This is a genomic window from Lactiplantibacillus argentoratensis, from assembly GCF_037290055.1.
In the GTDB taxonomy this organism is placed as follows: Bacteria; Bacillota; Bacilli; order Lactobacillales; family Lactobacillaceae; genus Lactiplantibacillus; species Lactiplantibacillus plantarum.
Genome location: NZ_CP147647.1, coordinates 634,052 through 749,394, shown reverse-complemented (window position 1 = coordinate 749,394; position 115,343 = coordinate 634,052). Strand labels below are relative to the sequence as shown.

102 protein-coding genes and 1 tRNA gene (2 of these 103 running past the window's edge) are annotated in these 115,343 nt (G+C 45.7%); 32 read left to right on the top strand and 71 right to left on the bottom strand.

Annotation, left to right across the window (positions count from 1 at the left end; all coding sequences use genetic code 11):
• Both V7R88_RS03455 and helD read right to left on the bottom strand, forming a co-directional pair.
• On the bottom strand, positions 1–614 hold the 5' portion of the coding sequence (locus V7R88_RS03455) for a nitronate monooxygenase (RefSeq protein WP_338816443.1). The gene continues 316 nt to the left of window position 1, outside the view; 614 of the gene's 930 nt are visible here — the first part of the coding sequence; the start codon lies at positions 612–614; its stop codon lies off the left edge, out of view.
• Between the two features lie 294 nt (positions 615–908).
• Complete coding sequence (helD, locus tag V7R88_RS03450; RefSeq protein WP_003641150.1) at positions 909–3,215, bottom strand: RNA polymerase recycling motor HelD; 2,307 nt, start codon at positions 3,213–3,215, stop codon at positions 909–911.
• 204 nt (positions 3,216–3,419) lie between these two features.
• Here helD and V7R88_RS03445 point away from each other — a divergent pair, with 204 nt between their 5' ends.
• On the top strand, positions 3,420–4,091 hold the full coding sequence (locus V7R88_RS03445) for a VTT domain-containing protein (RefSeq protein ID WP_338816442.1): 672 nt from the start codon (positions 3,420–3,422) through the stop codon (positions 4,089–4,091).
• Positions 4,092–4,140: 49 nt separating this feature from the next.
• Here V7R88_RS03445 and V7R88_RS03440 read toward each other — a convergent pair whose 3' ends face one another.
• Genes V7R88_RS03440 through licT form a run of 3 tightly spaced genes read right to left on the bottom strand, consistent with a single transcriptional unit; the run spans position 4,141 to position 8,374 of the window.
• On the bottom strand, positions 4,141–5,643 hold the full coding sequence (locus tag V7R88_RS03440; protein WP_063731303.1) for a glycoside hydrolase family 1 protein: 1,503 nt from the start codon (positions 5,641–5,643) through the stop codon (positions 4,141–4,143).
• A gap of 14 nt (positions 5,644–5,657) precedes the next feature.
• Entirely contained in the window at positions 5,658–7,520 is a 1,863-nt protein-coding gene (locus V7R88_RS03435; protein ID WP_214334643.1) for a PTS beta-glucoside transporter subunit IIBCA, read from the bottom strand.
• Positions 7,521–7,531: 11 nt separating this feature from the next.
• On the bottom strand, positions 7,532–8,374 hold the full coding sequence (gene licT, locus V7R88_RS03430) for a BglG family transcription antiterminator LicT (RefSeq protein WP_054398927.1): 843 nt from the start codon (positions 8,372–8,374) through the stop codon (positions 7,532–7,534).
• Between the two features lie 273 nt (positions 8,375–8,647).
• Here licT and V7R88_RS03425 point away from each other — a divergent pair, with 273 nt between their 5' ends.
• From V7R88_RS03425 to V7R88_RS03410, 4 genes are all read left to right on the top strand, one after another.
• A complete protein-coding gene (locus V7R88_RS03425) occupies positions 8,648–9,601 on the top strand; it encodes a GrpB family protein (protein ID WP_214334645.1) in 954 nt (317 codons plus the stop codon).
• A 21-nt stretch (positions 9,602–9,622) separates the two neighbouring features.
• A complete protein-coding gene (locus V7R88_RS03420; protein WP_214334647.1) occupies positions 9,623–11,479 on the top strand; it encodes a cation:proton antiporter family protein in 1,857 nt (618 codons plus the stop codon).
• Positions 11,480–11,549: 70 nt separating this feature from the next.
• A complete protein-coding gene (locus V7R88_RS03415; RefSeq protein WP_063724850.1) occupies positions 11,550–12,206 on the top strand; it encodes a histidine phosphatase family protein in 657 nt (218 codons plus the stop codon).
• Positions 12,207–12,220: 14 nt separating this feature from the next.
• Positions 12,221–12,898 carry a histidine phosphatase family protein gene (locus V7R88_RS03410; protein ID WP_044429690.1) on the top strand — a complete coding sequence of 226 codons (678 nt, stop codon included), beginning with the start codon at positions 12,221–12,223 and terminating at the stop codon, positions 12,896–12,898.
• A gap of 317 nt (positions 12,899–13,215) precedes the next feature.
• Here the strand turns inward: V7R88_RS03410 and V7R88_RS03405 are convergent, their stop codons facing one another.
• From V7R88_RS03405 to V7R88_RS03395, 3 genes are all read right to left on the bottom strand, one after another.
• Positions 13,216–13,416: a hypothetical protein gene (locus V7R88_RS03405; RefSeq protein ID WP_003641144.1), complete on the bottom strand. Its 201-nt coding sequence runs from the start codon at positions 13,414–13,416 to the stop codon at positions 13,216–13,218.
• A 308-nt stretch (positions 13,417–13,724) separates the two neighbouring features.
• Positions 13,725–14,039 carry a DMT family transporter gene (locus V7R88_RS03400; RefSeq protein ID WP_003641143.1) on the bottom strand — a complete coding sequence of 105 codons (315 nt, stop codon included), beginning with the start codon at positions 14,037–14,039 and terminating at the stop codon, positions 13,725–13,727.
• A 141-nt stretch (positions 14,040–14,180) separates the two neighbouring features.
• A complete protein-coding gene (locus V7R88_RS03395; protein WP_063731309.1) occupies positions 14,181–14,618 on the bottom strand; it encodes an NUDIX hydrolase in 438 nt (145 codons plus the stop codon).
• 88 nt (positions 14,619–14,706) lie between these two features.
• Between V7R88_RS03395 and hflX the strand changes: the two genes are divergently transcribed.
• Entirely contained in the window at positions 14,707–16,002 is a 1,296-nt protein-coding gene (gene hflX, locus V7R88_RS03390; protein WP_003641141.1) for a GTPase HflX, read from the top strand.
• Between the two features lie 111 nt (positions 16,003–16,113).
• Here hflX and V7R88_RS03385 read toward each other — a convergent pair whose 3' ends face one another.
• Positions 16,114–16,674 (bottom strand): TetR/AcrR family transcriptional regulator, encoded by a 561-nt coding sequence (locus tag V7R88_RS03385; RefSeq protein ID WP_003641140.1) that lies wholly within the window; start codon positions 16,672–16,674, stop codon positions 16,114–16,116.
• A gap of 81 nt (positions 16,675–16,755) precedes the next feature.
• Here V7R88_RS03385 and V7R88_RS03380 point away from each other — a divergent pair, with 81 nt between their 5' ends.
• Entirely contained in the window at positions 16,756–17,520 is a 765-nt protein-coding gene (locus V7R88_RS03380; protein ID WP_216491043.1) for a sulfite exporter TauE/SafE family protein, read from the top strand.
• A gap of 118 nt (positions 17,521–17,638) precedes the next feature.
• Here V7R88_RS03380 and V7R88_RS03375 read toward each other — a convergent pair whose 3' ends face one another.
• From V7R88_RS03375 to V7R88_RS03365, 3 genes are all read right to left on the bottom strand, one after another.
• The gene (locus tag V7R88_RS03375) at positions 17,639–18,793 is read right to left on the bottom strand and encodes an MFS transporter (RefSeq protein ID WP_063731310.1); all 1,155 of its coding nucleotides are present in this window, start codon (positions 18,791–18,793) and stop codon (positions 17,639–17,641) included.
• Positions 18,793–19,233, bottom strand: a complete 441-nt coding sequence (locus tag V7R88_RS03370) for a MarR family winged helix-turn-helix transcriptional regulator (protein WP_063724847.1) — start codon at positions 19,231–19,233, stop codon at positions 18,793–18,795. Before V7R88_RS03370 ends, V7R88_RS03375 begins: the two co-directional genes overlap by 1 nt.
• 139 nt (positions 19,234–19,372) lie before the next feature.
• Positions 19,373–20,251: a TSUP family transporter gene (locus tag V7R88_RS03365; protein ID WP_063724846.1), complete on the bottom strand. Its 879-nt coding sequence runs from the start codon at positions 20,249–20,251 to the stop codon at positions 19,373–19,375.
• A gap of 277 nt (positions 20,252–20,528) precedes the next feature.
• Here V7R88_RS03365 and V7R88_RS03360 point away from each other — a divergent pair, with 277 nt between their 5' ends.
• Positions 20,529–20,969 carry a MarR family winged helix-turn-helix transcriptional regulator gene (locus V7R88_RS03360; RefSeq protein WP_063724845.1) on the top strand — a complete coding sequence of 147 codons (441 nt, stop codon included), beginning with the start codon at positions 20,529–20,531 and terminating at the stop codon, positions 20,967–20,969.
• 270 nt (positions 20,970–21,239) lie between these two features.
• Positions 21,240–22,571: an APC family permease gene (locus V7R88_RS03355; RefSeq protein ID WP_114648308.1), complete on the top strand. Its 1,332-nt coding sequence runs from the start codon at positions 21,240–21,242 to the stop codon at positions 22,569–22,571.
• Between the two features lie 157 nt (positions 22,572–22,728).
• Here the strand turns inward: V7R88_RS03355 and V7R88_RS03350 are convergent, their stop codons facing one another.
• Genes V7R88_RS03350 through V7R88_RS03335 form a run of 4 tightly spaced genes read right to left on the bottom strand, consistent with a single transcriptional unit; the run spans position 22,729 to position 25,637 of the window.
• A complete protein-coding gene (locus V7R88_RS03350) occupies positions 22,729–23,382 on the bottom strand; it encodes an amino acid ABC transporter permease (protein WP_003641128.1) in 654 nt (217 codons plus the stop codon).
• Between the two features lie 16 nt (positions 23,383–23,398).
• Complete coding sequence (locus V7R88_RS03345) at positions 23,399–24,040, bottom strand: amino acid ABC transporter permease (RefSeq protein WP_003644017.1); 642 nt, start codon at positions 24,038–24,040, stop codon at positions 23,399–23,401.
• The gene (locus V7R88_RS03340) at positions 24,040–24,876 is read right to left on the bottom strand and encodes a transporter substrate-binding domain-containing protein (RefSeq protein ID WP_214334653.1); all 837 of its coding nucleotides are present in this window, start codon (positions 24,874–24,876) and stop codon (positions 24,040–24,042) included. Before V7R88_RS03340 ends, V7R88_RS03345 begins: the two co-directional genes overlap by 1 nt.
• Positions 24,877–24,896: 20 nt before the next feature.
• Entirely contained in the window at positions 24,897–25,637 is a 741-nt protein-coding gene (locus V7R88_RS03335) for an amino acid ABC transporter ATP-binding protein (RefSeq protein WP_063724841.1), read from the bottom strand.
• 533 nt (positions 25,638–26,170) lie between these two features.
• Here V7R88_RS03335 and V7R88_RS03330 point away from each other — a divergent pair.
• Positions 26,171–26,422 (top strand): hypothetical protein, encoded by a 252-nt coding sequence (locus V7R88_RS03330; RefSeq protein ID WP_214334654.1) that lies wholly within the window; start codon positions 26,171–26,173, stop codon positions 26,420–26,422.
• Between the two features lie 188 nt (positions 26,423–26,610).
• On the opposite strand, the gene V7R88_RS03325 is transcribed toward V7R88_RS03330, so the two are convergent.
• Positions 26,611–27,603 carry a D-2-hydroxyacid dehydrogenase gene (locus V7R88_RS03325; protein WP_214334655.1) on the bottom strand — a complete coding sequence of 331 codons (993 nt, stop codon included), beginning with the start codon at positions 27,601–27,603 and terminating at the stop codon, positions 26,611–26,613.
• Positions 27,604–27,605: 2 nt separating this feature from the next.
• The gene (locus V7R88_RS03320; protein ID WP_338816436.1) at positions 27,606–28,796 is read right to left on the bottom strand and encodes an aminotransferase class I/II-fold pyridoxal phosphate-dependent enzyme; all 1,191 of its coding nucleotides are present in this window, start codon (positions 28,794–28,796) and stop codon (positions 27,606–27,608) included.
• A gap of 423 nt (positions 28,797–29,219) precedes the next feature.
• Here V7R88_RS03320 and V7R88_RS03315 point away from each other — a divergent pair, with 423 nt between their 5' ends.
• The gene (locus V7R88_RS03315; protein WP_338816435.1) at positions 29,220–29,828 is read left to right on the top strand and encodes an HAD-IA family hydrolase; all 609 of its coding nucleotides are present in this window, start codon (positions 29,220–29,222) and stop codon (positions 29,826–29,828) included.
• 192 nt (positions 29,829–30,020) lie between these two features.
• Here V7R88_RS03315 and V7R88_RS03310 read toward each other — a convergent pair whose 3' ends face one another.
• The 6 genes from V7R88_RS03310 to V7R88_RS03285 form a co-directional block, all read right to left on the bottom strand.
• Positions 30,021–30,839 carry a DUF6681 family protein gene (locus tag V7R88_RS03310; protein WP_214334658.1) on the bottom strand — a complete coding sequence of 273 codons (819 nt, stop codon included), beginning with the start codon at positions 30,837–30,839 and terminating at the stop codon, positions 30,021–30,023.
• 3 nt (positions 30,840–30,842) lie between these two features.
• Complete coding sequence (locus tag V7R88_RS03305) at positions 30,843–31,355, bottom strand: hypothetical protein (RefSeq protein ID WP_214334659.1); 513 nt, start codon at positions 31,353–31,355, stop codon at positions 30,843–30,845.
• Between the two features lie 179 nt (positions 31,356–31,534).
• Positions 31,535–32,413, bottom strand: a complete 879-nt coding sequence (locus tag V7R88_RS03300; RefSeq protein ID WP_222848374.1) for an IS3 family transposase — start codon at positions 32,411–32,413, stop codon at positions 31,535–31,537.
• Positions 32,410–33,135 (bottom strand): helix-turn-helix domain-containing protein, encoded by a 726-nt coding sequence (locus tag V7R88_RS03295; RefSeq protein ID WP_152707357.1) that lies wholly within the window; start codon positions 33,133–33,135, stop codon positions 32,410–32,412. Before V7R88_RS03295 ends, V7R88_RS03300 begins: the two co-directional genes overlap by 4 nt.
• Before the next feature lie 74 nt (positions 33,136–33,209).
• Positions 33,210–33,653, bottom strand: a complete 444-nt coding sequence (locus V7R88_RS03290; protein WP_214334661.1) for a Fur family transcriptional regulator — start codon at positions 33,651–33,653, stop codon at positions 33,210–33,212.
• 110 nt (positions 33,654–33,763) lie between these two features.
• Positions 33,764–34,345: a guanylate kinase gene (locus V7R88_RS03285; protein ID WP_054398947.1), complete on the bottom strand. Its 582-nt coding sequence runs from the start codon at positions 34,343–34,345 to the stop codon at positions 33,764–33,766.
• A gap of 150 nt (positions 34,346–34,495) precedes the next feature.
• On the opposite strand from V7R88_RS03285, the gene V7R88_RS03280 reads away from it, so the two are divergent.
• Entirely contained in the window at positions 34,496–34,645 is a 150-nt protein-coding gene (locus V7R88_RS03280; protein WP_003641114.1) for a hypothetical protein, read from the top strand.
• A 76-nt stretch (positions 34,646–34,721) separates the two neighbouring features.
• Here V7R88_RS03280 and V7R88_RS03275 read toward each other — a convergent pair whose 3' ends face one another.
• From V7R88_RS03275 to V7R88_RS03265, 3 genes are all read right to left on the bottom strand, one after another.
• Entirely contained in the window at positions 34,722–35,141 is a 420-nt protein-coding gene (locus tag V7R88_RS03275) for a bis(5'-nucleosyl)-tetraphosphatase (RefSeq protein WP_054398950.1), read from the bottom strand.
• Positions 35,142–35,194: 53 nt separating this feature from the next.
• Complete coding sequence (locus V7R88_RS03270; protein ID WP_063731323.1) at positions 35,195–36,013, bottom strand: PfkB family carbohydrate kinase; 819 nt, start codon at positions 36,011–36,013, stop codon at positions 35,195–35,197.
• A 353-nt stretch (positions 36,014–36,366) separates the two neighbouring features.
• A complete protein-coding gene (locus V7R88_RS03265; RefSeq protein WP_338816433.1) occupies positions 36,367–36,840 on the bottom strand; it encodes an alcohol dehydrogenase in 474 nt (157 codons plus the stop codon).
• Positions 36,841–37,344: 504 nt separating this feature from the next.
• Here V7R88_RS03265 and V7R88_RS03260 point away from each other — a divergent pair.
• A complete protein-coding gene (locus V7R88_RS03260; RefSeq protein WP_338816432.1) occupies positions 37,345–38,742 on the top strand; it encodes an amino acid permease in 1,398 nt (465 codons plus the stop codon).
• A gap of 154 nt (positions 38,743–38,896) precedes the next feature.
• Positions 38,897–39,199, top strand: coding sequence for a hypothetical protein (locus V7R88_RS03255; RefSeq protein ID WP_057717009.1), 303 nt, complete (start codon positions 38,897–38,899; stop codon positions 39,197–39,199).
• A gap of 117 nt (positions 39,200–39,316) precedes the next feature.
• On the opposite strand, the gene V7R88_RS03250 is transcribed toward V7R88_RS03255, so the two are convergent.
• Entirely contained in the window at positions 39,317–39,736 is a 420-nt protein-coding gene (locus V7R88_RS03250; RefSeq protein WP_072535407.1) for an OsmC family protein, read from the bottom strand.
• A 119-nt stretch (positions 39,737–39,855) separates the two neighbouring features.
• Here V7R88_RS03250 and V7R88_RS03245 point away from each other — a divergent pair, with 119 nt between their 5' ends.
• On the top strand, positions 39,856–42,297 hold the full coding sequence (locus tag V7R88_RS03245; protein ID WP_063731327.1) for a Xaa-Pro dipeptidyl-peptidase: 2,442 nt from the start codon (positions 39,856–39,858) through the stop codon (positions 42,295–42,297).
• Positions 42,298–42,461: 164 nt separating this feature from the next.
• Here the strand turns inward: V7R88_RS03245 and V7R88_RS03240 are convergent, their stop codons facing one another.
• Both V7R88_RS03240 and V7R88_RS03235 read right to left on the bottom strand, forming a co-directional pair.
• Complete coding sequence (locus tag V7R88_RS03240; protein ID WP_080468173.1) at positions 42,462–44,444, bottom strand: acyltransferase family protein; 1,983 nt, start codon at positions 44,442–44,444, stop codon at positions 42,462–42,464.
• Positions 44,445–44,865: 421 nt separating this feature from the next.
• The gene (locus V7R88_RS03235; protein ID WP_214334663.1) at positions 44,866–45,855 is read right to left on the bottom strand and encodes a biotin--[acetyl-CoA-carboxylase] ligase; all 990 of its coding nucleotides are present in this window, start codon (positions 45,853–45,855) and stop codon (positions 44,866–44,868) included.
• A 472-nt stretch (positions 45,856–46,327) separates the two neighbouring features.
• Between V7R88_RS03235 and V7R88_RS03230 the strand changes: the two genes are divergently transcribed.
• On the top strand, positions 46,328–47,236 hold the full coding sequence (locus V7R88_RS03230; protein WP_338816596.1) for a proline-specific peptidase family protein: 909 nt from the start codon (positions 46,328–46,330) through the stop codon (positions 47,234–47,236).
• Positions 47,237–47,356: 120 nt separating this feature from the next.
• Here V7R88_RS03230 and V7R88_RS03225 read toward each other — a convergent pair whose 3' ends face one another.
• The 4 genes from V7R88_RS03225 to V7R88_RS03210 form a co-directional block, all read right to left on the bottom strand.
• Positions 47,357–49,117 carry a thiamine pyrophosphate-binding protein gene (locus tag V7R88_RS03225; RefSeq protein ID WP_214334664.1) on the bottom strand — a complete coding sequence of 587 codons (1,761 nt, stop codon included), beginning with the start codon at positions 49,115–49,117 and terminating at the stop codon, positions 47,357–47,359.
• 340 nt (positions 49,118–49,457) lie between these two features.
• The gene (locus V7R88_RS03220) at positions 49,458–50,306 is read right to left on the bottom strand and encodes an FAD synthetase family protein (protein WP_214334665.1); all 849 of its coding nucleotides are present in this window, start codon (positions 50,304–50,306) and stop codon (positions 49,458–49,460) included.
• Positions 50,307–50,446: 140 nt separating this feature from the next.
• Entirely contained in the window at positions 50,447–52,186 is a 1,740-nt protein-coding gene (spxB, locus tag V7R88_RS03215) for a pyruvate oxidase (RefSeq protein WP_003641101.1), read from the bottom strand.
• A 618-nt stretch (positions 52,187–52,804) separates the two neighbouring features.
• Positions 52,805–54,112 (bottom strand): NCS2 family permease, encoded by a 1,308-nt coding sequence (locus V7R88_RS03210; RefSeq protein WP_063731332.1) that lies wholly within the window; start codon positions 54,110–54,112, stop codon positions 52,805–52,807.
• 289 nt (positions 54,113–54,401) lie between these two features.
• Between V7R88_RS03210 and V7R88_RS03205 the strand changes: the two genes are divergently transcribed.
• Positions 54,402–54,563, top strand: a complete 162-nt coding sequence (locus tag V7R88_RS03205) for a hypothetical protein (protein ID WP_003641099.1) — start codon at positions 54,402–54,404, stop codon at positions 54,561–54,563.
• Between the two features lie 155 nt (positions 54,564–54,718).
• Here the strand turns inward: V7R88_RS03205 and V7R88_RS03200 are convergent, their stop codons facing one another.
• Positions 54,719–55,204, bottom strand: coding sequence for a MarR family winged helix-turn-helix transcriptional regulator (locus V7R88_RS03200; protein ID WP_003641098.1), 486 nt, complete (start codon positions 55,202–55,204; stop codon positions 54,719–54,721).
• 156 nt (positions 55,205–55,360) lie between these two features.
• Between V7R88_RS03200 and V7R88_RS03195 the strand changes: the two genes are divergently transcribed.
• From V7R88_RS03195 to V7R88_RS03170, 6 genes are all read left to right on the top strand, one after another.
• The gene (locus V7R88_RS03195) at positions 55,361–56,170 is read left to right on the top strand and encodes a LicD family protein (RefSeq protein ID WP_214334666.1); all 810 of its coding nucleotides are present in this window, start codon (positions 55,361–55,363) and stop codon (positions 56,168–56,170) included.
• 355 nt (positions 56,171–56,525) lie between these two features.
• Positions 56,526–58,055: an HD domain-containing protein gene (locus tag V7R88_RS03190; RefSeq protein ID WP_214417597.1), complete on the top strand. Its 1,530-nt coding sequence runs from the start codon at positions 56,526–56,528 to the stop codon at positions 58,053–58,055.
• Positions 58,056–60,212, top strand: a complete 2,157-nt coding sequence (locus V7R88_RS03185; RefSeq protein WP_114648298.1) for an RNA degradosome polyphosphate kinase — start codon at positions 58,056–58,058, stop codon at positions 60,210–60,212.
• Between the two features lie 2 nt (positions 60,213–60,214).
• Positions 60,215–61,168: an exopolyphosphatase gene (ppx, locus tag V7R88_RS03180; RefSeq protein WP_054398977.1), complete on the top strand. Its 954-nt coding sequence runs from the start codon at positions 60,215–60,217 to the stop codon at positions 61,166–61,168.
• 169 nt (positions 61,169–61,337) lie between these two features.
• Complete coding sequence (locus V7R88_RS03175) at positions 61,338–62,771, top strand: MFS transporter (protein ID WP_114648297.1); 1,434 nt, start codon at positions 61,338–61,340, stop codon at positions 62,769–62,771.
• Positions 62,772–62,885: 114 nt separating this feature from the next.
• Positions 62,886–63,398: a VanZ family protein gene (locus V7R88_RS03170; RefSeq protein ID WP_054398979.1), complete on the top strand. Its 513-nt coding sequence runs from the start codon at positions 62,886–62,888 to the stop codon at positions 63,396–63,398.
• A gap of 184 nt (positions 63,399–63,582) precedes the next feature.
• Here V7R88_RS03170 and V7R88_RS03165 read toward each other — a convergent pair whose 3' ends face one another.
• From V7R88_RS03165 to V7R88_RS03150, 4 genes are all read right to left on the bottom strand, one after another.
• On the bottom strand, positions 63,583–63,813 hold the full coding sequence (locus V7R88_RS03165; protein WP_054398981.1) for a hypothetical protein: 231 nt from the start codon (positions 63,811–63,813) through the stop codon (positions 63,583–63,585).
• A 269-nt stretch (positions 63,814–64,082) separates the two neighbouring features.
• Positions 64,083–64,505: a Spx/MgsR family RNA polymerase-binding regulatory protein gene (locus V7R88_RS03160; RefSeq protein ID WP_003641090.1), complete on the bottom strand. Its 423-nt coding sequence runs from the start codon at positions 64,503–64,505 to the stop codon at positions 64,083–64,085.
• 225 nt (positions 64,506–64,730) lie between these two features.
• Positions 64,731–64,802: transfer RNA gene (locus V7R88_RS03155), tRNA-Asn, on the bottom strand.
• 97 nt (positions 64,803–64,899) lie between these two features.
• Complete coding sequence (locus tag V7R88_RS03150; protein ID WP_054398983.1) at positions 64,900–65,682, bottom strand: hypothetical protein; 783 nt, start codon at positions 65,680–65,682, stop codon at positions 64,900–64,902.
• A gap of 304 nt (positions 65,683–65,986) precedes the next feature.
• Here V7R88_RS03150 and glpK point away from each other — a divergent pair, with 304 nt between their 5' ends.
• Positions 65,987–67,513, top strand: a complete 1,527-nt coding sequence (glpK, locus tag V7R88_RS03145) for a glycerol kinase GlpK (RefSeq protein WP_054398985.1) — start codon at positions 65,987–65,989, stop codon at positions 67,511–67,513.
• 915 nt (positions 67,514–68,428) lie between these two features.
• On the opposite strand, the gene V7R88_RS03140 is transcribed toward glpK, so the two are convergent.
• The 4 genes from V7R88_RS03140 to V7R88_RS03125 all read right to left on the bottom strand — a co-directional run bounded on the left by V7R88_RS03140 (position 68,429) and on the right by V7R88_RS03125 (position 71,656).
• Complete coding sequence (locus V7R88_RS03140) at positions 68,429–69,628, bottom strand: MFS transporter (protein ID WP_054398987.1); 1,200 nt, start codon at positions 69,626–69,628, stop codon at positions 68,429–68,431.
• A 295-nt stretch (positions 69,629–69,923) separates the two neighbouring features.
• Positions 69,924–70,676, bottom strand: coding sequence for a nitroreductase family protein (locus V7R88_RS03135; RefSeq protein ID WP_054398989.1), 753 nt, complete (start codon positions 70,674–70,676; stop codon positions 69,924–69,926).
• Entirely contained in the window at positions 70,677–71,102 is a 426-nt protein-coding gene (locus tag V7R88_RS03130; protein WP_003641081.1) for a hypothetical protein, read from the bottom strand.
• 245 nt (positions 71,103–71,347) lie between these two features.
• A complete protein-coding gene (locus tag V7R88_RS03125; RefSeq protein ID WP_011101169.1) occupies positions 71,348–71,656 on the bottom strand; it encodes a hypothetical protein in 309 nt (102 codons plus the stop codon).
• Positions 71,657–72,362: 706 nt separating this feature from the next.
• Here V7R88_RS03125 and V7R88_RS03120 point away from each other — a divergent pair.
• Positions 72,363–73,412, top strand: coding sequence for an aldose epimerase family protein (locus V7R88_RS03120; RefSeq protein WP_054398990.1), 1,050 nt, complete (start codon positions 72,363–72,365; stop codon positions 73,410–73,412).
• 334 nt (positions 73,413–73,746) lie between these two features.
• On the top strand, positions 73,747–74,334 hold the full coding sequence (locus tag V7R88_RS03115) for a TetR/AcrR family transcriptional regulator (RefSeq protein WP_003645807.1): 588 nt from the start codon (positions 73,747–73,749) through the stop codon (positions 74,332–74,334).
• 77 nt (positions 74,335–74,411) lie between these two features.
• Here the strand turns inward: V7R88_RS03115 and V7R88_RS03110 are convergent, their stop codons facing one another.
• The 6 genes from V7R88_RS03110 to cdaA all read right to left on the bottom strand — a co-directional run bounded on the left by V7R88_RS03110 (position 74,412) and on the right by cdaA (position 81,786).
• Positions 74,412–75,227, bottom strand: coding sequence for a Cof-type HAD-IIB family hydrolase (locus tag V7R88_RS03110; RefSeq protein ID WP_054398994.1), 816 nt, complete (start codon positions 75,225–75,227; stop codon positions 74,412–74,414).
• Positions 75,228–75,357: 130 nt separating this feature from the next.
• Positions 75,358–76,023, bottom strand: a complete 666-nt coding sequence (locus V7R88_RS03105) for an EAL domain-containing protein (protein ID WP_022637901.1) — start codon at positions 76,021–76,023, stop codon at positions 75,358–75,360.
• Between the two features lie 199 nt (positions 76,024–76,222).
• On the bottom strand, positions 76,223–78,040 hold the full coding sequence (gene glmS / locus V7R88_RS03100) for a glutamine--fructose-6-phosphate transaminase (isomerizing) (RefSeq protein WP_054398996.1): 1,818 nt from the start codon (positions 78,038–78,040) through the stop codon (positions 76,223–76,225).
• 542 nt (positions 78,041–78,582) lie between these two features.
• Entirely contained in the window at positions 78,583–79,938 is a 1,356-nt protein-coding gene (gene glmM / locus V7R88_RS03095) for a phosphoglucosamine mutase (protein WP_054398998.1), read from the bottom strand.
• 31 nt (positions 79,939–79,969) lie between these two features.
• The gene (locus tag V7R88_RS03090) at positions 79,970–80,947 is read right to left on the bottom strand and encodes a CdaR family protein (RefSeq protein WP_054399000.1); all 978 of its coding nucleotides are present in this window, start codon (positions 80,945–80,947) and stop codon (positions 79,970–79,972) included.
• Positions 80,944–81,786, bottom strand: a complete 843-nt coding sequence (gene cdaA, locus V7R88_RS03085) for a diadenylate cyclase CdaA (protein ID WP_054399002.1) — start codon at positions 81,784–81,786, stop codon at positions 80,944–80,946. Before cdaA ends, V7R88_RS03090 begins: the two co-directional genes overlap by 4 nt.
• 184 nt (positions 81,787–81,970) lie before the next feature.
• On the opposite strand from cdaA, the gene V7R88_RS03080 reads away from it, so the two are divergent.
• On the top strand, positions 81,971–82,636 hold the full coding sequence (locus tag V7R88_RS03080; protein ID WP_054399005.1) for a DUF1361 domain-containing protein: 666 nt from the start codon (positions 81,971–81,973) through the stop codon (positions 82,634–82,636).
• A 75-nt stretch (positions 82,637–82,711) separates the two neighbouring features.
• Here the strand turns inward: V7R88_RS03080 and V7R88_RS03075 are convergent, their stop codons facing one another.
• The 4 genes from V7R88_RS03075 to V7R88_RS03060 all read right to left on the bottom strand — a co-directional run bounded on the left by V7R88_RS03075 (position 82,712) and on the right by V7R88_RS03060 (position 87,508).
• A complete protein-coding gene (locus V7R88_RS03075) occupies positions 82,712–83,224 on the bottom strand; it encodes a MarR family transcriptional regulator (protein ID WP_054399007.1) in 513 nt (170 codons plus the stop codon).
• 138 nt (positions 83,225–83,362) lie between these two features.
• Entirely contained in the window at positions 83,363–85,492 is a 2,130-nt protein-coding gene (locus V7R88_RS03070) for a cation:proton antiporter (RefSeq protein WP_054399009.1), read from the bottom strand.
• 33 nt (positions 85,493–85,525) lie between these two features.
• A complete protein-coding gene (murB, locus tag V7R88_RS03065; protein ID WP_054399011.1) occupies positions 85,526–86,434 on the bottom strand; it encodes a UDP-N-acetylmuramate dehydrogenase in 909 nt (302 codons plus the stop codon).
• 171 nt (positions 86,435–86,605) lie between these two features.
• Positions 86,606–87,508, bottom strand: a complete 903-nt coding sequence (locus tag V7R88_RS03060; protein WP_338816425.1) for a Gfo/Idh/MocA family oxidoreductase — start codon at positions 87,506–87,508, stop codon at positions 86,606–86,608.
• Positions 87,509–87,637: 129 nt separating this feature from the next.
• On the opposite strand from V7R88_RS03060, the gene V7R88_RS03055 reads away from it, so the two are divergent.
• The 3 genes from V7R88_RS03055 to V7R88_RS03045 all read left to right on the top strand — a co-directional run bounded on the left by V7R88_RS03055 (position 87,638) and on the right by V7R88_RS03045 (position 89,217).
• Complete coding sequence (locus V7R88_RS03055; protein WP_338816424.1) at positions 87,638–87,778, top strand: hypothetical protein; 141 nt, start codon at positions 87,638–87,640, stop codon at positions 87,776–87,778.
• A 75-nt stretch (positions 87,779–87,853) separates the two neighbouring features.
• Complete coding sequence (locus V7R88_RS03050; RefSeq protein ID WP_054399015.1) at positions 87,854–88,618, top strand: exodeoxyribonuclease III; 765 nt, start codon at positions 87,854–87,856, stop codon at positions 88,616–88,618.
• 62 nt (positions 88,619–88,680) lie between these two features.
• Positions 88,681–89,217, top strand: coding sequence for a 3'-5' exonuclease (locus tag V7R88_RS03045; RefSeq protein WP_054399017.1), 537 nt, complete (start codon positions 88,681–88,683; stop codon positions 89,215–89,217).
• Between the two features lie 224 nt (positions 89,218–89,441).
• Here V7R88_RS03045 and V7R88_RS03040 read toward each other — a convergent pair whose 3' ends face one another.
• The 4 genes from V7R88_RS03040 to V7R88_RS03025 all read right to left on the bottom strand — a co-directional run bounded on the left by V7R88_RS03040 (position 89,442) and on the right by V7R88_RS03025 (position 92,227).
• Positions 89,442–89,957, bottom strand: a complete 516-nt coding sequence (locus tag V7R88_RS03040) for a GNAT family N-acetyltransferase (RefSeq protein ID WP_338816423.1) — start codon at positions 89,955–89,957, stop codon at positions 89,442–89,444.
• 5 nt (positions 89,958–89,962) lie between these two features.
• On the bottom strand, positions 89,963–90,424 hold the full coding sequence (tsaE, locus tag V7R88_RS03035; RefSeq protein WP_054399021.1) for a tRNA (adenosine(37)-N6)-threonylcarbamoyltransferase complex ATPase subunit type 1 TsaE: 462 nt from the start codon (positions 90,422–90,424) through the stop codon (positions 89,963–89,965).
• Positions 90,425–90,533: 109 nt separating this feature from the next.
• Positions 90,534–91,511, bottom strand: a complete 978-nt coding sequence (gene pta / locus V7R88_RS03030) for a phosphate acetyltransferase (protein ID WP_054399023.1) — start codon at positions 91,509–91,511, stop codon at positions 90,534–90,536.
• Positions 91,512–91,534: 23 nt separating this feature from the next.
• Complete coding sequence (locus tag V7R88_RS03025) at positions 91,535–92,227, bottom strand: uracil-DNA glycosylase (RefSeq protein WP_054399024.1); 693 nt, start codon at positions 92,225–92,227, stop codon at positions 91,535–91,537.
• A 115-nt stretch (positions 92,228–92,342) separates the two neighbouring features.
• Here V7R88_RS03025 and V7R88_RS03020 point away from each other — a divergent pair, with 115 nt between their 5' ends.
• A complete protein-coding gene (locus V7R88_RS03020; protein WP_054399027.1) occupies positions 92,343–93,212 on the top strand; it encodes a Cof-type HAD-IIB family hydrolase in 870 nt (289 codons plus the stop codon).
• A gap of 23 nt (positions 93,213–93,235) precedes the next feature.
• On the top strand, positions 93,236–93,799 hold the full coding sequence (locus V7R88_RS03015) for an LURP-one-related/scramblase family protein (protein WP_054399030.1): 564 nt from the start codon (positions 93,236–93,238) through the stop codon (positions 93,797–93,799).
• Positions 93,800–94,047: 248 nt separating this feature from the next.
• On the opposite strand, the gene V7R88_RS03010 is transcribed toward V7R88_RS03015, so the two are convergent.
• The 14 genes from V7R88_RS03010 to V7R88_RS02945 all read right to left on the bottom strand — a co-directional run.
• Entirely contained in the window at positions 94,048–94,782 is a 735-nt protein-coding gene (locus V7R88_RS03010; RefSeq protein WP_003641056.1) for an amino acid ABC transporter ATP-binding protein, read from the bottom strand.
• 2 nt (positions 94,783–94,784) lie between these two features.
• Positions 94,785–96,221, bottom strand: coding sequence for an amino acid ABC transporter substrate-binding protein/permease (locus tag V7R88_RS03005; RefSeq protein ID WP_003643977.1), 1,437 nt, complete (start codon positions 96,219–96,221; stop codon positions 94,785–94,787).
• 371 nt (positions 96,222–96,592) lie between these two features.
• Entirely contained in the window at positions 96,593–103,078 is a 6,486-nt protein-coding gene (locus tag V7R88_RS03000) for a bacterial Ig-like domain-containing protein (protein WP_338816421.1), read from the bottom strand.
• A 459-nt stretch (positions 103,079–103,537) separates the two neighbouring features.
• A complete protein-coding gene (smpB, locus tag V7R88_RS02995; RefSeq protein ID WP_003641053.1) occupies positions 103,538–104,008 on the bottom strand; it encodes an SsrA-binding protein SmpB in 471 nt (156 codons plus the stop codon).
• A gap of 25 nt (positions 104,009–104,033) precedes the next feature.
• A complete protein-coding gene (gene rnr, locus V7R88_RS02990; protein ID WP_063724062.1) occupies positions 104,034–106,448 on the bottom strand; it encodes a ribonuclease R in 2,415 nt (804 codons plus the stop codon).
• Between the two features lie 8 nt (positions 106,449–106,456).
• Positions 106,457–107,206: an alpha/beta hydrolase gene (locus tag V7R88_RS02985; protein WP_054399034.1), complete on the bottom strand. Its 750-nt coding sequence runs from the start codon at positions 107,204–107,206 to the stop codon at positions 106,457–106,459.
• 48 nt (positions 107,207–107,254) lie between these two features.
• Positions 107,255–107,491, bottom strand: coding sequence for a preprotein translocase subunit SecG (secG, locus tag V7R88_RS02980; protein ID WP_003641050.1), 237 nt, complete (start codon positions 107,489–107,491; stop codon positions 107,255–107,257).
• 99 nt (positions 107,492–107,590) lie between these two features.
• The gene (locus tag V7R88_RS02975; RefSeq protein WP_338816420.1) at positions 107,591–109,144 is read right to left on the bottom strand and encodes a ClC family H(+)/Cl(-) exchange transporter; all 1,554 of its coding nucleotides are present in this window, start codon (positions 109,142–109,144) and stop codon (positions 107,591–107,593) included.
• A 15-nt stretch (positions 109,145–109,159) separates the two neighbouring features.
• Positions 109,160–110,035 (bottom strand): hypothetical protein, encoded by an 876-nt coding sequence (locus tag V7R88_RS02970; RefSeq protein ID WP_338816419.1) that lies wholly within the window; start codon positions 110,033–110,035, stop codon positions 109,160–109,162.
• 147 nt (positions 110,036–110,182) lie between these two features.
• On the bottom strand, positions 110,183–111,511 hold the full coding sequence (gene eno / locus V7R88_RS02965; RefSeq protein WP_003643976.1) for a phosphopyruvate hydratase: 1,329 nt from the start codon (positions 111,509–111,511) through the stop codon (positions 110,183–110,185).
• Positions 111,512–111,592: 81 nt separating this feature from the next.
• Positions 111,593–112,351 carry a triose-phosphate isomerase gene (gene tpiA, locus V7R88_RS02960; protein ID WP_003643975.1) on the bottom strand — a complete coding sequence of 253 codons (759 nt, stop codon included), beginning with the start codon at positions 112,349–112,351 and terminating at the stop codon, positions 111,593–111,595.
• Positions 112,352–112,377: 26 nt separating this feature from the next.
• A complete protein-coding gene (locus V7R88_RS02955; protein WP_338816418.1) occupies positions 112,378–113,580 on the bottom strand; it encodes a phosphoglycerate kinase in 1,203 nt (400 codons plus the stop codon).
• A 120-nt stretch (positions 113,581–113,700) separates the two neighbouring features.
• Positions 113,701–114,723, bottom strand: coding sequence for a type I glyceraldehyde-3-phosphate dehydrogenase (gap, locus tag V7R88_RS02950; RefSeq protein ID WP_003643974.1), 1,023 nt, complete (start codon positions 114,721–114,723; stop codon positions 113,701–113,703).
• 66 nt (positions 114,724–114,789) lie between these two features.
• On the bottom strand, positions 114,790–115,343 hold the 3' portion of the coding sequence (locus V7R88_RS02945; protein WP_003641043.1) for a sugar-binding transcriptional regulator. The gene runs 478 nt beyond the window's last position; only the last 554 of its 1,032 coding nucleotides appear in the window; its start codon lies off the right edge, out of view; it ends in the stop codon at positions 114,790–114,792.

Sequence of the window (115,343 nt, the reverse complement as noted above, 5' to 3'; positions counted from 1 at the left end):
TTATAACTAGCTGGAACCGGGCACTCCTCAGCTGTCAGAAAGATCGTACCGCACTGCACACCCTGGGCGCCCAGCGCAAACATCGCCGCAATCGAGCGGCCATCACCGACACCGCCAGCACCAATCACCGGAATATCAACAGCGTCCACGACTTGAGGTAATAATGCCATCGTTGACGTTTGACCGATATGTCCGCCTGATTCTTGACCTTCAGCAACCACCGCATCCGCACCGGCCGCCACCATCTTATGGGCATGGTGAACCGAAGCAATCACTGGAATCACTTTAATACCGGCCGCGTGTAGCGGCGGAATATATGAAGTCGGGTTACCCGCACCAGTCGTCACGACCTTGACCCCCTCATCAATGATGACTTGGGCCAGTTCTGGACAGTTCTTCATCTGTAACATTAAATTGACACCAAACGGCTTATCCGTCAGCTTGCGGGTCGCTTGGATCTCTGCTCGCAACTGTTCGGCAGATAACCCCGCTGAACCTAAAACACCGAGTCCCCCAGCTTCCGAAACTGCCCCGACTAATTCATGGGTCGCAATTCGCATCATGGCACCAGAAAAAATGGGATATTGAATACCTAACATTTCAGTGATTAACATCGTCGTTTCCTCCTCAGGTCACTAACAACCGTTCTAACTAGTTGTTAGTATTTTCACGATATTGTGTGCCTAGTCAGTATTAAGGTCATTGTCTCTCACCGACTACTGCACTTGATGAGTTAATTTTAACGCTTATTCCATCGTTATGATAGCGTTTTCTTAGTTATTCCGACACAAGTTCCCAACTGTTCCACTACTGATCATCCTGACGTACCTTAAGATTTTCTTCACAAGTAAAACTAAAAAAAGTACCACTCCAGGTGAATGGAGCGGTACTCACTGTCTTAAACTGACTTAAACTTTTGCTTCATTTAATGTATACAAGGCGTGGTTCACCCGCGCTAGTAACGGTGACAAGCTACCCACTGCGACTAACGTTAACTCGTGCATGGCTCGTGAACAGATTGTATATAATAGTTGCCGTTCATCTTCACGTTGGTAATTTTCCTGATTAGCGTTCCACACGATGACCGCGTCAAACTCCAACCCTTTTGCTAAGAAAGACGGGACGACAATGACACCGGGAGCCAAGCGTTGATTTTCAGTTTGAATCAACGTGACCTGCTCACCACGAGCTTTCAGGGCCTTCGTGAGCGCCTCGCATTCTGCTAAAGATTTCCCGATAATTGCCGTCGTATCACGTTCAGAATCGTTCATCGCTAGCTGATCAACGACTTGATCAACCCCCGCTTCAAAGTTAGGCGTCACAACGACATTTGGCAAGTCGCCCTGACGATCAAAAGCCGTGACGGCTTCACCATTGACTAAAATTTCCTTGGTGAAATCAGTAATCTGTTGTGTTGACCGGTACGATTTAGTCAATTGCACGACCCGCGTCTTTTCAGGGTCAAATAACGTGGCCAATTCATTGATCAGCGAATGGCTGTTTTCCTTGGTAAAAATCGCCTGGTTCAAGTCACCGAGCATTGTGAAGCGGGCCTGAGGGAAGCTAAACTTCAGGAACGCTAGCTGAAAGGCGTTGTAATCTTGAATCTCATCCAAGAAGACAAACCGGATGTCACGCTGCCCGTGCTTTCCGGTCATTAAGTCATGCAGGTACATGTAAGCTGAGACCGTTGTTAACGAGATATGACGTTCCTTAATCTCGGCTAGTTTCCGTTCAACCGTAGCATCCCAGTCAGCAGCTGAGATACCGTGATCAGCCAACTTGATGATCTTCGGTACTTCGCGTAAGAAATGCGCGTACTGCATGTTGATGCTCAAGAAACGGTTACGCACGATTTGCGTCCGGGCTTTTCCTAAGCGTTGCATCACAATTTTACGTGCTAAGAATTTAAACTCTTTATCGCCATTCTTAAATTCCCGCGGCTGATTGCCATATAATTGATTGATCTCTTCGCGTGATAAGTCTTGAACCGCTTCTTCGACCCACTTGGAACGCATCTCCGATTCAACCTTGCGATTCAAAATCTTGATTAATTCTTCCTTAGTTGCTGATAACCGGTTCGCTAAGTGGTAGTTCTCATTGAAAGAGTAATAAATCGATTTAATCTTTTCCCGGGAAATAATCACTTCATCGTTCAACGTAATGTTACGGAAACGCATGTCCGCTTGTTCCAAATGTCGGCCATACGTGGTAACCGCGTTGAAGAATGCGAGGCTACCTTCCAACTTCGTAATCTTTGCCATCTGCGGTGTATTTTCAGTTTCAAACCGCTGCTGTAAAGTTTCAACTTGCATGTGTGGTAATCGGTACGATGCGTATTGGAAATAAGTCATCTGAACCATGTTTTGTTCACCCAGTTCGGGCAATACTTGGTTAATATAATCATTAAAGAGTTGATTTGGTGAGAACAAGATGACTTGTCCGGCCGTCAAATTACCCCGGTAACGATACAACAAGTATGCAACCCGTTGTAAAACGGACGAGGTCTTCCCGGAACCGGCCGCCCCCTGCACAAACAGGAGGTCAGAACTCGTATCCCGAATAATGGTATTTTGTTCCTTTTGAATCGTCGTCACGATACTCTTCATCTTCACATCGGACTTTTCATCCAACACTTCTAGTAACATCGAGTCACCAACGGCTTCATCAGTATCGTAGACTGTCACGATCTGGCCATTCTCAACCATCAACTGCCGCTTCAACTTCACATTAACGGTCTGCTCACCATCCGGAGTCTGGTACGTCACGTGCCCTAACCCACCGTCATAATAAATACTGGAAATAGGCGCTCGCCAGTCGTAGATCAAAAAGTGATCCGGCGTGTCAGAAAATGAACTGAGTCCGATATAAATCGTCTCAGGCTTAGGCTCACCAGTCTCATGAAAATCGATCCGCGCAAAATAAGCATTCTTTTCCAACTTTTTTAACGTCGATAATTGCTTAGTCGCGTGCTTCCAACTATTCTGCCGCTCATCCATCATCTGTTGTTGCTGCCGCACGGATAATCCGGTCTCCATCATGCCTTCGTAACTATCCGTTTTAATATTGATGTTATTCAGCAAGTCACGTTTAATATCGGCCTGATCTTTTTCCGAGCGCGTAATGGTTTGGCTTTGTTGTTCTTCAGCCACCTTAATTTTCGCAACCACATGATCTAAGTGTTCCTGTTCTGCAGCTTTAATTGACTTAGCCATTGAACGCCCTCCATTCCTAAATATCGAACAATAATTTTATCACTATCGGCGGCCCGACTCAATTAATAACCCATGGCAGCCGCCAGTTTTTGATTTTTTATGTAAATTTGTTTGAACATTGGTCTATCAAAGTTACGATTGTGTTAAACTGAAAGGAATGTAATCGGTTACATCTATTTTTCAACCCGCAGACGCTTATAATAAATGCAACTTAAATTGGAGGTGGCGCCGTTGGTCAATTTAATAACCATTTTAACCCATTTAGAACAAAGTATCGTCCCACTATTAACTACGCTTGGTAGTTGGTCTTACATCTTATTATTCGCCGTTATCTTTCTTGAAACGGGCATGGTCGTTTTCCCATTTCTTCCCGGCGAATCATTGATCTTTCTCGCCAGCACGATGGCTGCAACTCACAGCGACGCCCTCAGTATTCAGATTCTGGTGCCAGTATTCTTTGTGGCTGCTGTGATTGGCGACACTGTCAACTTCGAAATTGGCCGCCACCTGATTCGCTTACCGTGGTTGCAACGCCACCTCCCCCAATCCAAGCAACAACGCGCCCAACAATTTTTTGCTAAGTATGGCGCGAAAGCTGTCATGTTTGGCCGCTTCGTTCCACTCGTGCGGACCTTTGTCCCGCTGAGTACCGGCGCAGCCAAAATGTCGCAACCGACCTTCGCTATCTGGAACTTAGTTGGCGTTGGTATCTGGGTCAGTGTCGGCTGTTCACTCGGTTACTTCTTTGGCTCGATCAGCTTCGTACAAAACCACCTCTCGCTTTGTTTTCTAGGAATTATGGCCGCCGCGCTCATTCCAGCTGCATTGGTTGCGCTGATTAAGGGCTGGCGACAACAGCGGATCTCTTATAAATAGAATTAGTAAAAAAAGGCCACAAATTAGATTGCGACCTTTTTTACTAGGCTTATTGAGCGACTATACTATTTTCATCTAAAAAACTTGCTGGAATTTGATTCTTATAGCTTAGTAATTCTTGATACCAGAAGTAACTGTCCTTTAAATATCGATTATATGAGCCATCACCATTATCATCTAAGTCAACATAGATTAAACCATAACGCTTTGACATTTGATTTGACGAAGCAGATATCATATCGGTGGTTCCCCACATACAGTACCCCATTAAGTCCACACCATCATTCGCGATGGCTATTAGCATCTGCCGAATGTGCTGGCGCAAGTAACTGATTCGATATGTGTCATGAACACGAAGATCACTGCTCAACTCATCCACAGCACCTAGGCCATTTTCAACAATAAATAACGGCTTTTGGTAGCGATCGAACAAATCGATTAAAGATAGTCTCAATCCAACTGGATCAATCTGCCAACCCCACTCACTCTCAGGCAGGTACTGATTATAAACGCCAACGGTTCGATTAGCTTTGGTTACCCGCAGACCTTCCACATTACTAGCCGTACAAATTGAGGAGTAATAACTGAAGGCCACAAAATCGGCCGTATTCTCACGTAGTTCTTCCTGATCACCTTCCTGAAATTCAATCGTAATATGTGCTCTTTTCAGCTTAGCTAACAAGAATTCAGGATATTCTCCACGCACTTGAATATCGCTAAATGCATATACTTCACGCATTGTTTGCGTTGCTGCAAGCACATTATTGGGATCACTATTGTATGGATAAACCATCGTTCTAGTAATCATGCTACCAACTTTCATCTGTGGATAGTGACGATGACAATACTCGACAACCTCTGCCGCTGCCACAAATTGATGATGCATTGCCTGATAAACAACCGTTTTAAAATCAAGATCAGCAAAACGATCTGCGACTAATCCAGCTGATGAGAAGGGGTGCCTAATAATACTGTCAATTTCATTAATCGGTATCCAGTACTTAACATAATCATGTAAATAATCAATGACGGTTCGCGCATAACGCCCAAAAAGGTCTGCCACTCGTCGATCATACCAAGCATCATAATTTAGCACTAAGTTTAACGGCATTTCGTAGTGGGATAGCGTCACCACTGGTGTAATTTGGTACTTTGCCAATTCTTTAACTAGTGACAGGTAAAAGTCTAATCCCGCTTGATTAGGACACTTATCGTCACCATTTGGAAAAATACGGGCCCAACTTATCGAGAATCGATAGGTATTGATTCCTGTCTCTGCTAACTGTTTAATATCCTCTCGATAATGATGATAAAAATCCACACCATGCCGTTTTGCCCAACCTTTAGTCGATTCATCATTTAAGGCGTTTTTAATTTCAGCACTATCCATTTGGTTCACCGCTTGATAGTCACTACTATCAATTTGCGGCCGGTAACGCAGGCAATCTGCAATAGACATGCCTTTACCGTCCTCGTTCCATGCACCTTCTACTTGATTAGCAGCAGTTGCTACGCCCCACATAAAGTTAGGACTCGTTTTGTAAACATCCATCAATCCTACCTCACTTACGCTAACATTAATAAATTATTATCTGCGGTTACAGATTCGTTCGGTTCTGGTACTGGTAGGACCTCTAAAAAGTCCTTTGTATTTAACACAATAATCATAACCGTTGGATCATATCCAGCCTGTTTTATCTTGTCTAAATCAAACCGTAATAACTCTTGACCTGCGTGAAAACGTTCACCTTTTTTTACTAATGTTTCAAAATATTGACCTTTTAATTCAACGGTATCAATTCCCACATGAATCAACAAATCGGCATCATTATCTAAATGAAGGCCAATCGCATGGCTGGTATCAAAGACAGCTGATGCAACACCATCCGTGGGGGCAATCACGACACCCTCAGTTGGGACGACAGCAATCCCTTTGCCCATAACGCCACTTGCAAACGTTTCATCATTAACTTCATTCAACATCCGAGTTTCTCCAACAACGGGGCTATTAATCGAATGTTTAGTCGTCACCACTTTATTCGCCTGCTCCTGCTTTTGTTTCATGACTTCCTCGCTGACAGGATCTTCGAAACCAATCAACCAAGTTGCGATAAATGTTGCCACACTAGCAATAACAATGGTAGCGACTGCCAATACGACGTAGTTTTCTGTCTTAGATACCCACATTGGTAAGCTGAGTAGTCCAGGAGTGACATAAATAAATGCTTTCATTTTCATAAATCCGGCAAACAAACCGGCAACTGCCCCACCAATCATGGCACCGTACATCGGCTTCTTTAACTTCAGATTCACACCAAACATGGCTGGTTCGGTAATACCACCAAGATATGCTGTCACAGTGGATGAAAGTGCTAAGGCTCTCAACTGCTTATTTTTAGTTTTCAAACCGACTGCTAATGATGCGGCAGCTTGTGACATGTTCGAACACAAAGCCACAACCCGAATTATTGGATCAAATCCCTGTGTCGCAACTAATTGGATACTAATTGGACTGAGCGCTTTATGAATACCAATAGAAACTAACCATGGATATGCGGCAGCAAGTAGCGGAATTGCGATAAAACCGGCGTGATTATACAAGAACATGCTTATACTTGCAATTCCCATTGAAATCAAATTGGCAATTGGTCCAAGAACAATAAAAGTCAGTGGTGCAGTAATCAACATGATAAGCATCGGCTCTGCAAAGACTTTAATCATGCCTGGCGTAATCTTCTTTACAAACTTTTCAATATAAGACATTAACCATACGGATAAAATAGCTGTAATCAAGGTTGAAGAATAAGAAACCAATTGGATAGGAACACCTATGAAACTAACAGGCTTCCCAGCTGCTACCATTGCAACCCAATTTGGATTAACAGTGACCAATCCCATAAATGCCCCTAGAAATTGGTTTGTCTTAAAAATCTTAGCAGCGGAAAATCCAATAAATGCTGGCATAAAGAAATAGCCAGTATCAAAAATCAAATTTAACATCTGATAAGTTTGACTTTTTTCAGTCAACAATCCAGACAGTGTCAGAATGAGCAACAATACTTTCCCCATCCCGGCACCAGCAAGCAATGGAATCGCAGGTGCAATTGAACCAGTAATCGTACTAATTATTTTGTCGAAAATACTCCGCTTGTCCTTAGACTGATTATGATCTACATTTTCATCCAGCTGTAACATATCAGAAAGTTCATTATAAACATCCTCAACGTTATTTCCGATAACTAATTGGTACTGTCCCGCTTTTTTGACAACTTGTAAAATTCCTGGAATCGACCGTACCAACTCATCATCTGCCTTGGCCTCATCCTTCAGCACGAATCTCAGCCTTGTTGCACAGTGTACAACTGACTCAATATTACTTTTACCCCCGACACCATTAATAATCTGGTCGTTCATTTCTTTATATGCCATTATTCTGCCCCCTAATTTGCATCCGCAATTCTTGCGATATGAATCGTCATGTACAGTAAATCTTCATTGTTAAGCGTATAGTGATAGGTCTTCTGAACAAAGTCTTTCACTTTTAATGCACATTCATAAGCCGCTACCTTTTTCCCCTTGATGATTGCCAGCATTTCATCACTCAGGTCACCAATCGTGTGTTTTTTATCATTTTCCATCATGTATTGCCAAAAGAATTTTAAATGTGTAACGAAGCGATTATAATCGAGCGAATCGCGATCAATTTCAACTGATAATTGATAGGTCACAATACTAGTAATCTTCTTAACGAAATCAATAATTTCATGAAATTCATCCAATTGGTCACCTAATTCGCCGCTAATGATATGAATCGCAATGAATCCAGCTTCATCATCCGGTAGGGTAACATCACAAGTTCCGTTGATTAGTTGAATCGCCCACTGTCCAATCTGATATTCTTTTGGATAATAACTTCGAATTTCCCATAAGAATTGATTAGTCAGCGCCAAACCGGATTTTATTCGATCAACACTAGACGAAATATGATCGGTTAGCGCAATATACACACTATCTGTCAGCTCGATATTTTCGTCAGACTCTGCCTTATCAACAATCTGTTTAGCAATTTGAAAATACTGGATTGGAATTTCGTTAACCATGTCCAAAATCAGCTTCCGATCACCTCGACTAACAGGCGTAAACATTTTGTATATCTTACTTTCGTCAACAGTATCATTGAAATGTTTTCCATATGCGATTGCTTTTCCAATAACAATCATTTCTTGATGATCATCATTATGGGTTATAAACGCATTATTATTGAGCACCTTTTTAATTCGCATCATTCTCATCTCCATTCAGCTTGAAAATTCCCATAAAAAAAGCCCACTTAGCCTATCGACTAAGCGGGTTTTGTGTAGCTCCTGAACACTGCTATTACAATCCCAGTTAATTACTATTAATGTATAAATCAATGATAGCGTTTTCTTAGTCGTGTGTCAACTGCCGTTCAACTTAAATATTATCGTTCTAATTTCTTGAAAGGCACGTCTTTCCTTTTCAAAACCACTCAAAAAGTGTATCCTTTCAATGACTTATTCGAGTGGAGGGATTCTATGCAACCAATTCAATTAACTGCCTATCAATCTGACTGGCAAAAGCAAGCAGTCGAGTATCAAACCTTGTTACGCCAACAATTACAGGCGAATCTATTAAAAAGTAGTCACGTGGGTAGCACGGCCATGCCCCAATTATTGGCGCGGCCAACAATTGACTTGGCGTTGCTTGTTAAAGATCAGGCGGCTGCCGTAGCGACGTTACACGCACGACCGATCGCTGGAACGACGCGTACTTACGCGACACAATTAGCTGCTAACGACATCCACGTGATCATTACAACTGATGAACAGCATTATCAGCAATTGCTCACTTTCCGGGATTATCTCAATGCGCACCGGACAGATGGTCGCAAGTATACTGCCATTCGTGAAAAAGGTGTGCGCAATGGGCAAGCCAATCTCGCAGCCTACCTACAAACGAAAGCAGCATTCATGGCAAGCATCAATGACAAGGCCCAAGACTGGTTAGCCACTAAGGATCAGCATGAACACCACGACCGGACCGTCCGTGCAGAACTCGTCAACATGTGCCTTATCACCAATCCAGCGACCGGCGATGTCCTGGTTGAAAACAAGATTGACGCCCAGTGGTCGGGGTTAACTTTTCCTGGTGGCCATGTCGATCGCGGTGAATCACAAGTAACCGCGATGAAGCGTGAAGTATTAGAAGAAACCGGCTTGCACGTCGATCAATTAAAATTAGTTGGCACCGTAACGTGGGTCGAAAATGCGGACGGCGACGTGTCGCTTGGTACCTTATACACCACTAGTCACTATCACGGTGATTTGCTAGCCGGCTCATACGAGGGGGCCATTAGTTGGCAACCATTGAGCCAACTGACGCCTGACAAATTAGCCCCTGGTGTCGACCAAATCCTGAAAGTTTTCACCGATGCACATGCTAGCGAAGCTTTCTGGGGCTTTGATGATGATCAGCTCCGTGTGTACTAAAACGAATCGAGGTATTTATTCATGGATCAAGTTTCCTTAGTCATTATTTTATTAGCCGCATTATTAATTCCGCTTATCATGGCTAAATTCAAAATCAACAGTTTGCCAACGGCCGTCATGGAGATCATTGTCGGTATCGTCATTGGCCCCAGCGTGTTTAACTTTGTGAACACCTCTGACCTTATCTCTCAACTCTCAACGATTGGCGTCATCGTCCTGCTGTTCTTAAGTGGACTTGAAATTGACTTTAGCCTATTTAAGAAGCGGCGCACGGCGTTAACACCTTTAGAACAAAAAAACGCGGTCAACACACCGAAATATTCGCCAGTTCGACTTTCGGTGTACGCCTACAGCACAATTGTTGTTCTATCGCTGTTACTTGCCGCTGCTTTTAAAGTCAGCGGCCTCTTCAGTGATTTCTGGCTTGCCGCGATTTTATTTGGCACGATTTCACTTGGTATCGTAATTGCGGCTTTAAAAGAACAGGAATTGCTTAGTAAGGCTTTCGGACAAACGATTCTGCTGATCTCGGTCTTTGGTGAACTTGTCCCGATGATGGGACTGACGCTCTATGCATCCGTCTACGGCAGTAACTCACAAAGTCTCTGGTTACTATTACTCATTTTAGCCGTCGCCGCACTATTACTCTTACGATTCAAACCATTCTTCCGCTTCTATCAAAATATTAATAAATCGACGACACAACTAGATATTCGGTTAGCCTTCTTCTTGATTGTAACGATGGTCACGGTGGCCGAATCCGTCGGCGCTGAAAACATCCTGGGCGCTTTTGTGGCCGGAATCGTCCTGAAACTCTTGAACCCTAGTGAAACGACCCGCGAACGCTTGGATGCGATTGGTTACGGCTTCTTCATCCCGATTTTCTTCATTACGACTGGCGTCGATTTGAACTTACGGACCTTATTAACTAGTGGCAAGACCTTACTATTAATTCCACTATTTTTCTTAGCATACATGGTTGCCAAGATTGGTGGCTACTGGGTCCTAAAGTTACGGTTCAAGCAAGCCAACGCTTTAGCCGGTACCGCGCTGACTGCAACGACAATGACAATGGTATTAGCCGTCCTTCGAGTTGCCAAGTCAATGAAGACAATTACTAGTGACCAGTCCGGCGCTTTCTTACTCGCAGCGCTACTCACTTGTGTCATCTCACCCCTGATTTTTAACAAGTTTTATTCAGCTGAAAAAGAAGACCTGGTCAAAACGGCGGTCCACTTTATCGGCGCTAACTTAAGCACCGTACCCGTTGCACAACAGCTACGAAAAGGTTGGTACGACGTGTCAATGTACACGAATCATCCTGAGAATTATCAGACCTACCACGCGCAAGTGCCAGTGACCTTAATGGAAAACTTCACAGCCCAGGACTTACAGGATCACGGCGTCTTTGACACGGATATTTTGGTACTCGGCCATATTGATGCCGAGCGGAACTACGAGCTTGCTAAAGCCGCCAAAGCATACGGTGTACGGCGGATCATCGTTCGGTTTGAAGACCGCAATGTGCTTAACGAACATGAAGATGAACTCCGAGAACTCGGCGTCGAAGTCTACAATACACCAGAGGCCAACATTACTTTACTGCGCGCCTTGATTGAATCACCGTCAACCTTGTTATTGCTCAATGATACTGAAAACAGCATCTACGAAGTCCGGGTCCTCAACCATCTCTATACTGATGTTCAAATTAAGAACTTACAGTTTGCCCAGGATATTACCATTAGTCAAGTCATCCGTAATCGGAAACTGATCGCGCCCAATGGAAATACGACGATTATGTACGGTGACCGCTTAATCTTTACCGGGAATAAGCAAACGGCCGCTCAGATTCGACAAGCCTTAGCAACTGCTAATTAATCGCAGTGCATTTTATGGTAAACTAAACACATTATGGCTTAGTTTTGAACACCAAGTAGAGGAGTAAATAATGGCAACTTTTTCCGTTTACATGATTCGTCATGGTCAAACTTACTTTAACAAGTACCGCCGAATGCAGGGCTGGTGTGATTCCCCCCTCACAGCTGTCGGCGAACAGGACGCTCGCAATGCAGGCAAAATGCTCAACGGTATTGATTTCGATGCCGTTTACGCCAGTGACATGACGCGGGCAATGCGCACCGCAGAATTAATTCTTCCTGCCAGTGGCAATACCGATTTGACGGTTCAACCAATGGCTGCCTTCCGTGAAGCCTTTTATGGCTATTTTGAAGGTGATGATACGTCGCAGACCTGGTTCATGGTTGGTGCGCCCCATCAAGCACCTAGTTTGTCCGCAATTATTGAACAATACGGCATCGAAAAAGCCAAAGATTTCTGTAAAGAAGCTGACCCGTTCCATCGCGCCGAAAATAACGCCGAATTCTGGCAACGGGTCAATGGCGGTCTCAATACGTTACGTGCTCACCATCACGACGGGGACAAAGTTTTGGTCGTCAGCCACGGCAATACGATTTACAGTATTGCTGCTCGTTTTGCCGCACTGACCTCACCAGCACGGCCCCAAAATGGGAGCGTCACGAAATTCACAATTAGCGACAACGATGTAACGTTAGACTACTTTGGCCGCAAAGACCATCTCGACTAAATAAGGAGAAACACATGGCTCAATTTTCAATTTACTTTGTTCGACACGGACAGACTTTTTTCAACTTATATAATCGCATGCAAGGCTGGTCTGACTCGCCGTTAACCGAATACGGACAAGCCACCGCAACCAAGGTCGGTCAAGCACTAGCGAACACGACTTTTGACTACTACTACAGTAGTGATTCTAAGCGGGCAATCGACACCGCTCAGCTCATTCGACAAGCGGCGGGTGCCACCGCCCAGCCCTTTAAAACACTGATGAACTTTCGGGAAGTTTTCTATGGTTATTTCGAAGGTGACGATTCAAGTCGGACCTGGTCACTAGTTGGCCGCCAATACGGGGTCACCAGCATGCACGAACTTCTTGAACACGTGCCTATCGATCAGACTCGCGACCTGATGCGTGAAATCGACCCTTGGCATGAAGCTGAAGACAACTCGATGTACTGGGAACGGATCAACCAGGGCTTTGACTACTTGAAAGCTCACCACGATCACCATCAAAAAGTCCTCGTGGTTACCCACGGCACGACAATCCGCAGTATGGTCGCACATTTTGCTCCTGAAATCGACATCACGAACGGCCCCAAAAACGGGAGCGTCACTCGCATCGACATCGATGGCGATCAAATTCGCGTCGTCGATTATGCGCAAGACTTAGCTGACGTGAAAGTCAATCAACACTTATAATTTTGCTCATCAAACAAAACGCTCGCAACCACTAACTGGTCGCGAGCGTTTTTATATTGGCTCTGAAATAACTGTTGTTGGTCATTAACTAAATACGTGATTACCGGCGACAGAGATTTCTATTTGTATTTTAATCATGGGCTATTGAATCGTTCGAATTAAAAAAGGTGCTTGCCGTTGCTCGGCTAAGCACCCATAGAACGATTCGCAACATTCATTGACAGAGAACCAACTCGGCTATCTTATCAATGATGTCCTTAAACTTTGCTGGTTAAAGACGTATTTGAAGAATTCAAGTATTGCTACCCCAATTCAACCTATTTTTTCAAAAAAGCCAGCACGTTCTTCTTAGACGGTTTCATGCTTCCTGCTAAGAACGCAATTACGACTGCCACAACAGCAAACAAAAGTTCCCAGACTGACCAATTAAAAACTACCGTTAAAGCTAACATAATAGCAGCTGCAATTATCAAGACGCCATCTCTGGGGCCTAAATTCAGATACGGATACATCATCATCAGACGTCACTTCTTTCACTATTTGTTGTACTTAACCAAGACTATACACGGAATTACTGACGAAATTAAGAAGCCCCTCCGAGAGGTAGTGCGTTGACCGGGTGTAACAGGAAAATTGTGTAAAGTCTTGGCAACAGTGCGTCTATCTCAGGTCGGAAGAAGTCTAAGAATAATCCACATATTCATTTAACTTCTATGATTATTATAACACCGCTTTCACGCTTATAATCATTCTTTTATAAGAATATTGAGAAGCTGTTGGCGGCTTCACTGACGACCAACAAACCCACTAACACAACCACCCAATCCTAGCTCGTGACTTTGATGCCAATAATACCAATGACCAGCATTGCTATGAAGATCCACGTGATGGGTGCAATTGTATCTTTGAAGAAAACCAGGCCAACAATTATCGCACCGACCGCACCGATACCGGTCCAAATTGGATATGCAATACTCAACGGTAAGTGTTTGGTTGCTAATGCTAAGAAGCCAAAGCTCAAGACCATGCCAACGACTGTGGCCGCAGCATAGCCAAAGTGACTGAACCCATTACTTAACTTCATCATCGTAGCCCATACCACTTCAAATAATCCAGCAATAATTAAATAAATCCACGTCATTCTCAATTCCTCCTCAAAATAAAAAGGACAACGTCCACCCAACTTCCACAATGACCTAAGGAAGTTGGGTTAACGTTGTCCGGTGACAATTCATCTTAATATTTCAGTCCACTATAGCAAACCTCATCGGCATGGTCAAGCTTACGCACCGCAAAGCATCCACTTTGTCAGTGGGGTCAACGGTGTCGGCAAAGCATCTAAAGCAAAGAAAGCCGCAGTACTCGTCTCATCGGTGGCTTGAATCAATTCACCACCCGTTGTATTGGCGCGATATAACGTGGTGACACTGTCAATAATGTCGCCGTTAGGATACTGATAGTGCATCTTGGGCCCACTATAGACATCGATCAGCGTTAACTCACCCACCGTCAGCCCAGTCTCTTCTTTCAATTCCCGTCGCGCCGTTTGCTGGACCGTCTCTCCCGGTTCAGTCGATCCAGCTGGCAAGCCCCAACAGTGATTATCGGTTCGATAAATCAAGACAATTTTACCAATCGAATTTTGGGCCATTAAAGCCGCACCAGCCACTACTAGCGGTTGGTGGCCAACTCGCCGCCGCAAATCAAGCACGTAACCCATTTTTGATTCCTCCCTAATACCCGAAGTCGTAATATTTTGATTAGACATGTTATACTTAATGCAATCATAACACGTTAGGAGTGAGTGTATGTCTGAAACCAACGCTCAAAAAGTACAAGAAGTCATCATTGCCGGCATGTCTAAAACGGTCGCCAATTACGACTACGCCATGTCCGAGCTAGAAGCGCTCGTTGCAGCCAATAATATGCACGCGGCCCTGCGAATTGACCAAGGATTGGAAAAGCCCAACCCGGCCACCTTCTTCGGCAAAGGTAAAGTTGTCGAAATCAAAGAAGTCGCAGCCGCCAACGATTTGCACATTATGGTCATCAACGCGGATCTGACCCCTAGTCAGGTGCGTAACTTAGAGGAACAAACGGACATTCAGATCATCGACCGTACTGGTCTGATCTTAGAAATTTTTGGTAACCGTGCGCGGAGTAAGGAAGCCAAATTGCAAGTTAAGATTGCCCAATTACAATACCAACTTCCCCGATTACGAACGAGTATCTCCAATCGCCTTGACCAACAGGCTGGGGCCGCTGCTGGTGGTGGCGGGGGCTTTACCAACCGTGGTGCTGGTGAAACGCAACTGGAATTAAATCGCCGGACAATTCAAGACCGGATCAGTCACGCGAAGCACGAACTTAAGGAACTCAATAAGGACGAAGTAGTGCGACGTTCACAACGCGATAAAGCTGGGCTCCCCAACGTCGCTTTAGTCGGTTATACCAACGCTGGTAAATCAACGACTATGAATGGTTTAGTGAAACTGTTCGGTAAGGGTGAAGATAAGCAAGTCTTCGAAAAAGACATGCTTTTCGCAACGTTAGATACAAGTATTCGTCAGTTAACCTTCCCTGACAATAAGCAGTTACTGCTCAGTGATACAGTCGGGTTTGTCAGCGACTTGCCGCATAACTTGATCAACGCCTTCCGTTCAACGCTAGCCGAAGCTGCCAATGCTGACTTACTCATTCAAGTCATCGACTACGCCGATCCCCATTACAAGGAAATGATGGCGACCACTGAAAAGACGCTCAAAGAAATCGGTGTGCACGATGTCCCGATGATTTATGCCTTCAATAAAGCTGATTTAACCGAAGCCGACTACCCGAACCAGCAAGATGATCAACTCATCTATACGGCGCGTGATGAGGCCTCACTACAAGCTTTGACCAGTATGATCAAAGCCAAAGTCTTTAAGAATTACGTGACAACAACGTTATTAATCCCGTTCAATGATGGTGAAGTAGTGGCTTACTTGAATGACCACGCCAACATTCTCAAAACGGATTACTTAGCTGATGGCACCCAATTAACAGTCGAACTCAACACTGTCGATGCCCAACGTTATGAAAAATACGTGGTGACACCTGCTTAAACGACTCATTCAAAAAGATGGCTCTAGGATTAACCGCCTAGAACCATCTTTTTTGATTTAACAATCAACCCACTCTGTTAATCGCCAAACCACTAGTGCCAATAGTGAACATCATTCAGTCACCATTAACGCGTGCAATTGCGCCAATAGTTCGGACTGCGACCGTCCTCGCCATTGACGTTGAAAAGCATAACTAGTCCCCTTCAGCATGGCAATTAACATATCAGCTTGAAACTCACATGCCGGTTTCGAAAGCGTTGGCTTCAAATCACGAACCAGTTGCGTTAATAGGTCACATAATTGTTGATAAAGTTCGCTCTGATAAAATTGACGGCGACCAGGTTCACCGGCCTCGACATTCATTAATAACGCCATGTTGTGCTCACGAATCGCTAAATATTCCCCAATAACATGATCAAAACGTGCCGCTGCACCTACCGAGGTCGTGGTCAAGTAGACTTGATTGGTTTTAATAAAAGTTGCGACTCGATCCGTTACCAATGCCAAACATAGTGTACTTTTATGGGCATAGTGACGATACAACGTTCCGGGACCGATACCAGCGGCCGTCGCAATATCTTTCATACTAACGGTTTCGATTGAACGCGCGGCAAAGAGTTGTCGCGCAGCAGTCAAAATTTTCTGTTGGTTAATTTGTGCATCCTTTCGCATTCGACACACCCTCCTATTTACTTAAGTTCACCATACACTTTTACGCATCACTTGACAAACGGAGTGTACTCCGTTTAAGGTATAATTATACAATCTAAGGGGGAATTCACTACGTTTGTCTTTTTATCCGGATTACTAATCGGCATCTTCGTTAGTCTGATTGGTGGCGGAGGTGCTGCCCTATACCTAGGTGTCTTAACCAGTCAAGTAGGCCTTGCAACCGCGGTAGCCGTACCAACCTCCCTAATCGTCGCCTTACCAGCCTTATTCTTTGGTTTTCTAACACAGTTGAAAATCAAAAATGTCAATTTCAAGATTGGCAATCAAATGATCATTGCGGCCGTTCCCGGTATCATCGTCGGGACATTCAGCGCACAATTTATTCCCCAACAACTGTATAACTGGATTGTCGGGACAATTTTTTTGATTATGGGTGCGATGGTACTAATCAAGTATGTTCACCATTCTAAACAAACTACAGCCGGTCACCAACCTTGGCAAGCTGCCTTCTTTGGCCTTTTAAGTGGATTGATGGTCGGCATTGGCGGCTTAAGCGGTGGTGCGACCACGGCTGCCGGGTTAGCAATTCTTGGGTTAACGGCCGTTGAAGCCGCTGGTACTGCCACCTACGTGTTAACGGTTATGTCCACAATCAGTTTAATCGGCCACCTCTTCACCAGTACTTTTGCTTGGCAATCAGGATTGGTCCTCATGATTGGCGCAATTATCGGCGCAATCATTACACCACTCGTGATTCGCCATTTAAATTTAGATAAGGTCAACCGCGTATTAACGCCATTTCTTGGTCTTATTATTATTTATTTTGGCATCAAAATGTTTATATAAAGGCAGATAAAAAGTCACTTCAGGCAGTCGTAAACTTGAAGTGACTTTTTGATATCCCCACTGAAAAAATTCATAATCATGTGTATACCAAGAACAACCTTCTCCAGCATGTTGGTGGCTAAGCTAACTGCCGACGACTGACTAGGTAAACAACGATAATCAATGGCAGCGTCACCATCATCACGGGATAAAACCACGCCATTGGTAATTGACTGCTAATCAGCCCGCCAATGATGGGGCCAAGTGACATCCCGAGATCAACACCAATATAAAACGTACTATTGGCTAGCCCATGATCAGCTTTCGGCACGAGCATCAATGCTTTAGCTTGGCAAATTGAAAACATCAAACCGTATCCGGCGGCCAGTCCTGCTGCACCCAGCAGTAGCATCGCCCAATTGTTCATGTCAGTTAAGCCAATCAATCCTAATAGATTAAAAATTAAGCATAACCAGATGAACCGTTTAAATGGCACCCGGTCGAACCAGTCGCGAAGAACAAGTCGCAATACTAATAAAATACCCGCGTACACCGGGAAAAATACCCCCGCTGCCACATGAAAATGCCGTGCAGCGACGTAGCTAACAATATAGGTCTGGGTGGCAAAATATGGTAATGAAAATAAAAGCAAAATCAAGGCCACGGGGATTACTCGTGGTTGTACGATGCGAATATGATGCTTAGTCGTAGCCGTTTGCGGCGTCACAATTGGTTCACCATGATCACCGACGAATTGAATCATGATGACGAGCAGTAAACTACAGCCCGCGGCTAACCAAAAGACACTCTGGTAACTGTAATGTTGATACAAGAAGACACTGATTGCCGGCCCGCACGCCATTCCAAGCGCATTGGCTAGCCCATAAATGCCCATTCCAGAGCCAATTCGATCGGGTGGCAATAAACTAGCCATCCAGGTCGCCATACAGACTGAACACAAGGTGTATCCCAACCCATTCAAAATTCGCAATAACATGATTAACGTCACGTTGGTTGTCAAACTATAACCTAAACTAGCTAGTAGCAACAAGCAGCCCCCCACGAAGGTCAAACGGTACTTAGAGACCCGGTCGGTTAAATTCCCAGCCAGTGGACGGAGCACTAGCGATGTCAGATTCGTCAACCCAGCAATCGTACCGGCAAGCACACTACTAGCACCAATCCCGTGCGCAAATCCTGCAATCACGGGATTAATTAACATTGGACTCATTAAAAAGAAGAAACTGGCCATTAACACTAACTTTACATCCGGCGTATATAAACGCGTCTTCATCAATTCTCATCACTCTCTAAATTCTGATTAACTTGTCGTAACAAGTCTAAAAACACCTGTTGTTGTTTGGCATCCAAATGGGCAAACATTTGCGCACTCGTCTGCCAGCCATGTTGACGGAGCTGCTCGCGTTTGGCACGCCCACTTTGGGTCACCACCACTTGCTTGGCACGTGCATCCGTTGGACTGACCACTAATTGGACGTATCCGCGCGTCTGCAAGCGTTGCACGATCATCCTGGCCGTCTGATGGGTAATCTCCTGATACGTCTTAAACGCGGTTACCGTGCGACCTGGCTGATCCGTAAAAAAGGTCAAAGCATCCGCTTGCTCAGTCGTTAGCCCCACCGTCCGCAAATGTTGGTTGCGACGCCGCTTGATTTGACGAGCTAAAATCAGAACTTGCCGCGCCACCATTTCATCATGATTCATCTTAATCACCTGCCTTTTTATTTATACAGCTAGCTGTATAAGTTGTCAACCAGCGTCTGCTTTTTTCCCCTAATCTCGCTTATGAACGTCTTAAACAATGACAAAAAAAGTGGCCAGGCTTATTTAGCCTAACCACTGATACTGTTGACTATAACGCATTTTTCCGACGTTGCGCGGCACGCCATAACGAAAAGGCCGTCCAACAGCTCACTAAGACGATCAACCAACTCAGGGCTGTTAAGGACAGTGACTTAACTAAGGTCGCTGCCACCACCACACCAATAATACCGCCTAAAATAATGCCGAATAAGCCGCGATAATCGACGCGGTCATGGCGAATAAAATTCACTGCCGAAATCGGCATCAACAATGCGCACGACAGCATCATAATTGGGAAGGCGGCAATCGGGGTCAATCCCAGAAAATACACCATTACCATACACGGGGCGTACAGTCCGACTCCGGCTGACATCAGTAACCCTAGGATAAAGTTGCCACCAATACCGACCAATAATTTCCAACCGGATAGTCCCGTCGCCTGATTAGCAACTCCCAGCAAACTGATCCAACCTAATAACTTCGCTGCCATCAGTAAAGCAGTGATGACTAACGCACCGGCCATGATTAACTGAATCCACCGCTGATTAAGCTTCGTCATGACTTCACTACCCAGTAATGCGCCGAGCGTTGCTGCTAAAACTAAACTAATCAGTGTCACTGGCTCGACCGCAACTGCTGTAACAAAGAAAAACGCCTCAAACGCGGTCGGAATCGCATGCATCGTGTTCAAAGTTCCAGGTAGCTTACGTTCATCCTTTAAATAATGGCTCGCTTGAAAAATTGCCGTGGACACGACGAAACTTCCGATACCAAGTGTGTCAAGAAAATCCGTCACGGCCCCGATAACCATACCGAAACCAAAACTGTGGTCAAAAAATGGCGCTGCTTGCCGTCTGGCACCGGCTAACAGCAACCCAAATAAGCCGATGCTGAGCAGCATCAACAACACCACAATTGCAATTACCATCAATCTAACCCCACTCTCTTACCTACTCGTAGCATTATACTGTATTTTTGACAAATGAACCAAAAATTATGACCACGGTGTCCTTGCCAGCGAGCCCACACGCAGCAGTTTACCGGTCGTACGCGCAATTCATCCGCTGAGTGGGTCCGCCCGTTGCTAGCGTAACTGAACCCACAGAATGCCAGAATGTGCTATAATCCAATCAATCGATTGTGCACAACCATTATCAAGAACGTTGCCGCACTAAACACTCATCACATGAAAGGTGGTAATCATCATGAAAACACCCACAATTCGCCCCCTTGAAGACCACGTCTGTTTTTCGACCTACACGACCGTCCACGCCATTCAACGTCTCTATCAACCAACTTTGACCGTACACCAACTCACTTATCCTCAATATCTAGTCCTAGTCGCACTTTACGCGACGCCACCGCACGCCGTCCCAGTCAAAACGTTGAGCACCCAGCTAAATTTAAGTACGGGAACGCTGACGCCCGTGCTACAGCGGATGACCCAGGCTGGTCTAATCACACGCCACCGGAATCCCAACGACGAACGAAGCGTCTTACTCACTCTGACACCTCAGGGAACCGCAACACGGATCGCTTTAAATGATTTGCCGGATTTATTGACTGCTAAGGGTGGTCTCAATCAATCCGAGTGGGCACAACTAACTCAATTAATGACTAAGTTAATGACTAACCTGACCCGTTAAATAACCCTGCTAATATTAAGAAGATAAATAAATTAATTCAAAACCGCCACACCGCCTGATTCCATTTTGTGTCCAACCTGAATCATCAACCAAATGACGCGGATTATTTTGCATTTTATCGAACTTTACTATTAAAATATTGTTATTAGTTCGGATTTAGAGCAAAAAATCAGCTATATCACCCGATATTTGATTGTCAGTGCTACTAATATCTGATATGCTAAGTGAATCATTTAGAATTTGGCCGTTTCAAGGGAGGATCTCAGGTTAATGCAGGAAACAAAACAAGCAACGACCCTGAACCGTTCACTCGGTTTTTGGTCAGCACTTTCACTCGTCGTTGGTACGGTTATTGGGTCAGGAATCTTCTTTAAACAGTCCTCAGTTCTTGAAAGCGCCGGCTCACCGAGCGCTGCGTTACTCGCTTGGTTACTAGGTGGGCTGATTACGTTGACCGCGGGCTTAACAATCGCCGAGGTCGGTGCCCAAATGCCCCACACCGGCGGGCTCTATGTCTACATGGAACAAATCTATGGTAAGTTGTGGGGCTTTCTCTCCGGTTGGATGCAAATCGCCGTCTACGGTCCCGCTATCATCGCTTCAATAGGCGCTTATCTCGGCATTTTACTCGTCGGTTTCTTCAATCTACAGACCAGTTGGCAAGCACCACTTTCGATTGGTGTCATCGTTTTGATTGGCATCCTCAACATGTTCGAAAACCGGTGGGGCGCCGCGTTTCAAATCGCGACCACGTTGGGCAAACTGTTACCAATTGCGGCTATTATTATTTTTGGCCTCTTCTATGGTAATCAGAATGCGCTGGGACAGTCTTTACATACAATTACCCAATCAACAGGTAGTTTTGGGGTCGCCGTCCTCGCAACACTATTTGCCTATGATGGCTGGATCCTAGTCGCTAACTTGGGTGGCGAAATCAAAAACCCGCAGAAGTTATTGCCGCAAGCCATTATTTTAGGGATTTCCATGGTCTTGATTGCGTATACCTTAGTCAGCTACGGGATTCTCCACTTCGTACCCGCGGCAACGATCCACAAACTTGGGCAACAAACGACGCTATACTTTGCCCAAGCAGCGTTTGGCACAATTGGCGGGCGCCTATTGAACATCGGGATCATTATCTCGATGGTGGGCTGTTTAAACGGCAAAATCATGACCTTCCCCCGCATCGTGTACGCCATGGCTGCTCAGAATCAGCTGCCATTTGCTAAACAGCTCAGTTACTTGCACAAAAAGTCACACGAACCGATCGCCGCTACTATTGCCATCCTGGTATATGCTAGCATTATGATCTTGTTCTTCAATCCGGATCGCCTATCAGACCTCTGCATCTTCACCGTCTACTGCTTCTACGTGGCGACCTTCGTTGGTGTCTTTATTTTAAGAAAACGCCACCCGGCTGCTGAACGACCATTCTCGACACCGGGATTTCCAATCACACCGCTGATTGCAATTCTGGGCGCACTGTTCGTGATTATCAGCGAAATTGGCTCGGACTTATCCGGCGTACTGATTTCACTAGTCATCATAGCCGTTGGGTTCCCAATCTATTATTGGAAGCGGCAGCAAAATCAGAACACTTAATTTAAATTCTCGCTGGCTCATAAAAAGGGCGTAGTTACCGAAGTATCTTCAGTAACCACGCCCTTTTAGCAAGCGCCACTAACTTAAAAACGTCAGCCACGACGGATTTTCCGACACGGCTGACGTTTGTTAATGACTTTATTTGATCTACCAGCCTTTACGCCAACTTCTTATCCAACACACGTGACAGAATTGACAAGGCGTAACAAATAATGAAGTACATGACTGCGATCATTAAGAACATCGGTAAAATATACGCTGAGTTCTGACCATAAATAATTTGCGCATGGTTTAATAATTCAGGTAAGACAATAATGGTTGCCAGCGACGTATCCTTAATCAGTGAGATAAATTGACTCACAATCGTTGGGATCGTCTTCTTGATTGCTTGTGGAAAAACAATGTGCCATAACGCTTGTACATAGCTCATCCCGTTAGCCCGGGCGCCTTCCATCTGACCATAATCAACCGCCAAAATCCCTGAACGAATGATTTCGGCTAACATGGCCGATTCAAAAATCGTCATAGCGAGGATGGCTGCGAAAATGATACCAGGCTTGAATCCCAAGTGTGGCAAGCCAAAGTAAGTAAAGAAGATAATTAAGATCAATGGCAAGTTTCGAATAATGTCAACAACAAACCCAACCACTGCCGATAAATATTTAATCTTGACGTACCGAAGCACCCCTAGGACTGAACCGATAATAAAACTGGCAATGATGGAAACGACGGACACTTCCACCGTTACCCAGAGTCCTTCGAGCAAGAACCGGATATTTATCCACGAATACGCTTGAATAAAGTTTTGCATGAATCGTCGCCCCCTTCTAGTTTGCTAATTTTTTCTCTAAGTGCCGCATGTAATAACTCAGTGGCAACGTAATGATTAAGTAAAAGACCCCTACGACCACGTAGCTATTGATCGTATCAAGCGATAGTGACGCAATTGAATTTGCTTGGTACATCAAGTCGAACCCAGCCACGAAAGCTAGGACAGAAGAGTTCTTCACCAGATTAATAAACTGGTTGCCCAACGGTGGAATGATGATTTTAAATGCCTGTGGTAAGACAATTTTACTCATTGCCTGCCAGTACGTCATCCCATTAGCACGGGCGCCTTCCATTTGTCCAGGATCAACAGATTGAATTCCGGCCCGAACCGTTTCCGCAATGAATGACGAGGTATAGATTGTTAGCCCAATTGTCCCCGCGGTAAAACCATCAATCTTGGCAACATACATTGGAATGATCACGTAGAAGAACATCGCAATAACTAACAATGGAATGTTCCGGAAAATTTCAATATAAACTCGACCAATGATGCGCATCGTACGACTTGGCAAAACTTCAAAGATAGCAAACATTGTTCCGATGATCGTACTGAATACCAAAGCAATCACACTGGATAACAACGTATATCCGAGTCCTTGAATCAGCTCTGACCAATAGTGCGTTAGAATGTATCCCATTAGCGTGACGCCTCCTTATAGTCGAAGCCGGCCACGTTACCAAACCACTTCTTCAAGATGCGGTTGTACGTCCCGTCCGCTTCAATTTCTTTGAGCGCTTTATTCAGAGCCTTTTTTAACGGTTCCTGACCCTTATTAACAGCGATCCCGTATGGTTCTTTCGTGAAGGTACCCCCAACCACTTCGTACCCTGGGTTTTGCGACGCCATCCCGTAAAGAATCCCGTTATCAGTAGTCAACGCGACCCCTTGACCAGATTTCAACGCCGTCATTGCCTGAGCATAGTCGGATAATTCCAACACCTTAGCCTTAGGCGCTGCTTTCTTAATGTTCTCAACAGAGTTTGCGCCAGTCACACCCAGGACCTTGGTGCCCGACTTATTCAAATCCTTAACTGATTTAATCGCACTGCCCTTTTTAACCAGCAGTGATTGACCAGCATCAAAGTACGAATTCGTAAAATCAACCTGTTTTTCACGTTCTGGCGTGATGGTCATCGTGGCGATAATGGCATCAATGTTCCCATTCTTCAACAATGGAATCCGTGTTTGACTTGTGACTTGGACGAACTTGGCAGTCGCATTCTTGCCGAGTACCCGCTTCGTTAGTGCCGTCGCAATATCGGCGTCAAACCCTTTGATTTGGTTATCTTTAACGTCCATCAACCCAAATAATTTCGTATCAGCTTTAACACCCCACGTAATGGTCTTGCTAGCTTTATCATTGGTCAAGACATCTTGTTTTGATAATGATTGCCGTGAACCGCAAGCGGTTAAGACCACCACTAGCATGGCAAGCATGCCGAGTGCGCCAATTAGTCGTTTCAGCTTCTTCATTCGTGGTCCTCCCCTACAATTTAGTGTGTAATGATTTTACCTAAGAATTGACGGGCCCGTTCATTGGTAGGTTGACCATCAAAGAACTTTTCCTTGGCATCATCTTCCAAGATTTCCCCATCAGCCATGAAAATAACCCGGTCGGCCACTTCACGCGCAAATCCCATTTCGTGAGTCACAACTAACATAGTCATACTGGAGTCTTCAGCAACGCTCTTCATCACGTTCAACACATCATCGATCATTTCAGGGTCCAGTGCTGAAGTTGGTTCATCAAACAAGAGGCACTTTGGCTTCATAGCTAAGGAACGCGCAATCGCGATCCGTTGTGATTGACCACCAGATAATTGGCTTGGTAGACTATTCGCTTTGTCGGCCAAACCAACACTATCCAATAAGTCCATCGCTAATTTTTTATTTTCAGCTTCCGGCCGTTTCAAGACTAACCGGGGTGCAATCATGATATTTTCAAGCACCGTCTTGTTAGCGTATAGATTAAAATGTTGGAAGACCATCCCAACGTTTTTGCGAATTTTATTCATATCCGTTTTGCGGTCGGCTAAATCAAAACCATTGACTAACAATTGACCAGACTGGACACGTTCCAAACCATTGACGGTTCGAATCAAGGTACTCTTACCTGAGCCAGATGGTCCGATCAAAACAACTTTTTCACCTTCATTAATCGTTAAATTAATATTTTTAAGGGCGTGAAAATCACCATAATACTTTTCGACGTCGTGAAATTCGATCATTGACATTGCAGTCACCTTCGCTTTCTCTATCAGCCTATTGACTGACGGTCTAGAATTATCGCATTAATAATTAAAGTTAAGAAATCCTTATTCTTCGTTAATGCTATTTAAATAGTTTAATACATAATTAGTAATTTTGTCAAAAAGTAGCCAAATATTGTTCGATATCCATAAAATAGTGAGAAACTGTCGTCCTGATTTCAGTCAAAATGACTGAATACCAGGGACAATATTGAACATTATTCGTCCAATGTCAATAATAATTCGCTTTTTATCGAGAAAAGTAGACGCTAAAACAAGCTTTAGATAATGATATTAATAAAACTTTTATTATTGCAATAATTAAGCTTTAACCCGCTTCTAATCATACCACTACTGAAAGCCGGCGTAGCATCCGGCGCTTAATTTTCATAATTAGTAGCTCCAACTAACTGAACTTTAGGATTTGTTAACGCTTCCGCAATCATTTCTTTAATATTCATTGCTAACCTAGAACTACTAAGAAATTAATCATCAGCATTTTCATGGGAGACGATAACATGTTACTTGACCAAGCAGCGAATATGACTAATATTATGGCAGCCCAGATCATCAAAGTCTTTTATCCCTTTGTAATTGCCAAGACTGAGACGGGCGCCTACTTAAAACTAAATTTATCCACTAATGAACAACGCGATCCCCTTTTCTGGGATGAACTCCGTAGCATTCTGCAAGCCAAACTATGGGTTCCAATCGGCAAGCACTATCACCAGTTGTTAGATAACGGCTGGTTAGCCGAGCCCGGCAGCTAAGCACCTATTCAAGGGACAAATAAGCCTTCCAAGTGAATACCTGGAAGGCTTATTTAGTGGCTACTATTCTAGCCGGATGCTGACAATCAGGGCATTGCTAGCAGGTCGCCGTACCGTGTGGTGGTTTGCCACTTAACGGCGCGACACTTGATTGTCGTCGCAACGGCACACTTTAAGCTGGTTCATGATTAAAAGGCGTGGTCGCTCGGTTTACCGTTCAGAATGGCTAAAACGTCATCCAAACTAATATCGACCATGTTTTTGACCGCCAGATTCGTATAAAAGCCCACGTGCGGCGTAATGATGACATTGGGCATCTGCATTAATTGTGCCACGTTAGTATCTTGAAGCACCTCACCCTGATGATTTTGATTGAATAACGCATTTTCACCCTCAACCGTATCAAGTGCGCAACCCGCAATCTCACCGGCCTTTAGTGCTGCCACAAGATCATCAGTAACGATCACCGGGCCGCGGGAGGCGTTGATAATATAGGCATCTGATTTCATCAACTTCAAAGCTGCCGCATCAATCAACCCAGCCGACGTCTCATTCAAGTCCACGTGTAAATCAACGACATCCGCCTGTTGTAACAGGTCTTCCTTAGTGTCAACGTAGGTTAAAACGTCTTCAAGTTCGGGATGGCGTACCACGTCATAGGCAATCACCTTGGCGCCTAACCCGTGGAAGAGTCGAGCAGCCGTACCACCAATACGTCCCGCTCCAATAATACCAACGGTTAATGACCGGATTTCTCGTGCTTGCAGTCCCGCCCACTGGAAATTCTGTTGGCCGATTCGTTGGTCAAACATTTCTAGGTTGCGAATCAAGCGCATGGTCTGGGCCACTGACATCTCAGCAACTGAATTAGGTGAATAGGCTGGGACATTCGTCACCACGAGACCAGCGGCTTTGGCGGCCGGAATATCGATTGTATCCACGCCGGCCGTACGACTCGTTAATTGTTTTAACCCGGCCGCAGCTAGTGATTGATATAAGCTAGCATCGCCACCAATGGGGCTACGCTGTTGGATGACCAAACCGTCATAACCCTTGACCAGGTCGGCGGTTTCCGGGTGAAATTCCAGGTCATTCGTATCTACTTGAACTTGATGAGCCGCAGCCCACGCTTGAATCGCATCCTGCTCATCGTCACGAACACTATACATTAATATTTTCATCTTTAAGCCCCCTGCTTCTTGCTGGCAACATATGTCTTGATCCGTGTGACCGCCGTCTTAAGGTCGCTCATCGAAGCCGCGTAACTAATTCGAACATAGCCTTCACCACCAGGGCCAAATGAGCTACCTGGAATCAGAGCGACACGCGCTTCATGGGCCAACTCACGGCAAAATGCCATACTATCTTGTGGTAATCCGGCTGGAATCTTACTGAATAAGTAGAAGGCCCCTTCAGGCTTTGCTGATTGGAACCCAAGTTCATTAAGGGCGTCGTACAAATAGTCCCGTCGTTCTTGGTACTCACGTTTCATTACTTGAGCATCATCTAACCCATTTTTTAACGCTTCCGTCGCGGCCGCCTGGGCATTGGTCGTCGTTGAGGTGACAGTGAATTGATGAATCTTACCCAATTGCGCTGTGATCGCTTTCGGCGCACACATAATACCAATCCGCCAGCCCGTCATCGCATGCGACTTTGAGACCCCGTTAAGTAAAATAGTTTGTGCCGGTAAATAATTGGCGATGGATTCGTGACGCTCACCATATGTCAATTCGCTATAAATTTCATCAGACAAAACGAAAATCGGTTGGTCAGCTAGCACCGCGGCTAGGGCCTTCAAATCGTCATGCCGGTAAGTCACACCGGTTGGATTTGAAGGGAAGTTAAGCACCACCGCTTTTGTCTTAGGATGAGCTGCTAACGTCGTTTGTAACTGGTCAGGCGATAACACGAAGCCATTATCTGAAGTATCCATGAAGACCGGCGTCGCACCAGCTAATTTAACAATTGCAATGTACAGTGGAAAGATCGGGGTTGGAATCAGAACTTCATCCCCCGGGTTGAGGATCGAACTCAACGCCGTATAAATGCCCCCAGTCGCACCAGCTGTGATGATCACTTCACTAGCGGGATCATAATGGACATCATACTTAGTGGCCAAGAACTCAGCGGCAGCCGTCCGCAGTGCCAGCGTCCCGTTCGACGGTGCGTAGTGGCTTTCATCCGCTTCAATACTCTTGATAGCAGCCTGTTTGATGTGCTCCGGTGTATTAAAGTCTGGTTCACCGAGGGTCAAACGGACGATCCCCGGAATATTCGCGATTTCAGCGTTGAACGCCAAAATATCGGACGGCTGAATCGCCGCAATTTCATGATTCATATGGCTAACAAGTGTTTCTGAATTAATTGACATAAAGATTCCTCCCAAGTTTGGCTGAGCTTGTTGGTGGAAGCGGACTGGAATGGGGTCAAAAAAGCGCACCCCTTGAAATTCCAAAGGGTGCGCCACCACGCAGAAACAAACTTATTAGCCACCCTTGGAATTTTCAAACATCCATGGGCGCCGTTAAATCACAAAATGCTCTTGGCAACCGCATCGATGCAAACATCGGATTCGTGTTTGCACCTATGCAGCCGGCACAAACACTAGCGAAAATACCAAAAGTAAAAGCTAGTTCTAGATTTTAATGAATTTAACGGTAATGACATATCATTAGCTCCTCATCAATTGTTAATCTAACTATAATGGTTGTCCTAACCACTGTCAAGGACGAATTTGCTATACTGGAGTTAAATCTACTTTGGAAGGAACGATTATATGACTTACCAAGCATTAATGTTTGATATTGACGGCACGCTGACTAATAGCCAACCAGCTTACACGACGGTTATGCGTGAGGTACTTGCTACTTATGGCAAACCATTTAGTCCTACGCTAGCGCAGAAGACTTTTCCCATGGCCGCTGAACAAGCAATGGCTGAATTGGGGATCGAAGCCAGTGAGTTTGACCACTTTCAGGCCCAATACGAAGATGTCATGGCCAGCCATTATGATCAGATCGAACTTTATCCAGGCATTACCAGCCTCTTTGAACAGTTGCCATCTGAACTAAGACTTGGTATCGTGACTTCCCAACGACGAAACGAATTAGAAAGTGGGATGCGGTCATATCCGTTCATGATGCGGATGGCTGTCACAATCAGTGCGGACGATACGCCTAAACGCAAACCAGATCCCCTACCCCTACTCACGGCCCTCGAAAAAGTCAACGTTGCTCCGCAAAACGCACTCTTCATCGGGGATTCCGTCAGTGACGAACAAACTGCCAAGGCCGCTAACGTTGATTTCGGACTGGCTGTCTGGGGGATGGATCCCAACGCCGACCATCAAGAAGTGGCCCACCGCTTCCAAAAACCATTAGACATTTTGACGCTTTTTAAATAGCTATACCGACAAAACAACCGTTTCGAGTCACTGCTCAAAACGGTTGTTTTGTGTTTAGATTCAATTTGGCTACCGAAACGTGCTTCCAAAGGCAGTTTGCTCCGCTTAACAATAAAACGGTCATCATCCAAAACCAGGATGATCACCGTTTTACCGTTAATGCTCACAAACTAACCGCCTTTGGAAGCACTCTTAATCTTCTCTTCCCTCATACGCAACCTGCGCGGTTACCTGGTAATCGCCCGGTTGCTCGATAGCCGACGTTCGGCCCGCAATCTTGCTCATACCACCTGTGATTACCGTGGAGGCCAAGTACAACTTATAATCCTCATGCGCATCATGAACATCGGTCAAGCCGACCTTAGTAATATGCCCAACCGGGGATTGGTCCATCTGATTGATTCCGGCGTAAATAACTAGCCGGTGATTCTCCAACTTTAACTGCGAAAAAGGAATTTGAATGCCTTGCCCAATCGCATAAACGGGTTCACCCGTTGCCTGCGCCTGCTGAATGATGGCATCATCAGTTAAGCCACCGTAATCTAATCGAACAATGTTCGCCGCTTGTAGTTGATCAACGATTTGATGCACATTCTCCTGTTCAGCACGTGAAGTCTTCACCGTGGCGGGCAACAATTCCTGCCCATCAAAAATACCGTTCGCAGGAATGTATGGTTGTTGCTGACTCTGTTGCGCTTGTTTTTCAGCTGCTAACGCTTCTTTAGGTTTACCACCCAATAATTTTTCAATCCGCGGTGATAAATCATACTTCGCAGTTTTATTAGTAAAGTAATAAATAACGTTTAACGTAATAAAATAAATCAACGCCACGAAGACGAGCATGTATAAGATACCCCGTAACCACGCGCCGTTTTGCATCAAGCGAATCGCCACGTAGCCCAGGTATAAGTTCCCCGCAATCCCAATGCCGATATAGATCTGATTCTTAATCTTTACATTGACATTAACGTAGCCCAAGGCGTGATTGATCATATCTAAAATACTAAACATTCGTTATTCGCCCCCGTCGCTAGTAGTGGTGTCCGTTGTCGACTGTGACGTTGTCGTTGCCGAACTTGACGCGGTCGTACTTGATGACTCGGTAGTAGCACTATCATCATCATCGTCACTCGTATCAGTCGTGGAACTACTGTTATCAGTGGCACTAGTATCAGTGGTACTGGAACTCGTATCATCGGCTGAGCTTGATGCGCTACTGGTCTTGTTAGCACTGCTGCTGTCCGTATCATTCTCGTCAGTACTACTACTGGAACTACTATTCTGTTCATCATTAGATGTATCTGAACTGGATTTGTCTTTGGATTTATTCTCATCGCTACTATCATCAGCCGCTTTCTTTTTCAGACTTGCGGAACTAGCTGATGAACTTTTGACCACACTGCTAGTGGCCTTGGCGCCATTGACAGTATGGGTTGTCTTATTAACGACCACGTTAGTTGCCCCCAGTGCAAGGACAATTGAAACAATTGCAAATGGTGAAATAAATGGTGGTGTTCGATAAGCCATCGATGTCATTCCCTTCTGAGGCTTTGCCGTTATTCTTTCTAATCTATAATTAAACCATGCTCGTGTTCGGAATGCACTAATTCTATCACAAATTAAGAAACTCTTTACTCAAACAAGGCCAACAAAAAAGCCGACTCGGAGCTGCTCCGTGTCAAGTAGACAATTAAACAATTAAAATCTTATGCACTTTCTTGAACGGCATGATTCCGGTATTCTTCCGGGGTCATGCCGTTTAGTGTCAATTGACGTCTTGCTGTGTTATGCCAATTGATGTACTTCTTGATGATGTTAATGAGCTCTATTTCGGAGAGTGGTTGCTTGAATGCCAACTCCTCGGTCTTAAATTGGCTCCAGAAGCTTTCCATCGGACTGTTGTCTCCTGGGGTTCCAGGACGAGACATACTGTGCACGATACCTTCTCCAGCTAGTAACGTGTTGTATGCACCTGATGTGTAGGCCGATCCCTGATCAGAGTGTAAAATCTCAGGTTTGACACCATGAGTTGTTTTTAGAGCTTGCTTCATCGTATCGACCACAAGCTGGGTCGTCTCAGTACTTGCAATTTGCCATGCGATAATACTACCGTCATAAAGATCTTTAACGGCACTTAAGCGCAGGCGTTGCGCCATCTTTGTGCCATATCGTAACTCACTACAATCGGTCACCCAGGTAATATTCGGCCGTTCAGGGGTAAAGTCATGACTACCATCTTCACAGAGTAATTTGTTGGCGAGAATATATTCCTTCTTTTCTGCCTTGCGGTCGCGTTTGGCCACTCGAATTGACGAGTAGATACCGTGATTACGCATGATACGCCGAACTCGGCCTTGGCTTACATGGTAAGGTGTCTCCGTGTTGATGTACATTGTCATAGTACGGACGCCGTAAATGTAGTTTTGGGCTTCTTCACGCGCAATAATGTAGTTTAATATCACGTCATTCTCAAGCTCATGAGCGGTTACTGCACGGTGAGTCCACTTGTAGTATGCGGCACGAGAGATTCCGACATAGTTACACATAAAGCTGATGCCATACGGTCGCTTAGTGTCGGGATTCATTTTTTGTGAGAGCGTTTGAACGGTTTGATATTTTTCTTCTGAAGTGCATCTATCCTTTCGAACTCTTGGAGTTTTTTTAATATCGCGACCTCCGTAGAGACACGTTCTAGCCGTGCTTTAAGGCGTTTGATTTCAAGATCTTTAAGTTCTGATTCAGTCAATTTACCGTTATCTTCTTTAGCTTTACCTCGACGATCTGCGAGTGCGTCGGGGCCGCCTTGCTTGAATTTCTTGACCCAGGCATACACTTGACCATAAGACACATTGAAGTGAGTGGTCGCGGCACCGTAGTTCATTTCATTGGCAATGGTCCATTGTGCAATTTCGATTCGTTCAATCTGATTGGTTTTCCTACCGTCTTTCATTGGGGAGGGCCTCCTAGTGGCTTTGAGTGGTTTACCACTAGTATACCGGTTAACCCACTGATAGATAATGGAATGATTTGGAATACCATATTTTCTGGCTAGTTGTGGATATGAAGTGCCGCCTGCTAGGTATGCTTGGACCACCTCAAGCATAAGCGCTTCTGAGTACGCGTGTTGATATCGACGACCACTCAGTGCTTCTGGCCCACCGTCATCATATCGCATGATCCACTGTGCCACTTGTGAGTGATGAACACCGTACTCCCTATGGATTGACGTGGCTGATACACCATCTCTTACCAATCCAATATAAAAGAGTTTCTCTTCCAGACTGTACCTCGAACCTTTTTGGCCCATAAAAATACTCCTTCCTCAATAGACAAGCTTTAATTATTTGCTTGTCTACCTTGGTAGGAGTATATCCCTCCCCGTCAGCTATTAATTGCCTGCTTTTTCGTGCAATTGGCACATAGACCGTAAATCTCGATGCGGTGACCCGTAATCGTACAACCCGGTAATTGTGCTTCATACTCGTCTAACGGACACGCTTGCAGTTCCGTCACCTTACCACAGTCTGAACAAACAAAATGGTGATGGTGTTGATGCTTGAAATCACATTGATATTTAACCAGGGTTTGATTAGCCTGGGCCTTCAATTCCAATAATCCTAACGTTTCAAACTCTTTAATATTGCGATAAATGGTATTGTGACTCATTCCTGCAAATAAGGTTCGCATGTGCTCATCAACGGCCGAAATTGCCACATAGTGGTCCTGATAGGTCACCAGATAATCTAATAATGCCTGCCGTTGCTTCGTAATTTTAAACTGATTACGGCGTAAAATTGCGACGGCTTGTTCAATGGGTGTTTCCATAGTGTTGCTGCCTCCTACTGACCAGGACTCTGCTAAATCATAATCATTACTATTTAGTTTAGCATACTCAGGTGTAAAAGTGAATTACGTTGCCCATCTATGTGTCAGTGCTAATCCTTCGTCACAGCATTAGTCTGACAATACTCAGTCACCAACTCATCTAGCTGGCGCTGCGTCACTTGCCAGTCATCATTCACAATAACGTGCGCGTGTCCGACTAATCCCGCCGGCAACGCTTGGTCACGCAAGTACTCATCACTTGCGACTCGTTTTTGAATTCGGCTGGGCAGATCCCCACGCTTGGTCAAACGTTGAATTAGCGCCTCTTGATCAGCGACTTCGAGATAAATCACAACCGCTTGTTCGCCTAACTCCCGCGCATAGGTGATCGCTCCCGCCGTATCTAGGACGATACTGATCAGTGGTGAGCGTTCCCAAGCGGCCGCTAGCCCTTCTCGTGAAGAGCCGTATTGATTGCCACTATAGGTCACGTGTTCTAGGTAATGTTTCGTAGCAAAACTGGCCGGTGTTTCAAAATAATAATCGCGCCCACTGACTTCACCTTCCCGGGGTGCCCGGGTCGTATGAGTAATCACCTGAGGAATTTGGTATTGTGACCGCAAGTAATGACTGACAGTGGTCTTACCACTCCCAGTTGGTCCCGTGATCACAAAGATCCGTTTCGTTGTCAAAATCGCTAAACCTCCATTTTTTAATCCATGTAAAGCTTTTCATTTGCGTTAACTCAATAAACCGAGTATAGTAACGTACCTATAAGGTTCAAATAGATGATTCACGCATCTCGTAGCAAACCAACAATTTTCAGAAGGGAGTTTTGTCATATGCAATTTCAAAAAACAAATAGCTGGTTCAGCATTGTCTTAGATACGCAACGCCAAATGTTTGTCGCAACTGACAAACTTCATCCAGAATTGTTCGCTGAAGGCGTAACAATCGAAGATGCAGTTGCAAACTTACAAACCCAGGCCTAAGCTAATCTAAAAATATTGTTTAAAAATTACTGGTACCGTTTATGCGACGGCACCAGTAATTTTTTTATCGTCACTATTATTGTAGATGCTGCTCAATGTAGGTGTTAGCCTGATCTAACATTTGCTTTAAATTATCGTAAGTCAACCGTTCCCTGGCAGCGGCATAGTCAAACCAGCCAATTGCGCTGATTTCAGCTTGTTGTCGTGTCACCACAACGCCACTTGGGACTTCACTGACAAACAGTGTGACTTGCTTCAAATTGCCATTCGGTAAGTCATATTCGGTATACGCCTTAAAATTAGTATCGAGTGTCGCTTCAATTTGGGTTTCTTCACGGATTTCACGCCGCGCTGCTTCGGCTAACGTTTCTGCACCTTCCACGTGACCCTTCGGAAAGCCCCAAAAATCACTGGTCGCACTCTGTAATAATAAATAAGCGGGATGACCATCTTTTTGTTGATAGACGACCGCACCACTAGCTACTTCTGTACTCATGAAGTCGCACCTTCCTAATTATGAATTATGCTCTAGTATAACATGTTCCACTATCAATTGAGGGTTAAAATTGCCTGAAGCAAACGTCCTAGTGCGACACCCTGCCGTTCATCAGTCCGGTTTTGCGCGATTGTTTCTGCCACCGCCATATTCAACCATTGATTGGCGCGTGCCAGTGTCGGCGCTAATGCATAACCGCGACCCAGCAGTCCCGCAATCACCGCAGCTAACGTATCACCAGTTCCGTTATAATGCCCGGGCAACCGGCGCGCACCACTGTATTGTACGTGCCCTGCTTCATCCAACCAGGCACAACCAATCTGATCATCCTGTTGAACATCCGTAATAACCGCGTGAGCACCAGTTTTCAATTGCGCTTGCAGTGCTGGCAAAATGACCGCTAGATCCGGTGTCGTTTGATAGGGCGTCCCCGTTAGCAATGCGGCCTCCGTCGTGTTGGGCAAAATCACATCTGCCTGTTGGATAAGTTGACGCATCGCTTCTACATAGTCCTGGTCAAACCCCTGATAGAGTTGACCGAGATCGCCGAGTACCGGGTCAACAACTAATAGCGACAGCGCTTGTTGTTCTAAGTAAGTGGTTAATTGTTGGCACAGTTCAACCGAACCAACGTAACCGATCAGGGCTTGATCAAAATGCAGGTGGGCGCGGGTCCAATGTTCAAAGACCTGCGGCAACCACGTCGACAGGTCGACCACGGCTGGTGTCCCGTACCCGCTAGTATGTGTCGATAATAAGCTGGTCGGCAGTGCCGCCACGTCATAATGCATCGCCGTTAATACGGGTAATGCTGAACTAAGCGAGATTCCTCCGACCGCGGATAAATCTTCCGCCACTAACATTGTTGACAATCTTGCTACCCCCTCTTATCTCGTGTAATGCTTATTTTATCAGAACTCCGACTGACTGTAACCTTTTCGCTTCAGAAGAATGGTTGCTTAAACGACTCGAACTGGCGTTATTGCGGCCACAGTATGCCATGACAGGATTTGCATCATTAAGATTACTTATTTACCAATCAAAAAGTTGAGCACCAGGTTGCTAGTCCCGTTGCTCAACTCATTAAAGTTCATCATTCGTATTCATCAGACTAAGTCCGGGGACGTTTTCCACACACTTAGCCGACTTCAGTCCACTCAAAATAATGCGTTCTCAACTGTGCCGGAACGCACCGGCGAATCTCACTGTCGGCATCCGGCTAGGCTCAGTGATCAGATGGTGTCAAATATTGCCGTTCCATCGCACGCCGGGCCTCAACCGCATCTTCAAAATGCACAAAATGTTTGTTTAGTATGTACGTCCCTTTGTAGTAGAAGTGGGCGACCCAGGAACCCGACTGTTTGTCATAGATCACGCCCACAACGCCGCTCGTGTTACGCTTTGACTTCTTGAGTGAACTCACATCCGTATGGTGGTCACGAATCTTCAAGTTACGCGGATCTCCCATACGCAAAACTGCCTGCGGATTATTAAAAATATTTTGCCGGCTCTGTTCCACGGCCAGACAGCCACAACTGCGCGTCTTACCGTGCCGCAAAACATAGGAATCTACGACGCACGTCCGGCCACATTGACACTGACAAAACCAAAGTGCATTGCCATTCTTAGCACGACCCGCCCGGTGAACAGCTATTAAACGTCCAAAGTGCTGACCAGTAATATCAATCGCCGCTCCCATCCTAATCCCACCATTCTAAAATTTAACTTTAATTGATAACAATATTATAAGCTTTGGCGAATCCAATTAACAGCTTAATGTATTAACCACGTTTATTTATTTACTGGTATTCGTTTAAACTAAGTATCAACTAATGATTAACAATAGTTGCATCTAGCCAACTGTCTCTTCAGACCACGGAACGGCTTAAACTAAATGTGCTTACTGGCTGGGCAAGTTAGCATGGCGCGGCGCAGGTCGCCGAGTTCCTAAAATGCCGCCGTGGCAGGATCCGAGTGCCACCGCTAAAAGGATACTGTCGGCATTAGTTATGGTACCGCAGCCGCTGGGCAACCAGTTTCTATGGCGCATAGCTAGTACGCAACCCACATCCCATGGAGTTATTAATAATAAAAGGCTGATTCTAATTGACTTTTAATAATCAACCACGGTATCATATTGACATGACAATTTGTCGATAATGACAACTAACTGTTACAAATAACCAAAAAGGTGGTCCATGTTATGGGGATTTTCCAGCGCATTTTCCAAAAAGAAGATTTGGAGCGCTATTTACAAAAAGATAGTCATTTTGAACGGACCCTCTCCGCAATCGACCTGATTGCACTCGGAATTGGTGCGGTCATTGGGACCGGGATTTTCATTCTGCCCGGAACAGTCGCTGCAACGAAAGCGGGTCCCGGGATTATTTTATCTTTCGTTTTGGCTGCCATTGTGTGTGCCGTCGCCGCAATGTGTTACGCCGAGTTTGCTTCGGTGCTCCCAATCGCCGGTTCCGCGTATTCATACGGAAACATTGTCTATGGCGAAATGATCGGTTGGATCATTGGTTGGGCTCTGGTACTCGAATACGTCCTAGCCGTTGCGACCGTTGCCGTTGGGTGGGCCGCGTATTTTAATTCATTCATCGCTGGTTTTGGCCTCAAGTTACCAAAAGCCATCACCGGTTCGTTTGACCCCGCCCACGGGACCTATATCAACGTGGTCGCAATTCTGATTGTCTGTCTGATTGCTTGGATTATCGATACCGGCCTAAAAACGTCAATTCGATTAAACAATATTATTGTGGTCATAAAATTAGCAATCATTGTGTTGTTCTTACTCGTCGGCTCATTTTATGTTAAACCAAGTAACTGGACACCCTTTGCCCCATTCGGCGGGACGGGAATTCTCAAGGGCGCCGCGGTCGTCTTCTTCGCTTACTTAGGGTTCGATGCCGTTTCTTCGTCGGCTGCCGAAGTTAAAAACGCCAAGCGCAACATGCCGATTGGAATCATTGGGACGTTGGTCATCTGTACCATCTTCTACATTCTTGTCTCAGGCGTATTGACCGGGATGGTTTCATACAAGCAATTGAACGTTGACGATGCAGTGGCGTTCGCTTTACAACTCGTCCATCAAAACTTCGTGGCCGGTATTATCTCGATTGGGGCCCTCGCCGGCATGTTCACGATGATGGTCACGATGATTTACAGTAGTTCACGGCTTTTATATTCAATCGGCCGTGACGGCTTGCTCCCACGTTTCTTAGGGAAAATCGACAAGCACCACGCTCCTAAAAACGCCATGTTGACGGTTACGATCGTGATTTCAATTCTTGCTGGTCTCATTCCGTTAGATCAATTGGCAAACCTGGTTAATATCGGGACACTGATTGCCTTCGCCTTTGTTTCCTTTGGTATTCTGCTACTGCGGCGTAATCCAAAACTTAACGCGATCAAAGGCTTCCGCGTGCCACTTTACCCAGTCCTGCCAATTATTTCTGGCTTGCTTTGCCTATTCATGATGACCCAATTATCCATGGAAACCTGGCTGGCATCACTCGCCTGGTTCGTCCTCGGGCTCGTCATTTACTTCAGTTATGGCATTCGGCACAGTCGCATGAATAAGACTGACGATTAATAACAAGGTTTATTAAAGTAACCAAAAGCGCCCACCTCAAGTGATCAACTTAAGGTGGACGCTTTAACGATCATCAGCACGTTAACGCCAATAATGACAACGATTACATTTTAAGGTATGATAATGGTACTTAATCAAGGAGCGTGGTTCAATCATGTTAACACCTAAAACGATTCACGACGACCTTCATGAACATCATACCCAGGTCGTTCAACTATTTAGTAAGCATCCCTGGCTCATTCCCGCCACGACCTTATTACACATTATTCCAGTTGTCGTTGGCATCAACGGCTTTTGGAAATCACGGGCGCTGAGCAAGCAGCTCAAAATCGAACGTGAAAAAACGAAGCAACTCGCCCTACAACAGGTCGATAAAGTCCAGTCAGCGGTTGCCAGTCATCACTGCCAGCACCCGAACTTACACCACCTCTTCAAGCACATTCACACGCCTCATTAACACAAACGTGGTTCGAGTCGGCAACGACTGAAATTGCCGATTCGAACCACGTTTTACATCCATCCCCCAACCGGTTGCCAAGTGCCGATTAATGATTACTTTTACACCGCACAACGATTAGGCTAATTGAATCGTCACGTTGGCTGACGGCCCAACGAGCTTGGCAACAGGACAGCGGGTCTCCGCAATTGCAAGCCAGTGGGCCGCTGTTTCATCATCCACTTCTGGAATCGTTACCCGGGCATCCAAGAAGAACTGATAGCCGAAACGGTCTCGCGACATCTTGACCGTGGTCACGACTTTACTCTGATGTGCTTGCCCGTGCTCCTTTTCGATTGCCTCCAACGTGGCGTTGAGGCACGTACTGAGCGCTAACCCGATCAACTGTTCCGGATTCGATCCCGGCACCGACTTAAGTGGACTGGAAACCGGCACTTCAAGCCCATCCGGCACGTAAGCGTGTCCTTGGATACCATCTTCATTAATCGCTTGCGTCGTATATAAGATTGGAAAATCACTCATTCTTAGTTCCTCCATTCGATAGTTCACTTTGCAATTAACCTACCACAACATTACAAACTTGTCAGTAAGAATCGTTGGTTCTGACGTAATTAGCGGTATAATATTTCTAATAATACTTAATGAGGAATTTACTTATGAAAAATAATCAATTTGCAATCGTCCCGACTGATTCGGAAACCGCGATTGCCGAACTTACGAAAATTCGTTTTATTACGCCTGATATGGACGCCCTGACGACTGTTCCAGCCGTCTACCAGGCATTGCTGGCTAAAAGCTTACCAGAAGTCCACACGGCAAGCGGCTTGACCCACAAGTTTAATAACATCATGGCAACCAGCCAGCACACTTTATCAGAATGGCTCGCCGATGCAACTATCGTGAACAATCAAGTCTTTTATAATGTGGGACTTCAGTTACTGGGTTTTCTACCTGGTCAAGATTTTGAATTGGCCGATCCATTGCTGGCGATGCGCGATATTCACTTGCCAATGGTCGGTGATAGCGCCTTTGATCGTGAAGCCCTCTATTATGCTTGGTACCTATTATTAAATACACGTGGGAATAATGGACAAACCTTGATTGAATCACTCACGACCCGGGGTTACTTTGTACCATTTTACCAATTACCTAACGATCAAAAGCCACTCTTCTTCAATGGTAAGGCCCAAGCCGTCTTTGATACCAACGCGCTCATTCGTGACGTCGTCTACGTTGAAGCGCCTTTGGATACTGATCACGATGGCCAACGGGACCTGCTCAAAGTTGAAATTCTTCGGCCAGCCGAGACCGAGACCGGCTTAAAGGTACCCGTTCTCTATACTGCTAGTCCTTATAACCAGGGCATCAATGATCGGGCTGGCGACGCCCAGATGCACAACGTGGACGTCCCCCTGACCGCCAAAGAACCGGACGAAAATACCTATGCGGATGTTGAATACCAGCCAACAACAGCGCAACTGCCAGCTGCTCGAACTGCGACCGCGACGACCGATGAGGCGGAAGAGACTTTCAGTCGGGAAAAATCTTATACACTTAATGATTACTTCCTGGCACGTGGTTTTGCAGTCGTCTATGCGGCTGGAATCGGTTCGATTGACTCGGACGGACTGGCCCCCACTGGTGACGTTGATGAAACGACGTCCACGGTCGCAATTATTGAATGGTTGACCGGTAAACGGCAAGCTTTCACCAATCGTGATGGCGATGTCGCAATCAAAGCTTGGTGGTGCAACGGTGCCGTCGCTATGACGGGCCGGTCTTACCTCGGTACCCTCGCAACTGCCGCTGCTACGACAGGCGTGGCTGGCCTTAAGACGATTATTTCCGAAGCGGCCATTTCAAGTTGGTATGACTATTATCGAGATAATGGCTTAGTCGTCGCTCCGGATACGTTCCAAGGAGAAGACACCGATGTGCTGGCCGCCGAAGTCTTTTCACGAAGTCTAAAGGCCGGTGACGCCCACCAGATTCAACCCGCGTTTGATCAGAAACTGGCGGAACTGACCGCCGACCAAGACCGGGCAAGCGGCAACTATAACCGTTTCTGGGATGAACGCAACTATCTCAAGAATGTCGATAAGATCAAGGCGGACATCATCATGGTTCACGGGCTCAATGACTGGAACGTTAAGCCCCGCAACGTAGCTAATTTATGGGATAAATTACAGGCAGTTCCCGTTACTAAAAAGCTCATTTTGCACCAGGGACAACATATTTATATCAATAACTTACAATCGCTCGATTTCACCGACATGATGAACTTGTGGCTAAGCCATAAATTATATGGTTTAGATAATCATGCGGAGACACTCTTGCCTAACGTCTTGGTACAAGACAACACGCAAGCCCAAACTTGGCACGGCTATGACAATTGGTGGCAAGACACAACCGACGCTTTAGATTTTAAGGTTCAGTACAAAGAATTAGTTCCTGCTGACCATACAGTTGACCAACGCGCCGCTCATTTTACTGATAAATTGCCTGACAAATTATTCGACCACTATAAGCATCATTTGGATAGTTGGCAGCGCGACCTCTTGCAAGAGGATAAGTTAAATCCGCTCTATGATCACCGCCTCTTGTTCAAGTCTTGGCAGGCACCTGAGGATCAATTATTAGTGGGTATTCCGCACGTTGCGGGCTCTGTCGCCGTTAATAAGAATTTCGGCATGTTGAGCTTTATGCTGATTGACTTCGGGGCCGCGCGCCGTTTGACTGTCAGCCCACAAATGCTGGCTGCAAAAGCGCTTGATCTAGGTTACCACTGGCGCGAAGATGATTTGAAGGACTTCAAGTTAGCGGGTGAGACGCCGTTCAAGATGATTACTAAGGGGCATCTTAACTTACAGAACCGCCACCACCCATGGCACGCAGAAGCGATTCAGCCAAATGTCTTTTATGACTTTTCTGTGGATCTCCAACCGCTGTTCCACCACTTACTGAAGGGGCATCAACTCGGACTAGTCATTTACGCAACTGATATGAAGATGACGATTCGCGGCAATCAAGACCTCCAGTACTCACTTAACTTGAACGATATTCGCTTACACGTCCCAATGAAAAAAATAACCGACTAACTAATTATGGCCTACCAGCTAACCACACAACCGTTAACTGGTGGGCCTTTTGTGTACCTTCAACTTAAATAGCCACTTATCATGACCAGGTCGGACACCCCCACCCGTCCGGAACTAGCCAAAAAAAGTTCCAGCTTACCATCAACGTAAGCTGGAACTCATCTTTAATTGTTATTAACTTCGGCAATGCGGTTCGCAATCAAATTCGTTAACTGACGATTACCAGTCGGATTGGGATGGACATTATCATCCGCAAACCAACCATTTTGATTCTGCGCACGACCATGCCAATCGATAACGTGCACGTTCGCATGTTTCTTAGCAGTTTTTGCAATTTGCGCGTTGACTTGGTTTTGCCAGCTCTGCGTTGGCACGTGGGCCGTTACCCAGAAAATCTGACGGTCCTTACCAATCAACTTAACAACTTGTTCAGCTTGATCGTTCGTAATCGTCCCGTTAGTCCCAATATTCAAGAGAACGTTGTGTGCCAATTGGCCCTGTGACTTCAGTGAATTAATAATACCGGGAACTTCCGTCACTTGCCGACCAACGCGACCTTGTACCACCGTACCCGGAATAACATCTTGCAGATCAGAGGAGACATCAAGTAGTACTGAATCCCCAATAGCGGTCAGGTCCGTATCAGCCATCGCTAGAACAACTTGGGGTTTCAAATCGTATTCCTTTTCCACCTGCTTTTGCTTCGAGTTCAACTTCGCTTCAGCCTGCTTAGTCTGCATCTTTTCAGTCGCGACCTTCTTGCTTGAAGCAGCCGCTGCCTGGGCAGCTTTTTGGCGTTTGAGCGCCGCCGCATTCTTCTTATCAGCCGCTTTAGAGTTAGCCGCAATCGTCTTTTGCAATTCAGTCTTCTTGTTAGCTTCCGCTTTACTTGGCTGTTGAACGAAACCAACCGCCGTAATAACGAATAAGACCGTGGTCAAAGCGACGATCGCAGTGGTCACGCGGTTAAACTTCGGTTTGCGGAGAAAATCCTTGAAGTCGACCAATAACCGACTGTAATCATAGTGGCGCATTGGGTTTTCGATAAACCGATAACTCAATTCCGTCACAATCAGAATCAGGGCAACTTCAATCAAGCTATTCAGGAGTAAATGATCACCAATGTTCTTAACTTTAGTTTCGTAAAAAATCATGACCGGGAACTGGTAGAGATAGATCCCATAACTACGTTGACCAACGTACTTGAATAACGGATTCGTCAAGACGCGATTGAGATGACTAGCCGGATGAGCGACCGTTGCAACTAATACGGTTGATAGGACTGTGAATAGTAACATACCGCCACGATAAGTGAAATCAGATTGACCAGACATCTGGAAAAACATCCAAATAATAGCAATTAACGAAGCACCACCCAAGACGTCCAGGGTCACCCGATTAACGTTGGCAATATCCGCCGATAATTCTCGTGATGGCCAGATAAAAGCCAGGCCGGAACCTAACAGAATCGCAAACATCCGCGTGTCAGTCCCGTAGTAAACCCGATTGGTATTCGCGGGATCATACAACATGGCCATAGTTATCGCTGAGATACCCGCGGCAATCATCATAAACCAGAAGACCCGTGAACGCTTCTTGAAGATGACCATCAAGATACCAATCACTAATGGCCAGAATAAGTAATATTGCCCTTCAATTGAAAGTGACCACAAATGGGTGAACGGCGATTCCCCATTGAAACGATCAAAATAGCTTTGCCCATGATTGATTTCAAACCAATTATAGACGTAGACTAAGTTCGTTAAGACAGTGGCGCGAATATTTGTCAGTAGCGAGCGTTGAAACAGCGTAATGTAAGTTGTAGTTCCCAACAGCATCGTCACGAATGCGGGATACAGCCGCCGCATCCGGTGTCCGAGGAACCGCCATATCCGGACGTGTCCCCGGCTTAAAATATCTTGTAGTAAAATATCTGTGATCAAATAACCTGAAACAACGAAAAAAATCGGTACTCCTAAATAACCTCCTTGTAGCGAGGCTGGCATCAAGTGATAGATGATGACACCCAGCACCGCCAATGTCCGGATACCGTCAAATCCGGTGATATAGCGCCTTGGATTCATCCGGTGTCGATTCATCCGACTCATTGTTCGGCTCATATTTACGCTCCGCAAATTTTCATTCATATTCCTATTACCCCTTGAATTGTCTCTACAAACATTAACTAACCCACTAGTGTCTCGGTACCTTTACTATAATATGTAAATGACCGCGTTGACCAGTATTATTTAAACTTCATTAATTATTTTTATTAACCACTTTATTCATCATGCTGGTTAAACATATATAACCCCGAACTTAATCACAATATAAATAAATCAAACGTGAGTCTATTAATTCATTCATTATCATTCCTATATTATCAACAATTTAAGGTTGATGCGCCATCCCAAACCGCCCAATTAACTAAACTGAAATTGATTGGCCCGACTTGTGACTAACTTCTACTATACAACAGTATGAACCAGTAAAACATTGAATCAGAAATCATTTTGAAAGATTGTTGCCATTCGTTTGGTGACTTAATAAGCTGATTTTACAAACCGGCTAACCATGATAACCACCAGACAAGAGATTCACTTTGGTAATCTCGCCGGAACTGAAATGGCGGACTTGTCCAGTCGCTAATCGGACGACCAACGCACCGTGCGCGTCAATATCCGTCACGACGCCCTGATACTTCTGCGTCCCGCTCTTCAACTCGACCTGCTGATCGATCACCATTGAGAGTTCACGATACGCAGCCATGAACGCGCCACTACGATAAGTCCCATAACTCGTGAAAAACCGCCGTAACAACTCACAAATCACTTGATTGCGCGTCACACCATTCGGATTGGTAACCACCGCACCCGCTTTGTGCGCCAGCAGCGCCGGAAAAGCCGTCGTTGTCAGATTGATACCAATCCCAATAATGACTGCTGATATTTGCCCCGTTTCGAGGCTAGTGATGCCTTCTGATAAGATGCCAACCACTTTATGCTGATTGACTAACACGTCATTGACCCACTTTAACGAAACGTCTACCGCAAACAGCTGTTGTAGCGTCTGAGCAACCACCACCGCGGTACTCGTCGTCAACAACCCCGCATCTAACGCCCGCTGATCACTGATTGGTACCCCGATACTCATGTAAATTCCGGTCTGCGCTGGCGAATAAAAAGTCCGCCCAGATCGGCCGTAGCCAGCAGTTTGCGTATCCGCAACCACGACTTTGGGAATTGCCAGTGGTGTCTGCGTGACTAATCGTCGTAAATAAGCATTAGTTGAATCAACCGTGGGTAAAACGGTCAGCTCAAACGGGGGCGCCGCTGCAAGCCCGTATTCAATCACCGACGCGCTCAATTGATTGTTAGCCACATAACGGTAACCCCGTCCATGCCGGCTCTCAATGGTATGGCCCGCCGCCTGCAATCCTTGCACTAATTTCCATATTGCCGTTCGACTGATTGCAAGTTGTTGTGCCAACCAGTCACCCGAACAATACGCGGGTGCCGCTTGGATTAGCAAGCGCAAAACTGCGACTTGATTTGCCATATCCATCTCACCTATCTCTAATTAGTTAACCCATTATTTCATATTGGTTAACTAACCGCAATTGAATTTAAAGAATGTAATATTACATCTTTCTGTGCTGAGCAGTTTACTTATTATCGCTGAAAATGTAACCGCTTGTCAAATCAATTGTGTACAATCGGTTGTAATCCAGCAACAACTCAGTTTAACCGTTGTCCTGACCAGCATAATAACTAGTATAAACCAAATTAAAAGGCAACGGTTCGTTCTAATTATTATTTTTATATCACCACAACCAAAATTTGTAGTCTTACAATCAACTATTACCATGCTAACACATTGAGCTAGTTCATTAACAACGACTGTCTTACAAATTTATCCGCTACCGCGCAGAAATTTCCCCTTAGTTACTCACGACTACCTCGTCCCTTTGACCCTGCTTAGTTAACAGTGGTAAGATAACAATTAAAATATGAAGAAATTAGGTGATCATTTGAAACAAGGAACGACAATCATCACGCTGGATAATGGCTACCATTTATGGACGAACACTCAGGGCCAGGGCGACATTCAATTATTATGCCTACACGGTGGTCCCGGTGGCAATCATGAATACTGGGAAAACTTCGGTGAAGAACTAGCAGATTTGGGCGTCCAAGTTTCAATGTACGACCAATTAGGGTCCTGGTACTCGGATCAACCCGACTACTCAGATCCCGAAATCGCTAAGAAATATCTCACCTACGACTACTTCTTAGATGAAGTCGAAGAAGTCCGGCAAAAGCTAGGACTGGATAACTTTTATCTGATTGGTCAGTCTTGGGGTGGCGCTCTGACAATGATGTACGCGCTCAAGTACGGTCAACACTTGAAAGGCGCCATCATTTCAAGCATGGTCGATAACATTGAAGAATACGTCGTCAACGTTAATAGGTGTCGTGAAGAAGCGTTACCGGCTGACGCGGTTGCTTATATGAAGCAAAAGGAAGCAGAAGGCAACTGGAATGATCCTCAATACCAGAAGTACGTGGATGTTCTGAACGCTGGCTATGTTGACCGCAAGCAGCCCACTTCAATTCGGCATTTGATCAACACAACCGCTACTCCAGTGTACAACGCCTTTCAAGGTGATAATGAATTCGTCATCACTGGTAAGTTAAAGGAATGGGATATTCGCGATCAGATTCACAACATTAAAGTGCCGACGCTGTTAACTTTCGGTGAACACGAAACGATGCCATTAGCTTCGGCTCGTCGCATGGCCCGTGATATTCCTAACTCACGCCTAGTAACGACGCCCAATGGTGGGCATCACCACATGATCGACAACGCCCCCGTCTACTTTGACCATTTGAAACAGTTCATTCGTGACGTGGAAGATGGTAGCTTTAATCAAAAATAAATCCTAACTGAACACCCAAAAAGCCGCCAGTATCAGGTCATACCCGATACTGGCGGTTTTTTCATAATATTAGGTTAACTGAGGCTTGGCCCAGTGAACTCAATCGGCCTTATGCCATAACTATAACTGATCACCCTGTGCTCGTAGTAAGGCGCCTAGTGATGGCTGTTCCTTAATATCAATGTGGTTGGCTTTGGCATAAGCGTCAACTTCTGCTTGACCGTATAATTCAGGATCTAGTGGCATGTAAGCCGTGCCAATTGGATCATCATTCTTGATGACCGCGTTCACCACGATTGGCCGCTTGTTGCCCTTCGCTTGGAGCGCCTTGATTTGGTCAAAGACGGTTTCGACCTCTTCGTTATTGTGGACGGTAAACCCGATGCCACCGAGGCCGTCCGCTACTTTAGCCCAGTCAGCATCCGTTAAATCAACACCATACAAGTGTTGCTTGGTATCAACCTGCTCGCGATAGATAAAGCCAAACCGTTGATTACTGAAGATCACGTTAATGACGGGCAAGCCGTAACGTGCTTCCGTAATAATATCTGGCGCAACCATCGCAAAACCACCATCGCCGGAGAAACTCCACGCTTGACTGTCTGGAACACTCAAAGCACCAGCCATCCCAGCGGGTAGGCCAAAGCCCATGGTTGCAAAAAGGCCTGATAATGCAAACCGTTGCTCTCTGTCCATCGGAAGCCCCCGGACAGCCCATTCGGAGACGTTACCGGTGTCGACTCCGTACGTATCACGGGGCCCGACCATGCTAGCAACTTTGTGCATGACCGCTTCCGGTGCGAGTCCATCATGGTCATCAGCAGCCAATTGTTGGAGCCACTTATCCCAATTACGCTTATTCTGCCGGTTAGTCGTCAACCACGCCGTTTCAGGCAACGTTTCGCCAGTTGCAATCATTGCTTGCAAATAAGCTTGAGCGTCACTGATGACGGCGTAATCGATTGGGACCATCTTGCCGATATCAAAACTGTTATTGTTGACCTGAATGATCTTAATACCTTTCGGCCAAAAGCCAGCAAATGGAAATTCAGATCCTAGGAACAAGATCAAATCAGCGTGTTGGAGTGCTTCGAAGCCTGATTTGGAACCCAAGCGACCAAACGTACCAATTGCATTCGGGTGGTTGGTTGGAATGACACCCGTCGCTGGGACCGTGTTCATGACCGGAATATTGAACTGTTCGCTAAACTTGACCAGGTCGGCCTTAGCACCAAGAAGGCCCCGACCAGCGTAAACTAATGGATGCTTAGCTGCTTTTAACATCTTTAGTGTTGCCGTAATCGCTTGTGGGTCGACCCGCTGTTCAAACGTATCTGAAACGGTGTTAGGCGTCGAGACCGGCTGATAATCGATCTCTTCGGCTGAGAGATTTTCAGGAATGATGACGACTGCTGGCCCCTTCTGCCGGTATGCTTCCCGAATCGCTTGGTTGATGACATATGGCAGTTGTTCGGCCGTCGTGACCGTTCGGTTATACACCGCAACGTCACTGAACATCGGCGTCTCATCCATTTCCTGGAAGTAATTCGTGTTCATCGTCGCTTGTGGGACCTGGCCGACAAGTGCCAGTACAGGAACGTGATCCATCTTGGCATCATACAAACCGTTGAATAAGTGCGTTGCACCAGGACCCGCAGAACCAAATGAAACGCCGATTTTGCCCGTAAACTTGGCATCTGCCGAGGCTGCTAAGGCCCCGACCTCTTCATGCCGAACTTGAATATAATCAATATCGGCCTTTTCAAGGTACAAGCCTTCAACAGTATGATTAATCGAGCCACCGGGAATCCCATAGATGTGGTCCACACCCCATGCCTCTAACACTTTAACTAAAGCTTGTCCTGCAATCATCTTTGTCATCACTATTCATCCCTTCGACTTAGAACCAAGTGAGCTATTTGGTCCAATTCATTTAACAAATGCATTATAAATCGCTTTCAAGTCCAAATGCAATTAATATGCTTACTTTTTGTAAGCGAATATATTAGACCAAAAATTGGTTCATCTTCATCCCCAGTTGGCCATTCATTCGATTATTTCATACAAGACTCACCCTTGACCAGAAAAACGCCATCGGCCATGCACCCAGTGCTGTGTTTGCCCAAATCGCACGACCGGCTTCGCTGACATTGGACGCGCAACGGTTTGACCTAATGGCAGCCAAAAAGACCACCCCATCTAATAGATAGGGTGATCCACATTATGCTTTACGACATTGTGATTGTTGCTGCTGATCTAAGACGGGGCTGACCGCCTGTGCAACCCGCTGCTGCCACTGAATGTCTACATCTAGTACTGCCGCTACTGGCGGTAATTGGTATGGCGAAATGATTTTCAAGGTCGTGGTGACCCCGAGAACGACTGCCTGGCGATAATTAGCACCCACCAACCAGCAACGATAGTCTCCGGCCGCTGGTAACTGCTGTTGTCGATTCGCAAGCTGAATGGTGCGCGTCAACGGGTTGAATGCTGCCTGCGTCGCGTAAGTGTATCCTAATAACTCGTTAGCTTGTTCCAACTGGCCCCGAGCAATCAGATCCCGGATCCGAGTGGAACTGACTTTAAGTTGCTGATTGGCCAACCGATCCACCGTGACCGTTTCAAAGTACGGTGCACCCAGTTCCGCGAGTTCGCGCATCCCGTTGACACCACCCTGTCCAAACGTATAGTCAAATCCTGCAACGACAACTTGCGCATTCAGCCCGACAAGGTAATCTTTAATAAACGCGGTCGGTGTCAATCCAGCAAATTGGTGGTTAAAGTCCGTAATATACAGTCGGTCCACCTGGAGTGCGTCCATGTGCTGGATTTTTTGCGCAACGGTATTCAGATAACGAAAGGTGGCTTGGGACTGAAATAGTTGTGACGCGTGCCGATTGAAGGTCATCACTGCGAGTGGCAAACCGCGCTGCTTCGCAATTCGTTTGGCCGTTTGAATAACGCGTTGATGGCCCTGATGCACACCATCAAAGAAACCTAAAGCTAATACCAGTGGCGGTTGTGGTGCCAGCATCTTTAATCGATGGGCATCTAAATTGATTACTTGCATCTGTGCGACCTCCCGAACGTTCACGTAGTGTTCTCTACAGCTTGGTATGTTGTCACCGCCACAATGGCAAGCGACACTTAATACTATGTACCAAAAGAGCCGCGATAATCGCGTCCTCTTTCGTTAATTATCTATCCAAATTAGTTTGTTTGAGCTTGTTTTAAGAAGTAGCTGAACGGCTTCAACGCTTGAGCATCATACTTCTTGACAAATTCAGCAATCTTGTCTTTATCTTGCCATGCGTCATCGAGATACATATGTTCCGTTGTAAATGGCATTGCATGCGTTAACTTCACATCAATGACAACTGGCTTATCCGTCTTCTTAGCGTCTTCAAGGGCTTGCTTGAATTCAGCCTTGGTCCGAACGGTATAACCAACGGCACCATAGCCTTCGCCAACCTTGGCCCAATCAGTATCTGGCAAATCGACACCAGAGAGTGGTTGATGGCTATCATCAGTCTGTTCAGCTTCAATAAAGCCTAAGGTCTCATTACTGAAGACAATGTTGATAATGTGCAAGTTATACTTAACTTGTGCCAAGATTTCTTCTGACAGCATTGCGAAAGCGCCGTCACCGCTCAGACTGTAGACGTCCCGATCTGGGTAGTTGACTTTAGCAGCCAGTGCAGCAGGAACCCCAAAGCCCATTGTTGCATAAATCCCAGAAGTTGCCCATTTCTGGTCATCGTGCATTCGGATCAAGCGTTCAAAGTTAATATTAACATTGCCGACATCGATAGCCCAAACAGCTTTGTCACTAGCTTCTTGGTTCAAGACATCAAAGATTGGTTCGGGGCGAACTGGTGATTCAGTGCTATCGTTGAAGCTGGCTTGCCATTTGTCCCAGTTCTTTTTATCAGCAACCGCAGCGTCATAAAAGGCTGAATCATCGCGCGCTTCACCAGCTGCATTGATCGCCGCTAAAGCTTTTTTCGCATCCGCCTGAATAGCAACGTTCGTATGGTGGCGCTTACCAAATTTTTCACTATCAATATCGATTTGAATGACCTTAGCCTTCTTATTAAATAAGAAGATACTGAATGGCACGTTGTTACCGACCCAGAGAATCAGATCCGTACTAAAACCAATTTCGGCACCCGGTTTAGGTGCGACCCGTCCCGTGGAACCTAAGTAAGCGGGATAGTCGTCTTCAATGATCCCCTTCGCTAATACTGAAGAGACAAGTGGCATCTTAAACTTTTCAGAAGCAGCTTTTAATTCTTCAGCCGCGTCCTTAGCGCCAACGCCAAAGTAAATCATTGGTGACTTAGCAGCCTTGATTAACTTAACCGCGTCAGCAACTGATTCAGCGGTTGGTGCAGGATAGTTAACAGTGTGCACGCTCGCATTAGTTTCAAAGTTGTCTTCAATTTCGGCCCAACCAAAGTCCTTAGGAATCGTCAAGACAGCCACACCATTGTGTGCATAGGCTTGACGAATCGCTTCATCAGTCATCATTGGTAAACTTTCAGCAGTCATGGCGGTCCGATTCCAAACAGCCACATCGTCAAAGATTGGTTCTTCATTCATTGCTTGGAAGAAGTCCATGTTCATCCGCTTAGTAGGAACTTGTGCAACGATTGCTAACATTGGAATACCATCTTCCTTAGCATCGTACAATCCGTTCAGTAAGTGGACAGCACCAGGGCCAGCGGAACCAAAGCAGACGCCGATCTTTCCAGTTAGCTTATAATCAGCGGAAGCGGCAATCGCACCAGCTTCTTCGTGACGTACTTGGATGTACTTCAACGTTTCCCGTTGATTATAGATGGCGTTCATCGTTGAATCGAACGACCCACCGGGCAAACCATAAATATGTTTTACGCCCCACTTCTGAATTACTTTTAATACGGCATCTGAACCACTAATTTTAGCCATTAGTAATGTCCTCCTCTGATATATTTTAATTATCAACTTTACGACTTTATTGTAATCACGAATTTTTAAAATGTAAACGCTTTTATCGATAGATTTTATCTATCATTAGAAATTTTGCGAAACTTTCTATGGTTTACAAGCGTTAACGACGGGCTTTGGAGCGTTTTTTATTTTTTTAAAAAAAACGTATTTTTTTGTATTTTTATATTTCGTATTATTTTCGACACCGGTATACCACCTTAACCACCGTACTAATTGTGTATTTGTCTTATTAAATCGAATTGGTACGGGTACATCCCCACTCGTTACGCTTGCCCCACTTAGCAAATCTCGGCCGATTGACTGCTCATGAGCTAGTTTCAAGATAGTTTTTGATGATGGCGCTTACATTTCAATGTTTATCCTAACTTTCTGATTGCTTCACCTCCCCCTTCTATCACTTGAATGACTCTAGTATAGTCACCTCCTGCGTAAATCAACTTGACGCCCATCAAGTTTTAGCCGATTTCGCGTCAAAAAAAGACTACCAACGCCACGTGCGTCAGTAGTCCGTTTAGAATTAAGTCATTTAAATTATCTGTAGCTGGCCAATAACGTCGAACTGGCCATCATTACCTGTCAGACGTTTAATATCCACAAGAAGATAATGAAGATAAAGAACAGCACGTACATCAACGGGTGAACTTCCTTGGCATGCTTAGTCGCAACCATCGTAATGACGTATGCGATGAAGCCCAAAGCGATCCCGTCAGAAATACTGTACGTCAATGGCATCCCGATTACGGTGAGAAATGCAGGTACGGCAATTTCAAATCGTTCCCAGCTGATCTGCTTCAAAGATTCGGCCATCAGCACACCCACAATGATCAGTGCGGGTGCAGTAACTTGATCCGTCACCACGTTCAATAACGGTGAGAAGAATAAGCCAAGAATGAATAGCGCACCAGTAACGACCGCACTCATCCCGGAGCGACCACCGACCGCGATTCCGGCCGAAGATTCAACGTAAGCCGAGGTTGGTGAGGTTCCCAGCACTGAGCCAACTAACATGGAAGTTGAATCGGCCATTAGTGCTTTACCGACCCGCGGCATTTTATTATTTTTCATAAATCCGGCCTGTTCTGCCAAACCAACTAGCGTCCCGGCCGTATCGAAGAACGTCACTAACAAGAATGTCAACACAACAATAATCAATTGTAACGAATTAATATCACCAATATGGCTAAGTGCCACACCAAACGTTGGTTTTAACGAAGGTGCTGCTGAAACGATCGTTGATGGCATCTTAATCAGACCAGTTGCTAACCCTAAGATTGAGGTTAAAACCATCCCGATAAAAATCCCACCGGGAACTTTGCGACTCATCAAAATCAACGTGACGATCAATCCAAAAATAGTTAACCAGGTCGTTCCAACTGTCAATGATCCCAGACCAACAACCGTTGATTTGTTGGCAACAATTAAGCCACCACCATGAAGACCAATAAAAGCAATGAAGAACCCGATCCCCGCCGAAATTGCTAACTTCATATCCCGCGGAATCGCATCAATAATCATTTCCCGGAGCTTAAAAATCGTAATCAAGATAAAAATCACGGCTGCAACGAACACCCCAGCCAGAGCAGTTTGCCATTTAATGCCCATTCCAATAACTACGGAATAAGTAAAGAACGCGTTAACGCCTAATCCTGGTGCAATTGCTATCGGGTACTTAGCAACTAACCCCATCAATAAACAGCCTAACGCTGACGCTAAGGCCGTCGCGGTGAAGACGGCGCCCTTATCCATCCCCGAAGCCCCGAGGACGCTCGGATTAACAAATAGGATGTATGCCATCGAAACAAACGTGGTCAAGCCAGCCAGCACTTCGGTTCGCATTGACGTTTTCAATTCTGAAAAATTAAAATATGCCGCAATTTTATTCATGATTCCCTCCAGATATTCGCCTAAATTATAATTGCACAATTGTAAACGTTCGTGTTTTGGTGCTCTTTTAACGTATTTAATCGTATCATTTTGTTTATTTAAAAGCAATAACCGAACGCTAAATAATTTCGAATCTGTTTAATTGCGATTTTTAATTTGGATTAGCTTGCGGTAGAATGAAATTGATAAAGCGTGTTCATTGCCTTAAAACCGCTCTTGGTCTTCACGGCCTGTCTTGACCGTCAGACAACCAACACGTCATGATTCTCCATAAAAAGGTGTGATTTAAATGGCTGGTTCCAAAATTACGGCAATCTTCTTTTTAATTCTCTACGCCGTCCTGCTCTACTTGGTCTTCACGATGCAAAACATGTTAGCGATGTATTTAATGGCAATTGGCATGTTTCTTGAAGCATGTGAGGGCGTCTACCATAACTTTTTCAAACATTGATTGCCGCAGCAAATTCCGGTGACTCTGGGCACTCAATGGGTGTTCGTAACAAAACAGACTTCTCAAGAATTGCGGTAATTCCTGAGAAGTCTGTTTTGTTTAACCCAAACTCGCCGTGTGCCAATACCAATTCAGTAATCGGTTCCAAGTACAACCTAGTGTAGAACGGGGTGTGACTGTGGCTCACCGAGGTCCGTGACCTGCTGACTGAAGGTCCCCATCATCTTGAGCACTTGATCAATCTGTGGTGCGCCCAACTGGTTGACCCAGTGATCAAAGTGCTGGGTAATGGCTTGGTCGACAATCCGTTCGACTTGTTGTCCCCGTTCTGTTAAATGTAAGTAGAGCCGCCGCCGATCACGCGGATCTGGCACCTGAAAAACATAGTGTTGCATTAACAATGATTTGACTTGCCGTGAAATCGCGCTTCGCGTTACTTGTCGCTGAATTGCAATATCATTGAGTGTCACTTCATCAGTCGTGGCAATGCGCCGCAATATTAAAAATTGTTCAAATGACAGTTTATTTTGACTTAAAGGCCAAGCCACTAAGTCCATCATAATTTTGGTTGTATTTTGATATGCTTCAAAATAATCATTGAGAAGTTTGCTTAATTCGTCACTGTTCATCGCGATCACCATCACTTCATTAACTTTTGACCAAATATAACACGCCTTTAACTGTTTTGCATGAAATTACCCGTAAATTCCAACGTTAAGCATCCTCCCTAACAATTTTGTGCAACAAAGTGTATGATGAAAGTAGTTGAAACGCTTACGTAAAAAGGAGACGAGACCATGCCCCTGACACCCTTACACCAAGTTGAATTGCGCTTGATGCGTACCGTCATCGCAATCTGTGAGGCTGAAAATATCGACTATTTTCTGATTGGTGGTTCCCTACTCGGCGCCATTCGGCATCACGGGTTCATTCCGTGGGACGATGACATCGACATTGGAATGCGCCGTCGTGACTATCAGCGCTTTATTGCCGTCGCCAGCCGCCACCTTGATCCCAACAAGTTCTTCCTACAGACTGGTGCCTCCGATCCTGATTATGCACTCAGTTATATGAAGCTATTGGATGTGAATACTTACATTGAAGAACGTAACAACGTTAATAATGCGTTCAAAGGCGTGTTTGTTGACATCTTTCCGTTTGATAAGATTCCGGATGACGAAGCGCTACGCCGTTCACAGATGTTGCACTATAAATTAGCGGACGCCGCAATCCTGCTCAAGTTGAACTATCGCTTTGTCAAAACTCCACTGCGTAACTTGATCACGAAGCACACGCCGCAGCAACTAGCTGAAGTCAATCGGTATAAGCTGGAACGTGAAGAATACATGCGTCTGTACGAACAATCAGACTCCCGGACATACAAAAATTTGGCGTCCCAATACGACTACGAAAAGGAAATCATGACCTATCAAGAATTGACCGAGCTGACAGTCGTTCCGTTCGAAGATATTCAAGTTAAAATTCCTAGCGCGTACGACACCATTTTGGCCCGGATGTATGGTGATTATATGCAGCTGCCACCAGCTGATAAACGAGTTGAAAAACATCTGAACAAACTAATTATCGATAATCACGAAATCTTGTAATCTCAACTAGCGTGGTTCAGGCGTACTCGTTACGGCTGAACCACGCCTTTTCTGTATGATACGCCAGACTTTAAGGTCAAGCTCAAGAGAGTTGGAAAAGTCCAAATCAGTATCACCTCAAGGACTCGTCTGCCCATCAGACGCGCTGAAGTAACAAGGACCCGGCTACACGATTCATGCAAAGTTAATATGGGTTTTAATTACCCTTAACTTTCGAATAAAAACTAAAAGTAATCGCTAACTGTTTCACCACTAAAATACTAATTTAACTAACCCCAACCTGTGTTAAACTTAAAGCAAATACGTGACTTTAACCTTATTGGGGGTCAGGAATTCATAAAAATGGGGGATCGCCATGGCAGCAAAATTATTTGGAATTATGATGATTAACGTTCAGAGCATTGAACTGTCGATCGTCAATCTACGCACATTACGCCAAGTGGAACGGGTTCGTTCCGACGTTTCACTCGGTGAAGATATTTATGATCAACATACGATCGATTATGATTCAGTGGAGCAAGCTGCTCAAGCCTTGAGTGGTTTCGTACAAATCATGAACGATTACGGCGTTAAGGACTACCATTTATGGGGGTCGTGGTCCTTGTCATCCGCCAACAATGCCGACTATATTCAAGACCAGTTGCTCGTTCGGACGGGGCTCAAAATCGACTGGTTATCGAGCAGTCAGGAAACCTACCTGCGTTCAGTTGCGGTCGCGGTACACTTTCCACGTTTCAAGGAAATGATCACAAAGCCGACTTACTTATTAGGAATCAACTCTGGGAGTGTCGGTATTTCACACTATGATCAGCGCAACTTTGTCTATTCTCGTAGCCTCCGTTTAGGACCAGTTCGAATCGCGGAAGTTCTTGAAGATTTGCAATCGAGCGTGCCTAACTATGTCGAAGTTTTGGATGATTATATTTCGAGTCAAATCGTTGACTTTGGTCGCTTCTTGCCTGGGCGAAGAGATCAGCCTAGTAACGTCGTCATGCTCGGCGTCGCGCCGTTTGCCACCCTCTTTCGCCAACAACAATCAAAAGCTGGCGTGGAGGAACTCAGCAAAGCAGATTTTCAAGCTTTATATGAGGACGTGTTGAACGCTTCTGACCAGTATTTAATGGATAAATACGAAGTTGATGAAGAAGACGTGCGCCTAATCGTGCCCGAATTACTACTTATTAACGAGTTACTACAACTCACTAATGCTGAGAAAATCTGGCTTGGCAACGTGACCGTGCTGGATGGGTTAATTATTCAAGAAGCCATTAAGTTGGGCTATAAAAAATATAACTTTAATGATCAGATCGTGACGGCCGCCAAGAACATCGCGGACCGGTATAATGTTGAACCTAAGCACCGCGATTTGGTCACCAAATTCTCATTGCACCTGTTCGACCAGCTCAAACCGCTACACCACTTAGGTAAACGTGAACGCCTACTCTTGCAAGTCGCCGCCATCGTGCACGACGTTGGGAGCTATATCGACCCACACCAACATTACTTACATTCGGACTATATCTTGCAGGCCACCGAACTGATGGGGCTGACTGATACTGAAAAGCTCATGGTCGCCTTGATCTCGCGTTACCATAGCGCGCAAACGCCGTCGAAAGACATTCGGCACTTTGGACACCTACAAGTCGAACAACGCTTACTAGTCTCCAAGCTATCCGCCATCTTGAGAATTGCGGACGCTTTGGATGACGGTCGCAAACAAAAAATTGATAAGATTTCCGTTTCGATTCGCAATCCACGGGTCATCATTACTTGCTTTGCTCATGATGACCTCTTCTTAGAAAATTGGGTATTCGCACAAAAAGCGGAATTCTTTAAAGAAGTCTTTGGTTTAACACCAGTGATTAAACTACGGGGGGTACGTTAAATGAATTATTATAAAGAAAGTTATTATACAAACCGTGAACTCAGCTGGCTTGATTTTAACTATCGTGTCCTTGATGAAGCACGTGATAAGGATAACCCCTTGCTAGAACGTGTCCGTTTTCTCGGGATCACACAGAGTAATCTTGACGAATTCTTCACGGTCCGGGTCGCATCATTACGTAAATTGATGTCAGTCAATTACACTAAACCGGATCCCGCGGGACTGACCGCTGCTGATCAAGTCAGTGCAATCAGTGATAAAGCCCACGAGATGGTCAAGCGTCAATACAATACATTAAACCGCTCGCTTTTGCCATTGCTGGAACAGCACGCGATTCATCTCTTGTCGATGGCTGATCTAAACGAGGAACAACACGCCTTTGTTAAGAACTACTTTGACGATGAGCTGTACCCGGCTTTAACACCGATGGCAGACGACTCTTCACGCCCATTCCCGTTCATTGGGAATAATACACTCAACATCGCCTTACGGATTTATAAAAATGGGGATAAGAAGGACCGCAAGTTTGCCACCGTTCAAGTGCCGGACGTCTTTCCTCGCGTGGTCGTTTTGCCAGGCGCACCGAACCAGTTTATTCTGATTGAGGAAATTATCAAAGCCTTTGTCGGCTCACTATTTATCAACTACACGGTCAAGGAAACGAGCTGTTACCGCGTCATGCGGGATTTGGACTTAGATGTCGCCGAAGAGGATACTTCGGACTTATTAAAGGAAGTTCAAAAACAATTAAAGATGCGTGAACGCGGTAAGGTCATGCGCTTAGAAGTCGAAAAGAGTATGAGCAAACATCAACGTACGCGACTCGCGAAAGCCCTTGGAATTAACGAAAGCGCGCTATACGTTATCAACGGTCCCCTCAACTTGACCTTCTTATCCAAGCTGGTGAAAGTCGTGCAGGGCCACGAAGACTTGAATTATCCAAAATACCATGCCTACTATCCCGCGAAGTACCGCGAACGATCCATCTTTGATCTCATCAAGGACCACGACATTTTAATGCAATATCCGTACGATGATTTCAAACCCGTTGTGGACTTTATCCATGAAGCTGCGGAAGATGAGGACGTGTTAGCCATTAAGATGACACTGTACCGCGTATCAGCCGATTCACCAATTATCAAGTATCTCGGCCAGGCTGCCCAAAATGGCAAACAAGTAACCGTTCTCGTTGAAGTTAAGGCCCGTTTTGATGAAGAAAATAACGTTCACTGGGCGAAAAAGCTTGAAGAAATGGGTTGTCACGTAATTTATGGTCTGATCGGGCTTAAGACACACTGTAAGCTGGCCCTCGTTGTTCGGCGTGAAAACGAAGGTATCAAGCGCTATATGCACATGGGCACTGGGAATTATAACGATGTCACCGCCCATTTCTACACGGATATGGGGCTTTTCACCGCTGATACGGATATGGGGATCGATGCTTCCAACATCTTTAACATGTTGTCTGGCTATTCTGAACCACCGTACTTCCACAAATTGCACATCTCACCAGATGGCATCCGCGACTTTATCAACGAAAAGCTGGATGATGAGATTGCCATTGCCAAAGCTGGTCGGCCTGCAGTTGTGAAGATGAAGATGAACTCGTTATCTGATCCACAGATTATTAGTAAACTCTACGAAGCCTCGCACGCTGGTGTTAAGATCCAACTGATCATCCGGGGGATTTGTTGCTTACGAACGGGTATCAAAGGCATCTCGGATAACATTGAGGTCCACTCGATCATCGGTCGCCTGCTAGAGCACAGCCGAATCTACTACTTCAGCAACGACGGTGAACCGCAAATTTACTTATCCAGTGCGGATATGATGACCCGTAACCTAAATCGCCGGGTCGAATTATTGTTCCCGCTGCTTCAGCCAGAAATCAGTCACCGTGCGATGACAATTTTTGAAACGATGTGGGCTGACACGGTCAAAACGCGTATTTTGCAACCAGATAATACGTACGCCCGTGTGGATGGGCGCGGCTTAGAGGTTTTAGACTCGCAAGCCGAATTCATTCACGAAGCCGAGCAAGCGGTCAAGGCTGATCACGGCGAGACTACGCCCACAAGCAACGCGCACCAGTTCATTCCGATGATGAGTCCCAAGAATGAACCCGATGCCTCAGATCTTGATAGAGAGGATGATTAGCGATGGAAAACTTTGCGGTCATTGACTTAGGTTCCAATTCATGTCGAATGACAATTACACAGATTCAGGAAGACGGTAGTTATACGGTCACTCACCGACTCAAGGAAATGGTACGGCTATCCGAGAACGAAAACGCCACGGATACGCCGACCCTTCAAGCCGATGCCATTGACCGCACGATTGCAGCGCTAAAGTCGTTTGCTGCGGTCTACAAAGACTTGCCCAACTTAACCATCAAAGCCGTGGCAACTGCCGCGACACGCAAGGCTAGCAACCAAAAGAAGTTTCTCAAACGCGTTAAAAATGATGTTGGGCTAGACATCGAAGTGATTCCTGGAACAACCGAAGCCTATTACGATTATCTAGGTGTGGTCAACACGCTCCCAACGACCAACTGCGTCATGGTCGATACTGGTGGCGGTAGCTGCGAACTCGTCCTTATCGTAAACGGCCAAGCTAAGGAGTTAATCAGTCTGCCGATTGGTGCAGTCAGCTTATCCGAAAAGTTCGGTCTCAACGACCAAGTCACCGCGAGCCAATTATTTAAAACGATGACGTTCGTTGATAAGATCTTTAATAGCGTCTGGTGGTTGCGGAACGGTCTTAACTTGCCACTCGTCTGTTTAGGTGGCAGTAACCGGACGTTAGCCAAGATTAACCGGCGCAAATGCAATATTCTCAACTTTGAAGATATTCACGGTTATCGGTTACGCGACAACGCCATCTATGACACGTTCAACACTGTCATTAGTCAGGATGCGGCTGGGCGTGCGGCTATTCCTGGATTAGCAAAGGACCGGGCTGATATTATTGTTGGTGGGATGATTCCTGCCATTAGTCTGATGCGCTTCTTAGATTCTGACCGGATGATTTTCTCTCAAAATGGCTTGCGTGAAGGTATCCTATTCGAGCACCTGACTGCTTTAGCCGAACAAAGCGCTAAAGTCAGCGAATAAAAAAAACGGACTGACATTTTTATCAGTAGTATGCTAGGATTAAAGCATTAATAAATTCATCAAGGTCGTCTTTGATGCTTGTATATCTTTACAATGGGATCTCCATTGATCAAGAAAAGCGTCGTTTCACACACGAAACGAGCTGGCCTTGATCAATGGAGGTTTTATTTTGTCTACAACAACACCTGTCATCCCAACCCAAACGAAGGTTGCAATTTTTGGCACCGCCAGTCTGGCTTTTTGCGGCATTTTAGTTGAAACATCGATGAACGTTACTTTTCCGACCTTGATGCACCAATTCCACGCCACTCTAGCAACGGTACAGTGGGTTACGACCGCCTATTTGCTCGCCGTAGCCGCTACCATGGTCATTACGGCGTTTATTCAACAACGCTTCCACTGGCGGACGATTATTAACGTTGGCGGGGCCGGTTTCGTCCTCGGCGGTTTATTATGTACCGTCGCGCCACAACTCTGGTTATTACTACTCGGTCGGATCATTCAAGCCATCGGAACTGGCTTAGCATTACCATTAGTGTTCGCGCAAATCATGACCCAAGTCCCTTTCACTGCTCAGGGTCATTTTACGGGGACCGCTGGAATGTTGATCGCATTGGCCCCTTCACTCGGACCAACGTATGGCGGCTTAGTGACACAGTTGTTATCCTGGCGCTTGATTTTCGGCATCACCCTACCGTTTGGTTTGATTGCTTGGCTGATTACGGCCAAAACGATCCGCCAAACACAGGCACCACGGTCACGGCCGTTCCCCTTATGCCAATTCGGGCTAGTCGTCGCGGCACTCATCCTACTGATTTTTAGCGTCAATAACCTGAGCACATATGGCTTAAGCTTAGTATTTGTCGGGTTACCACTGTTATTAGCGGTACTCGCCGTACTGACTTTTGCCCGTTCGGCAACCCGCACCACGCACCCGCTAATCAACCTGGCCGTCTTCCAACAGGGTAACTTTACCCGGGCGCTTCTCATTTACTTCTTCATTCAATTCATTCAGATTGGTCTGACTTTCCTGCTCCCCAATTTTGCACAACTCGCTTTGGGTAAAAATGCGTTAGTGTCGGGCTTAATGCTATTAGCAGGGAGCTTATGTTCAGCGGTGCTGTCACCTTTGGCCGGTAAATTGATGGACCATCGCGGTATTCAGCGACCGTTCCAAATTGGTAGTGGCTTTTTGTTGTTGGCAACACTGGGCTTGGCAGGACTAGCCCAGCATCTCTCGGTCGGCTTGATCATTGGCTTATTTGTTGGCTTTCAAATTGGGTTCAGTTGCTTATTTAACAATGCCCTGACGTATGGCTTACAACAATTGCCGCCCCAACTAATGGGCGATGGCAACGCGCTTTTCAACACCCTACAACAGTATTCCGGTTCGCTCGGTACCGCCATTATGGCCGTCTTGATTACATTGGGTACCCGCATCGCACCGAGTGCTTCGAGCACGATGCAAACCACCCTCGGCACCCAGATTGCACTCTGGTTCAGTCTAATTATCACCATGATCGTAGTAGCTTTAGCGCTGACCACGAAACCAATTGCGAATATGGCTGGCGGCCAACATCAATCACGATCATCTAACCACTGATTTACTTGGGATTTGGTTAAGCCGGTAAAGGCTTCGTTAAGCTTCACGTCTTCTTTACTTCTGACCACCGAGTTTACGGTAAGATACAGTTAATCAAAACCGAGGAGTGGTGTCATGCGCTGGGAACCGTTCAGAATTATTTTAATAGTCGCAACACTAAGTTGTTTAGTGATTCTTGTCCACGTTCGCCAACCACAGGCCCGGACGCGGCAACTACTCAGCCTAGGTTACTTATTTGGCCTGAGTGTCATCCTGTTTACCCCCCTGTCATTCGATGGGACCGCTGTCTATGTCATGCCGGCGGGTGTCGGTCAGGTGAACCTATCACGGCTATATCTTCACGGACTAGGCTTTATCGAAAATATCATCCTAACGATACCGTTGGGCTGGGGAATTAAACGCCACTTTCATCACTACTCACTATTGGGTCTCGGATTAACGGGCTTGTTGATGGGTGCCAGCATTGAAAGTCTGCAATATTTCATGTCACAACATTGGCTGATCAATCGCAGTAGCGATATCAACGACGTCATTGCCAACGCAGCGGGTATCCTGCTTGGTGGACTCGTCGCAGCTACCTGCCAATTTGTGGCTCAACGTCACAAGACCAGCATCGCAGATTACTGATCACAATTACACGTTGTCAGTGCATCTTGATACTTGAATCCCCGGAGTTGCTGGCTATACGCACTAGTTCTCCGTGCATCACGGCATCGTGCGCAATTTAAATTCACAAAAACAGTGTCCAAAAAAGACGGTTATTAGACCAATAATAGTCTAACAACCGTCTTTTGGTGGCGTCTGCTCAATGTTACTTGTTAGTTGTGGGCTTGTGATCACGCGCGGCACGTTGCGCTTGCTGATCTTGATGCCAGCTAGTGGGACTCCATAATTGCCCTTCCATTGAACCCCGTAGACTCTCGATTTCAGCTTGTTGGTCATCGATCACCTTAATGATGCTCTCCACAATAACTTGATTATCAGCCGTTTTCAAAGCGGCGAGCGCCTGGATCGCCCAGGCGGCTTTGTCTTGTTCACTCATTATGTTAAAATCTCCATTTCCTGTAAGGCTTTTTTACATTGTACACAAACTAACCGATTATACCAAGTAATCTGCTTACTCAACAAAGATAACAGCCGCTTACCGTTGCTTGAAACAACTGCCCCCCACGATACGCCGCCGTTAAGATGACACGCACTCAGACGCACCCTGGTGTCCGGCTGCTATCGCGCTTTCGACAAAAAACCGACCCTTCAAGAATGCCATCGCAATTCTTGAAGGGTCGGTTTCGTCTCAAACGCTAAATTTGATTAACCAACTGCTTGTTGATCATCGTCATAAAGTTTTTGTTGAATTTCACGTAATTCAGACTTACGTACCGAACGTGGCAAAAATGCCCGAATGTCCTCTTCGTTATAACCGATTTGTAACCGCCGACCATCATAAATGATTGGCCGCTTGAGTAATTGTGGTTTTTCAACTAATAGGTCCAATAACTGATTGAATCCTAAGTCCGACAAATCAATGTGTAATGCTTTGAAAGCCTTAGAACGCGTTGAAACAATGTCCTCGAAGCCATTTTCAGTGAGCCGGAGGATTTGTTTCAATTCATCGCGATCCAGAGGATTAGCAATAATGTCGCGTTCATTGAATGGAATGTTATTCTCAACTAACCATGCTCGCGCACTACGACTAGACTTGCTGGACGTTGAATAATATAAGTTTACTGTCACGATGAATTCCTCCTAAGTTTCAGCAAGTGACTTTGCACCACTTACTTTAATATAGTAAGTATACGGTTTTAGTCAAGAATAGTCAAGGTTTGTCAGGACTTTTTTTGCTTAATTATTTCTAAAGTTCCACCAGTCAGTTACCCATCAGACACCAGCAGTATCCTAAGCTCGTGCCGACAAAAGCGGTATCTCACGAGATACCGCTACTTCACTAAACATGACCAACTGCCCGGGCTGGGATCGAACCAGCGACCTCTTGATTAACAGTCAATTATTCTACCGCTGAACTACCGGGCAATGTCTATGACTGTATTTATACACGCTTTTATGATAGAAAACAAGTCTTTCTTAAAAAAAGTCACATTAAATTCACATAATTAATAGGATACACCCCTCAAACAACGTACAAACCTAACCAGGAAATCACGGCAAAGTCCTGCTTTGAAAAGCGTTGCGCTAATGTATTAGTAATTTCTAATTCACTTAACGTTGTTTTTAACTCGAAGTAATAGTCGCCGCGCTGGTTATGCAATGCCAGCTGCCACTTGCCGATATCCTCCCAGCAAGTCGTATCGGGAGCGGCCTGCTGATGCTTAAATAACACGTGGAAAGTCGGCTTCCACGTCTCGTGATCATCTCCCGTGACTCGAATCAGGCGACACACTTCACGGTGACAACGAATCGCTGCTCGAGCACCGGTGATAATACCAGCCACCATTAACCCCGCACCAAGTGCCAACCCCACTAATAACAACCGAGTTAATAGCGGCGTTGCTTGCAATTGCGAGCTAATCACAATCGTCGCACTCATCATGAGCCAGACCGCCAGGACCCAGCCATTGAGCCAATTCAAAGCCATATCGCGGGCATGCCGATACACGACTAAGCGGTATTGTTGATCATTATTGACCACGCGTTGTTTAGGGGCTACAGCTGAATAGACCACCGCCATGTCATTATGAAACCTATAACTCGCAAGTGGTTGGAAGACCGTCGTCATAGCCTGCAACGTCGTCTGTGGCATATACTCGGCAATCAGCTGACGTGCTTGTGGAACTTCTGTAAACTGATAAGTTAGACCGTGAATCGCCGTCAGCTGGTACCCCCGCACTGCCTGCTGATTGAGCCAAGCGACCTCGGCAGCGGAACCTTTAAGGAAAAAGCGTCGTTTTTGCATACTAGGAATCCTCCATTTCGCACTGATTTGAACCCCCATTATATGCTGATTGGTCTACATTTCAAATATTCATTAATCTTAGTTCAGCACCGTTACTAACCGTTGTACAAATACGGTGTTATCAAAATAGGAATGGTAACCCTTTCCTCGTTTTAACGGATTGGTATGGGTGTGATAGTTGATTTCAGGTACTTCATGAGATGCTGGTTCATATATTAAGTTTTTGATATTTATTCACAAATCCAATTATCCATGCTAGCATCAAAGATGATGTTATTGATTACAATCTTTGGAGGAACAAGTTATGTCAGCCAAATATATCATGGCCATTGATGAGGGGACCACTAGTACCCGCACCATTATTTTTAATCACGCCGGTCAAAAAGTTGCCGACGCTCAAAAGGAGTTTCCACAATACTTTCCGCAACCGGGTTGGGTCGAACATGACGCCACCGAAATCTGGAACGCGGTTTCCTCAACAATCGCCAATGTTTTAATTGACGCTAATATTAAACCTAATCAAATCGAAGCCATCGGGATCACTAACCAACGCGAGACTACCGTTGTCTGGGACAAACAGACTGGCTTACCGATTTATAACGCCATCGTCTGGCAGTCCCGGCAAACTGCACCGTTAGCCGAGCAACTCATTGCTGATGGGATGGGCGATCTAATCCACCGGCACACTGGCCTAGTGACTGACGCCTACTTTTCAGCAACGAAGATTCGCTGGATCTTAGACCACGTTGATGGCGCCCAAAAACGTGCGGAACGTGGCGAACTTCTTTTCGGTACCATTGATACTTGGCTCGTCTGGAAACTGACTGGTGGCGAGACCCACGTCACCGACTACACCAACGCCAGTCGTACCATGTTATTCAACATTCACGATTTACAATGGGATCAAACGATCCTCGATTTACTAAATATTCCTGCCGCGATGCTCCCAGAAGTGCGTTCCAACTCTGAAATTTACGGCACGACTAAGGATTACCTGCTTTACGGCAGCCAAATTCCAATCAGTGGAATGGCCGGTGACCAACAGGCCGCACTATTCGGTCAGATGGCCTTTGAACCTGGTATGGTCAAGAACACTTATGGTACCGGTGCCTTTACCGTCATGAACTTGGGCGAACAACCGCAATTATCCGATCACAACCTTTTGACGACCATCGCTTACGGGCTTGATGGCCACATCAATTATGCACTTGAAGGCTCTATCTTCGTAGCGGGTTCAGCCCTACAATGGTTACGCGATGGCATGCAACTGATCGAATCCGCACCGGAATCCGAAAGTCTGGCACTACAATCCCATAATCACAACGAAGTTTACGTGGTCCCCGCCTTCACCGGATTGGGTGCGCCTTACTGGGATTCCGAGACCCGTGGCGCCGTCTTCGGCTTAACCCGTGGGACCACCCGGGCTGACTTTGTTAAAGCCACACTACAATCACTGGCCTACCAGTCCCGCGACGTCATTGATACGATGAAAAACGACGCCAACATCACCATGCCCACACTCATGGTCGACGGCGGTGCCGCCCGCAACAACTGGCTGATGCAATTTCAAGCCGACATCTCAAATGTCAAGATCATCCGGGCCGCTGACCTCGAAACGACCGCACTCGGTGCTGCATTCTTAGCCGGCCTAGCCGTGGGATACTGGCAAGATTTGGACGAACTCAAATCAATCCACCAAACCGGCAATGTCTTCCAACCCCGAATGGCCGCGCCCAAACGTGCGAACCTTTACCAAGGCTGGCAAGCCGCCGTCAAAGCAGCCCAACTATTCAAGCACACCCCAATCGACGCCCAATCAAGTCCCAACTAAACTAAATTTCTAATCAAAAACGCCGCGACTGAAGTCAGTCACGACGTTTTTAGCTCAGCACTATTTTCCTTGCATCCATCACTGCCATTCTCATCTATCCGACAATCCGCACTGTGTTCGTTGCTTTTCATGATTAAAACGTGCCGATTAGGTGGATTCCTGTTCGTCAGCCGGTGAGCGTCCTATTCCGACCTCCGGGGCTGGGTGACAATTGCTGGAACGTAAGCCGACGTCGATTTGAGCCCGTGCACAACCCGCCCGGTCTCAAATACGAGTCTTATTCTAAGCCGGAAGAAATGCACTTCCAGCTAAGAATAATTTGGCTACTGAGCATTGTCACCCAGCCCCTCCGGTCGGTAAGCCGCTCGAATGGCTGATGAACGGCCACTTAACTTGGTACAATTGGTCGCTGATTATTTTGATAATGGAACTTTAAACAAAGGGTTAGGATGCATAAGGCACTCTGTCAGGAGTTTCAATCTTATTATTCTAATTCAGACCTGTTGAGCTATCTCGATATCACTTTCAGTCTGACAGTTGATTGACAAAATTACCGTTTATGAAAAGCAACGACCAATTCATCAAAAGTTGGGTACCTCACTGTCTGCCATTCGAACACTATCCCGACTGGAAGGCGTTTCTGACAATGCCCAGTGGTGAAATTTCACTTAGCAAGCGTCTTGTGCTTGGTTAGTGAAAGGCCAGTATTTAAGACGTGGGCTTCGGCTTAAATCTGTGCCCACTACGTTCCGGCAATTGGCAGAAATGCCTGGAGGTCGGCGTAGGACGAACGAACTAAGCAGGTTTACGCTAACCCGAACTGTTTCCAGCGGGCCTAAGCTGGCTGCTTTTGAATTTAAAAAATGGCACGTTTTAATCATGATTGATGACAGATTAATGAACATCGCGTGGGGGTTATGATAATTGTAGTTCGTCTACTTTTTTGAAGGCGTGACTGGCTAGAAATAGCAGGAATATGCCGGCATAAAAGAGGGCAAATAGTAATAAGAATAGCCGTAGATCAAAGCGGTCGGCTAGGAAGGAAAAAGCTAGAGAACCCAGTGGTAAGGTCACGGAAACCAGTGTATAAAAGCAGGTCATTACCTTCCCAAGTTGGTCTGAACCGACCGTCGCTTGAATCATCGGTGTCTCAAATACTTGCGTCAGTCCTTGAAAGACAAAGCTCAGTAAGTAAATGATGGCAAACAGCCAGAACTGGTTGTACGACACTACTGTCAAGATCATGAATAACGCACGCCCAAAGTTGCCGATGAGGTAAGACTGCCGAACGGTCAACTTTTTTAACTGTCGGTAGACTACCGTCATCCCTAATAATATTCCAACGGCTGACATCGACTCCAAAATACCGTAGTAGATTGAGCCACCGAAATGCCGGCCGAATAAAACGACGTACGTATTCAAACCGCCAAAGAAGAAATTCATGACGACGCTCGCAAACGTCAATAAACGCAGCAGTGGATCAGTGCTGATAATTTTGAAACCAACCAGAAGCTGGTTGAGATACGAGGCTTTTTCCCGTGGGTGCTGCTGACGGGGTTCAGCGAGTTTGATCCGCCTAAAAGTGACAACGGTAACGACAAACGTGACTGCATCCATGATTAAAACACCGAGCACTGAGCAAAGGCTGATCAAAAATCCAGACAGCGCGTTGAACACGTAATCCGTTCCCTTGTAGGCAATCGACATGTCCGCTTGCGCTTGGACGAGCTGGTCTTGCTCAACAAGCAGCGGTACTAACGCATCTTGAATCGGATAAGCGAGTGATCCAAAAAGGGCCGCGACGAATACCAGCCCGACATAGATACCTGGCAACTTAATATGTAATGCAACTAATCCAATTAGCATGACCACGATCACTAACTGTGAAAATTCAACCGCGACTAATAATCGGCGTTTAGAATGTCGGTCGATGCTGTCACCAAACAAAAACAATAACACGCCCGGTAAAACAATGGCCACATTCATGATACCAATCCACAACGCACTGTTGGTCAATTGGAGAATGAACCAGTTCATGGCAATCATGTAGATGCTATCGCCAGCGTTACCCACTGCTCGCCCTAAGACGAGCTTTCTGAAGTTTGTATTAATCACATTATCCGCCCCTTTCAAACCTCCAACAATATCACTAGCAGGCGTTAGCGTATGGACTGACTAAGCTTTTACTTGATTCTAGTGATGCCGACCTAGCCCTGATTAGTGAATATCATCTTGTATATTATTATATTATCATTAACAAAAAAACAATATTTAATCTTATTTTAATAATAAATGATAGACCGCCTTTTCCTGCCACAAAAAAATCCCATGTCAGCCAATAGTGACATGGGAGCATTACGATTACCGGCGATGGTTCGTTCAGCCGTTTTGATTCTTATTATAGTAACGATCAGTGGTCCAATTCTGGCAAAAAACCCTGCCGCCTGGCGATTGTCAAAAACTCTCGTCGTTTGGCCGCTGAGTGGGTCGCTTCCTGCGTCATGTGTGCTAAGTGTTCCGTACGGGCGTGACTACTCCGATGTAGGTAATACTGATTCAAAACGCCATCAAACCGGTCCAGCTCCGCCTGATAACTCGCGGGCTCAGCATAGGTATCTTGAAATAACACAGCTGGCAACCCTAATCGGGGTTTCTTTTCAGGTACATCCGCTGGGTGTCCTAGCTGCAACCCAAAGACGGGTAACGTCAAGTCCGGCAAGTGTAGTGCATCGATTACCGCCTGCGTGTCGTTGTTGATTGATCCGAGTACAACGCTACCAAGACCCATGCTTTCAGCGACCATCACCATCGCCGCTGTAATCAACGTGGCATCTTCAATACTACCGGCAAAACGGTCAAATTCAGTCAGTGCCCGGCGCGTCGTTGCGCCCGGTGCTAGCGCGACGTTGCGGTGTTGGTCCGCAACCACAACTAATAAACGGCCGTTTTCACCAACCGTTGGCATCGTCGTAATGGCGGCCAATTGTTGCCGTAGTGCTGGCTGAGTGATTTCAATCAAACTATATGCTTGTAAATATTGGCTAGTCGGCATCTGCTGTGCCGTCGTGATGATTTGCGCGAATTGCGCATCACTAATTGGTTCAGTGGTAAATTGTCGCCGCGTTCGATGGTCCTGTAAGGTTTCAATCACACTCTTTGTCACTTAAAATCGCTCCTGTTCTTGTTGTAATTCCCGTGACCAGTCCGTTAATTGTGGCAACACGTCCAGGTTCAAGTTAAACACAATTCGTTGACACACTTGATCAAGCTGTACGCTCCGAAATAAGGGATAACGGGTCCTGCCCTGATCCTGGTGTATGATAACACTTAACGTAACCAGCTCATCTAACGCCGTTTCTAACAGTGTCATCGCACGCTGCGGAAAATATTCTCGCTGTAGTGCCGGCGCGTCCAATGAACAGCCTGCCAACGCTTCAACATCTCGCCGAGTCAATAACAAACTTTCCGGATGTTCGCCAATTAATCGACTTAAAATCTGAACAGTCAATTGGGTCTCAAACGCGTTACGAAAACGAAAACGGGTCTGGAAATGACTTTGAATAAATTGTAGCAATGCCCCATTCTTCATTTAATAACGAGCCTCCTTAAACATGCTTATTGATAATAACACTGATACTAGCGTTTGTAAGTTATTTTCCCCCACTACGCACCCGCAATTAAATCACCACAATCAGTCAATTTCATGATCCAAACAAAAAAGCTGAGCTTAGAGAATTGACATTCTGAAAGTTCAACTTTTGAGCCAGCGCCTACTAAAAAACAACCGCCGTTTGATAAACCCACACTCCTGCGCTAGACTTTTGCTAACAGCTTTTAGCCAATATGATTTTCTTTCAAAATCAGATCGACCTCAGCTTGCATGTCAGGTGTTTTTGTCCATTCTTCCCAATGATCCATCGTTTCATCGGGAATCGTAAATGTTTCATTAATATATTGCTCATACTTGGCAACATGCGTGGAATGCGGAATGTTTAGTTGTAATATCCGCACTTGCTTAATAAAACCACGTTCAGCTGCTAACTCAGCGCGGCCATTCATCAACATATTTCCAATCTCCATGTATGAGGTCCCATCATTACGTGTTATTTCTTGAATTAAGTCTAATACTTCATGGTTTTTCAACTGCAATCCCTCACTTCACATTTTAGTATAAGCGGGGTTGGCAGTCGTGTCAAAACTGACCAGTAATTGCCAGGTGATCAGGCTTGGTATGCCTAATCACCTGTACTTGATGAACACTAAACTAACTCAGTCAGCCCCAAAATGCTACCATCAGCCGAGCACTCCTTTTTCTGAGTAAACATCAATCTTCAAAAATTACAAAAGAGCCTTATCTTCATCTAGTCCGCCATAAATTCGCTAATTTCACTCAAAAAAACCACTATCCAAGCAGATAGTGGTCGGCATAAGAGAGAAAGAGAATTGATTAGAAGGTAATTAAATACCTTACAAACTAAGAATAAGCGATATTGTAAGCGTTGTCAACAGTTAGCCAAAATAAATAGATAAATTATTTCTATTTACTCATTAATCTTTTTCTAACACCCTCAGCCAGCCATGTTCGCCACTAAATTGCCGTCTTTACTTGCACAAAGTTAATTAATTCACCTTATTTAATAGATTGGTACCATTCACAATTACCAAGATTTAAAATAAACTTCTCAACCTAGATAATTTTAATTATTATCAACAATCAATTATAATTATTTACACTGGTTATTTAAATTGACCTCACTAGCAACTAACCCTGTCACTCTCGCATTAACACTTGCTGGGTTATTATTCGCATTCCCTTTAAGAATGAAATATACTAAAAGTAGGCGGTAACATGTCAGGCAGCTATGGGAGTGAGGGCATTATGAAAATAATCGAGCATCAGGGGAACGGGATTAATTATTATACATTAGTGAACAATCATCATATGAGCGTCACTATTATGGACTGGGGCGCCACAGTCACCGCGATCAAAACCCATGATAAAGATGGTAATTTTGCAAATATTGTCTTGGGATTTGACGACGGCGCCGACTACATCACCTATCAATCTTTTTTCGGTGCAACCATCGCTCGGGTTGCGGGGATCATCAAAAATGCCCGGTGGCGGCAGTATGACTTAACTCAAAATGCGGGCGAAAATCATCTAAACGGTGGTAATATGCCTCAAATTTCATTTGAACCATGGTTTTTAGAACGTAAACTGCATACTAGTGATCAAGTTGGACTCGTCATGCAATATATTACCTTGGACGGTGAGAACGGCTATCCCGGGACAATGACGATCACGGCTAATTTCGTATTAGATAACGACGGTAAATTTACTATTAGCTACACTGGTAAAAGTGATAAAACAACCTTATTCAACCCCAGCAACCATACCTACTTCAATCTAAGTGGGGATGCGGAACGCCTCATTGACCACCATCTTCTTAAAATCAATGCAGACGAGTACGCCGCGTTAAACAAACACGGTATTCCAACTGGTAAGTTGCCATGGGTCACCGACACCCCATTTGATTTTCGTGACCCAGTCGAGGTTGGGCCCCAGATTGCTAACATCAAGGGCGGGCTCCATCACGGCTTCGTCTTAAACGACACCCCATATCCACAAGTAGAATTACTAGATCGCATCAGTGGACGCAAAGTCACGATGCGAACGAACGCTCCGGCAGTCGTGGTTTCCAGTGCAACTAATTACCGTGATGATCGTTATCGACTCAATGGCGGTAAACCGATGCGTTCTCAACTTGGTCTTTCCCTGCAAGCACAAAAATTACCGGATGCTATTCACCACAAGGAATTTGGCAGTATCATTATCGAACCTAATATTCCTGTAACCTACCAAACGGCCTATCGTTTTTCTAATATTTACGACGTCTAACCACTCAAGAATGATTCAAATTGACCTCCCAGAATGCAAACTACTGGGAGCTTTTTTGACTCACTAATAATGCGTTACACCATACCATTGACTGAACGAAAATCTCCTAACCCATTTTAGTCGACGGACATGGCCTCATTACCATTTACCTACTAGGCGCATATGCTATTATGCACGTTGCGCGAGTTAATCTGTCATGACTCAGGACGAGTTAACCATCAAAATAAGTGCTATTATGATAATAATACCCACATGTGGCTTAACGACTAGTACATTTAGCGGCGGTTTAATAATGACCACCCCATCAAATGTAATTAATAAGGAGGATCAGATTATGCCAGCTACTGACTTACGTGTTCAGCGCACCCAGACTGCGCTGAAAGAGGCTTTTCGGACGCTTGCTTTAAAGTATCCGCGCTATCGTGATATTACTGTTAAGGAGCTCACAAGTGTCGCTAATATCAACCGCAAAACTTTCTATTTACATTTCGATTCCATTGACGATTTAGCGGAAACGTTCGTTCAAGAAGGTGCTGATAAGATTCTAGCACTCATTGACCCGCAAGATTTCAAGAAAAACATTAGCCAACCCGGCTTAATCTTTGATCGCTTAGTGACCTATTTTCGCCAATCTGAAGCTTTTCACCGAGTCATTTTGTTGAATGATGATTACAGTTTTTTGTCTCGGAAAATCCACGCTGCCGTGGTAGCAGGGCTTACAACGACGATTCAAACAAACTATCATTTATCTGCAATCGATGCTAAGGTCTGTTCAAGCTTTTTGATCCACAACAATTTAACCTTTTTCCGGCTCTATTTTAATGGTGATTTAGGACTATCTTTGGCTGAACTAAAGCAGCGTTTAGTTTCGCTCAACACTTATGGCATTCATCAATTCTTCTACCCTAATCAATCACTTTAATAGGACCCAAAAAGCTGAGCTATCGAATAACGATGTTCATTCGATAGCTCAGCTTTTTACTGACTAGTTATAGGCTTTTAATTATTTAACAACTCTTGTTCAATGGTTGCTAATACCCCATCATGTTCATTATCCAGGGCCGTCACGTGTTTTGCTGCGGCTTGAATGTCCGCCGGTGCGTTGCACATCGCATAACTGTGCGCTGCATATCGCAATAATGGGACATCATTCGCCCCATCACCGAAGGCCATCACATTAGCTGCAGTTAACCCAAGTTTAGTCGCCAAGAATTGAATTGCTGGTAATTTTCCGACCCGCTGATCAACCAAATCTAAGACGCCATACCCACTATCATGCGCACGTAACTCGCCATCAAAAAAATCATTAGCTCGTGCCACCAGATCAGCAGCCTGGTCCGGTGACGTTGAGATACTGATTTTTTTAACGGTATCATCAACAGTGGCCAGATCCGCAACCAAGTGTAAATGATCATAAAACTGACGGGCCATCGCTACTAACTTATCAGGTGCTCCTAACTCAGTATACGACCCATGGCTACCAACTAAGATTACGTATGCGTCTTTGAATAGTGGCTGGTGACGATCAACAGTCACAAACTTTCGTTGCTGGTCTGCTGAAAGACTACCATCAAAGATCAAGCGGTCTTGGGCATAAATCGACGCCCCATTTTCAGCAACAACGATAAGATTATCCGCCATAACATCTTTAAATAACTGTCTAAGATGGGCATATTGGTTACCGGACGAAAGTACTAGGGAAACGTTTATCGCCCGTAACTGCGCCAAAACCCGTTTAAACCGTTCTTTGTCAAAACGCTGATCTTGATGCAATAATGTTCCATTCAAGTCAGTTGCAATTAAATTGATTGCCACAAGTAGCCACCCCATCTTTTATCATTTACTAACAAAATCGGCCTCGTCTCGTCATGTGATTCAGCCGATTAAACATCAACATGGCACTCAGTTACATTGCTACGAATACTATTGTAGCATACCACTATTGTCATGCCATAAATGTCGCGGGTAGTTGCGGTTTGGCAAAATAATATCCTTGCCCTCGCGTAATGCCTAGATGATTAGCCAGTTGAACATCAGCCGCTGATTCAATGCCTTCAAAGGTAAATAGCATTTGCTGTTCCTCCGCCTTATCAAACCAAAATTTGAGCGTCGAAACAATTGCATCCGTAGTTGGGGTCCCCAGCGGTCGCATATTTTGTAACGCGAATTTAACCGTATTCACATATGGCAACATCATTTTGATCTGTTGGAATAGGTTATCAGAACCAACATCATCAAAAGCAAGTAATATACCAGCTGCCCGGTACCCAACACTTAATTGCTGTAACTCACTTAGCTCAGGTGTCGCAACTAGCTCAACAGTTAGTTCTCGTGGTAACAAATGCGTCTGCACATAGTGACTAATTGCAACTTGAAAGTCAGGATTAGCAAACTGACGCGCCGTTAAATTGATGGAAACATGATGGTTATTTAATTCTTGAATAGCGCAATCCAGCAATTGAATCAATTCTGTTGGCGCTATTTCAAAGGTCGCTGGTATTCGCCAAGTTTGTTGCCTCTCATCCCACTGTCGTAATAATAACTCATACAAGATTGTTCGGTTGGTTCCAAGGTTATTAATTGGCTGTGCAAAATATTTATATTTCAGCATGACCATTCATCCCCAATAGTCTAATTATTTAGTTGTGTTATCGCAACCGCTTACTTTATCATACCAAAAGATCGTCAACTTTCACAATAGTCTTATGAATATTAGTAGTTAAAAATTATGCAAAAGCTTTGTGGGCAATCAAAAAACGCCACCGTAATCGAACGGTGACGTTTCCTGGTGCCCACACACTTACTTTAAATTATTCAACGGTCACACTCTTGGCAAGGTTCCGTGGTTTGTCCACATCTAAGCCCTTGTTTAAGCTCGTATAGTAGGCCAATAACTGACCAGGAACAACACTAAGCAAAGCCGTTAATCGTTCATCAACCGTTGGCAAGATAACCGTGTCACCATCTTTAGCTAAACTATCGGTGACGATAGTAACTGTCTTAGCTCCCCGTGCAGCAACTTCTTGTAAGTTGGAGCGGGTCAACCCAGCGGTATTCTTTTGCGTAATGATCCCAATCACGGGGGTATCCTTTTCAATCAAAGCAATCGTACCGTGCTTTAATTCACCAGATGCGAAGCCTTCAGCTTGAACATAAGAGATTTCCTTGAGCTTCAAGGCCGTTTCCAATGAGACCGCGTAATCGAGCCCTCGGCCAATATAAAAGGCGTTTGGCGTATTCAATAAGGCACCCTTAGCAATCTTTTCGAAAGTAGCCTTTTCATCAACCAAGCTTTGCATGCCATTAGCGACTAACGCCAACTGTTGCTTAACATCGAAGGCCGTTGCGGCTGGTTGATCAACGGCCACGCCTAACGCTTTAGCCAAGATGGCTTGTAAGGCAATCTGTGCGGTATAGGCTTTGGTTGAAGCAACCGCGATTTCTGGACCGGCATGCAATAACAACGTGTACGTTGCTTCACGTGATAACGTTGAGTTTGGCACGTTCGTGATGGTCAAGCTTGGGAAATGTTGATCGTTCACGTTCAATAACACTTCACGACTATCAGCGGTTTCACCAGACTGGGTCAAGAAGATGAAGAATGGATGTGCTGATAATAATGGTTGGTTGTATGCAAATTCTGACGAAACGTGCACTTCAGTCGGCACGTTAGCCAACGATTCAAATAACTTTGCACCAACCAAACCAGCATGATAACTAGTCCCGGCAGCCACGATGTATAACCGATCGGCTGCTTTAAGGGCTGTTAACAAGTCATCATTGATGATTGGATCACCCGCATCATTAAGATAAACTTGGGATAACTTCCGCATGACGTTTGGTTGTTCGTCGATTTCTTTTAACATGTAGAATGGATAAGTTCCCTTGTCAGCTTGAGCTGCGTCAATGTCGACATGGAATGGTTTCCGTTCAACTGGTTCGCCGGCCTGGTTCGTGATTTTGATTTCATCAGGTTTAACGACCACGATTTCGCCATCATGTAATTCCAAGAAATCTTTCGTTTGGTCTAACATCGCTAAACTATCTGAGCAGACCACGTTGAAGCCTTCACCGACCCCAATTAATAATGGACTCTTGTTCTTTGCGACGTATAAGGTGTCAGGATCTTCCTTATCCATCAGTAAGAACCCGTATGAAGAATGGCCGAGTAGACCTAACGTCTTACGGAAAGCGGCCAACGTGCTCAAACCTTCCTTGGTGACAAACCGATCAACTAATTGAACAATGACTTCCGTATCCGTTTGGGACTTAAAAGTCACGTCACTTAAATAAGTCTGTTTTAAGTCTTCAAAGTTTTCGATCACGCCATTGTGAACTAAGTAGAAGCGGCCATCCGCAGAAACTTGCGGATGCGCATTGGCAACACTTGGTTCACCATGAGTCGCCCAGCGAGTATGCCCAATCCCGGTCGAACCATGAACGGCTTCGCCCACTTCTTTACGTAGGTCGTCGATTCGGCCCTTTTCCTTAACTAAATAGTCATGACCATCCTGATCATTGACATAGATACCAGCTGAATCATAGCCCCGGTATTCCAACTTTTCCAATCCGTTCAATAAGATTGATACTGCACTATCTTTACCCGTTACACCAACAATTCCACACATAAATTAATCTTCCTTTACTGTTTGAATTGTTTCTAGCTGCGTGGTCAATATATCTGTCACCAACCTCACAGTCGGTTTTTGTAATTGACCTGTAGAGTGCAGTCCCTGACGTCACCCGTCGATTATCGATAAACGTCATCCTCGTCAACTTTAGATTCTAAAGTCCTGGCGCTATTCCGCTTTAACCAATTAACAATTGGTCCAGTCTAACCTCCGATTGGTATATTTCCTAGAAACAAGTTAACTTTACCGTTACATCTAATAAAAGTCAACAATATATTATATTGGTATATGCGTTAGTTAGCGTGTATACCAATCTCAAATGCTTATAAATCAAGGCCGTCACGAATTTTCGATTTTTTTGTAACTTTTTGGCGGCCTAATTGATTTACAGATGCCAGCGGTCCTTAATACTCATCAGTTAACTGGCTTACCACGGCGCCAACCGCTACATTTGACAATAAGCGTTCGTTTCATGGCAACAAAAAAAGTCGCGACTCTAGGAGTAACGACTTTTTTTGATGATCGGTCTGATCACTTAATTATTCAACGCCAACTTCAGCTTTGACCACATCGACGATCCGATCTACATAAGCGCTAACCAGTTCGTCGGTCTTCGCTTCTGCCATGACCCGCAATAAATCTTGGGTCCCAGAAGGCCGTACCAAGACGCGCCCATCACCGGCCATTTCATCTTCAACGTCCTTGATGACAGCCTTGATCTTATCATTGTTCAAAGCGGCTTTCTTATCTTGAACCTTAACATTCACTAACTTTTGTGGGTAAGTCGTCACTTCAGCGGCTAATTCTGAAAGCTTCTTACCCGTTTCCTTCATGACGTGCAATAACTGAATCCCAGTCAGCATCCCGTCACCCGTCGTGTTAAAGTCTAAGAAGACCACGTGACCAGATTGTTCGCCACCAAGGTTATAGCTGTCCTTCAACATCTCTTCGACAACGTAGCGGTCACCAACTTGAGTCTGCTTGCTGTGCAAACCAGCTGCTTCTAAGGCCTTGTATAAACCGAGGTTACTCATGACCGTTGTGACGACCGTATCCTGCTTCAACTTGCCTCGTTCACTGAGGAATTTCCCACAGATGTACATGATCTTGTCACCGTCAATAATGTTGCCAAGTTCATCGACTGCGATACAACGGTCCCCGTCACCATCAAAGGCTAAACCAACTTGGGCGCCTTTTTCAACGACGAATTTAGATAGTGCTTCCGGATGGGTCGAGCCGACCCCTTTGTTGATGTTCAAGCCATCTGGTGCCGTCGCCATCGTATCAAATTCCACGTTCAAATCCGCAAAGATCCGGGAAACTAAGTTACTGGTAGAACCATTGGCACCATCGACAGCCAAATGAATGCCGCTTAAGTCATCTGGAATCGTTTGTTCCAAGAATTGTGAATATTTAAGATTACCCTCTGGAAAATCAGCAACTGTCCCCAAGCCTTCTGCTGCTGGCCGTGGTAAAGTGTCTTTCGGTTGATCCAGTAATTCTTCGATTTCTTCTTCCTTGGCATCAGACAACTTGAAGCCGTCGCCACCGAAGAACTTGATCCCGTTATCTTCAACTGGATTGTGAGAAGCTGAGATCATGACACCCGCGTCAGCATCTTGGATCCGTACTAAGTAGGCCACCCCAGGCGTCGTAATTACACCGAGACGTAAAACTTCAATTCCGGCTGAAAGCAAGCCGGCAATCAAGGCTTCTTCCAACATTTGGCCCGAAATCCGGGTATCGCGTGCAACTAAAACGCGTGGTTGCGTACTCTTGTTTTCCGCATGTTCTGTCAAGACGTAGCCACCAGCACGCCCTAGACGAAAAGCCATTTCAGGCGTTAAACCTGAGTTTGCAATTCCCCGAACACCATCAGTACCAAAATATTTCATTATAATTTACCTCATTTCAAAAGTGTCATCATTAATCATTTTTAACTGTAATTTTTACCTTGACCGACGTTGGGCTAACTGAAGAAATCCCATCCTCATCGCTAGTCGAAACATCGACCGTCTTAGTCGTTGTTGAATCAACATTCGTCACATCAACATTGACTGGCAAGGACTTCAACTTCGCCAGTGCCGACTTCGTACCAGTAACCGTCACCGACTTCGTGTCAGACGAGAAGGAATAACTGGTGTCCGCCGTGGTCTTGCCGCTGGCCTTCAGATCGATTGGTACATCCTTGGTCGTTGTTGCCTGCGTAATGGGAATATACACCGACGTGGTCGAAGGCGTCAAGACAACGTTCAAATTCTGACCATTGGCATCTAGTGCTTCAATGATGGCCTGCTGGTTCACAGACTTCTCTAAATTCTTGTTCGTATTAACGACTGCGACGACCTTGGCAACCTTGCTAACTTCGCTGACAGCACCCGTAACTTTAACAGACGATGTCCCGAGCCGTGCTGACCCAACCTCATAGCCGTCTGCAACATTGGCTTTATTAAAGTCCGCACTGACCTTATAAGTGGCCGTTCGCCGTGGCTGAATATTGACATGGATGTACTTTTGACTAAGTCCATAACTTAACTCTTTATTCAAACCATCGACTTCGACCTTGACACTGTGCCGTCCGACCGCCAGCTTAGATAAGTTAGCATAGACTTTAAAGTTCTGCGTGTTAGCCGTCGTCGTTACTAAAGCGGACGGTCCTTCGATCGTAACCTTAATATTTTCGGGATAACCCGTTACAAAATATTTCGTGCTATTGACGTTCAGTTCCAAGGGCGCGCTAATAGTCACTTTACGATTAGATGTCAATGTGGTTTTCGATGAACTATTCGTCAAAACGCTGGCATTATGCGTCGTCTTTAACGAATTAACGTAGGCAAAGAGCACCAACGCACACAACAGTGCTAGTAACCGCATAGACCAATTGCTATTCATAAATTTTTTCATTTTCGGGGACCTCCTCCGAAAACTCGTCCAAACCAATTTTGGAGCGCGTTTTGCTTGGTTGAATCCTCAGGCGTTAACAAGACTTGGCGGAAATACCGTAAGTAGTTTTCCCGCGTCATTCCCCGCATCAGCTCATTATCCTTCGTAATCGACACTTCACCAGTTTCTTCCGAAATAACGATGGTGAGGGCGTCCGTTACTTCACTGATCCCAACCGCAGCACGGTGCCGGGTTCCTAACTCTTTAGGAATCAGATTACTCTCTGATAATGGCAAGTACGCCGCCGCAACCTTGATTTGATTATCTTGAATGATAACGGCGCCGTCATGTAACGGCGTATTTGGAATGAAAATATTAATCAATAATTCGCCGGTGATATCAGCATCTAATGCAATCCCGGTCTCGATATAATCCTCAAGACCCGTGTCCATCTTAATCGACATTAGCGCCCCAATACGCCGCTTGGCCATATATTGAATTGCCTTATCGAGTTCGGCAATCATCCGCTCTTCGTCTTCATTCTGACGTTTACCACGTGCAAACATGGAGCCACGCCCTAAATGCTCCAGCCCACGCCGAATTTCGGGCTGGAAGATGATTACCATCGCAATGACTGCCCAGTTGATAATCTGATCCATAATCCACGAAACTGTGTCCAGACCAATTAAGACACTCACAGCCTTTACAATGGCAATTACAACGATTCCGCGAAATAGTTGTACGGCTTTAGTGCCCCTTAGCAACACAATCAGCTCATAAATGACAAACCATACCGCGAGAATGTCAAGGAGCCGGACAAAGTTTTGTAAGGTCAACAAACCGCTCCAATTGAAAGTCATAGTCCTCCTCCTCATGAAAATCATTTACTTTCACATTATAGCACGGCAACCCGGTTCTCGCGGTGCGATTTCGGCAAGGTCACTGCTTTTTAGCTAGATTTTGAATAAATATTAAGCTTGATGTTATTTAATATAGCTTGATTAATATTTCTGTTAAAATTAACACTAGAAGGGAAGTGACTAAATGACTAAGTTACAGCGGTGGTTTGTGCGACTCGCATTCTGGGGATTTTTCATCTTCGCAGCGGTCGACTTACACGGCGCGTTTCATTTTCTACTACTTAATTCGATTTTGGCTTATATTCCGATTGAGCTGAGTTTCTGGCTAACACCCCGACGGAGCCCACTATTATTTTGGCTGATTGCAGTCATTTGGTTGCTTTTCTATCCGAATGCACCATACTTAATGACTGATTTGTTCCACCTCAGCCTATTGAAGCCCTACGGAATCAACGGTCTTCTCCGTTTCGACTTACCGATGTGGCGGGATTTTGCTTACCTAGTTGGGCCGATGATGGTATCTACGATTATTGGTACCTGGGGCGTCGACCGGATTGCCCAGCAGCTCACCCAGCGGTTGCACTTACACCGGCTTCCTGCCAGTCGTAGTCTCATCTGTGCCGCACTCTTTCTATTTGCAAGTGTCGGCGTTTACGTTGGCCGCTTCCTCCGCCTGCACTCCATCTACTTGCTGATTACCCCACAGTATATTGTGAAGCAGTTGGTTGAAATGTGGTCGCTAAAGATGCTCGCTTTCGTCTTAATGATGTGGTTACTTCAACTGCTCATTTACGCGGCTTGGCGATTCGCGATGCCAACGATGCCGCCACAAACACCGGATAAATCTTAACGCAATTAAAAACACCGTTTGAACTGATTTAATCGTCAGTTCAAACGGTGTTTCTTATTATTCACTAAATATTAGCTAATTCTTCGTCTTAGGATCACTGTATTCGGTATGCCGTCCCCGCTTGTCGTGCAAACCACTAAAGCCACTGAACCCCAGTTCTGTTGCCTTTTGCTCCGCGTCGTTAATATAACGCAACGTATCACTCGCCCGCTTTTCACCATAAACTTGGACCCATTGATGAAAGCGTTCTTCTGAAGCCTTGGTAATTTCTTGTTCCACTTTATGGCCAGCTGGTGTTAACGACAAGTACTTGATTCGACGGTCATGCGTATTCGTGGTTTGTTCAATGTATTTCAAATCTAATAACACGTTGATTTGACGTGCAATCGCACTCCGTGAAACCCGCTGCTCTTTCGCAATCTTGACCAACGTCAGCGGCTCCTCACTTGTTGCAATCATCCGCATAACCGTGTAGGCCTCAAACGTGATCTTATACGGCCGGGTCGGCACTGAAACGAAGTCCCCGACATATTTTAAAATATGCATATAAGTGTCCACGAAGCGTTCATGAATTTCTGATTCTGTCATAATGATGTTTCCCCCTGTAAGGCTGCCCTTATTCGTCCGCTTAAGTAATGATTAATTTGCAAACCTAACCATTCACCGTCAATACTACTCTAACATCATTATAACCTAGAACTACTGATTTACAATCTAAAAAGTTAACTAATCTTCATCGGCCTCAATATCATTGAGCATTAATAAGTTCTCCGAGTAATTAATGAACTGCCGTAACTTTGCCGCGGTGCGGAGACTAATTTGACCGCTCTCTAACAAATGCTGTACGCCAGCACGTTCAGCACCGAGGCTCTTGATCCGTAATCCGTGCAACTGTTGTTCATAATCGTCACGTGATAACGTGTGATCATTTTTCGCATTCTCGATACGGTTTCGGTAATGAACGATTAGGTGATACAGTGCCTGGCGATCAAACTGTTGTTCATCAACGTTGGCCTGCTTGAGATACTGCGACAAAGCTTTGATGGCGGCTTTGGAAGCTTCGCGTTGAATGTCCAACAATGCCACCCGCAATTCTTCGCTATCACCAGGTGCTAACCATAGTCGAACCCCCTGCATTGCACGCGACAGTAATAACCGCAATGAGCGTAATGTCGGGAGGCCCTGGCGATGCGTCGCTTGTAAGAAACGCTGCTCACGCCGATCGACACGCCGTAAGTAGACCTGGCCAGCTAACTTACTGGTCTGTTTGTTCGCAATCATCTCTCTGACGGCGGCTCGTTCGCCATTTAATGCCACTAAGCGAAGTTCCAATTCATCTGTCAACATCGGTGCCAACTCATCCGCAGTTTGTGACGCCACTTCTAGACGCCGGATCTGAAACTGCTGATCCAGAATCAAATCATAGGCCGCGCGTTGATTAGCTGGTCGCCGGTGTTCTTCAATATTCTGAACCGCTAACTGTAGAATATAAATGCGGGCTTGCTTATAAGTTAACTGTGGCAGTTGACCACTGCCATCATCGCTGTCATCTGGTTCCTCCGCCAAGACCGTATCGTCTTCATCTGGACTAGATCCCCGCGTGACAAAAGGAAGTGATTTGGCAGCCATCAGCGGCAAAATCCCCGCCGCGGCGACTAAACTAACGATAATGACGCCAGCCGCGATGAACAACACGAGCGCGCGTTCCGGGAAGGCTTTGCCAGACGCGATTACGGTCGGAATCGTGAAGACCCCGGCCATCGTAATGGCCCCCCGCACACCCGATAGACCGGACAATGCTGCAATTCTGAGACTGGGCTTGGACTTCTTATGATGCCGTAACCAGTTAAACAGCATGTAGGCATAGGTCCAAGCGACCCGAATCAGTAGTAGGATTCCCCAGACAATCAGCACGTCAAAGATCGCATGCAGCGTATTCGTATGGGCGCCTTTAATAGTTGCCTGCGTTGCGGCTGGCAATTCAATCCCAAGAATCAAGAAGACGATCCCATTCAATAAGTAAACCACAACGTTCCAGACCCGTTCCGTCACTAATCGTAGCTCTGGTGCATCTTCACCTTCATGTGAATTTTGTAGGTGTGATAACACCCCGGCCGCAACCACGGCGACAACGCCGGATGCGTGGAACCATTCTTCAGCGATGAAATAAATCGCAAACGGCGTGAGAATCTGTAACACCACGTTGAACACGATGTCGTTGATACCCTCTCGTCGTAACACGTCGCGAATGAGTTGAATGATCGTAATCAGGGCCAGCCCAACGGCTAAACCAACCAGACTAATATAGAAGAAATCGCCAACTGCTTCACCGAGCACAAACGTACCGGTAACCGCTGCAGCTAACGCATATTTGAACCCAATCAGCCCACTCGCATCATTAATCAGGCTTTCGCCACTGACCAAGTGCAAAATCTCTTTAGGTAACTTGACCCCTTCCGAAATCGACTGCACGGCAATCGGATCAGTTGGCGAGAGAATGGCGGCCAACGCGATTCCAACAGCTAATGGAATCGTTGGAATCAATACGTGAATCAAAAAGCCACCGAGAATGGTGGTAATAAAGACGAGGACGATTGCATTCGCAAAAATTGCCCCGCGTAGTTCCCATAATTCCTGTTTTGGAAATTCTCTGCCATCGTTGTACAGCATGGGCGCAATAAAGACGAGCATAAACCAATCTGTTTGCAGTTTTACCTGTACATTTAATAATAAAGCCACTCCTAGACCCAGCCCGACTTGAATTAAACTGACCGGGATTGCGACTAGATAGTGGCTCAATACGTTCGACAGCAGCACTAAACATGCCAGTAAAATCACTAATTCGATAATTGGCATCTAGTGGTTGCCTCCTTTGTTAAATTGACATAACTAACCTTGAACGACGTCTTCACCAATAATCCGGACTTCCGTCTGAAGGTGGACGCCAAACCGTTCAAATACAACTTTCTGGACATAGTGGATCATGTCCATATAATCTGTCGCCGTAGCGTGGTCGACATTGATAATAAAACCCGCGTGCTTCTTAGAAACTTCAGCACCACCGATGCGATGGCCCTGCAAACCGGCATCATGAATTAGTTTACCAGTAAAATACCCGGTTGGTCGCTTAAAAACACTCCCACATGACGGCCATTCCAACGGTTGTTTGGCTGCTCGCAACGTGTTCAATTCGTCCATCCGCGCTTGAATCTTAGTCTGATTACCTCGCTTGAGACCAAATGTCGCGGACACCACGATATCATCGTAATCTTGGATCGTACTGTGCCGATAGCCAAAATCTAATTCGTCGTGATCCAGGGTTTTAAGTTGCCCCGCTGGCGTCAAAACCGTCACCGTTTCAACAACTTCACTCATTTCGCCATCGTACGCGCCGGCATTCATGAAGACTGCACCTCCGACACTACCGGGAATCCCAGCTGCAAATTCGAGACCGGTCAAGCTAGCCCCACATGCAACCTTAGTCGTTGCAATAATTGCGGCACCAGCTTCAGCAACGACTTTATTACCACTCGCATGAATTTGATTCATGCGGGTGAGAATGATCGTTAATCCGCGGATACCACCATCTTTGACGATCAAGTTACTGGCATTACCAATCACAGTTAGTGGTAAATCTTGTTCATTAGCAAATGTAATCAGGGCTTTCGTCTCACTGATTGACTTCGGAAACGCAACGTAATCAGCGGGACCGCCTGTTTTAGTATTCGTATAATGACTTAGTGATTCATCTTTTTTAATTTCGATGGCTGGAAAAGTGGCCAAGACATCTTTGGTCATGGTGAAAAGTTCCTTTCGTGTTTCGATTTAATTCACTTACGTTAATAATCACTTTAACCGCATAGCGTTTTTGATTTAAGCTGACACACCAATCACGGTTATGTTGAAACGCTATTGGAACGCTATAATCCGGTTGAAATTTGTAAGTCCATCAGTTAATTTTATCACTTTTTAATCACTTAATAAATGACGGCACACCGCATGACTGGTAATTGCGGTCGTTGGATCGACTGGATTGGGCCCGTGTGTCGCTACCGCCGTCAGAAATGCACGAATCAGAGGTGCAAACCCCCGCTTTTCCAATGTTGGTGTCCAATCTGGAAAAGCCGTCGTGGTAGTCGTCGCCGTCGTCATTACCGTTTTAGTACTTAAATCAGTCACGCTCACACGTTGGCCCGTCGTTTGGACTGTCACTTGTTCCAGATTGACCCCGCCATACATATTCGTGATAACTTCCAATTGCTCATGAGCTGTCTGTACGGTCAAATAGCCTTGCGCCAGCGCCCCGGTATCTGTGGTCGTCACCCGGCCACTAGTGTGTTCGAGGGGTTCATCTAACAAGAATAGCCCCGTATCGACCATGTGGATCATCAGGTCGAAAACCGCCGTCTCGGGATCTTGACCACCCGCTTCGCGAACCTTTTCAGCCACTAACATCCGTTTATCAGGCAACGCCTTCAATTGCTGATTAAAAGGGGCAAAACGGCGGTTAAACCCACACGTCAATAGTAGGTGCCGCGCTGCGGCTAAATCGTACAGGCTCTGGACCACCTGAAGATCGGTCGCCACCGGCTTATCAACATAAACGTGAATGCCGGCCAACAACAGCTGCTTGATGATGGCTGCATGCGTGTCCGTGGGGGTATGAACAAATACGGCCGCCGGTTTAACTGCCATTAATTCCTCAAGTGTCGCATGGGTGTGTTGAAACCCATACATCGTCGCTAGTTGCGCCCGTTTTGCAGGATTACGCGTCGTTAGGTGAAATTCATACTGGTCTTGCATCGCCGCCATAACGGGTAAATACGCTTTCTGAGCAATGTTGCCCAAACCAATGACACCAATTTTTAACATTGATATTCCTCCAATTTTACCATCAATTTTCTTTTAGGCCCTACTTAGGGTTCGCAGGTCGCATCCGCATTTCAAATGATCAAACATCTCGTTCACAGCCGTGATGGTCAGCGAGAAAGTGTGCCGCGCATGAAAGTCATGTTCGCTAGCGCGGGCCTGCTGACACTCGGTCAATCAAAGACACTCCTGCCTGTCAAACTAACCAGTGTGCTTCGCAATAATTCAGCACGGGCCCTATCCGCCACGTCTGGTTTAAATACGGTGCGCTGATTCAATTATGATTAAAATAACCCACGGCTACCGTGTTACAATATGAGTAAATTACTTGAAAGGTCTGAAACTCACGTGAAACTTATCTCTTGGAACGTTAACGGACTGCGTGCTGCCGTCAAGCACGGCTTTGTCACGACTTTTAATGAACTCGATGCTGATTTTTTCTGTGTACAAGAAACCAAACTACAGGCGGGCCAGATTGAACTGGACTTTCCAGGTTACCATCAATACTGGAACTACGCCGAACGCAAAGGCTATTCAGGTACGGCAATTTTCACCAAACACGAGCCGCTTAATGTGACTTATGGTATCGGCGTGCCGGAATTCGATGACGAAGGTCGCGTCATCACCCTTGAATACGCGGATTACTACGTCTTAACGTGTTATACCCCTAATTCAGGTGGTGCATTAAAGCGACTCGACTATCGGCAACATTGGGAAGATGCTTTTCTCACATACATTAACGGTCTGAGTGCCAACAAGCCGTTGATCTTCTGTGGTGACCTTAACGTGGCCCACGAAAATATCGACCTGAAGAACTGGCGTAGTAATCACCATAGTGCTGGTTTCACTGACGAAGAACGGGCCAAGTTTGACCGGCTACTCGCCGCGGGCTACACCGACACGTTCCGCCACTTCTATCCTGATCAGACCGACACTTACTCATGGTGGAGTTATCGTGGTCATGCGCGTGACAACAATTCCGGTTGGCGGATCGACTACTTTATTACGTCACAACAATTGGACAGTCAGCTCTTGAACGCGCGCATTCATAATGAAATTTTCGGTTCCGATCACTGTCCAGTGGAACTTGACATCATCCTTCCGAACCATTAACTTGAAAATCACCGAGATTCTTTGTACGATAATCCTATTCTTTAGAAACGGTGGTGGCAACTTTGAACTTTGTCGCAATGGACTTTGAAACGGCGAGCGCGAAACGTGACAGTGCTTGTTCACTTGCGCTGACAGTCGTCCGAAATGACCAAGTCAGCGATGAATTTTACACACTTATCAAACCCGAGAGTGACTTTTTCTGGCGAAACGTCCAAATTCATGGGATTCACGAAGAAGACGTCGCGGATGCCCCGAAATTTCCGGAAGTTTGGCAACACATTGCGCCATTCTTCCAGCGCGACCGCCTCGTGATTGCACACAACGCACCGTTCGATATTGGCGTGTTGCGCAATACGCTTGCCCACTACGGCATTAGTGCACCAGAGTACCTATCCATGGACACCGTCAAGACGAGTCAGCGCTTCTATCCAGAATTACCTAATCACAAGCTGGATACGGTCTGTCGCGCACTGGATATCGACCTGCAACATCATCATAATGCGTTGGATGATAGCTTAGCCTGTGCCAACATTCTACTCACCGAAGCGCAAGCCTTTGGAACCGAGCAACTCAAACCTTTCGTTCGCGTTCAGGGTTAAAACGAAATTCATGCAAGTCCAGCCATAAGATGCTGGACTTTTTTGTTTACGCATCGCAACTGCTTATCAATATTCACAGCTATCGTATCACCTCACTGGCCGACTGAAGGATGCGCCAACCGTTCACAAGCAGTCGCCAGGTAGGCTCTGGTTCATTCATGCTTAGATTCCGACTCATCTCCCCATCAGAATCTGTTTGCCGTCCGTGCCGTGAATCCTGGATGTCAAACCCACATGCCCATATCAATTGCCGGAACCCGTTTGCCGGTTGGGTCAACGACATCATAGCTCGTTGCCGTACAATTTTCGAACCCAAGATGCCGGTACAGCTTAACGGCACGCACATTTCGTAACTGGACCGTCAACACGAGGCGTTCCAGTGAGCTATAATTACGCGCCCAATCTAAGACTTCTTCAATCAACGCAGTCCCCAGACCCATGCCCCAAAATTCTTTGAGGACGGCCACGCCAACTTCACCTTGCGCGGCACTAAAATCCGTACTAGCTTGCACGGTACTCATACCAATCAACCGTGAGTCCAATGTCGCAACGAAAATAATGTTGGTCGTGGTGCCATTGATACGCGCAATTTGCGCCTGTTCATCCGTTTCGCTCAAATCCTCAATGCCTTCATCAACAGTGAAAGTATTACTTTCACGTCCGAGCTGAGCGAGTAGCGCTAATAATTGTGCTGCATCCGCGACTTCAGCAGGCCGGACATCAACAACTTCTTCTGCCATGGTTGTCACTCCTTCAATTGATCAACCAGTCGTTGATAGTGTTCACCAATGGGCTTGAAGGTCATCACCCGCTGGTCATCGGCGTCGGTATCCCGACTAATTGCGATTCGCAGGTAGGTCGCTGGCAAAAGGTCGGCAATAAATTGGGACCATTCCACGACACTCACGCCGTCACCATCAAAGTATTCATCTAAGCCTAAATCTTCCGCGCCGCCATCTTCCAAGCGGTAAACATCCATATGATAGAGCGGTAGTCGCCCCTGATGATATTCCCGGATGAGCGTAAAAGTCGGACTCTTAACGTTATTAGGAATGCCCAGGCTCTTAGCTAACCCCTTCGTAAAAGTTGTCTTACCAGCACCTAAATCACCATCTAGTAAGATTAAATCACCAGGTTGCACTAATTGGCCAAGCTTGGCCCCGATTGCCATGGTTGCTTCCGGCGACGTTACCGTGATTGATTCCATATTCTTCCAACTCCTCATCCAAATTAACTGTTCTTATTATAGAAAAAACGAAGGAAACTTCAAAGTACAAGCTCTGAAGTTTCCCTCGTTTAACAAACTAAGTGACCGTTTAAGCTAATCCTTGGGCCGCTGTGATAATCGCAACCTTATAGACGTCTTCTTCACTGCATCCACGTGATAAGTCGGAGACGGGCTTGTTCAAGCCTTGTAAGACAGGACCCACCGCTTCAAAATGGCCGAACCGTTGTGCAATCTTATAACCAATATTACCAGACTGGAGTTCTGGGAATACAAAGACATTGGCATGACCGGCTACTTTAGAACCAGGGGCCTTTTGCAAGCCGACTTTTTCAACGAAAGCCGCGTCAAATTGGAGTTCGCCATCGATAGCCAATTCCGGTTCAGCAGCTTGCGCTTTAGCCGTTGCTTCTTGCACTTTAGTGACCATTTCACCCTTAGCTGAACCCTTCGTTGAGAAGCTGAGCATCGCAACTTTCGGGTCAATATCAAAGACTTTAGCAGTGGCCGCACTCTGAGTGGCAATTTCCGCTAACGTATCAGCATCGGGATCAATATTGATGGCACAGTCAGCAAAGACGTAGCGTTCCTCACCCTTTTGCATAATGAATGCACCCGAGATTCGGTGTGAACCGGGCTTGGTCTTAATGATTTGTAACGCTGGCCGTACCGTATCACCAGTTGGATGGATTGCACCTGAAACCATCCCATCCGCTTTGCCCATATAAACGAGCATCGTGCCAAAGTAGTTTTCATCTTCCAACATCTTAGCCGCTTGTTCTGGCGTATTCTTGCCTTTCCGCCGTTCAACGAGAGCATCAAGCATCGCTTGCTTATCTTCAGCCGGGTATGTCGCAGGATCAAGGACTTGAACGCCGGTTAAATCAGCATTCAAATCGCTAGCCACAGCCTGAACTTTGTCGGTGGCACCTAAAACGATCGGCTTAACCAAGCCGTCTGCAGCTAATCGCGCGGCCGCACCGACAATTCGGGGCTCAGTTCCTTCAGGGAAAACAATTGTTTGATCTTTACCAGTAATTTTTTGTGCTAATGACTCAAATAAATCCATGTGATAACCCTCCAATAAATTAATTAATGCTCAAGATTGACGTGCTCTGGTAACTGCCAATTGATTGGCTGTTCGCCGAAGGATGTTAACGCAATGTTCGTTTTTGAAAATGGTTTGGACCCAAAGAATCCGCGATAGGCTGAGAGCGGACTCGGATGCGGTGCTTGTAACACGACATTCGTCTGGGTATCAATCAGCTTGATCTTGGAGCGGGCCGCTTTACCCCATAAGATAAAGACAACCGGCGTCGACCGCTCCGATAAGCGCTGAATGGCAACGTCCGTCAGTCGTTCCCAGCCCTTACCAGCGTGTGAAAAGGCTACCCCATTTTGAACCGTCAGCACGGAGTTCAATAACAAGACGCCCTGCTTGGCCCAACTTTCCAAGTAACCGTGGTTAACCGGCGTACAACCAACATCATCTTGCAATTCTTTATAGATATTGACTAGTGATGGGGGCACCGCCACGCCCGGTAACACTGAAAAACTTAACCCGTGGGCCTGACCAGGTCCGTGATACGGATCCTGACCTAAGATAACGACCTTTGTTTCTGAAAACGGCGTCCATTCAAAGGCCTGAAAAATATTATACATATCTGGGTGAATATTTTTCGTTCGGTATTCATTTTTCAAAAACTCATGTAATTGGTGGTAATAGGGCTTCTCAAACTCTGGTTTTAAGACGTCCCACCAGTCCGTGTGAATAAACGCTTTCATCCTTAACACCTCTCGTTTTATTGTATCATAACCAAAACCACTAATGATAATAATTCTGTATTCAGACGTAAACATGTTAGAATGTAATTATTAAAACAACTAAGGATGTGACAACATGATTTCGATTATCGCCTCTGATATGGACGGAACGCTACTCAACAATGAAATGGTCGTTTCCGATTTTAACGCTGATGCCATCCGTCAAGCACAACAGCAAGGCGTGCACTTTATCGTCTCCACCGGCCGTCGGTTTTCTGAAGCTCAGCCGCTGCTGGCCGCTCAAGGTATCACGGCACCTCTGATTACGTTAAATGGTGCTGAGGTCTATGACGCTTCTGGCAAAATGCTCGACATGGTGCCCATAACCAATAGTGTGGCCCGCACCGTTTTTCACACGCTAACCTCACAAGGTTACTATTTTGAAGTCGTAGGCAATGATGGCATTTACTCTAACAGTAAAGCCAAGCGAATCGAACAAATTGCGCATCTCCTGACCAATTTAAATCCAGACACAACGTTCAAAATTGCGGTATCGCTCGCGTCAGCCCGTTTGGAACTCATGGACATCAATTACGTGGATAACTACAACGAATTATTGGATGATCCTGCTAAGCACGTTATGAAAATCATTGCTTTCAGTGAAGAAGGTCCCACTAAACTCAAACCTCTGAGCGATGAGATTCTTGCAAAACATTCATCCCTTAAGATCACATCTTCGTCCGCGTCAAATATCGAAATCAATAATATTAATGCACAAAAGGGAATCGCGGTCGAACGCTATGCGAACATGCTGAATACCCCGATGAGCGATGTCATGGCGATTGGTGATAATAATAACGACGTTTCCATGCTCGAATTAGCTGGCGTAAGTTACGCTATGGGCAATGCCAGTCCGGAAGTCAAACAGCTGGCCCGCTATATCACCGATACAAACGTCAACGATGGTGTCGGCAAAGCAATCTTAGAAGTGCTTGCCAAACAATAGTTTCCGGAAAACGGAGGTTGAAGATGCGTAAATTATATTTCAGCCGCAATAGCTTCGCCCAAGGTGCCCGGATTGTTCGCGATGCGCATAACCAATCCCATTACCTCTTAGTTGGCCGGTGGGGGCGGCGCCAAGACGCGCTCAGTCTATACGCGATCCAAGGTGAACTACTTGCCGAGATTCGGCAAACGACCCTCGGATTGTTGCCAAAATTCGATTTGTACTATAACCGTCAAAACGTCGGCTCGATTAGCAAAACACTGGGCTTTTGGCACGAGATGCTCTACGTTCGCAAGCTTCGCTGGATTATCATGGGGAGCTTGAGTGCCGAAAACTACCGCATCTATCATGGTACTGAACTAGTCATGACGATGCGACCAGTTGTGACGACTAACGGCGAAGCATTCGAATTAGCAATCACCGATCAATCCACAGAACCACTGTGTATTTGCATTGCGGCGATTCTAGATCACTGGCAAAAGCCAACCAACCGCACGCGGACACCAGTTGCAAAAAAAGGGCTCAATGTTAGCTTTGGCGAAAGCAATTATACATTGACACCCCGTAATAAGGTGCCCCAGCACTAACTAGCACCGGTACTGATACACTAGCCAAAAACAACGGCCATCCCTCAATCGGAATGGCCGTTGTTTTTTAGTCAGTATAGCATCGCTGATTGGCTAACCTAACCCGACGTCACAGTGACACGTCGTCAAAGGCGGCCGTATTTATGGCGTTGATTATTCTCCACTTAATAACAAACCGACGCGACAAGCATCAAATCAATCCTTGTCGCGCCGATTTACCTGATTCTTTGAGCATGATCAGTCGAGACTTAAACGTTGATCACTTTTTGTAAGAAATCTTGTAACCGGGGGCTTTGTGGGTGTTCGAATACATCCTCGGGTTTCCCGGTTTCTTGAATCAACCCATCCGCCATAAAGACGACCCGGTCGGCCACTTCCTTGGCAAAGCCCATTTCGTGCGTGACCACGATCATCGTCATCCCATCCGCAGCTAATTTCTTCATAACGTCCAACACGTCCCCGACCATTTCGGGATCTAGTGCTGAAGTTGGTTCATCAAACAGCATGATTTTCGGATGCATGGCTAGCGCACGGGCGATGGCCACCCGTTGCTTTTGCCCACCGGATAAGGACTTCGGCATGGCATCCGCCTTATCGGACAAGCCGACCGTGGCAAGTAAGTCACGCGCCGTTTTCTCAGCTTCCTGTTGACTTTCCTTTTTTAGTTGCGTTGGTGCTAAGGTGATGTTTTGTAACACTGACAGGTGCGGGAATAAGTTGAAATGTTGGAATACCATCCCAATATTTTCACGGACCAAATTAATGTTAGTCCCCTTGTCAGAAAGGTCGTAACCGCTAATGACAACCTGTCCTTGTGTTGGAACTTCCAAGTCATTTAAGCAGCGTAAAAACGTACTCTTACCAGAACCAGATGGTCCAATCATGCAGACTACTTCGTTATCTTGAACTTCAAGGTTTAACCCTTTCAAGACTTCGTTATCGCCGTAGCTTTTATGCAAATCTTTGACAATTACTTTCGCCATGCTTAGTTAATCCTCCTTTGAACCCAGTTAGATAACCATGTTAATAACGTAATGATAATCAGATAAATAATCGCAATCATTAACCAAATCTTAAAGCCTTCGAAGTTCCGGGCAATAATCAACGTCCCAGTTTGGGTTAATTCAACGATCCCAATAACGGATAGAATTGACGTATCCTTCAACGTGATAATAAATTGGTTAATGAACGACGGAATCATGATTCGAATTCCTTGGGGCATAATAACCTTGCGCATGGCCGTCCAGTATGGCAACCCGAGTGAACGGGCCGCCTCCATTTGACCATCGTCGACCGCGGCAAAGCCCCCCTTAACAAAGGCTCCGGTATAGGCCCCTTCGTTAAGCATCAACGTAATCATCCCAGCAACGAACGCGGGAATCTTAAAGCCGTGCCCAATCAGGTCTGGGAACCCAATGTAAATAAAGAAGGCCAACACCATCAATGGCATCCCACGGAAAATATAAATAATCGTACTGGAGATGGCCGGACCAAGTTTCCCCGGCATAACGCCTAAGACCCCAAGAATCAGTCCGAGGATCGTTGCTAAAATAATTGAAATAACCGTTAATTCCAAGGTCATCCATAACCCTGAGCCAATCGTATCCAAGTTTTGGGTGAACAAGCCAATAAAGGTCCGACTGCTTGCGTCTTCACCCGTTAAGGATGCTTCACTAGACTTCAAGTACTTGTTAATAATCTTTTTGTAAGTCCCATCCGCTTTAATTGCTTTGAGACCAGCGTTAAATTTCTTTAACAGTTCCGCGTTTTTACCTTTTTTAACCGCGAAACCATAGTCGCCGGCTTCGTGTTGCTTGGAAACAATCTTCAACGCGATGCCATTCTTGATTCCGTATGACATCACGGGATAGTCTTCAAAACAAGCCGCCGAGTTACCGACCTTTACATCGTTATACATATTATTCGAGTCATTGAAATACTTGATTTTGAACCCGTACTTGCTCTGAATCGACTTTGCGTAGGTCGCACCGGCTGTCCCCGTCTTAAGGGCCACGGTCTTACCTTTCAAATCTTTAAACGTTTTGACCTTGCTATCTTTAGCTACGGCCATGACCACCCCGGAAGTATAGTAGGCGTCTGAAAAGTCAAACGTCTGCTTCCGTTCGGCCGTAATGTTCATTCCGGCAATCACCCCGTCAACTTGGTTCGCACTAAGCTGCTGAACGGCGGCACCAAAACTAAGCGCTTTTAATTTATAATTGAAATTTTCTTTTTTGGCAATTGCCTTCAAAATATCGATATCAATTCCCTTATACTTACCACCCTTGACCTGAAATTCGAACGGCGCAAAGGTTGTATCCGTCGCAATCGTATACGTCTTAGCCTGAGCCTGGGTACCAATCGCAAACCAGCTTCCCAACGCTGCTAACAACATGACAACTGCAACTTGCCACTTTCTCATCGACGAGACCTCCTCAAATAGTTTACCGGAACGGTATGTCATAAAATATAACATAATTCATGTCGCACGACCAATCCATTTTGTTATATTTTTTTAATTTTCCTTTAATGATGTCGCTATCATCAGCTGTTTACTTAATAAAATAAAGTAAATAGTCATTTCTAACAAAGATTCTGATGAAAGTACCCCCTTTTTACGTTTTAAAATTTTGTTCAGTCATTAATCACCGATTAACGGCGTACTTGACACTGGGTTCGCAACATGTGGCAACAATCGTTAACAAAACGGACCGATTCATTTTGAATCGGTCCGTTACAAGAAATCGCTATCAATTTCAACCAACTAGTGAACTGAACTCGCCAATCATACGCTTAATCCTCATGCCTATGCCGCCGACGTCCTAATCCAATTAGTCCGAATAATCCTGATAATCCAAGTAATACTGCACCTTGCTGTGCTGATTGGCTACGTTCGTCTGTCTGTGGCAGTGTGTCAGCAACCGTATCAGTTACTCGTGTCACAGGGGTCGCTGCCGCTTTGGCCGCGCTAGTACGCTCATTTTGGGCTGGTAGGGCTGGCGCTGCTGACTGAGTGCCCGTCTTGACCTTAGTCTGCGGTTGAGTAGCCGCGGCAGGTTGTTGCTTCGTCGTAAGCTGATCACCAACGCCCAAGTCGACGGTCTGACCATCCGAATCGTTAGGTCGCTCACTCGGCTTCGGTGTTTCATTAGAATCAGTGTTGCCCGCATGATCATTGCCGTCAGGGCTAGGTGTTTCGCCGTGATCATTGTTGTCAGGGTCGGTCGTGTTAATGTGATCATCGTCAGGTAAAACCACGGTCACCACGGCCGTCTTAGTTAACTGATTACCGGCAACATCCGTATAGCGGTAAGTCAACGTGTACTGGCCAGCGCGTTGTGTGTCGACCGTACCATCGACCGCGATGTCAGCTAATGTCAGCACTTGGCCCTGGGCATCGGTTGCACGTTCAAAATTATCCTGAGCAGTCCAAGTGTTTCCGACGGTCAACTGACTATCACGCACTTGTAACTGGGCCTGACTGGCCAATACATTGATGCTTGTCATAACAGTAATCAAATTACCCGCACGGTCCATGTAACTTAGTGTCAGTGGATAATTGCCGGCCTGCTGTAAGTTCAGGTGACCATCTACAGTCACCCGCTGGCGCTGCGCTGCTGTCAGCGACGTGCCATCCGCTGCCAAACTCGTTGACCAGTCAACACTATCATTCAGTGACCAGGTCGTCTTAGGACCGGCAATCACGGTAACTGGCCGCGTACTGATTTTGGCCTGCGTGGCAACAGTCGTCACTTGGACCAACGCCGTTTGCTGTTGTCCTAGCGAGTCCGTGTAAACCAGTTGCACAGTTTGTGGCTGACCAACATGGGCAACCGTTAAGTCTGGCATCGCCACGACTGTAATAGCGGCGTTGTTGACCGCAATCGGCTGGCCCATACCATCAGTGATCGTTCCAATACCCTGATGATAATCCCACTTGGCAGTCGGACCCGCGATGACCGTTTGTGGCTGAGTCGTCAATGCTGCTTGGTCCACCGTCACCGTCGTAGTCGCAGTTTTGACGTTGCCCACCGCATCAGTATAGGTCAAGGTGACTTGTTGTTTCCCGGCCTGTTGGGCATTGATGGCCGTCATCGTAACGTTTTGATAATTCTGACTTGTCTGGCCCCAGGCGTCCGTTAAACCAGTGATTAGATCCGCAACCGTTAACTTGCCAACAGTTGCAGGCCAGATCACCTGATCAGCACGAGTCGTCATGTGCGCCTGTGAGGCGACCGTTGTGACCTTCGCCGAAGCGGTTTGGGTCAATCCTAATTCATCAGTGTAACTGAACGTAACGACTTGAGGCCGTTCCACCATAGCTGTGCTCAAATCTGGACCTGTCAATACCTTAATATTGGCATCACTGACATTAAGCACTTCACCGGCAGCATTCGTCACAGTTTTAAAGTTCGTCCGATAATCCCACTGGGCAGTTGGTCCGGCAACCGGTCGAGCGGTTTGGGTCGTTAAGGCGGCTTGATCAACCGTCACTTGGGCGTTTGTTGTCACCTCGTTGCCATAATCATCAGTATACGTTAGAGTCACCGTTTGGACACCAGACTGGCTGGCATTGACCGCACTCATCTTGACATTGGTCAAAGACGACACTTGAGTGCCATCCGCACCGGTAATCGTTTGCAAAAAGTTGGCTGGCGTCAGTTGCCCCGCATCTTTGGCCCATACAATCTGTGCCGGACGTGGCACGAGTGCCGCCTGTGATGCCGTTAAGGTCAAAGTGGCTGACACAGTATGCGTCTGTTGCAGATCATCCGTGTACATCAAGGTAACCGTTTGCGGCTTATCGATCATTTTAGTCGTCAGTTGCGGGCCGGTGATAACCGTAATTTTTGCTTGATCAGGATTCAACTGGTGGCCTTGCGAATCCGTAACAGTCGCCAACTGTTGCCGATAATCCCAAGTCATACTTGGCCCCCAGATTTGAGTCCGGTTCTGACTCTCAATCTTGGCCTGATCAACCGTTACTTTTACAACGGCACTTACTTCGTTACCAGCCGCATCTGTATAAGTTAATGAGACGGGTTGAACACCTGGCCGGGTCGCGTCTAGCTTAGACATCTGAACGATTTGATAATCAGTCACCGCTTGTCCAGAGGCGTCCGTTAAGCGCGTTACAAGGTCATTAGCCGTTAGCTTTGCCGCTGCATCCGGTTGCACAATAACTGCTTTCTTGGCCGTTAACGTAGCTTGTGAGGCCACAGCTGTCACCATTGCCGTGGCCGACTGTGATTTCCCGAGCTCATCCGTATAAATCAGCGTAATCAGCTGTTGTTGCCCGACTGAATCAACACTCAAATCTGGCCTGTTCAACACTTTAATTGTCCCCGGTTGGACGGTAATAAGTTGCCCAGCTGCATTCGTCAGCTGACTAATACCTGCTTCGTAACGCCACGTTGCCGTCGGGCCAGCAATTACCGTGCTTGGTTTTGTCACTAGCTTTGCCTGGTCGACTGTCACATTGGCATACGCGACGGATTGATTACCCGCAGCATCCGTGTAAGTCAACGTCAAACGTTGCTGTCCCGCTAGCTTGGAATCCAGCAGACTCATTTTGACATTGTCGTAATTTGTAATCAGATGGCCTTCAGCATCGTATAAACGATCAACTAAGTCCGTTGCCGTCAGTTGTTTAGCTTGATCAGGCCAAATAACCTGGTCAACGACAGCCGTAATCTTCGCCTTTGAAAGCGTCGTCGTTACAATCACGGCGGTCGTGTGAACTTTACCCAGACTGTCAGTATAGGTCAACGTAACCGTCTGTGGCTTGCCAGCCTTTGCTGGAGCTAAATCCGGTGTCGTGGCTGTAATGTCAGCAGTATCGACATCAATTGTCTTTCCGTTGGCATCGATAACTTGAGTCACGCTGTCCCGGTAATCCCAAGTCGCGGTTGGACCGGCAATTGGATATGTCGCTTGACCAGCGATGGTGGCGAAATCAACGGTGACTGTCGTCGAATCAGTCGTTTGGTTACCATACGCATCCGTATATGTCAGTGTCACGGTTTGTGGCCCGATAGCTTTAGCATCAAAACCACTCATCGTCACATCGTCAAAATTCGTGACTTTATTTCCCGCCGCATCAATTAACTCACTGACCAGGTCGGTTGCCGTCAGCTTTTTGGCTTCATCAGGTATGATGATCTGGTCGCTGACAGCCGTAATCTTCGCCTTCGAAGCCACCGTGTTGACAACCGCAGTGACTAAGTGTTCTTTGCCCAACTCATCCGTATAACTGAGTGTCACCGTTTGGTCATGGCCGACCATCGCAACACTTAAATCAGGTTCAGTAACGACTTTAATATCAGCGGTTGCGAGATTATCAAGCAACTTTCCATTTGCATCCTTGACCCATTCCAAACCAGCTAGATAGTCCCATTTAGCTTTAGGCCCCGCAATTGGATTCGTTAGCTTGGTCTTCAAATCTGATTGGTCAACCGTTACTTTGGCATAAGCTGTCACTAGATTGCCAGCTTCATCCGTATAAGTAATAGTAACGGTCTGCGCGCCACCCTTGCTCGTGTCAATTGAACTCATTGTGACATCTGTTAGGTCGGTGCTGGTGTCGACGGGGCTCCCGTTAGCAGCCGTGATTGTCACCAAATCGGCAACTTTTAATTGGGCAGCCTCACTGGGCCAGACCGTTAACGGCGCCTTGGCTGTGACTTGTGCCTGAGAAGCAACGACTGTTACTTGAGTTGGGACGCTGATGACATTGCCCAACGCATCCGTATACGTGAGTGTGACAGTTTGCGACCCAATCTGCGTTAAATCAGGTTGCTGATCAACCACAATGTTAAGTCCGTCTAAACTAACCGGGTCCCCATCAAAATCAGTGACACTCGTGACATACTGGCGGTAGTCCCAACTTGAGTTTTTGGGCCCTTTAATGATGGTACTATTACGCATTGTTAAGTCGGCCTTAGTTGCGACCATCGTCACTGTGGTGGTTGTCGTGTGGACCATGCCAGTGGCATCATCCGTATACGCCAGCGTAACCGTTTGCGCGCCAGCTTTACTCGTATCCAAGCCTGAAACCGTGGCCGTCGCGAGCTCGTCGGCACTTAGCTTATCGCCAGCTGCATTGTGGGAGTTGTCCGTGTCGATTAAATCACTCATCGTATATGTCGGCTTAGCACCCATTTTAATCGTCAATGGTTTACCAACTAGTTTGCCTTGATTTACCGCTACCGCAACCGTACTAGTTTGCTGCCATACTTTGCCATACGCATCCGTGTACTGCAAGTCAACTTGATAGGTACCGGCAGTTTGAGTGTCGACCGTCGTTACAGCAGTATCGCCGTTCACGCTAATAACTTTGACGACTGTATCAGCCGTCGCATAAATATCAGTCCCATTCACATCTTTTAGTGTTGCAACACTATCGGCAACTCGCCAGGTCGTCTTCGGCCCGGCAATTAATCCGGTTACATTCTTGGACGTGAAATCAGCATAGGATGGGCTAGTTTCCCAGACCCAAGTGATTGTATCGGCTGAATTATCGACGCCATTATACAAAGCCATTAACTCACTCGACGTATACGTCTGGGTGGCATCAGCTTGATTGACCCATTTACCGGTATAGCCAGTTCCAGTTGGAATGTCTGGCAATGAACTACCGACTAAATATGTTTTTGACCCAACCGTTAATGCGTTTAGGTTCATGGGCAACGGATTCCCGCTACTATCTTGATTCAAAAACATATCATGATCTGCAGGTTCCTTATATAAATCAGCTTCAGTCACTGCCGCAAAGTTAGACATATCCAAGCTCGCAATGTTGATTGCCTTTAATCCAGGGGTTCCCTCAAACATAAACTTAGTACTAGTTAACGTACTGCCCGTCTGCCAGCCCGTTATATCAAGATCAGTGAGATTGGTATCATTTAAAAACATCGATGACAACGCTGTAACATTCAACAAGTTCCAGCCATGTAAATCCGCCGTTGTTAAACTCTTATCTCCATTGAATAACCCATCTATATCCGTGACCATCCGCACATTCCAAGTACTTAGATCAATACTGGTCAAGGCCGTGTTAAATGAAAACATTCTTTTTAAGCTCACTGGTTGAACCGTATTCAACTGCCACTGACTTAAATCATAAGATTGAACTCGCGAGTCACTGGCGAACATAGAGTCAAAGGACGTACCAGAACTGACATTCCAATGCGCTAATCCTGAAAAGTCAGCAATCTTGGTTCCCAAAAACATCATTGAAAAGTCAGTGACTTTCGAAGTATCCAGATTTTCAAGGCCATCAATACTGGCCAAATTTGGATTATACCGGAACATATAACTAGTATCAGTCCCCGCATTAATTGGACCATCAATCACTACTTTCGTTAACTCACTGCCAAAATCCCCCGGTACGTCGCTGACATCACCCACTCCGGTCCAATCACCAGCATGAATCGTCAACACACCATCATCTGTATACTGCCAGGCACTTGTTCCCATAGTCCCAGTTGAAACAACAGTTGCGGGTGTGGCTGCTCGCGCTAATAGTGCCCGATTTAACTGGACTTTATCGTTAGTCGTCGTAATTGTATTAGTTGTGGCAGTTACAGCTATCGGACTAGTTTCTGAATCCACAACTTTTTCAGTTTCATTAGAATCTTTCGAGTCTGGGTCACCAATACTGGCCATTGTGCTAGTACTTGGCGATGCGACACTTGAACGATTAGTTTGTAGTGATTCATCAGCCACCACCGTGTCCGTCACATTAGATTGAATGCCACTCTCAGAGCCCGTTCCTTGATCATTTTGATAATCAGAATTTTGTGTTGTGACTTTCTGTGAACTCGATGCGACACTTACTGAGCTGTTTGCCGTTTGGTCCAAACTGTCGCCAGAACCAGTTTTAGCCTGACTGCTTGCTGCTGTTGAATCAGAGGTACTGAGATTGCTGGTTACGTTTTCATTTCCGCCTACTGCCGTAACCGGCTGTTCAGTCTTTGAGTCAGTGGTTGTGCCACTAACTGCCTGCTTTTTTCGAGCGCTGGTACTTGTTGTTGCCGCACTAGACTGAGTCGTTGCCCCTGTTGTACTAGTCGTAGTAGTCCTTAAAACCTGTGAGTTGGATGATGAGGATGCCTCAGCAGTGGTCGTAGCTGCGGTGGCTGCGGTCGTCGTTTCCGTATCTGCCCGACTTATCAGTGGATTCAGAGTAAAGGTAGCCACGGTAATACCAGCAAATACCCAGAAACGTCCCTTTTTATACATTTTATAATGCTGCTTGCTCGTTATAAATCTATTCATACATGTCCCCCCAAGAATCCATACAATAAATCATATCAAAATTAGCTTATTATCAATTTTAGTTATACTAAATCTGATTAATATCAGAATAATAACATTCTCCAAAGTTTAGCATCAATTATATTTATTGAATCAATTAATAAATAACGCGTTTAACTATCAATACAATTATATGCTAACATAATTACCGGCTAAGTCGCAAGTGCTTGTAACCAACCTTTCGCAAAACATTTATAGCCTGACAACTATTTTGCTAGTATCCAGAACATTTATAACAGTGAGCACTACATCAGTACATATAAAATATATGCTTGCCGTCGTCCGTCCACGGCACAGAACCACCAACAACACATACTAAAAAAGGTCTTCCAAGAATCGAATTAATTCTTGGAAGACCTTTTTATGACACTGCCATACTCGTTGTATGATGCAGCGATGCAACGCTAACGTAATCGATGCCTAGTAATGTTTCATGACCCGGTCGATTTGACGCTGTTGTTCGCGTTTCTTGATATCTTGCCGTTTGTCGTATTCCCGTTTCCCGTGAGCGACTCCAATTAAGACCTTCGCAAATCCATGCTTGAGATACATCTTAAGTGGAATGATCGTCACACCCTTAGTCATTGTTGCTGCACCTAGTTTACTGATTTCTTTCTTGTGCAACAAAAGTTTCCGGGACCGTAACGGGTCAACGTTATAACGGTTACCCTCTTTAAACGGACTAATGTGAACGTTTTGCATCCAGGCTTCACCGTTGCGAACTTGAACGAAACCATCCTTTAAGTTGACCCGCCGATCGCGAACGGATTTGATCTCCGTCCCCGTCAGCGCAATGCCAGCTTCATAGGTTTCCTCAACAGCGTAGTCATGGCGTGCTTTCCGATTTTGAGCGAGGGCGGTATCTGGGTGCTTACCGTGTTGTTTGGCCATTGCCGCACATCCCCTTACTTAAAAATTAACGCCGACGATCAGTTGATGACCGCCGATTGTTGTTAGTACTATGATTATTATTGTTGCTATTATGATTATTATTGTTCCGGCGACCATTGCTATTGCCATTACGATGGTTATTGTTGTTGCCACCACGATGGTCGTTATTCCGGTTATTATTGTTCCCATTTCGTCGGTAGTTACCGTTATTGCCACCACGCCGGTTATTACCACGATAGTTATCATGATGTTCCCGCTTTGGCAATAAATCAGTCTTTGGCGCTTCTTCAGGATTCAATAACTTAAAGTCGACTTCTCGTTGATCCTTATCGACCCGCATTAGTTGAACTTTGACGGGCTGGCCGATTCTAAATGTCCGTTTCGTCTTACGACCAACCAACGCTAATTGTTTTTCAACGTATTCGTAGTAGTCGTCGTCCATCGTACTGATATGAACTAAGCCTTCAACGGTATTTTCTAGTTCAACAAACAGACCGAATTTCATAACGGAATCAACAACGGCTTCAAACGTCTCACCAACGTGATCAGCCATATATTCAGCCTTCTTCATTGAATCAACGTCGCGTTCAGTATCAATCCCCCGCCGTTCATGATCAGAAGTCGTTTCCGCAATATTTGGTAGGTTATCCCGATAACGTGCCCGGGCTTCTTCACCAGTGCCGTTTTCAGCATAATGGCGAATCAAACGATGAACCATCATATCTGGATACCGCCGAATTGGTGACGTAAAGTGAGTATAATACGGTGCCGCCAACCCAAAGTGACCAAGCGACTGGTCAGCGTATCGGGCCTGCTTCATGCTCCGCAGCATCATGACTGAGACCATGGCTTCTTCGGGCTTACCAGCAACCTTCTTCAAAACGTCTTGAAGCATCTTCGGCTTAACATCCTTAGAACTCCCCTTGACACTGACACCAAAGTTAGTGACGAATTCAAAGAAACTAAGCATCCGGTCACTATCAGGCGTTTCATGTACCCGGTAGATAAACGGTACCTTAAGTTGACTATAGTTTTTTGCAACCGTTTCGTTGGCTGCCAACATGAAACTTTCGATCATTCGTTCAGCTAAGCCACGTACCCGTAATTGAATGTCAATTGGATGACCGGCTTCGTCAACGATAATTTTAGCTTCGTTATCATCAAAATCGATCGCACCACGATGCCGCCGATGCTTGTACAAGATACGGTGTAAGTCGCCCATCGTATCAAACATGTCGACCAAGTCCGCGTACTTTTCACGCGTCTTGGGGTCATGGGCTTCGAGAATCTGATTAACAGCGTCATAAGTCATCCGGGCGTGTGACCGAATCACACTTTGGAAAATCTTATGGTTAACGATTTCCCCCGTTTGATCAATCTCCATCTCACAACTCATGGCTAATCGTTCAACATCAGGATTTAAGGAACAAATCCCGTTTGATAGCCGCCGTGGCAACATTGGAATCACACGGTCAGTTAAGTAAACTGACGTCCCACGTTTGAATGCTTCCCGGTCTAACTCAGAGTTTTCGGTAACATAATGGCTAACATCCGCAATGTGAACGCCTAGATGGAAGTTCCCATTTGGCAAACGCCAAGCAACGACCGCGTCATCCAAGTCTTTAGATTCGGCGCCATCAATCGTTACTAATGGCTGATCCGTGATGTCGACCCGACCAACTTTTTCTTCATCAGTCACGTAATCTGGAATCCGGTTAGCTTCATCCGTCACTTCTTCTGGGAACACTGATGGGACGTCGTGTTGGTAGACCACTTGTAAGACGTCCATCCCAGGATCATCAACACTCCCAATCACCTGCTTAGCAATCCCAATCATCCGCGTTGGATGCTGAGCATCAGGATAAGCAGCCACTTCAGCAATGATGACTTCCCCTTCAGTTGGGTGCAAGCCTTGATCAGTGATCAATAATTGATATTTGGATAACTTCTTATCCTTGATTGCAACAGAACCAATAAACCCGGCCTCGTCCGTACTTGGTGTATAAGCACCGACAATCTGGGTATAGTTCCGTTTAACGATGCTGACGATTTTACCTTCAGGACCGCGGTCGGAACCGGGACGAGCTGGTCGAATGATTTCAACCGCAACATCGTCACCGGTAATGGCAAACTGCGTATTGTCCGGATTGATATAAATATCAGGCAAATCGGGATCGTAACGAACGAAACCAAAGCCCTTGTCATTACCATGAAATGATCCTTCAACGGTCTTCGTTTCCTGGACTAACTTGAAATGATCATGATCATCGGTACTAACTAATTTTTTACGTTCCATATTCGCAAGTTCTTTTACTAGAAAAGTAAACGCCGTTGCGCCTGTAAAATGCAGTTCATCCGTTAGTTGTTCAACACTATACGTGCGATCGGGATGAGCCTGCAAAAAAGTCAGGATTTGTTCTTGTAAGTTTGCTTCTGACATTATTTACCTCATTTATAAATAGTTTTTAAATATGTTAAGACATCTTGTTCCAATTGGTGATGCGCATTGTTGACGGTAATCACGTGTCCAGCATCAGCGTACCAATGAAAATCAACTGGTACCTGCGTTAATTGGTCACGTAATCGCCGCGCAACCGTCGCATCAATTAATTCATCTTGCCCACCCTGACCAATGAAGAAAGGTTGGGTCACAGCATTAAGGTGACGCGTGACCTCCGTCGTGGTGAAGGTGTTGACTGCCTGCAGTTGCTGCTGAACCAGGTCCGGCAACGTCATTAAGATCTGTTCACGCTCGGCAATTGAGAATTGACTGTGCGCCAGTTGATGGTGACTCAGCGTGATGAACATTTCAGCAACGTCACTACGATTACCAGCAAATAGTGGTGAACTAAACGTGCCACCACCTAACAACTGCGAATCACGTTCCAAAGCCGCCGTCGCAAAAATGCCACCTAATGATAAGCCAAAGATACTAATTTTAGTATAGCCTTTTTGCCGCATAAATGATATTGCTTGTTGCGTATCTTGCCACCACTGTGCCGGGGTCTGCGCAAGAATATCTCGCGGATCATCAGTCGCGTGACCACTGAACTGGGGCCCATAAACTGTATAATCTTCCCGTTCTAATGCTCGGGCTAACATCCGCACATCATTGGCACTCCCTGCATAGGCGTGCAATAAAATGACGGCGTGTTGGCCATGTTCAAAGAAAAACGGTTCCGGTTGTTTCAGCATCATCACACCACCTTAAAAAAAAGCCTCCTGAAATCACAGGAGGACGGTCAATTACTTCGATGAGTACCATGCTAGAGCTAACGCCAGGATAAAGAATGCGATTCCTAATACCACGGTTACCTTCTGCATGAACGCTTCAAAACCGCGGGGCTTCTGCTTGGCAAACAAGTCATCAGCACCACCGGTTAATGAAGACATGGCATCATTAGTTTTGGATGGTTGCATCATCACCGCAATGATAATCAAAACGGAAACAACCAGTATTAACGTTAACAATAAATTATACAAGAAATGTGCCTCCTAAAGCCTCCGCTATGTCTATAACAATTTAACATATTTTGCCTTATTTTTCCAGTATCCTGAACAATTCGTTGGTTTATTCAGCACTCAGGGCGTTGCGGCCGTTAAATGTGCGATTTGGTGCCGCACCCACGCGCGATTATCCCGATCAGTCAGGATAATCAGTGTATCACCGGCCCGCATCAAGGTGTCCCCATGTGGGATCACTTGGCGCTCCCCACGGCGAATGGCAATCAATAACGACTCAGCTGGCCATTTAAAATCACGCACTTGATGCCCCTCTAACTTAGAGCCTTCAAAGATCGGCAATTCCAACCGATCCTGGACACCACTATGTTCCGGCAACCGGGGCTGAATTAATTTCTCCAGCAAGGCCTCATAAATCGGGGCGCCACCTAAGAGATCCACAACTAGGTAGGCCGTCATTGAAACGACTGCTAACGGCATCAAGTGATGTAGTGTCCCGACCATTTCAGTAATCAATAAAATTGCAGTAAACGGTGCTTTACCAATACCGGCAAAGTATCCAGCCATGGCAAAAATAATAAAATTCGGAATCAGGCTCGTCGGCATCCAACCAACGACAACCATGAACTGGGCGTAAATTGCCCCTAAGATAGCGCCCAGCGACAGGATTGGCAAGAAGATACCACCCGGTAAACCGGACCCATACGAGATGGTTGAAAAAGTAAACCGTAAGACAAAGATTCCCAGTAAAGCGACTAACGCTGGTGTTATTGCCGCTAGATTCAAGATAACAGAATTGCCGCCCCCTAATAGCTGCGGCCACATTAATCCAATCGGAATCACTAATAAGAATGGCACCAAGCCGTCCAACCAACTGGGCAACCGTAACTTGGCGTACCAATTCGGCATCGTCAGCGTCACGTTTTGATACAGATAACCGAACACACCAAGAAAGATTCCGAGTCCAATCAGATTGCCATATTGACTCAACGGTAGGTTATGATCGTACGGAATGTGTAATACCGGCACCAGGCCGAAGAAATTCAGTGAAATAAAATTACTGGCCATGGCGCTAACCAAGGCAGTGGTCCAAATGATTGGTGAAAAATTATGATAAACCTCTTCCAGAACAAATAACGTACTGGCAATCGGTGCGTTGAACGCCGCTGAAAGACCAGCTGCCGCACCGCCAGCAATCAAGGAACGTCGGTCTGAACCAGTCTGCTTGAGTTTCGACGCAACACCCTGACCAATCGTGGCTCCCAGTTGAATCGAGGGGCCTTCGCGTCCAAGGAATAATCCAGAGCCAATGCCCAAAACACCACCGACAAACTTGCGCCAGAGCACCGACCACCAGCCATAATCAAGCTCACCGGCTAATTGGCCCTCAACTTGTGGAATCCCAGAACCTTTAATGTTCGGTTCCTTTTTGACTAGCCAGCCCACAAAGAACGCCACGACCACGGACAGGCCGATCCAGGGGAAGAGCAGTAACCAATTCGTATGGATTTGGGCGTACACCCATTGAACGAACTTTAGTCCCTGCTCAATGCTGAAACGAAAAACACTAACCACGATACCCGCAATCACACCGACAATCAGTGCCCGGCCAATCGAGCTAAACCGTGTAAAATCAAAATGTTGTTTTGCAATGTGCGGCCGCTGTGCCACCATGAGTCCCCCTCTTAGTTATGATAATCGTTGTGCAATCGCTTGCTGGACGGCCGTCAACGTCACGGTCGCGCCAGGAAGTAATGTCTGAATCTGCTGTGGGCCATCAACGCGTAATAACAAACCTAGTAACAGATCTGTCTCCAAGTCGTCAGTTTGATAAGTTTCCTTAAATCCGGCCAATAAGTCGGTATCATCATTAAATGCTTGCAAAACCAGCGGGACTAATTCCGTTTGTTTGGCAGCTTGATGGGCGGCGCTGAACCGCTGTAAACCTAATTCACCACTAGTCACAATTAAATTATCGCCCACTAGATTGCCATGAACAAACTGATTGGGCGTTACGACGTGTACTTGTAGCCAGGCCGTACGCTCGGCAACAAAGTCGGGGCCCAGTGTATCCCACTCGGTTGATTGGGCAGCGGTTGGCCCAAATGCAGGAACTTCAGTATTAAGTCGCGTCAACATCGTCCCAATCTGGCGACCTAGCGTTGACTTAGCAAGGGGCTTAGCCGTCGCACAAAATTCAGTTAGCGTCAGACCTTGTAGTGGCTGATAAATCACGTAGTAGAACTGGTACTTATCAAAGATGAAGCCCGCATGCAATAGACGCGGCGCACCCAAGCCCAACCGAGCCATCCGGGTCAGCCCAAAGCGTTCCGCCTGATAATGGGCCCGAGTCTGGGGAGCAACCTCACTGGGTGGGAAAATCGCAATTTGGGTGGGTCCGACCGTAAAGCGGGCGGCCAACTTATCCGCAACGGGTTCTGGCGTTTTATAAGGTTCATTCTCACTGGCATAGATTTTTTGGATCAACGATTCAAAAGCACCAGCATTCAATTGCAGTCCTTGCCAATCAGACCACTCATTAATTTGTTGCTGAAAGTCATCCATTCTGTTCTCTCCTTACTCAAAATACGCATGTTTCTATTTTACCACGACTCGTCCGTCCCTATACTCCAAACTCAAACAGATGTTCCTTAAATTATGTATAATAAAAACGCCGTCCCATCGGAACGACGTTTTCATTAGAACTTCAAATTACTTGCTAGTAATGGTGTTCCGTGCAGCTTCGTCTAAGTTGTAGAAACCGTGGATACCTTTGTATTCTGAAGTGCTTTCAAGTTGGTCTTCGATCCGCATTAATTGATTGTATTTAGCAATCCGTTCAGTACGGCTCATTGAACCAGTCTTGATTTGGCCAGCGTTCATTGCGACAACTAAGTCAGCAATGGTCGTGTCTTCAGTTTCACCAGAACGGTGAGAAACGATAGCAGTGTAGCCAGCTTCTTTAGCCATTTCGATAGCTTCAACAGTTTCAGTCAAAGTACCAATTTGGTTAACCTTGATTAAGATTGAGTTAGCAACGCCCATCTTGATACCCTTTGCAAGGTAGTCCGTGTTCGTAACGAATAAGTCGTCACCAACGATTTGAACTTTCTTACCAAGCTTGGCAGTTGCCATTTGCCAGTCTTCCCAGTTGTTTTCATCCAAAGGATCTTCGATAGAAACGATTGGGTACTTGTCAACGATGCTGTCAAGTAAGTCAACGAATTCTTCGGCAGTAAATGATTGACCATTTTCGCCTTCACCCTTTAAGTCGTACTTGCCAGTTTCTTCGTTGTAGAATTCTGAAGCGGCACAGTCAAAGGCAATGGCAATATCCTTACCAGGCTTGTAACCGGCACGTTCGATAGCTTCAACTAAGATTTCGAATGGTTCTTCGTTGTTCTTCAAGTCAGGTGCAAAACCACCTTCGTCACCAACGGCAGTTGAGTAACCGCGTTCGTTCAAGATCGCTTTCAAGTTGTGGAAAGTTTCTGAACCCATCCGGATAGCTTCTTTAACTGAAGAAGCACCAACAGGCATGATCATGAATTCTTGGAAGTCAACGTCGTTGTTGGCGTGGGCCCCACCATTGATAACGTTCATCATTGGTGTTGGTAAAACGTGAGCGTTGAATCCGCCAAGGTAGTTGTATAAAGGCATTTCAAGTTCGTCAGCAGCAGCACGTGCAGCGGCAATGGAAACACCTAAGATAGCGTTAGCGCCTAACTTAGCTTTGTTAGGAGTACCATCTAACTTGATCATAGCTTGGTCAATGGCACGTTGGTCAGTTACATCGTAACCAACAATTTCCTTAGCAATTAACTTGTTAACATTGTCAACGGCTTTAGTAACACCCTTGCCCATGAAACGGCTCTTGTCACCGTCACGTAATTCAACGGCTTCATGTTCACCAGTTGAGGCACCTGAAGGAACGATACCGCGGCCAAATGCGCCACTTTCAGTATAAAGTTCAACTTCAACAGTTGGGTTACCACGTGAGTCTAAGACTTCGCGAGCATAAATATCTGTAATAATAGACATTAATTTCTCTCCTTAAAATTGGCTTGTTATTTGTTTCACACTTATTGTAGAAGTTTGTCAATCAACTTGCAATAACTATTATTAGTTATTTTGGTAATTAACAAGTTCCAAGAATGAATCAGGTTGTAATGAAGCACCACCGACTAAACCACCGTCGATATCATCTTTGCCCATTAATTCGTTAACGTTGGCTGGTTTAACACTACCACCGTATTGAATCCGAACTTTATCAGCAACTTCTTGTGAGTAAAGGTCAGCAACAGTCTTACGAACAACCGCACAAATTTCTTCAGCTTGGTCACTCGTAGCCGTCTTACCAGTACCGATGGCCCAGATTGGTTCATAGGCAATTACCAATGAACTTACTTGGTCAGCTGATAAGTCTTTCAAAGCAGCCTTGATTTGGCCTGAAACCCATGATTCTGCTTCGCCGGCTTCACGTTGTTCTAATGATTCGCCACAGCAAATGATTGGCTTCATGCCGTTCTTGAAGATAGCGTGTGCCTTTTTGTTAATGTCTTCGTCAGTTTCGTGGAAATAACCGCGACGTTCTGAATGACCAATAACAACGTAATCAACGCCTAAGTCTGCTAAAGCAGCTGGTGAAGTTTCACCAGTGAATGCCCCAGCATCTTCAAAATAAGCATTTTCAGCAGCAATCTTTAAATCAGAACCCTTGGCAGCTTCAACCATTTCTTGTAAGAAAAGGGCTGGAGCAGCAACGACTGATTCAACTTTTGATGGATCTGGTAATTGATCCTTAACAGCATTAACGAAAGCTAAAGCTTCGCTAGCCGTTTTGTTCATTTTCCAGTTACCGGCAATAATAGGTGTACGCACGATAAACCTTCCTTTCGGAGAACAGATTATTTTTCAGAAATAGCAGCAATACCAGGTAATTCCTTACCTTCAAGGTATTCAAGTGAAGCACCGCCACCAGTAGAGATGTGGGTTAACTTGTCGCCAACGCCAAGTTGCTTAACAGCGGCAGTTGAGTCCCCACCACCAACGATGGTCGTTGCGTCTGATAAAGTTCCTAAGAACTTACCAATTTCAAGCGTACCCTTGGCGTAGTTGCTCATTTCGAAGACACCCATTGGTCCGTTCCAAACAACGGTCTTAGCGTCGCGTAAAACGTCTTCGAATTCTTCGACTGACTTAGGACCAATATCTAAGGCCATGTAGCCATCAGGAATTGAACCTTCAACAACCTTGCTAGGAACATCGTTATCAAACTTTTCAGCAACGATTGAGTCGCTAGGTAAGACTAACTTGTCGCCAGCTTTTTCGATGATTGACTTAGCTAATTCAATCTTGTCTTTTTCAACAAGTGAGTTACCAATGCCCATGCCTTTAGCAGCATAGAACGTATAAGTCATCCCACCACCGATGATGATCTTGTCAGCTTTGCTGATTAAGTGATCGATAACACCGATCTTATCAGAAACCTTGGCACCACCTAAGATAGCAACGAATGGGTGCTTAGGATTGTCAACCGCGTCACCTAAGAACTTGATTTCCTTTTCCATTAAGAAACCAGCGGCAACTTGATCCATGTTTGAAGCAATCCCAACGTTAGAAGCATGGCTCCGGTGAGCAGTCCCGAAAGCATCGTTGACGTAGACATCACCAAGTGAAGCCCAGTACTTGCCTAATTCAGGATCGTTACCAGATTCGCGCTTAACTTGTTCGCCGTTAACAACGTCTTCAAAACGAGTGTTTTCAACAACTAAGACGTCACCGTCGTTCATGTTGTTGATGGCAGTTTCAAGTTGTTCGCCTTCAGTAACAGGTACGAAGGTAACAGGCTTGTTTAATAAGTTTGAAAGACGTTCTGCAACAGGACGTAAGCTTAAGCCCTTCTTGTCGTCTTCGCTCTTAATCCGACCTAAATGTGAGAATAAGATGGCTTTGCCATCATGTTCAATCACGTATTTGATCGTTGGTAAGGCAGCGACGATCCGGTTGTCGTCACCAATTTTGCCGTCTTTAATTGGAACATTAAAGTCGACACGAATTAAAACTTTTTTATCTTTAACATCTAAATCTGAAACGATTAATTTAGCCAATGTTAAAATCCTCCTAGAATTCGTGACTGCTGAAATTAAAAAAACGGCAAGAGGAGTTTTGCCTCCCCCCGCCGTCAAAACCATATGCGGTTTTAAAGTTCTTAACTATCTAATCAAATATTAGAGAGTGGCGAACTTCAATAAAGTACGTACCATTTGGCAAGTGAAGCCGTATTCGTTATCGTACCAAGCAACAGTCTTAACTAATTGGTTGTCACCATCAGAAGTAACTTCTGTTTGAGTAGGATCGAAGATTGAACCGAAAGTAGTACCGATAACATCAGATGAAACGATTTCGTCATCGTTGTAACCAAATGATTCGTTACCTTCAGTATGCTTCTTGATTGCGGCGTTAACTTCGTCAGCAGTAACTTTCTTGTCTAAGATAGCAACTAATTCAGTTAATGAACCATCAACAACACCAACACGTTGTGCATGGCCTTGTAATTTACCGTTCAATTCTGGGATAACTAAGCCAAGAGCCTTAGCAGCACCAGTTGAATGAGGAATAGTGTTTACACCGGCAGCACGGGCAGCACGGAAGTTACCACCACGTACAGGGCCGTCAAGTAACATTTGAGTTGAAGTGTAAGCATGGATAGTAGTCATAGTACCAACCTTGATACCGAATTCTTTGTTTTCAAAGAATGCTAATGGTGCAAGGCAGTTAGTAGTACATGAACCAGCAGAAACGATACGGTCATCTGCAGTCAAGATGTCATCGTTAACGTTGTAAACGATGGTCTTCAAGTCTGAGCCAGCAGGAGCAGAAATCAAGACACGCTTTGCACCAGCGTCCAAGTGAGCTTGTGACTTAGCCTTTGAAGTGTAGAAACCAGTACATTCGAGAACGAAGTCAACACCGTCGTTCTTAACCCAAGGAATATTTTGTGCTTGTGGTTCAGCATAAACACGGTAGTTCTTACCGTTAACAACGATTGAATCGTCGGTTGCTGAAACGTCAGCGTTCAAAGTACCATGAGTTGAGTCATACTTCAAAAGATGAGCCAACAATGCAGGTGAAGTTAAATCGTTAATAGCAACAACTTCGATATCACTTGACTTTTCACCAAGTTCTAAGATACGACGGAATGCTAAACGACCGATACGTCCGAAACCATTAATACCAATTTTTACAGACATACTAGAATTTCCTCCTTGTGGAAATAAAAATAGTTTTATTTTAAAAAGCAACTTCACTATAGAAGATTACTTTTTTAAAATCAAGTTAGCCGCACCCTCATCCGTGATCAAACACGTCTGTTTAGGTGCAATGTTCTTCATATACGCGGCAATTGCGGTGGCTTTTGAAGCCCCACCCGCAATGGCGAGTATAATCTCCCGATGGGCCAGTTCTCCGATTTGCAATCCAATCCGCGGAATCCGGTAGACCACGTTACCCTTCTTATCGAAGAAGTAACCAAAGGCTTCACCAATCGCTTCACGACTGCGTAACACCTTGATCTGATCCTCAGACATATTCCGGCGATGGGCCATTGAAATGGCTTCACCGATACTATGCACGACCACGTTGGCTTGCCCGATAATCGCCAGCACCTCTTGAATACTTGGTTCTTTGAGGAGTGGTTCATACGTCCGTTCACTGACCTGTTCTGGTACAAACAACGAGCGGAACTTACCGCCAGTATGTTGTGCCATTTGTGACGCGATGGTATTTGCTTGAATCGCAACCGATTCACCAACACCACCACGCGCCGGAACAAATAACAAATCACGTTTATCACCTAATTTATTAGTTAAGT

What these genes read in the sequence shown, in the direction of transcription:
- helD (WP_003641150.1), bottom strand. Translation starts at nt 3,215, where the DNA reads ATGGCTAAGTCAATTAAAGCTGCAGAACAGGAACACTTAGATCATGTG.
- V7R88_RS03445 (WP_338816442.1), top strand. Translation starts at nt 3,420, where the DNA reads ATGCAACTTAAATTGGAGGTGGCGCCGTTGGTCAATTTAATAACCATT.
- V7R88_RS03440 (WP_063731303.1), bottom strand. Translation starts at nt 5,643, where the DNA reads ATGGATGTTTACAAAACGAGTCCTAACTTTATGTGGGGCGTAGCAACT.
- V7R88_RS03435 (WP_214334643.1), bottom strand. Translation starts at nt 7,520, where the DNA reads ATGGCATATAAAGAAATGAACGACCAGATTATTAATGGTGTCGGGGGT.
- licT (WP_054398927.1), bottom strand. Translation starts at nt 8,374, where the DNA reads ATGCGAATTAAAAAGGTGCTCAATAATAATGCGTTTATAACCCATAAT.
- V7R88_RS03425 (WP_214334645.1), top strand. Translation starts at nt 8,648, where the DNA reads ATGCAACCAATTCAATTAACTGCCTATCAATCTGACTGGCAAAAGCAA.
- V7R88_RS03420 (WP_214334647.1), top strand. Translation starts at nt 9,623, where the DNA reads ATGGATCAAGTTTCCTTAGTCATTATTTTATTAGCCGCATTATTAATT.
- V7R88_RS03415 (WP_063724850.1), top strand. Translation starts at nt 11,550, where the DNA reads ATGGCAACTTTTTCCGTTTACATGATTCGTCATGGTCAAACTTACTTT.
- V7R88_RS03410 (WP_044429690.1), top strand. Translation starts at nt 12,221, where the DNA reads ATGGCTCAATTTTCAATTTACTTTGTTCGACACGGACAGACTTTTTTC.
- V7R88_RS03405 (WP_003641144.1), bottom strand. Translation starts at nt 13,416, where the DNA reads ATGATGATGTATCCGTATCTGAATTTAGGCCCCAGAGATGGCGTCTTG.
- V7R88_RS03400 (WP_003641143.1), bottom strand. Translation starts at nt 14,039, where the DNA reads ATGACGTGGATTTATTTAATTATTGCTGGATTATTTGAAGTGGTATGG.
- V7R88_RS03395 (WP_063731309.1), bottom strand. Translation starts at nt 14,618, where the DNA reads ATGGGTTACGTGCTTGATTTGCGGCGGCGAGTTGGCCACCAACCGCTA.
- hflX (WP_003641141.1), top strand. Translation starts at nt 14,707, where the DNA reads ATGTCTGAAACCAACGCTCAAAAAGTACAAGAAGTCATCATTGCCGGC.
- V7R88_RS03385 (WP_003641140.1), bottom strand. Translation starts at nt 16,674, where the DNA reads ATGCGAAAGGATGCACAAATTAACCAACAGAAAATTTTGACTGCTGCG.
- V7R88_RS03375 (WP_063731310.1), bottom strand. Translation starts at nt 18,793, where the DNA reads ATGAAGACGCGTTTATATACGCCGGATGTAAAGTTAGTGTTAATGGCC.
- V7R88_RS03365 (WP_063724846.1), bottom strand. Translation starts at nt 20,251, where the DNA reads ATGGTAATTGCAATTGTGGTGTTGTTGATGCTGCTCAGCATCGGCTTA.
- V7R88_RS03360 (WP_063724845.1), top strand. Translation starts at nt 20,529, where the DNA reads ATGAAAACACCCACAATTCGCCCCCTTGAAGACCACGTCTGTTTTTCG.
- V7R88_RS03355 (WP_114648308.1), top strand. Translation starts at nt 21,240, where the DNA reads ATGCAGGAAACAAAACAAGCAACGACCCTGAACCGTTCACTCGGTTTT.
- V7R88_RS03350 (WP_003641128.1), bottom strand. Translation starts at nt 23,382, where the DNA reads ATGCAAAACTTTATTCAAGCGTATTCGTGGATAAATATCCGGTTCTTG.
- V7R88_RS03345 (WP_003644017.1), bottom strand. Translation starts at nt 24,040, where the DNA reads ATGGGATACATTCTAACGCACTATTGGTCAGAGCTGATTCAAGGACTC.
- V7R88_RS03340 (WP_214334653.1), bottom strand. Translation starts at nt 24,876, where the DNA reads ATGAAGAAGCTGAAACGACTAATTGGCGCACTCGGCATGCTTGCCATG.
- V7R88_RS03335 (WP_063724841.1), bottom strand. Translation starts at nt 25,637, where the DNA reads ATGTCAATGATCGAATTTCACGACGTCGAAAAGTATTATGGTGATTTT.
- V7R88_RS03330 (WP_214334654.1), top strand. Translation starts at nt 26,171, where the DNA reads ATGTTACTTGACCAAGCAGCGAATATGACTAATATTATGGCAGCCCAG.
- V7R88_RS03325 (WP_214334655.1), bottom strand. Translation starts at nt 27,603, where the DNA reads ATGAAAATATTAATGTATAGTGTTCGTGACGATGAGCAGGATGCGATT.
- V7R88_RS03320 (WP_338816436.1), bottom strand. Translation starts at nt 28,796, where the DNA reads ATGTCAATTAATTCAGAAACACTTGTTAGCCATATGAATCATGAAATT.
- V7R88_RS03315 (WP_338816435.1), top strand. Translation starts at nt 29,220, where the DNA reads ATGTTTGATATTGACGGCACGCTGACTAATAGCCAACCAGCTTACACG.
- V7R88_RS03310 (WP_214334658.1), bottom strand. Translation starts at nt 30,839, where the DNA reads ATGTTTAGTATTTTAGATATGATCAATCACGCCTTGGGCTACGTTAAT.
- V7R88_RS03305 (WP_214334659.1), bottom strand. Translation starts at nt 31,355, where the DNA reads ATGGCTTATCGAACACCACCATTTATTTCACCATTTGCAATTGTTTCA.
- V7R88_RS03300 (WP_222848374.1), bottom strand. Translation starts at nt 32,413, where the DNA reads ATGAATCCCGACACTAAGCGACCGTATGGCATCAGCTTTATGTGTAAC.
- V7R88_RS03295 (WP_152707357.1), bottom strand. Translation starts at nt 33,135, where the DNA reads ATGGGCCAAAAAGGTTCGAGGTACAGTCTGGAAGAGAAACTCTTTTAT.
- V7R88_RS03290 (WP_214334661.1), bottom strand. Translation starts at nt 33,653, where the DNA reads ATGGAAACACCCATTGAACAAGCCGTCGCAATTTTACGCCGTAATCAG.
- V7R88_RS03280 (WP_003641114.1), top strand. Translation starts at nt 34,496, where the DNA reads ATGCAATTTCAAAAAACAAATAGCTGGTTCAGCATTGTCTTAGATACG.
- V7R88_RS03275 (WP_054398950.1), bottom strand. Translation starts at nt 35,141, where the DNA reads ATGAGTACAGAAGTAGCTAGTGGTGCGGTCGTCTATCAACAAAAAGAT.
- V7R88_RS03265 (WP_338816433.1), bottom strand. Translation starts at nt 36,840, where the DNA reads ATGGGAGCGGCGATTGATATTACTGGTCAGCACTTTGGACGTTTAATA.
- V7R88_RS03260 (WP_338816432.1), top strand. Translation starts at nt 37,345, where the DNA reads ATGGGGATTTTCCAGCGCATTTTCCAAAAAGAAGATTTGGAGCGCTAT.
- V7R88_RS03255 (WP_057717009.1), top strand. Translation starts at nt 38,897, where the DNA reads ATGTTAACACCTAAAACGATTCACGACGACCTTCATGAACATCATACC.
- V7R88_RS03250 (WP_072535407.1), bottom strand. Translation starts at nt 39,736, where the DNA reads ATGGAGGAACTAAGAATGAGTGATTTTCCAATCTTATATACGACGCAA.
- V7R88_RS03245 (WP_063731327.1), top strand. Translation starts at nt 39,856, where the DNA reads ATGAAAAATAATCAATTTGCAATCGTCCCGACTGATTCGGAAACCGCG.
- V7R88_RS03240 (WP_080468173.1), bottom strand. Translation starts at nt 44,444, where the DNA reads ATGAATGAAAATTTGCGGAGCGTAAATATGAGCCGAACAATGAGTCGG.
- V7R88_RS03235 (WP_214334663.1), bottom strand. Translation starts at nt 45,855, where the DNA reads ATGGCAAATCAAGTCGCAGTTTTGCGCTTGCTAATCCAAGCGGCACCC.
- V7R88_RS03225 (WP_214334664.1), bottom strand. Translation starts at nt 49,117, where the DNA reads ATGACAAAGATGATTGCAGGACAAGCTTTAGTTAAAGTGTTAGAGGCA.
- V7R88_RS03220 (WP_214334665.1), bottom strand. Translation starts at nt 50,306, where the DNA reads ATGCAAGTAATCAATTTAGATGCCCATCGATTAAAGATGCTGGCACCA.
- spxB (WP_003641101.1), bottom strand. Translation starts at nt 52,186, where the DNA reads ATGGCTAAAATTAGTGGTTCAGATGCCGTATTAAAAGTAATTCAGAAG.
- V7R88_RS03210 (WP_063731332.1), bottom strand. Translation starts at nt 54,112, where the DNA reads ATGAATAAAATTGCGGCATATTTTAATTTTTCAGAATTGAAAACGTCA.
- V7R88_RS03205 (WP_003641099.1), top strand. Translation starts at nt 54,402, where the DNA reads ATGGCTGGTTCCAAAATTACGGCAATCTTCTTTTTAATTCTCTACGCC.
- V7R88_RS03200 (WP_003641098.1), bottom strand. Translation starts at nt 55,204, where the DNA reads ATGGTGATCGCGATGAACAGTGACGAATTAAGCAAACTTCTCAATGAT.
- V7R88_RS03195 (WP_214334666.1), top strand. Translation starts at nt 55,361, where the DNA reads ATGCCCCTGACACCCTTACACCAAGTTGAATTGCGCTTGATGCGTACC.
- V7R88_RS03190 (WP_214417597.1), top strand. Translation starts at nt 56,526, where the DNA reads ATGGCAGCAAAATTATTTGGAATTATGATGATTAACGTTCAGAGCATT.
- V7R88_RS03185 (WP_114648298.1), top strand. Translation starts at nt 58,056, where the DNA reads ATGAATTATTATAAAGAAAGTTATTATACAAACCGTGAACTCAGCTGG.
- ppx (WP_054398977.1), top strand. Translation starts at nt 60,215, where the DNA reads ATGGAAAACTTTGCGGTCATTGACTTAGGTTCCAATTCATGTCGAATG.
- V7R88_RS03170 (WP_054398979.1), top strand. Translation starts at nt 62,886, where the DNA reads ATGCGCTGGGAACCGTTCAGAATTATTTTAATAGTCGCAACACTAAGT.
- V7R88_RS03165 (WP_054398981.1), bottom strand. Translation starts at nt 63,813, where the DNA reads ATGAGTGAACAAGACAAAGCCGCCTGGGCGATCCAGGCGCTCGCCGCT.
- V7R88_RS03150 (WP_054398983.1), bottom strand. Translation starts at nt 65,682, where the DNA reads ATGCAAAAACGACGCTTTTTCCTTAAAGGTTCCGCTGCCGAGGTCGCT.
- glpK (WP_054398985.1), top strand. Translation starts at nt 65,987, where the DNA reads ATGTCAGCCAAATATATCATGGCCATTGATGAGGGGACCACTAGTACC.
- V7R88_RS03130 (WP_003641081.1), bottom strand. Translation starts at nt 71,102, where the DNA reads ATGAAGAATGGGGCATTGCTACAATTTATTCAAAGTCATTTCCAGACC.
- V7R88_RS03120 (WP_054398990.1), top strand. Translation starts at nt 72,363, where the DNA reads ATGTCAGGCAGCTATGGGAGTGAGGGCATTATGAAAATAATCGAGCAT.
- V7R88_RS03115 (WP_003645807.1), top strand. Translation starts at nt 73,747, where the DNA reads ATGCCAGCTACTGACTTACGTGTTCAGCGCACCCAGACTGCGCTGAAA.
- V7R88_RS03105 (WP_022637901.1), bottom strand. Translation starts at nt 76,023, where the DNA reads ATGCTGAAATATAAATATTTTGCACAGCCAATTAATAACCTTGGAACC.
- glmS (WP_054398996.1), bottom strand. Translation starts at nt 78,040, where the DNA reads ATGTGTGGAATTGTTGGTGTAACGGGTAAAGATAGTGCAGTATCAATC.
- glmM (WP_054398998.1), bottom strand. Translation starts at nt 79,938, where the DNA reads ATGAAATATTTTGGTACTGATGGTGTTCGGGGAATTGCAAACTCAGGT.
- V7R88_RS03090 (WP_054399000.1), bottom strand. Translation starts at nt 80,947, where the DNA reads ATGAAAAAATTTATGAATAGCAATTGGTCTATGCGGTTACTAGCACTG.
- cdaA (WP_054399002.1), bottom strand. Translation starts at nt 81,786, where the DNA reads ATGACTTTCAATTGGAGCGGTTTGTTGACCTTACAAAACTTTGTCCGG.
- V7R88_RS03080 (WP_054399005.1), top strand. Translation starts at nt 81,971, where the DNA reads ATGACTAAGTTACAGCGGTGGTTTGTGCGACTCGCATTCTGGGGATTT.
- V7R88_RS03075 (WP_054399007.1), bottom strand. Translation starts at nt 83,224, where the DNA reads ATGACAGAATCAGAAATTCATGAACGCTTCGTGGACACTTATATGCAT.
- V7R88_RS03070 (WP_054399009.1), bottom strand. Translation starts at nt 85,492, where the DNA reads ATGCCAATTATCGAATTAGTGATTTTACTGGCATGTTTAGTGCTGCTG.
- murB (WP_054399011.1), bottom strand. Translation starts at nt 86,434, where the DNA reads ATGACCAAAGATGTCTTGGCCACTTTTCCAGCCATCGAAATTAAAAAA.
- V7R88_RS03060 (WP_338816425.1), bottom strand. Translation starts at nt 87,508, where the DNA reads ATGTTAAAAATTGGTGTCATTGGTTTGGGCAACATTGCTCAGAAAGCG.
- V7R88_RS03055 (WP_338816424.1), top strand. Translation starts at nt 87,638, where the DNA reads ATGAAAGTCATGTTCGCTAGCGCGGGCCTGCTGACACTCGGTCAATCA.
- V7R88_RS03040 (WP_338816423.1), bottom strand. Translation starts at nt 89,957, where the DNA reads ATGGCAGAAGAAGTTGTTGATGTCCGGCCTGCTGAAGTCGCGGATGCA.
- tsaE (WP_054399021.1), bottom strand. Translation starts at nt 90,424, where the DNA reads ATGGAATCAATCACGGTAACGTCGCCGGAAGCAACCATGGCAATCGGG.
- pta (WP_054399023.1), bottom strand. Translation starts at nt 91,511, where the DNA reads ATGGATTTATTTGAGTCATTAGCACAAAAAATTACTGGTAAAGATCAA.
- V7R88_RS03025 (WP_054399024.1), bottom strand. Translation starts at nt 92,227, where the DNA reads ATGAAAGCGTTTATTCACACGGACTGGTGGGACGTCTTAAAACCAGAG.
- V7R88_RS03020 (WP_054399027.1), top strand. Translation starts at nt 92,343, where the DNA reads ATGATTTCGATTATCGCCTCTGATATGGACGGAACGCTACTCAACAAT.
- V7R88_RS03015 (WP_054399030.1), top strand. Translation starts at nt 93,236, where the DNA reads ATGCGTAAATTATATTTCAGCCGCAATAGCTTCGCCCAAGGTGCCCGG.
- V7R88_RS03010 (WP_003641056.1), bottom strand. Translation starts at nt 94,782, where the DNA reads ATGGCGAAAGTAATTGTCAAAGATTTGCATAAAAGCTACGGCGATAAC.
- V7R88_RS03005 (WP_003643977.1), bottom strand. Translation starts at nt 96,221, where the DNA reads ATGAGAAAGTGGCAAGTTGCAGTTGTCATGTTGTTAGCAGCGTTGGGA.
- V7R88_RS03000 (WP_338816421.1), bottom strand. Translation starts at nt 103,078, where the DNA reads ATGAATAGATTTATAACGAGCAAGCAGCATTATAAAATGTATAAAAAG.
- smpB (WP_003641053.1), bottom strand. Translation starts at nt 104,008, where the DNA reads ATGGCCAAACAACACGGTAAGCACCCAGATACCGCCCTCGCTCAAAAT.
- rnr (WP_063724062.1), bottom strand. Translation starts at nt 106,448, where the DNA reads ATGTCAGAAGCAAACTTACAAGAACAAATCCTGACTTTTTTGCAGGCT.
- V7R88_RS02985 (WP_054399034.1), bottom strand. Translation starts at nt 107,206, where the DNA reads ATGATGCTGAAACAACCGGAACCGTTTTTCTTTGAACATGGCCAACAC.
- V7R88_RS02975 (WP_338816420.1), bottom strand. Translation starts at nt 109,144, where the DNA reads ATGGTGGCACAGCGGCCGCACATTGCAAAACAACATTTTGATTTTACA.
- V7R88_RS02970 (WP_338816419.1), bottom strand. Translation starts at nt 110,035, where the DNA reads ATGGATGACTTTCAGCAACAAATTAATGAGTGGTCTGATTGGCAAGGA.
- eno (WP_003643976.1), bottom strand. Translation starts at nt 111,511, where the DNA reads ATGTCTATTATTACAGATATTTATGCTCGCGAAGTCTTAGACTCACGT.
- gap (WP_003643974.1), bottom strand. Translation starts at nt 114,723, where the DNA reads ATGTCTGTAAAAATTGGTATTAATGGTTTCGGACGTATCGGTCGTTTA.